General features: G+C 62.2%; 91 protein-coding genes, 1 tRNA gene and 2 pseudogenes. 62 read left to right on the top strand and 32 right to left on the bottom strand.

Annotation, left to right across the window (positions count from 1 at the left end; translation table 11 throughout):
• Positions 1-18 precede the first annotated feature (18 nt).
• The 4 genes from P5705_RS06590 to P5705_RS06575 all read right to left on the bottom strand — a co-directional run bounded on the left by P5705_RS06590 (position 19) and on the right by P5705_RS06575 (position 3669).
• Complete coding sequence (locus P5705_RS06590) at positions 19-759, bottom strand: YciK family oxidoreductase (RefSeq protein WP_011532766.1); 741 nt, start codon at positions 757-759, stop codon at positions 19-21.
• A gap of 148 nt (positions 760-907) precedes the next feature.
• The gene (mupP, locus tag P5705_RS06585; RefSeq protein ID WP_277460080.1) at positions 908-1579 is read right to left on the bottom strand and encodes an N-acetylmuramic acid 6-phosphate phosphatase MupP; all 672 of its coding nucleotides are present in this window, start codon (positions 1577-1579) and stop codon (positions 908-910) included.
• 2 nt (positions 1580-1581) lie between these two features.
• Positions 1582-2280: a bifunctional 2-polyprenyl-6-hydroxyphenol methylase/3-demethylubiquinol 3-O-methyltransferase UbiG gene (gene ubiG / locus P5705_RS06580; RefSeq protein WP_277460079.1), complete on the bottom strand. Its 699-nt coding sequence runs from the start codon at positions 2278-2280 to the stop codon at positions 1582-1584.
• A gap of 63 nt (positions 2281-2343) precedes the next feature.
• On the bottom strand, positions 2344-3669 hold the full coding sequence (locus P5705_RS06575; protein WP_277460078.1) for a TRZ/ATZ family hydrolase: 1326 nt from the start codon (positions 3667-3669) through the stop codon (positions 2344-2346).
• Between the two features lie 111 nt (positions 3670-3780).
• On the opposite strand from P5705_RS06575, the gene mtnA reads away from it, so the two are divergent.
• From mtnA to P5705_RS06425, 30 genes are all read left to right on the top strand, one after another.
• Positions 3781-4857 carry an S-methyl-5-thioribose-1-phosphate isomerase gene (mtnA, locus tag P5705_RS06570; RefSeq protein WP_277460077.1) on the top strand — a complete coding sequence of 359 codons (1077 nt, stop codon included), beginning with the start codon at positions 3781-3783 and terminating at the stop codon, positions 4855-4857.
• 247 nt (positions 4858-5104) lie between these two features.
• Positions 5105-7867, top strand: coding sequence for a DNA gyrase subunit A (gene gyrA / locus P5705_RS06565; RefSeq protein ID WP_277460076.1), 2763 nt, complete (start codon positions 5105-5107; stop codon positions 7865-7867).
• Positions 7868-8111: 244 nt separating this feature from the next.
• The gene (serC, locus tag P5705_RS06560; protein ID WP_277460075.1) at positions 8112-9197 is read left to right on the top strand and encodes a 3-phosphoserine/phosphohydroxythreonine transaminase; all 1086 of its coding nucleotides are present in this window, start codon (positions 8112-8114) and stop codon (positions 9195-9197) included.
• Positions 9197-10291, top strand: a complete 1095-nt coding sequence (pheA, locus tag P5705_RS06555; protein ID WP_277460074.1) for a prephenate dehydratase — start codon at positions 9197-9199, stop codon at positions 10289-10291. Before serC ends, pheA begins: the two co-directional genes overlap by 1 nt.
• Positions 10292-10447: 156 nt before the next feature.
• On the top strand, positions 10448-12655 hold the full coding sequence (locus P5705_RS06550; protein WP_277460082.1) for a bifunctional prephenate dehydrogenase/3-phosphoshikimate 1-carboxyvinyltransferase: 2208 nt from the start codon (positions 10448-10450) through the stop codon (positions 12653-12655).
• Entirely contained in the window at positions 12652-13338 is a 687-nt protein-coding gene (gene cmk, locus P5705_RS06545; RefSeq protein ID WP_213660048.1) for a (d)CMP kinase, read from the top strand. The genes P5705_RS06550 and cmk overlap by 4 nt, the downstream gene beginning before the upstream one ends.
• 124 nt (positions 13339-13462) lie before the next feature.
• On the top strand, positions 13463-15139 hold the full coding sequence (gene rpsA, locus P5705_RS06540; RefSeq protein ID WP_277460073.1) for a 30S ribosomal protein S1: 1677 nt from the start codon (positions 13463-13465) through the stop codon (positions 15137-15139).
• Between the two features lie 312 nt (positions 15140-15451).
• A complete protein-coding gene (ihfB, locus tag P5705_RS06535) occupies positions 15452-15748 on the top strand; it encodes an integration host factor subunit beta (RefSeq protein WP_277460072.1) in 297 nt (98 codons plus the stop codon).
• Between the two features lie 19 nt (positions 15749-15767).
• A complete protein-coding gene (locus P5705_RS06530; RefSeq protein ID WP_277460071.1) occupies positions 15768-16031 on the top strand; it encodes a lipopolysaccharide assembly protein LapA domain-containing protein in 264 nt (87 codons plus the stop codon).
• A gap of 606 nt (positions 16032-16637) precedes the next feature.
• Positions 16638-17690: an LPS O-antigen chain length determinant protein WzzB gene (locus P5705_RS06525; protein WP_277460070.1), complete on the top strand. Its 1053-nt coding sequence runs from the start codon at positions 16638-16640 to the stop codon at positions 17688-17690.
• 540 nt (positions 17691-18230) lie between these two features.
• Positions 18231-19388, top strand: coding sequence for a glycosyltransferase (locus tag P5705_RS06520; RefSeq protein WP_277460069.1), 1158 nt, complete (start codon positions 18231-18233; stop codon positions 19386-19388).
• A 27-nt stretch (positions 19389-19415) separates the two neighbouring features.
• Complete coding sequence (gene asnB / locus P5705_RS06515) at positions 19416-21368, top strand: asparagine synthase (glutamine-hydrolyzing) (RefSeq protein ID WP_277460068.1); 1953 nt, start codon at positions 19416-19418, stop codon at positions 21366-21368.
• 376 nt (positions 21369-21744) lie between these two features.
• Complete coding sequence (locus P5705_RS06510; RefSeq protein ID WP_277460067.1) at positions 21745-23097, top strand: Wzz/FepE/Etk N-terminal domain-containing protein; 1353 nt, start codon at positions 21745-21747, stop codon at positions 23095-23097.
• Positions 23098-23393: 296 nt separating this feature from the next.
• The gene (gene tviB, locus P5705_RS06505; protein ID WP_277460066.1) at positions 23394-24671 is read left to right on the top strand and encodes a Vi polysaccharide biosynthesis UDP-N-acetylglucosamine C-6 dehydrogenase TviB; all 1278 of its coding nucleotides are present in this window, start codon (positions 23394-23396) and stop codon (positions 24669-24671) included.
• Between the two features lie 52 nt (positions 24672-24723).
• Entirely contained in the window at positions 24724-25749 is a 1026-nt protein-coding gene (locus P5705_RS06500; protein ID WP_277460065.1) for an NAD-dependent epimerase/dehydratase family protein, read from the top strand.
• Positions 25750-25848: 99 nt separating this feature from the next.
• Complete coding sequence (rfbB, locus tag P5705_RS06495) at positions 25849-26943, top strand: dTDP-glucose 4,6-dehydratase (protein ID WP_277460064.1); 1095 nt, start codon at positions 25849-25851, stop codon at positions 26941-26943.
• Entirely contained in the window at positions 26940-27812 is an 873-nt protein-coding gene (gene rfbA / locus P5705_RS06490) for a glucose-1-phosphate thymidylyltransferase RfbA (protein WP_277460063.1), read from the top strand. Before rfbB ends, rfbA begins: the two co-directional genes overlap by 4 nt.
• Complete coding sequence (locus P5705_RS06485) at positions 27809-28918, top strand: DegT/DnrJ/EryC1/StrS family aminotransferase (protein ID WP_277460062.1); 1110 nt, start codon at positions 27809-27811, stop codon at positions 28916-28918. Before rfbA ends, P5705_RS06485 begins: the two co-directional genes overlap by 4 nt.
• Before the next feature lie 17 nt (positions 28919-28935).
• A complete protein-coding gene (locus P5705_RS06480) occupies positions 28936-29619 on the top strand; it encodes a WbqC family protein (protein WP_277460061.1) in 684 nt (227 codons plus the stop codon).
• Entirely contained in the window at positions 29616-30593 is a 978-nt protein-coding gene (locus P5705_RS06475) for a hypothetical protein (RefSeq protein ID WP_277460060.1), read from the top strand. The genes P5705_RS06480 and P5705_RS06475 overlap by 4 nt, the downstream gene beginning before the upstream one ends.
• Complete coding sequence (locus tag P5705_RS06470) at positions 30586-31125, top strand: GNAT family N-acetyltransferase (RefSeq protein WP_277460059.1); 540 nt, start codon at positions 30586-30588, stop codon at positions 31123-31125. Before P5705_RS06475 ends, P5705_RS06470 begins: the two co-directional genes overlap by 8 nt.
• 1 nt (position 31126) lies before the next feature.
• Positions 31127-32626 (top strand): oligosaccharide flippase family protein, encoded by a 1500-nt coding sequence (locus P5705_RS06465; RefSeq protein ID WP_277460058.1) that lies wholly within the window; start codon positions 31127-31129, stop codon positions 32624-32626.
• Position 32627: 1 nt separating this feature from the next.
• Positions 32628-33536 carry a glycosyltransferase family 2 protein gene (locus P5705_RS06460; RefSeq protein ID WP_277460057.1) on the top strand — a complete coding sequence of 303 codons (909 nt, stop codon included), beginning with the start codon at positions 32628-32630 and terminating at the stop codon, positions 33534-33536.
• Positions 33533-34063 carry a serine O-acetyltransferase gene (locus P5705_RS06455; RefSeq protein ID WP_277460056.1) on the top strand — a complete coding sequence of 177 codons (531 nt, stop codon included), beginning with the start codon at positions 33533-33535 and terminating at the stop codon, positions 34061-34063. The genes P5705_RS06460 and P5705_RS06455 overlap by 4 nt, the downstream gene beginning before the upstream one ends.
• 31 nt (positions 34064-34094) lie before the next feature.
• Positions 34095-35279, top strand: a complete 1185-nt coding sequence (gene wzy, locus P5705_RS06450; RefSeq protein ID WP_277460055.1) for an oligosaccharide repeat unit polymerase — start codon at positions 34095-34097, stop codon at positions 35277-35279.
• An 81-nt stretch (positions 35280-35360) separates the two neighbouring features.
• Positions 35361-36491: a glycosyltransferase family 4 protein gene (locus P5705_RS06445; protein WP_277460054.1), complete on the top strand. Its 1131-nt coding sequence runs from the start codon at positions 35361-35363 to the stop codon at positions 36489-36491.
• On the top strand, positions 36488-37462 hold the full coding sequence (locus P5705_RS06440) for a UDP-glucose 4-epimerase family protein (RefSeq protein WP_277460053.1): 975 nt from the start codon (positions 36488-36490) through the stop codon (positions 37460-37462). Before P5705_RS06445 ends, P5705_RS06440 begins: the two co-directional genes overlap by 4 nt.
• A complete protein-coding gene (locus P5705_RS06435) occupies positions 37459-38475 on the top strand; it encodes an MraY family glycosyltransferase (RefSeq protein WP_277460052.1) in 1017 nt (338 codons plus the stop codon). The genes P5705_RS06440 and P5705_RS06435 overlap by 4 nt, the downstream gene beginning before the upstream one ends.
• 80 nt (positions 38476-38555) lie before the next feature.
• The gene (locus P5705_RS06430; protein WP_277460051.1) at positions 38556-40550 is read left to right on the top strand and encodes a polysaccharide biosynthesis protein; all 1995 of its coding nucleotides are present in this window, start codon (positions 38556-38558) and stop codon (positions 40548-40550) included.
• Between the two features lie 186 nt (positions 40551-40736).
• Positions 40737-41069 carry a ComEA family DNA-binding protein gene (locus tag P5705_RS06425; protein ID WP_277460050.1) on the top strand — a complete coding sequence of 111 codons (333 nt, stop codon included), beginning with the start codon at positions 40737-40739 and terminating at the stop codon, positions 41067-41069.
• A 49-nt stretch (positions 41070-41118) separates the two neighbouring features.
• Here the strand turns inward: P5705_RS06425 and P5705_RS06420 are convergent, their stop codons facing one another.
• Positions 41119-41286: a DUF2897 family protein gene (locus P5705_RS06420; protein WP_277460049.1), complete on the bottom strand. Its 168-nt coding sequence runs from the start codon at positions 41284-41286 to the stop codon at positions 41119-41121.
• A 181-nt stretch (positions 41287-41467) separates the two neighbouring features.
• On the opposite strand from P5705_RS06420, the gene pyrF reads away from it, so the two are divergent.
• A complete protein-coding gene (pyrF, locus tag P5705_RS06415) occupies positions 41468-42169 on the top strand; it encodes an orotidine-5'-phosphate decarboxylase (RefSeq protein ID WP_213660076.1) in 702 nt (233 codons plus the stop codon).
• A gap of 185 nt (positions 42170-42354) precedes the next feature.
• Here the strand turns inward: pyrF and P5705_RS06410 are convergent, their stop codons facing one another.
• Entirely contained in the window at positions 42355-43356 is a 1002-nt protein-coding gene (locus tag P5705_RS06410; RefSeq protein WP_277460048.1) for an NADP-dependent oxidoreductase, read from the bottom strand.
• Positions 43357-43533: 177 nt separating this feature from the next.
• On the opposite strand from P5705_RS06410, the gene P5705_RS06405 reads away from it, so the two are divergent.
• Complete coding sequence (locus tag P5705_RS06405) at positions 43534-44295, top strand: SDR family oxidoreductase (protein ID WP_277460047.1); 762 nt, start codon at positions 43534-43536, stop codon at positions 44293-44295.
• A gap of 2 nt (positions 44296-44297) precedes the next feature.
• Here the strand turns inward: P5705_RS06405 and P5705_RS06400 are convergent, their stop codons facing one another.
• A complete protein-coding gene (locus P5705_RS06400; protein WP_277460046.1) occupies positions 44298-45455 on the bottom strand; it encodes an MFS transporter in 1158 nt (385 codons plus the stop codon).
• Positions 45456-45574: 119 nt separating this feature from the next.
• Here P5705_RS06400 and P5705_RS06395 point away from each other — a divergent pair, with 119 nt between their 5' ends.
• The 3 genes and pseudogenes from P5705_RS06395 (at position 45575) to P5705_RS26345 (ending at position 49026) form a co-directional block, all read left to right on the top strand.
• A complete protein-coding gene (locus P5705_RS06395) occupies positions 45575-46972 on the top strand; it encodes a PLP-dependent aminotransferase family protein (protein WP_277460045.1) in 1398 nt (465 codons plus the stop codon).
• A gap of 116 nt (positions 46973-47088) precedes the next feature.
• Positions 47089-48168: pseudogene (locus P5705_RS26350) on the top strand (HAMP domain-containing protein); the annotation flags it as partial.
• Positions 48154-49026 (top strand): methyl-accepting chemotaxis protein, encoded by an 873-nt coding sequence (locus P5705_RS26345; protein ID WP_431196928.1) that lies wholly within the window; start codon positions 48154-48156, stop codon positions 49024-49026. The pseudogene P5705_RS26350 and the gene P5705_RS26345, both read left to right, overlap by 15 nt.
• 68 nt (positions 49027-49094) lie before the next feature.
• Here P5705_RS26345 and P5705_RS06385 read toward each other — a convergent pair whose 3' ends face one another.
• Positions 49095-50285, bottom strand: coding sequence for a benzoate/H(+) symporter BenE family transporter (locus P5705_RS06385; RefSeq protein ID WP_277460043.1), 1191 nt, complete (start codon positions 50283-50285; stop codon positions 49095-49097).
• Positions 50286-50430: 145 nt separating this feature from the next.
• On the opposite strand from P5705_RS06385, the gene P5705_RS06380 reads away from it, so the two are divergent.
• Positions 50431-51033 carry a glutathione S-transferase family protein gene (locus P5705_RS06380; RefSeq protein ID WP_277460042.1) on the top strand — a complete coding sequence of 201 codons (603 nt, stop codon included), beginning with the start codon at positions 50431-50433 and terminating at the stop codon, positions 51031-51033.
• Positions 51034-51120: 87 nt separating this feature from the next.
• Here the strand turns inward: P5705_RS06380 and P5705_RS06375 are convergent, their stop codons facing one another.
• From P5705_RS06375 to P5705_RS06355, 5 genes are all read right to left on the bottom strand, one after another.
• The gene (locus P5705_RS06375; RefSeq protein ID WP_277460041.1) at positions 51121-51492 is read right to left on the bottom strand and encodes a glutaredoxin family protein; all 372 of its coding nucleotides are present in this window, start codon (positions 51490-51492) and stop codon (positions 51121-51123) included.
• A 59-nt stretch (positions 51493-51551) separates the two neighbouring features.
• On the bottom strand, positions 51552-52097 hold the full coding sequence (gene folE / locus P5705_RS06370; RefSeq protein ID WP_277460040.1) for a GTP cyclohydrolase I FolE: 546 nt from the start codon (positions 52095-52097) through the stop codon (positions 51552-51554).
• A 69-nt stretch (positions 52098-52166) separates the two neighbouring features.
• Positions 52167-52727, bottom strand: coding sequence for a Smr/MutS family protein (locus P5705_RS06365; protein WP_011532803.1), 561 nt, complete (start codon positions 52725-52727; stop codon positions 52167-52169).
• 240 nt (positions 52728-52967) lie between these two features.
• Positions 52968-53288, bottom strand: a complete 321-nt coding sequence (locus P5705_RS06360; protein WP_277460039.1) for a hypothetical protein — start codon at positions 53286-53288, stop codon at positions 52968-52970.
• An 87-nt stretch (positions 53289-53375) separates the two neighbouring features.
• Positions 53376-53969, bottom strand: a complete 594-nt coding sequence (locus P5705_RS06355) for a cysteine hydrolase family protein (RefSeq protein WP_248919178.1) — start codon at positions 53967-53969, stop codon at positions 53376-53378.
• Positions 53970-54148: 179 nt separating this feature from the next.
• Here P5705_RS06355 and prmB point away from each other — a divergent pair, with 179 nt between their 5' ends.
• The gene (prmB, locus tag P5705_RS06350; RefSeq protein WP_277460038.1) at positions 54149-55057 is read left to right on the top strand and encodes a 50S ribosomal protein L3 N(5)-glutamine methyltransferase; all 909 of its coding nucleotides are present in this window, start codon (positions 54149-54151) and stop codon (positions 55055-55057) included.
• A 96-nt stretch (positions 55058-55153) separates the two neighbouring features.
• On the opposite strand, the gene P5705_RS06345 is transcribed toward prmB, so the two are convergent.
• Both P5705_RS06345 and P5705_RS06340 read right to left on the bottom strand, forming a co-directional pair.
• The gene (locus tag P5705_RS06345; RefSeq protein ID WP_277460037.1) at positions 55154-55936 is read right to left on the bottom strand and encodes a hypothetical protein; all 783 of its coding nucleotides are present in this window, start codon (positions 55934-55936) and stop codon (positions 55154-55156) included.
• 124 nt (positions 55937-56060) lie between these two features.
• The gene (locus P5705_RS06340; RefSeq protein WP_277460036.1) at positions 56061-57020 is read right to left on the bottom strand and encodes an alpha/beta hydrolase; all 960 of its coding nucleotides are present in this window, start codon (positions 57018-57020) and stop codon (positions 56061-56063) included.
• A gap of 176 nt (positions 57021-57196) precedes the next feature.
• Between P5705_RS06340 and aroC the strand changes: the two genes are divergently transcribed.
• The 3 genes from aroC (at position 57197) to P5705_RS06325 (ending at position 60096) form a co-directional block, all read left to right on the top strand.
• Positions 57197-58288: a chorismate synthase gene (gene aroC, locus P5705_RS06335; protein WP_277460035.1), complete on the top strand. Its 1092-nt coding sequence runs from the start codon at positions 57197-57199 to the stop codon at positions 58286-58288.
• A gap of 117 nt (positions 58289-58405) precedes the next feature.
• Entirely contained in the window at positions 58406-59560 is a 1155-nt protein-coding gene (locus P5705_RS06330) for an MFS transporter (protein WP_277460034.1), read from the top strand.
• Positions 59560-60096, top strand: a complete 537-nt coding sequence (locus P5705_RS06325; protein ID WP_277460033.1) for an oxidase — start codon at positions 59560-59562, stop codon at positions 60094-60096. Before P5705_RS06330 ends, P5705_RS06325 begins: the two co-directional genes overlap by 1 nt.
• A gap of 4 nt (positions 60097-60100) precedes the next feature.
• On the opposite strand, the gene P5705_RS06320 is transcribed toward P5705_RS06325, so the two are convergent.
• The gene (locus tag P5705_RS06320) at positions 60101-60373 is read right to left on the bottom strand and encodes a DUF3509 domain-containing protein (protein WP_213660093.1); all 273 of its coding nucleotides are present in this window, start codon (positions 60371-60373) and stop codon (positions 60101-60103) included.
• 268 nt (positions 60374-60641) lie between these two features.
• Here P5705_RS06320 and P5705_RS06315 point away from each other — a divergent pair, with 268 nt between their 5' ends.
• Both P5705_RS06315 and P5705_RS06310 read left to right on the top strand, forming a co-directional pair.
• Positions 60642-61151: an ankyrin repeat domain-containing protein gene (locus P5705_RS06315; protein ID WP_277460032.1), complete on the top strand. Its 510-nt coding sequence runs from the start codon at positions 60642-60644 to the stop codon at positions 61149-61151.
• A gap of 60 nt (positions 61152-61211) precedes the next feature.
• Positions 61212-61742, top strand: a complete 531-nt coding sequence (locus tag P5705_RS06310) for a hypothetical protein (RefSeq protein ID WP_277460031.1) — start codon at positions 61212-61214, stop codon at positions 61740-61742.
• Between the two features lie 154 nt (positions 61743-61896).
• On the opposite strand, the gene P5705_RS06305 is transcribed toward P5705_RS06310, so the two are convergent.
• The gene (locus tag P5705_RS06305; protein WP_277460030.1) at positions 61897-62823 is read right to left on the bottom strand and encodes a ZIP family metal transporter; all 927 of its coding nucleotides are present in this window, start codon (positions 62821-62823) and stop codon (positions 61897-61899) included.
• A gap of 126 nt (positions 62824-62949) precedes the next feature.
• Between P5705_RS06305 and P5705_RS06300 the strand changes: the two genes are divergently transcribed.
• The 4 genes from P5705_RS06300 to P5705_RS06285 all read left to right on the top strand — a co-directional run bounded on the left by P5705_RS06300 (position 62950) and on the right by P5705_RS06285 (position 66282).
• Positions 62950-63141 (top strand): PLDc N-terminal domain-containing protein, encoded by a 192-nt coding sequence (locus P5705_RS06300; protein ID WP_011532816.1) that lies wholly within the window; start codon positions 62950-62952, stop codon positions 63139-63141.
• Between the two features lie 168 nt (positions 63142-63309).
• Positions 63310-65388 carry an LTA synthase family protein gene (locus P5705_RS06295; RefSeq protein ID WP_277460029.1) on the top strand — a complete coding sequence of 693 codons (2079 nt, stop codon included), beginning with the start codon at positions 63310-63312 and terminating at the stop codon, positions 65386-65388.
• Positions 65389-65528: 140 nt separating this feature from the next.
• Positions 65529-65765: a hypothetical protein gene (locus P5705_RS06290; protein WP_277460028.1), complete on the top strand. Its 237-nt coding sequence runs from the start codon at positions 65529-65531 to the stop codon at positions 65763-65765.
• Positions 65766-65949: 184 nt separating this feature from the next.
• Positions 65950-66282 carry a ribonuclease E inhibitor RraB gene (locus tag P5705_RS06285; RefSeq protein WP_277460027.1) on the top strand — a complete coding sequence of 111 codons (333 nt, stop codon included), beginning with the start codon at positions 65950-65952 and terminating at the stop codon, positions 66280-66282.
• 55 nt (positions 66283-66337) lie between these two features.
• Here P5705_RS06285 and P5705_RS06280 read toward each other — a convergent pair whose 3' ends face one another.
• A complete protein-coding gene (locus P5705_RS06280) occupies positions 66338-67144 on the bottom strand; it encodes a c-type cytochrome (protein ID WP_277460026.1) in 807 nt (268 codons plus the stop codon).
• Between the two features lie 528 nt (positions 67145-67672).
• On the opposite strand from P5705_RS06280, the gene P5705_RS06275 reads away from it, so the two are divergent.
• On the top strand, positions 67673-68407 hold the full coding sequence (locus P5705_RS06275; protein ID WP_277460025.1) for an amidotransferase: 735 nt from the start codon (positions 67673-67675) through the stop codon (positions 68405-68407).
• 120 nt (positions 68408-68527) lie between these two features.
• Here the strand turns inward: P5705_RS06275 and P5705_RS06270 are convergent, their stop codons facing one another.
• The 3 genes from P5705_RS06270 to P5705_RS06260 form a co-directional block, all read right to left on the bottom strand.
• The gene (locus P5705_RS06270) at positions 68528-69499 is read right to left on the bottom strand and encodes a magnesium and cobalt transport protein CorA (protein ID WP_277460024.1); all 972 of its coding nucleotides are present in this window, start codon (positions 69497-69499) and stop codon (positions 68528-68530) included.
• An 87-nt stretch (positions 69500-69586) separates the two neighbouring features.
• On the bottom strand, positions 69587-70303 hold the full coding sequence (locus P5705_RS06265) for a lysophospholipid acyltransferase family protein (RefSeq protein ID WP_277460023.1): 717 nt from the start codon (positions 70301-70303) through the stop codon (positions 69587-69589).
• A 188-nt stretch (positions 70304-70491) separates the two neighbouring features.
• The gene (locus P5705_RS06260; protein WP_277460022.1) at positions 70492-71181 is read right to left on the bottom strand and encodes a crotonase/enoyl-CoA hydratase family protein; all 690 of its coding nucleotides are present in this window, start codon (positions 71179-71181) and stop codon (positions 70492-70494) included.
• 289 nt (positions 71182-71470) lie between these two features.
• On the opposite strand from P5705_RS06260, the gene P5705_RS06255 reads away from it, so the two are divergent.
• Positions 71471-71560: transfer RNA gene (locus P5705_RS06255), tRNA-Ser, on the top strand.
• Between the two features lie 173 nt (positions 71561-71733).
• On the opposite strand, the gene P5705_RS06250 is transcribed toward P5705_RS06255, so the two are convergent.
• Positions 71734-73863, bottom strand: a complete 2130-nt coding sequence (locus tag P5705_RS06250; RefSeq protein ID WP_277460021.1) for a TonB-dependent siderophore receptor — start codon at positions 73861-73863, stop codon at positions 71734-71736.
• A gap of 241 nt (positions 73864-74104) precedes the next feature.
• The gene (locus P5705_RS06245; protein ID WP_011532826.1) at positions 74105-74482 is read right to left on the bottom strand and encodes a hypothetical protein; all 378 of its coding nucleotides are present in this window, start codon (positions 74480-74482) and stop codon (positions 74105-74107) included.
• A gap of 443 nt (positions 74483-74925) precedes the next feature.
• Between P5705_RS06245 and P5705_RS06240 the strand changes: the two genes are divergently transcribed.
• Genes P5705_RS06240 through P5705_RS06220 form a run of 5 tightly spaced genes read left to right on the top strand, consistent with a single transcriptional unit; the run spans position 74926 to position 81229 of the window.
• Positions 74926-76383 carry a serralysin family metalloprotease gene (locus tag P5705_RS06240; RefSeq protein WP_277460020.1) on the top strand — a complete coding sequence of 486 codons (1458 nt, stop codon included), beginning with the start codon at positions 74926-74928 and terminating at the stop codon, positions 76381-76383.
• Between the two features lie 53 nt (positions 76384-76436).
• Positions 76437-76814, top strand: coding sequence for an AprI/Inh family metalloprotease inhibitor (locus P5705_RS06235; RefSeq protein ID WP_277460019.1), 378 nt, complete (start codon positions 76437-76439; stop codon positions 76812-76814).
• A gap of 44 nt (positions 76815-76858) precedes the next feature.
• A complete protein-coding gene (locus tag P5705_RS06230; protein ID WP_277460018.1) occupies positions 76859-78580 on the top strand; it encodes a type I secretion system permease/ATPase in 1722 nt (573 codons plus the stop codon).
• Positions 78577-79869, top strand: a complete 1293-nt coding sequence (locus P5705_RS06225) for an HlyD family type I secretion periplasmic adaptor subunit (protein WP_277460017.1) — start codon at positions 78577-78579, stop codon at positions 79867-79869. The genes P5705_RS06230 and P5705_RS06225 overlap by 4 nt, the downstream gene beginning before the upstream one ends.
• Before the next feature lie 10 nt (positions 79870-79879).
• Positions 79880-81229 (top strand): TolC family outer membrane protein, encoded by a 1350-nt coding sequence (locus tag P5705_RS06220; protein WP_431196927.1) that lies wholly within the window; start codon positions 79880-79882, stop codon positions 81227-81229.
• A 108-nt stretch (positions 81230-81337) separates the two neighbouring features.
• Here P5705_RS06220 and P5705_RS06215 read toward each other — a convergent pair whose 3' ends face one another.
• The gene (locus tag P5705_RS06215) at positions 81338-82531 is read right to left on the bottom strand and encodes an MFS transporter (RefSeq protein ID WP_277460016.1); all 1194 of its coding nucleotides are present in this window, start codon (positions 82529-82531) and stop codon (positions 81338-81340) included.
• A 108-nt stretch (positions 82532-82639) separates the two neighbouring features.
• Between P5705_RS06215 and P5705_RS06210 the strand changes: the two genes are divergently transcribed.
• Positions 82640-83521 (top strand): LysR family transcriptional regulator, encoded by an 882-nt coding sequence (locus P5705_RS06210; protein WP_277460015.1) that lies wholly within the window; start codon positions 82640-82642, stop codon positions 83519-83521.
• Positions 83522-83578: 57 nt separating this feature from the next.
• Here P5705_RS06210 and P5705_RS06205 read toward each other — a convergent pair whose 3' ends face one another.
• A complete protein-coding gene (locus P5705_RS06205; RefSeq protein ID WP_277460014.1) occupies positions 83579-84328 on the bottom strand; it encodes a 3-oxoacyl-ACP reductase family protein in 750 nt (249 codons plus the stop codon).
• Between the two features lie 124 nt (positions 84329-84452).
• Here P5705_RS06205 and P5705_RS06200 point away from each other — a divergent pair, with 124 nt between their 5' ends.
• The gene (locus tag P5705_RS06200; protein WP_277460013.1) at positions 84453-85385 is read left to right on the top strand and encodes a LysR family transcriptional regulator; all 933 of its coding nucleotides are present in this window, start codon (positions 84453-84455) and stop codon (positions 85383-85385) included.
• A 102-nt stretch (positions 85386-85487) separates the two neighbouring features.
• Here P5705_RS06200 and P5705_RS06195 read toward each other — a convergent pair whose 3' ends face one another.
• Both P5705_RS06195 and P5705_RS06190 read right to left on the bottom strand, forming a co-directional pair.
• Positions 85488-85970 (bottom strand): GreA/GreB family elongation factor, encoded by a 483-nt coding sequence (locus tag P5705_RS06195; protein WP_277460012.1) that lies wholly within the window; start codon positions 85968-85970, stop codon positions 85488-85490.
• A gap of 2 nt (positions 85971-85972) precedes the next feature.
• Positions 85973-86371 (bottom strand): hypothetical protein, encoded by a 399-nt coding sequence (locus P5705_RS06190; RefSeq protein WP_277460011.1) that lies wholly within the window; start codon positions 86369-86371, stop codon positions 85973-85975.
• Positions 86372-86495: 124 nt separating this feature from the next.
• Here P5705_RS06190 and earP point away from each other — a divergent pair, with 124 nt between their 5' ends.
• Together earP and efp are read left to right on the top strand one after the other, a co-directional pair.
• On the top strand, positions 86496-87629 hold the full coding sequence (gene earP / locus P5705_RS06185) for an elongation factor P maturation arginine rhamnosyltransferase EarP (RefSeq protein ID WP_277460010.1): 1134 nt from the start codon (positions 86496-86498) through the stop codon (positions 87627-87629).
• A gap of 48 nt (positions 87630-87677) precedes the next feature.
• The gene (gene efp / locus P5705_RS06180; protein WP_060483780.1) at positions 87678-88247 is read left to right on the top strand and encodes an elongation factor P; all 570 of its coding nucleotides are present in this window, start codon (positions 87678-87680) and stop codon (positions 88245-88247) included.
• 202 nt (positions 88248-88449) lie between these two features.
• On the opposite strand, the gene P5705_RS06175 is transcribed toward efp, so the two are convergent.
• The 3 genes from P5705_RS06175 to P5705_RS06165 all read right to left on the bottom strand — a co-directional run bounded on the left by P5705_RS06175 (position 88450) and on the right by P5705_RS06165 (position 90477).
• On the bottom strand, positions 88450-88878 hold the full coding sequence (locus tag P5705_RS06175) for an organic hydroperoxide resistance protein (RefSeq protein ID WP_011532840.1): 429 nt from the start codon (positions 88876-88878) through the stop codon (positions 88450-88452).
• A 131-nt stretch (positions 88879-89009) separates the two neighbouring features.
• Positions 89010-89465, bottom strand: a complete 456-nt coding sequence (locus P5705_RS06170) for a MarR family winged helix-turn-helix transcriptional regulator (protein WP_277460009.1) — start codon at positions 89463-89465, stop codon at positions 89010-89012.
• Between the two features lie 55 nt (positions 89466-89520).
• Complete coding sequence (locus P5705_RS06165) at positions 89521-90477, bottom strand: LysR family transcriptional regulator (protein WP_277460008.1); 957 nt, start codon at positions 90475-90477, stop codon at positions 89521-89523.
• 111 nt (positions 90478-90588) lie between these two features.
• Here P5705_RS06165 and P5705_RS06160 point away from each other — a divergent pair, with 111 nt between their 5' ends.
• Positions 90589-91338, top strand: coding sequence for a sulfite exporter TauE/SafE family protein (locus tag P5705_RS06160; protein WP_277460007.1), 750 nt, complete (start codon positions 90589-90591; stop codon positions 91336-91338).
• A 99-nt stretch (positions 91339-91437) separates the two neighbouring features.
• Here P5705_RS06160 and P5705_RS06155 read toward each other — a convergent pair whose 3' ends face one another.
• Positions 91438-92289 carry a LysR substrate-binding domain-containing protein gene (locus P5705_RS06155; protein WP_213660121.1) on the bottom strand — a complete coding sequence of 284 codons (852 nt, stop codon included), beginning with the start codon at positions 92287-92289 and terminating at the stop codon, positions 91438-91440.
• A 96-nt stretch (positions 92290-92385) separates the two neighbouring features.
• On the opposite strand from P5705_RS06155, the gene P5705_RS06150 reads away from it, so the two are divergent.
• Together P5705_RS06150 and P5705_RS06145 are read left to right on the top strand one after the other, a co-directional pair.
• On the top strand, positions 92386-92604 hold the full coding sequence (locus P5705_RS06150; RefSeq protein ID WP_044488695.1) for a DUF1127 domain-containing protein: 219 nt from the start codon (positions 92386-92388) through the stop codon (positions 92602-92604).
• A gap of 112 nt (positions 92605-92716) precedes the next feature.
• Entirely contained in the window at positions 92717-93937 is a 1221-nt protein-coding gene (locus tag P5705_RS06145) for a winged helix-turn-helix domain-containing protein (protein ID WP_277460006.1), read from the top strand.
• Here the strand turns inward: P5705_RS06145 and P5705_RS06140 are convergent.
• Complete coding sequence (locus tag P5705_RS06140; protein ID WP_240065824.1) at positions 93918-95264, bottom strand: class II 3-deoxy-7-phosphoheptulonate synthase; 1347 nt, start codon at positions 95262-95264, stop codon at positions 93918-93920. The genes P5705_RS06145 and P5705_RS06140 overlap by 20 nt on opposite strands.
• Positions 95265-95383: 119 nt before the next feature.
• On the opposite strand from P5705_RS06140, the gene P5705_RS06135 reads away from it, so the two are divergent.
• Together P5705_RS06135 and P5705_RS06130 are read left to right on the top strand one after the other, a co-directional pair.
• The gene (locus P5705_RS06135) at positions 95384-96139 is read left to right on the top strand and encodes a spermidine synthase (RefSeq protein WP_277460005.1); all 756 of its coding nucleotides are present in this window, start codon (positions 95384-95386) and stop codon (positions 96137-96139) included.
• A gap of 341 nt (positions 96140-96480) precedes the next feature.
• Positions 96481-98203 (top strand): annotated as a pseudogene (locus tag P5705_RS06130) (DEAD/DEAH box helicase).
• Positions 98204-98316: the final 113 nt, after the last annotated feature.

Here is a 98316-nt window from a genome sequence, read left to right as displayed (position 1 = left end):
TTGCCGGCGAACAGGGCCTTATTGCGCGTTCAATGCCTGCCCGTTCACGTCCTTGCTGTCCGGCCCCATCAGGTACAGGTACACCGGCATGATCTCTTCGGGCAGCGGGTTGTTCTGCGGGTTCTCGCTTGGATAGGCCTGGGCCCGCATCGCTGTGCGCGTGGCGCCTGGGTTGATGCTGTTGGCGCGTACTGGCGCGACACCTTCGAGCTCGTCGGCTAGCGTCTGCATCAGCCCTTCGGTGGCGAACTTCGAAACGCCATAGGCGCCCCAGTAGGCCCGCCCTTTGCGCCCGACGCTGCTGGAGGTGAACACCACCGAGGCGTCCTCCGACAGCTTGAGCAGCGGCAGCAGGGTGCTGGTGAGCATGAAGGTGGCGTTGACGTTGATGTGCATCACCCGCATGAAGTTGTCGCCCGACAGCTGCTCCAGCGGCGTGCGCGGGCCGATGATCGACGCGTTGTTGAGCAGGCCGTCAAGGCGCCCGAACTGCTCCTCGATCATCACCGCCAGTTCGTCGTACTGGTGGGGCAGGGCGGTTTCCAGGTTGAACGGGATCACCACCGGCTGCGGGTGGCCAGCGGCTTCGATCTGGTCGTACACCTCGTTGAGGTTGGCTTCGGTCTTGCCCAGCAGCAGCACGGTAGCGCCCAGTGCTGCATAGGCTTTGGCTGCGGCTGCGCCGATGCCGCGGCCGGCGCCGGTGACGAGGATGATCCGGCCCTTGAGCAGGTCGGGGCGGGCGGTGTAGTCGAACATGTGATTTGTCCTTGAAATCAGTGGGCGACGCCCCCCTGTGGGAGCGGGCTTGTCCCGCGATTGCGTCCGCCCCGGCAGCGATGTTGTCGCGGTCAGCCTCATCGCGGGGCAAGCCCGCTCCTACAGGATCTACGTCAGGCCAAGGGTATCAGCAGCCGCACAGCGCGCTGTCGATCACCTTGCGCAGTTCCAGCGGGTGGTCCACCACCACGTCGGCGCCCCAGTTGTTGGGGTTGTCCTCTGGATGAATATAGCCATAGCGCACGGCCGCGGTGCGGGTGCCGGCGTCGCGGCCGGACTCGATGTCGCGCAGGTCGTCACCGACGAACAGCACGCTGGCCGGGTCGAGGTCGAGGGTCTTGCAGGCCAGGATCAACGGCTCGGGGTCGGGCTTGCTGTTCTTCACGTGGTCCGGGCAGATCAGCAGTGCCGAGCGCTCGGCCAGGCCCAGGCGCTGCATGATCGGCTCGGCGAAGCGCACCGGCTTGTTGGTGACCACGCCCCACAGCAGGTTGCCCTTCTCGATGTCGGCCAGTAGTTCCGGCATGCCGTCGAACAGCTTGCTGTGCACCGCGCAATCACGCTGGTAGCGCTCGAGGAACTCCAGGCGCAACGTTTCGAAGCCTTCGGCGTCCGGGTCCATGGCGAAGGTCGCGGCCACCATGGCCCGGGCGCCGCCGGAAATCACCTCGCGGATGCGCGCATCGTCGATGGTCGGCAGGCCGCGGTCGGTGAGCATTGCCTGGCAGATGGCGATGAAGTCCGGCGCCGTGTCCAGCAGGGTGCCGTCCATGTCGAAGAGTACTGCTCGCAGGCGCATGCTCATTCCTCGCGCAGGGTCTGGATCATGTAGTTGACGTCGACGTCGTTGCTCAGCTTGTAGTGCTTGGTCAGCGGGTTGTAGGTGAGGCCGATGATGTCCTTCACTTCAAGCCCGGCGACGCGGCTCCAGGCGCCCAGCTCGGAAGGACGGATGAATTTCTTGAAGTCATGGGTGCCGCGCGGCAGCATCTTGAGGATGTACTCGGCGCCGATGATGGCCAGCAGGTAGGCCTTCGGGTTGCGGTTGATGGTCGAGAAGAACACCTGGCCGCCCGGCTTGACCATGCGGTAGCAGGCGCGAATCACCGAGGATGGGTCGGGCACGTGTTCGAGCATCTCCAGGCAGGTGACCACGTCGAACTGTTCGGGCATCTCCTCGGCCAGGGCCTCGGCGGTGATCTGCCGGTACTCGACGTTCACGCCGGATTCCAGCTGGTGCAGTTGGGCCACCGCCAGCGGCGCCTCGCCCATGTCGATGCCGGTGACGGTGGCGCCGCGCTGGGCCATCGCCTCGCTGAGGATGCCGCCGCCGCAACCGACGTCCAGGACCTTCTTGCCGGCCAGGCTCACGCGCTCGTCGATCCAGTTGACCCGCAGCGGGTTGATGTCGTGCAGTGGCTTGAACTCGCTTTCGCGGTCCCACCAGCGATGGGCCAGGGCCTCGAACTTGGCGATTTCGGCGTGGTCGACGTTGCTCATGTGAACAGTCCTCTGAATCTTCGATGAAAGTGCTACGGGGCGGCAGCCGTGGCTGCCGGCCGGTTATTCGTTGCGCCCGCCGATGCGGGCTCCCCAGGCGCGGGCGGTGCTGGCCAGCGCGGCTTCGTCCATCTGTGTCAGGCGACGATCCTGAACCAGGGCGTGGCCGGCGACCCAGACGTCTTTCACGCAATCGCGGCCGGTGGCGTAGATCAGTTGCGAGACTGGATCGTGCACCGGTTGCTGCTGCAGGCCGGAGAGGTCGAAGGCGACCAGGTCGGCGGCCTTGCCCGCTTCCAGCGAGCCGGTAATGGCTTCCAGCCCCAGGGCCCGGGCGCCATTGAGCGTGGCCATGCGCAGGGCGCGATGGGCGTCCAGGGCCGTGGCCGAGCCCGCAACCGCCTTGGCCAGCAGGGCGGCGGTGCGGGTCTCGCCTAGCAGGTCAAGGTCGTTGTTGCTGGCCGCGCCATCGGTGCCGACCGCCACATTCACGCCAGCCTGCCACAGGCGCTCCACCGGGCAGAAACCGCTGGCCAGCTTGAGGTTGGATTCGGGGCAGTGGACCACGCTGGTATTGCTTTCTACCAGCAGCGCCAGATCTTCGTCGCTGACCTGGGTCATGTGCACCGCCTGCAGGTTGGGGCCGAGCAGGCCCAGGCGGGCGAGGCGGGCCAGCGGGCGCTCGCCGTTATCCTTGAGTGCCTGCTCGACTTCGCCGGCGGTCTCGTGGATATGCATGTGCACTGGTGCGTCGAGCTGGTCGGCGATGATGCGGATCTTCTCCAGGTTCGCGTCGCTGACGGTGTAGGGGGCGTGCGGGCCAAGGGCGACGGTGATGCGCGGGTGGTGGCGCAGGTCGCCGAACAGCTCGATGGCCAGGTGCAGGCCCTCTTCCGGTGAGCGTGCTCCGGGGATGGGGAAGTCCAGCAGGGGCACGGCGATCTGCGCGCGGATGCCGCTGCGGTGCACGCGGTCGCAGGCTTCGCGGGGGAAGAAGTACATGTCGGCGAAACAGGTGATGCCGCCCTTGAGCTGTTCGGCAATGGCAAGGTCCGTGCCGTCGCGCACGAAGGCTTCATCGACCCAGCGCCCTTCAGCCGGCCAGATGTGCTCCTCGAGCCAGGTCATCAGCGGCAGGTCGTCCGCCAGTCCGCGGAACAGCGACATGGCGGCGTGGCCGTGGGCGTTGACCAGGCCGGGGGTGAGCAGGCAATCAGGGAGCTCGCGCACCTGGTCCGCCAATGGTGCGCGTTCGCGCGGGCCGAGCCAGGCGATCTGGCCGTCGCGGATGCCTAGCGCATGATTTTCCAGCACCACGCCAGCCGGCTCCACGGGCACCAGCCAGCGTGGTGCCAGCAACAGGTCTACAGGGGGCGTGGAGGAGGGCATGCGCGGTATGTACCAGGGTTGGTTTGCTTAAACGCGCAGTATACCCGAGCGGCCATGGCTGAGGGTCGCTATAATCGCCGCCTTTTGATGCCAGGGCGACGGGGAGAGGCGATGCGCGAGCAACTGATGGCGGCGGAGACGGTGACGGGCATCGAATGGCACGATGGCGCGCTGCACCTGCTCGACCAGCGCCTGTTGCCGCTGGAGCAGTGCTGGCTGACCTGCACTGATGTGGCTCAGGTGGCCGAGGCGATCAGCGACATGGTGGTGCGCGGCGCCCCGGCAATCGGCATCAGTGCCGCCTACGGGCTGGTGCTGGCGCTGCGTCAGCGCCTGGCCGAAGGCGAGGGGTGGGAGGAGTCCCTGGAAGAAGACTTCCTGATGCTGGGCGAGGCGCGCCCTACGCCGGCCAACCTGTTCTGGGCGCTCAACCGTATGCGTGAGCGCTTGCAGCGCCTGCGTCCGGGCGAGGATGTGCTGGCGGTCATGGAAGCCGAGGCGATCGCCATCCATGAAAGTGACCGTGAAGCCAACCTGACCATGGCCCAGTTCGGTGTCGAGCAGATCCGCAAGCACCAAGGCAGCGAGCAGGCCCTGCTCACCCACGGCAACGCCGGGGCCCTGGCCACCGGTGGCTTCGGCACTGCTTTGGGGGTGATTCGCGCCGCCACGCTGGAGGGCATGGTCGAGCAGGTTTATGCCTGCGAGTCCCGTCCATGGCTGCAAGGGTCGCGCCTGACCGCGTGGGAGCTGGCCGCCGACGGCGTGCCGGTGACCGTGGTTGCCGACGCGGCGGCAGGGCATCTGATGAAGACCAAGGGCATCAGCTGGGTGGTGGTCGGCGCCGACTGCATTGCTGCCAATGGTGACGTGGCGGCGAAGATCGGCACTTACCAGTTGGCGGTGGCGGCCATGCACCACGGGCTGCGCTTCATGGTGGTGGCGCCCAGCAGCAGCATCGACCTGAACCTGGCCGCGGGCGAGGATATCCCGCTGGAGACGCGCGGCGTGGAAGAGTTGCTGGAGGTGGCGGGCATCCAGGTGACCGCCGACGTCGAAGCGTACAACCCGGTGGTCGATGTCACGCCGGCCGACCTGATCGACGTGATCGTCACCGAAAAGGGGGTGGTCGAGCGCCCGGATGTGGCGAAAATCGCCCAGTTGATGTGTCGCAAACGCCTCCATTGAGGTGTTTTTCAATTCATTCGGATGGTGCTGCACGGCAACCTGCCATATCTCCCATGCGTCCAGCGTTTGTGATACCATCCGGCAGTTTCCAAGGCCGCTCTTTGCAGCGGCCTTCATTGCGCAGATCCATGGCACAACTCATTGATTTGTCGTATGTCGTCGCTTCTCTTCACGCAGCGGCGGCGAGCTTCGTTCGTCCTACGAGGGACCAGGCGAAGTTTCACCAGAAAAAGGAATCAGGCTTCTCATGGGCGAACTGGCCAAAGAAATCCTCCCGGTCAATATCGAAGACGAACTGAGACAGTCTTACCTCGACTACGCGATGAGCGTGATTGTCGGGCGAGCGCTGCCCGATGCGCGTGACGGCTTGAAGCCCGTGCATCGTCGCGTTCTCTATGCGATGAGCGAGCTGGGCAACGACTGGAACAAGCCGTACAAGAAATCCGCCCGTGTGGTCGGTGACGTGATCGGTAAGTACCACCCGCACGGCGACACCGCCGTGTACGACACCATCGTGCGCATGGCGCAGCCGTTCTCGCTGCGCTACCTGCTGGTCGATGGCCAGGGCAACTTCGGTTCGGTGGACGGCGACAACGCTGCGGCCATGCGATACACCGAAGTGCGCATGGCCAAGCTGGCCCACGAGCTGCTGGCCGACCTGCATAAAGAGACCGTCGACTGGGTGCCCAACTACGACGGCACCGAGCAGATCCCGGCGGTCATGCCGACCAAGATCCCCAACCTGCTGGTCAACGGCTCCAGCGGTATCGCCGTGGGCATGGCCACCAACATCCCGCCGCACAACCTGGGTGAAGTGATCGATGGTTGCCTGGCGCTGATCGATAACTCCGACATCACGGTCGATGAGCTGATGCAGTTCATCCCGGGGCCGGACTTCCCGACAGCAGGCCTGATCAATGGTCGCCAGGGCATCATCGAGGCCTATCGCACCGGCCGTGGCCGCATTTATATGCGCGCCCGCTCGGAAATCGAAGACATCGACAAGGTCGGTGGCCGCCAGCAGATCGTCGTCACCGAACTCCCTTACCAGCTGAACAAGGCGCGTCTGATCGAGAAGATCGCCGAGCTGGTCAAAGAGAAGAAGATCGAAGGCATCACCGAGCTGCGCGACGAGTCCGACAAGGACGGCATGCGCATCGTCATCGAGCTGCGTCGCGGCGAGGTGCCGGAGGTGGTGCTCAACAACCTCTACCAGCAGACGCAACTGCAGAGCGTGTTCGGCATCAACATCGTCGCCCTGATCGACGGTCGTCCGCGCCTGCTGAACCTGAAAGACCTGCTCGAGGCATTCGTCCGTCACCGCCGTGAGGTCGTGACACGTCGTACCGTGTTCGAGCTGCGCAAGGCCCGTGAACGTGGCCACATTCTTGAAGGTCAGGCGGTCGCGCTGTCCAACATCGATCCGGTCATCGCCCTGATCAAGGCTTCGCCTACGCCTTCCGAAGCCAAGGAAGCCCTGATCAGCACGGCCTGGGAGTCCAGCGCCGTGCAGGTGATGGTCGAGCGCGCTGGCGCCGACTCCTGCCGCCCGGAAGACCTGCCGGAGCAGTATGGTCTGCGTGAAGGCAAGTACTACCTGTCGCCGGAACAGGCCCAGGCCATCCTCGACCTGCGTCTGCACCGCCTGACCGGCCTGGAGCACGAGAAGCTGCTGGCCGAGTACCAGGAAATCCTGGAGCAGATCGGTGAGCTGATCCGCATCCTCAGCAGCGCCGAGCGCCTGATGGAAGTGATCCGCGAAGAGCTCGAAGCGATCCGGGCCGAGTACGGCGATGCCCGTCGCACCGAAATCCTCGATGCCCGTCACGACCTCAACTACGGCGACATGATCCCCGAAGAAGAGCGCGTGGTAACCATCTCCCACGGCGGCTACGCCAAGACGCAACCGTTGTCCGCCTACCAGGCCCAGCGCCGTGGCGGCAAGGGCAAGTCGGCGACCGGCGTGAAGGATGAGGACTATATCGAGCATCTGCTGGTCGCCAACAGCCATGCGACGCTCCTGCTGTTCTCCAGCAAGGGCAAGGTGTACTGGCTCAAAACGTATGATATTCCCGAGGCCTCCCGCGCCGCCCGTGGTCGTCCGCTGGTCAACCTGCTGCCGCTGGAAGAAGGTGAGCGCATCACCGCCATGCTGCAGATCGACCTGGAAGCCCTGCAGCAGCACGCCGATCCGGAAGAAGAGCTGGAAGACGGTGACGACGGTGTGATCGAGGGTGAGCTGGTCGAGGTCGAGGAAGTCGACGAGGAAGACGGCGACACGCCTGAGTGGGCCGCCGAACCGACTGGCGCCTACATCTTCATGGCCACTGCTTCCGGTACCGTCAAGAAGACCCCGCTGGTGCAGTTCGCCCGTCCGCGCTCCAACGGCCTGATCGCCCTGAAGCTCAAGGAAGGTGACACCCTGATCGCCGCCGCTATCACCGACGGTGCCAAGGAAGTCATGATGTTCTCCGACGCCGGCAAGGTGATCCGCTTCGCCGAGAGCGTGGTGCGCGAAATGGGCCGTACTGCCCGTGGTGTGCGTGGCATGAAACTGGGCAAGGGGCAGCGCATCATCTCCATGCTGATTCCGGAGTCCGGCGCGCAGATCCTCACCGCCTCCGAGCGCGGCTTCGGCAAGCGTACGCCGCTGTCGAAGTTCCCTCGCCGTGGGCGTGGTGGCCAGGGTGTGATCGCCATGGGCACCAAGGGGCGCAACGGTCTGTTGACCGGCGCTATCCAGGTGCAGGAAGGCGAAGAGATCATGCTGATCTCCGACCAGGGCACGCTGGTGCGCACGCGGGTTGGCGAAGTGTCCAGCCTGGGCCGTAACACTCAAGGTGTGACGCTGATCAAGCTGGCCACCGACGAGACGTTGGTTGGTGTGGAGCGTGTCCAGGAGCCATCCGAGGAAGAGCTCGACGAGCTGGTCGAGACGGACGAGGAGGGCGCCCCGCTCGATGCGGTGAGCGAGGACGACGCGGGTGCCGAAGAGGCGCCTCAGGAGTAAGTGAAGCAACAACCCGAGCGGGGCGACCAAGGTCGCCCCGTTTGACTGATTGGAACAGGCAATGCCGGCCCTTTGTAGGAGCGGCCTTGTGCCGCGAAAGGGCCGCATGGCGGCCCCGGAATTTCAGTGGCACAGTATGATCTGGGGGCTGCTTCGCAGCCCTTTTGCGGCGCAAGGCCGCTCCTACAAGGCTTGGCGAGCCCGCAAGTTACGATTTGTTCTATTTGGCAGAGCGAGAGTGGATGTGAGCAAACGAGCCTTTAACTTCTGCGCAGGCCCGGCCGCGCTTCCCGATGCTGTCCTGCAGCGTGCCCAGGCCGAAATGCTGGACTGGCGCGGCAAGGGTCTGTCGGTGATGGAAATGAGCCATCGCAGCGACGACTACGTGGCCATCGCCGAAAAGGCCGAACAGGACCTGCGCGACCTGCTGTCCGTCCCCTCCAACTACAAGGTGTTGTTCCTGCAGGGTGGCGCGAGCCAGCAGTTCGCCGAGATTCCGCTGAACCTGCTGCCGGAGAACGGTATCGCCGACTACGTCGAGACCGGTATCTGGTCGAAAAAGGCCATCGAAGAAGCGCGCCGCTTCGGTAATGTCAACGTTGCCGCCAGCGCCAAGGCTTACGATTACCTGGCAATTCCGGGCCAGAACGAATGGCAGCTGAGCAAGAACGCCGCCTACCTGCACTATGCGTCCAACGAGACCATCGGCGGCCTGCAGTTCGACTGGGTGCCCGAGGCCGGTGACGTACCGCTGGTGGTCGATATGTCCTCGGACATCCTCTCGCGCCCGATCGACGTCTCTCAGTACGGCCTGATCTACGCCGGCGCACAGAAGAACATCGGCCCCAGCGGCCTGGTGGTGGTGATCGTGCGCGAAGACTTGCTGGGGCGCGCCCGCAGCAGCTGCCCGACCATGCTCGACTACAAGGTCTCGGCCGACAACGGCTCGATGTACAACACCCCGGCCACCTACTCCTGGTACCTCTCGGGCCTGGTGTTCGAGTGGCTCAAGGAGCAGGGTGGCGTCGAGGCGATGGAGCAGCGCAACCGCGCGAAGAAAGACCGCCTGTACGGCTTCATCGACGCCAGCGAGTTCTACACCAACCCGATCAGCCACAACGCCCGTTCGTGGATGAACGTGCCGTTCCGCCTGGCCGACGAGCGCCTGGACAAAGCCTTCCTGGCCGGCGCCGACGCCCGTGGGCTGCTGAACCTCAAGGGCCATCGTTCGGTCGGCGGCATGCGTGCCTCGATCTACAACGCCTTGGGCCTGGAGGCTGTCGAGGCCCTGGTTGCTTACATGGCCGAGTTCGAGAAGGAGCACGCTTGATGTCCGATCAGGAGCTCAAGGCGCTGCGCGTTCGCATCGACAGCCTCGACGAGAAGATCCTCGAGCTGATCAGCGAGCGTGCCCGTTGCGCCCAGGAAGTGGCCAAGGTCAAGACCGCCACTCTCGGCGAAGGCGAGAAGCCGGTGTTCTACCGCCCCGAGCGCGAGGCGGCGGTGCTCAAGCGCGTCATGGAGCGCAACAAGGGACCGCTGGATAACGAAGAGATGGCGCGGCTGTTCCGCGAAATCATGTCGTCGTGCCTGGCCCTGGAAGAGCCGCTCAAGATCGCCTACCTCGGCCCTGAGGGTACCTTCACGCAAGCGGCGGCCATGAAGCACTTCGGCCATGCCGTGGTCAGTCGCCCGATGGCGGCCATCGACGAGGTGTTCCGCGAGGTGGCGGCGGGTGCTGTCAACTTCGGCGTGGTGCCGGTGGAGAACTCCACCGAGGGTGCGGTCAGCCATACGCTGGACAGCTTCCTCGAGCACGACATGGTGATCTGTGGCGAGGTCGAGCTGCGTATTCACCACCACTTGCTGGTGGGTGAGAACACCAAGACCGACAGCATTACCCGCATCTACTCCCACGCCCAGTCGCTGGCCCAGTGCCGCAAATGGCTGGACGCCCACTATCCGAACGTCGAGCGTGTAGCGGTGTCCAGCAACGCCGAGGCGGCCAAGCGGGTCAAGGGCGAGTGGAACTCGGCGGCGATCGCCGGCGACATGGCGGCCAACCTGTATGGGCTGACCCGTCTGGCCGAGAAAATCGAGGACCGCCCGGACAACTCCACGCGCTTCCTCATGATCGGCAGCCAGGAAGTGCCGCCGACCGGCGACGACAAGACCTCGATCATCGTGTCCATGAGCAACAAGCCGGGTGCGCTGCATGAGCTGCTGGTGCCGTTCCATGAGAACGGCATCGACCTCACTCGCATCGAGACCCGTCCGTCGCGCAGCGGCAAGTGGACCTACGTGTTCTTCATCGACTTCGTCGGCCACCACCGCGACCCGTTGATCAAGGCGGTTCTGGAGCAGATCAGCCAGGAAGCCGTGGCGCTGAAGGTGCTGGGTTCCTATCCGAAGGCGGTGCTTTGATCCAAGGGAGGGTGGGGCCGCTGCGCGGCCCATCGCGGCTGAATGCCGCTCCTACAGGCGTGCGTTGTATCTGTAGGAACGGCCTCCCGGAACTGCCTAGATTTCTGAACAGGGTTCACGCTCGTGGTTAATGCTGTAACAAACAATTCCGCGCCCATCATCGACCGCCTGGTGGTCGTCGGGCTAGGCCTGATCGGCGGCTCGTTCGCCAAGGGCCTGCGTGAAAGCGGCCTGTGCCGCGAAGTGGTCGGTGTCGATCTCGATGCCGAGTCGCGCAAGCAGGCTGTGGTGCTGGGCGTGGTCGATCGCTGCGAGGAAGACCTCGCCGCCGCCTGTGTCGGCGCTGATGTCATCCAGTTGGCAGTGCCGATCCTGGCCATGGAAAAGCTCCTGGCTCGCCTGGCCCAGCTCGACCTGGGTGATGCGGTGATCACCGACGTGGGCAGTGCCAAGGGCAACGTGGTGCGTGCTGCTCGCGAGTCCTTCGCCGAGCGCCTGCCGCGCTTCGTGCCGGGGCATCCGATCGCCGGTTCCGAGCAAAGTGGCGTGGAGGCTTCCAATGCGGCATTGTTCCGCCGCCACAAGGTGATCCTCACGCCGTTGCCGGAAACCGACCCGCAGGCGCTGGCCCTGGTCGATCATTTGTGGCGCGCGCTGGACGCCGACGTCGAGCATATGGCGGTCGAGCGCCACGACGAAGTCCTGGCCGCGACCAGCCACCTGCCGCACCTGCTGGCATTCGGTCTTGTCGACTCGTTGGCCAAGCGCAATGAAAACCTGGAGATCTTCCGGTACGCTGCGGGGGGCTTCCGCGATTTCACGAGAATCGCCGGCAGCGACCCGATCATGTGGCACGACATCTTCCTCGCCAACCGCGAGGCGGTCCTGCGCACCCTCGATACATTTCGCAGCGACCTCGACGCCTTGCGCGACGCGGTCGATGCAGGGGACGGGCACCAACTGCTGGGTGTGTTCACCCGCGCCCGGGTTGCCCGCGAGCATTTCAGTAAAATCCTGGCCCGCCGGGCCTATGTGGACGCTATGAACGCCAACGACCTGATTTTCCTGGCCCAACCTGGTGGCCGCGTGTCCGGACGGATTCGCGTACCGGGCGACAAATCGATCTCGCATCGCTCGATCATGCTCGGCTCGCTGGCCGAAGGCACCACCGAGGTGGAAGGTTTCCTTGAAGGCGAGGATGCCCTGGCAACCTTGCAGGCTTTCCGCGACATGGGCGTGGTCATCGAGGGGCCGCACCATGGGCGCGTGACCATTCATGGTGTTGGCCTGCATGGCCTCAAGCCGCCACCCGGGCCGTTGTACGTCGGTAACTCCGGCACCTCGATGCGCCTGCTGTCCGGCCTGCTGGCGGCGCAGCCGTTCGACACCACCATGACCGGCGATGCCTCGCTGTCCAAGCGCCCGATGAATCGCGTGGCCAATCCGCTGCGTGAAATGGGCGCGGTGGTCGAGACCGGTCCTGAAGGCCGTCCGCCACTGACCATTCGTGGTGGCCACAAGCTCAAGGCGCTGAACTACACGCTTCCAATGGCCAGCGCCCAGGTCAAGTCCTGCCTGCTGCTGGCCGGCTTGTATGCCGAAGGCACCACCACCGTCACCGAGCCGGCGCCTACTCGCGACCACACCGAGCGCATGCTGCGCGGCTTCGGTTACTCGGTCCAGAGCAATGGTCCGGTTGCCTCCCTGCAGGCGGGTGGCAAGCTCAGCGCAACCCGCATCGAAGTACCAGCGGATATCTCTTCCGCCGCGTTCTTCCTGGTGGCTGCTTCCATCGCCCAAGGTTCCGAGTTGGTGCTCGAGCATGTCGGGATCAATCCGACCCGTACCGGTGTCATAGACATTCTGCGCCTGATGGGGGGCGACATCACCCTGGAAAACCAGCGTGAAGTTGGTGGCGAACCGGTGGCCGATCTGCGCGTGCGCGGAGCGAAGCTCAAGGGGATCGAGATCCCTGAGCACCTGGTGCCGCTGGCAATCGACGAGTTCCCTGTGCTGTTCGTGGCCGCCGCCTGTGCCGAAGGGCGTACCGTATTGCGTGGTGCCGAAGAGCTGCGGGTCAAGGAATCTGATCGCATCCAGGTGATGGCTGATGGCCTGATCGCCCTGGGTGTGAAATGTGAGCCGACCCCGGACGGTATCATCATCGATGGTGGTCAGATCGGTGGCGGTGAGGTGCACGGCCACGGCGATCACCGCATTGCCATGGCCTTTAGCGTCGCATCGCTGCGTGCCAGCGCGCCGATCATCATCCACGATTGCGCCAACGTCGCCACCTCCTTCCCTAACTTCCTGGCGCTGTGTGCCGAAGTCGGGATCCGTGTCGCCGAAGAGGGCAAGTCGTGAGTTCGCAGGCACCGGTCATCACCATCGATGGGCCGAGCGGCTCGGGCAAGGGCACGGTGGCCGGCCTGCTGGCCCGTGAGCTGGGCTGGCGGCTGCTCGACTCCGGCGCCCTGTATCGATTGCTGGCGTTCAACGCCAGCAATCATGGTGTCGACCTGACCAACGAAGAGCTGCTCAAGGCCCTGGCTGCTCATCTCGATGTGCAATTCATTGCCGCCGAGCCGGGCAAGCTGCAGCAGATCATTCTCGAAGGCGAGGATGTCAGCAATGTCATCCGCACCGAGACGGTTGGCGCGGGCGCCTCGATGGTTGCCTCGTTGCCGGCGGTGCGGGAGGCGCTGCTGCAGCGCCAGCGTGCCTTCCGTGAGGCGCCTGGCCTGATCGCCGATGGTCGCGACATGGGCACCGTGGTGTTCCCGGACGCACCGTTGAAAGTCTTCCTCACCGCCAGCGCGGAGGAGCGTGCTCGACGCCGCTACTTGCAGTTGAAGGGGAAGGGGGAAGATGTTAGTCTGTCGAGTCTGCTAGATGAGATCCGTGCGCGCGATGAGCGCGACACCCAGCGCGCAGTGGCCCCGCTCAAGCCAGCGGCCGATGCGATCCAGCTGGATTCCACGGAGTTGTCCATCGAGCAGGTGCTGCAACGCATCAGAAGTGAGCTGTCGCTACGCGACCTCGTCTGATGGAGAGGAGAGCAGGCAGGGGCACCAGTCAACGTCCTGCCAGCTTTTCTTTACTTAAACGAAACCCACATTGTCTGGAATGTGGCTATGGGCGCCTTTTTCGCCCGAATCTACAGGAATTAAAATGAGCGAAAGCTTTGCAGAACTCTTTGAAGAAAGCCTGAAAACCCTCAATCTTCAGCCGGGTGCGATCATCACCGGTATCGTTGTCGACATCGACGGCGACTGGGTTACCGTACACGCTGGCCTGAAGTCCGAGGGCGTCATCCCGCTCGAGCAGTTCTACAACGAAGCTGGCGAACTGACCATCAAGGTCGGTGACGAAGTTCACGTTGCGCTGGACGCGGTCGAAGATGGCTTTGGCGAAACCAAGCTGTCCCGTGAAAAAGCCAAGCGCGCCGAGTGCTGGATTGTTCTGGAAGCTGCTTTCGCTGCCGAAGAAGTGGTCAAGGGCGTTATCAACGGTAAGGTTAAGGGCGGCTTCACTGTCGACGTTAACGGCATCCGTGCGTTCCTGCCGGGCTCCCTGGTTGATGTCCGCCCAGTGCGCGACACCACCCACCTGGAAGGCAAAGAGCTGGAATTCAAGGTCATCAAGCTGGACCAGAAGCGCAACAACGTTGTCGTTTCCCGTCGCAGCGTCCTGGAAGCCGAAAACAGCGCCGAGCGCGAAGCTCTGCTGGAATCGCTGCAGGAAGGCCAGCAGGTCAAGGGTATCGTCAAGAATCTCACCGACTACGGTGCGTTCGTCGACCTGGGTGGCGTCGATGGTCTGCTGCACATCACCGACATGGCCTGGAAGCGTATCAAGCACCCGTCCGAGATCGTCAACGTTGGTGACGAGATCGACGTCAAGGTCCTGAAGTACGACCGCGAGCGCAACCGCGTTTCGCTGGGTCTGAAGCAACTGGGCGAAGACCCATGGGTTGCTATCAAAGCCCGTTACCCAGAAAGCACTCGCGTCATGGCTCGCGTCACCAACCTGACCGACTACGGCTGCTTCGCTGAGCTGGAAGAAGGCGTTGAAGGCCTGGTGCACGTTTCCGAAATGGACTGGACCAACAAGAACATCCACCCGTCGAAAGTCGTTCAGGTTGGCGACGAAGTGGAAGTCATGGTTCTGGATATCGACGAAGAGCGTCGTCGTATCTCCCTGGGCATCAAGCAGTGCAAGTCGAACCCATGGGAAGACTTCTCCGGCCAGTTCAACAAGGGTGACAAGATCACCGGTACCATCAAGTCGATCACCGACTTCGGTATCTTCATTGGTCTGGACGGTGGCATCGACGGTCTGGTTCACCTGTCGGACATCTCCTGGAACGAAGCCGGCGAAGAAGCCGTGCGTCGCTTCAAGAAGGGCGACGAGCTGGAAACCGTCATCCTGTCGGTTGATCCAGAGCGTGAGCGCATCTCCCTGGGCATCAAGCAGCTGGAAGACGATCCGTTCTCCAACTTCGTTGCTCTGAACGACAAGGGCGCGATCGTCAAAGGTATCGTCAAGGAAGTTGACGCCAAAGGCGCCATCGTTACCCTGGGCGACGACATCGAAGCTACTCTGAAAGCTTCCGAAATCAGCCGTGACCGCGTTGAAGACGCTCGTAACGTGCTGAAGGAAGGCGAAGAGATCGAAGCCAAGATCATCAGCGTCGACCGCAAGTCCCGCGTCATCAGCCTGTCCATCAAATCGAAGGACGACGCTGAAGAGCGCGAAGCCATCCAGAGCCTGAAAAATGCTCCGGAAGCGGCTGCCGATACCACCATGGCTGCGCTGCTGCGCGAAGCAATGGCCAAGCAGAACTGAGTTCTGTTGATCGGTAAAAAGGGCGACCCTCGGGTCGCCCTTTTTTTTGCTCTCGGGTGTAGTGCTCTCTTCTTTGAATGGCTTGCCTGGTAATGGGGCGCCAGGTGGCACTGTAGAGCGACTGCCTTGGCCTGTTGGTTGTGATGCGAATCCGCTGGAGGTCTCTTGTAGCTGACGGAGGGATCCCCTTGAGGTTGTAGTCCTCTTCTTGAATTTTTTTGTTAAGTCAAGAACCGCCCTGTTCAAATCTTCCGGGGCGTGCTACAAACTGATTAAGCAATGATCTAGCTGCTTGATAACGAAGGGAAAAATATGACGAAGTCGGAGCTGATCGAACGAATTGTCACCCATCAGGGGCTGCTCTCGTCAAAAGACGTGGAGTTGGCTATCAAGACTATGCTTGAGCAGATGTCACAGTGCCTGGCGACAGGTGATCGCATTGAGATCCGCGGCTTTGGCAGCTTCTCCTTGCATTACCGGGCGCCGCGAGTTGGGCGCAATCCAAAGACCGGTCAGTCTGTCAGCCTTGAAGGCAAGTACGTGCCGCACTTCAAGCCGGGTAAAGAGTTGCGTGACCGGGTTAATGAAGAAGAGCATGAGCCGCTCTGAGCGATGAAGGATCAATCTGATGCGTAACCTCAAGCGCGCCTTGGTGGCATTGTTCGTGTTGCTGCTGGCGGCAGCGGTGCTGTTTTTTGTCTTGGAAAATCAGCAGACGGTTTCGCTGGTCATGTTTGGATGGTCGACTCCGGCAATTCCGGTTGCGCTGTTGGTGCTGGCGGCGTTGCTCATCGGCTTGACGGTAGGCCCCTTGCTGGGTGCTTATGGCCTGATGCGCGGCAGGCGCAAGACCCGTACCAATGCTCGGCGTGTCGAACTTCCCGAGAGTTGATAAGTTCTCTTGCATTGGCTCCGGAGCTTATCCCAATCGCAGTCCGTGTTGCAGTGCGGTGATCACGCGCTTCTAGTGTTCGCGGCTGAAAGGCCTGGTGCAAGAAATATCTTGTGGTTTCCCGTCCTGGCGATGTCTTTTCGGTTGCGGGCACCTGTCATCATTGCTGTCTTCTCCTTTCTGGTTGGCGCGCCTCATCGGGCGCGTGGGTCTCGTTGCTCTCTTTGGCGCTGGTGAGGCAGGGGGTTGCGTTTTTTGCCTGCGCGGAAATCGCGCCAGGGTCAGGGTGTTGAGTGGTTTTCCCCGGGCGCGGTCGGCGTGGGACTGCACAATATGTGCTGGCGAGTAGATTTGGCAGGTATGCGGCAATAAAGGTATGAGTTGAATGTCACATCTGCGCAATATGCTTCTGGTGGGCTTTGAGCCGTTGATCGTTGGGGTGGAACTAAGCGGTCATGATGTTCTCTAATGCCGCTTGACGCCTGGGTGTGACGCTCAGGCCTGAGATCGTAGCAAGCCAGCTATGCTCAAGGTTGGTGTGGAAGTGGTTTGGATGGAGCCAGTTGAGTGTGAGCAAGCAGACTGACCCAAGGAAAAATAGAATAAATGCGCAATGAACCTGAGCGCCTGAGCGGTGATGAGATCGACCTTTACGAGATTTTTGAAAGGTTGTGGAGGCAGAAGTTACTAATTGTTGCGACGACAGTGGTTTTCGCGGGGGCAGCGTTGGCCTACGCGTTGTTAGCGACACCGATTTATGAGGCCAAGATAATCGTACAGCCGCCAACCCAGAATGACATTGCCCAGCTCAATTATGGGCGAGGCGGAAGTTCTGGCTTGAGCATGCTCTCGGTCAAGGATGTGTACGATGTTTATCTGCGCAACCTGCAGTCAGAGTCATTGCGTCGTGAGTTCTTCCAGACGGTGTTCCTGCCTGGCCTGCCAGAGGTTGAGCGCCGTGGTTCGCAGGATGATCTGTATGGCCGTTTCCAGTATTCGCTGGCTCTGGGTCTGGTTTCCAAGGACAGCCCGGGGCGCTACTACGTTAAGGCAGACTTGCCGGACCCTCGGCGTGCTGCGGATTGGGTCGTGAAGTATGTCGAATTGGCTGGGCGGCGCGGTAAGGACGAGATCGTGCAGGACATAAGGTCTGACGCCATGGTGAAGGCGAACAATCTCGAGCAGGAAATTACAGCGGCTCGCGAAAGTGCGCGCAAGCAACGTGAAGACCAGATCATCCAGTTGTCGGAGGCGTTGCGGGTTGCGCAGTCGATTGGTCTGGAGAGGCCGCCAATCATCTCGAATGGCTTGTCCGGGGAGGTGTCGGCGGGCATGGATGGTTCGCTGGTGTATATGCGCGGGACCAAGGCGCTTGAGGCTGAAATAGAAAACTTGCGCAAGCGTACTTCGGATGACCCCTTCGTACGTGATTTGCGTCAGCGTCAAGAGGCTGTGGCGTTTTATCGAAATTTGCAGATTAATGTTGGAAGTGTGCAGGTCTATCGGCAGGATGGGGCTATCGAGTCCCCGGACAGGCCCGTAAAGCCCAGGAAGTTGATTATTCTTCTCATGGGGGTGGTTGTTGGTGCTGCGCTTGGGGTGTTGCTTGCACTCCTTCGTGGTTTTGCACCGAGGGGCGGCAGCGCGCGGCGGTACTGAGTTTTCGAGTCGGGCCCTGTGCGGTGGATCGCTGTGCAGGGCTTTCGGGTGTCTCCGTTCCCTTGGTGCGGGTCACCTTACAGTATCGTGTTTTCCTGGCTCGTCCTGGCGCGTAGCGGTGGAAGATGCCGGAACATTTTTTGGCGTGCCAAGCGTTCCTCATGTCGAGTAACAATGCCGTAGCCGGTGTCGGCGTTGATGTTCTATGCGGTTTTTCAGAGGTGTGCGTGGCGCACGTGGATGTTTCGAGTACGTCCCGTCCTGATTTTTGTTTTTTAAAAGCGGGTGCGGTATGGCATCATGCTCGCCGATTTCCTTCTCCTGCTGTCGGGGCTGGTGGTCGAGAGTGACTGGTTGTGTGGCTGTTAGTTGTTGTGCAGGCTGTTTGCGGATTACCGAGGTTTTGCCTTCGGAAGCGTTGTGGGTTTTTAATTTTTTTAAGTTGTTTTTTGCAAGTATCTTTTTTTGAAGCGCGGAAGGGTGGTTTATTCATTGCCTGTGGTCTGCTTCGATAATAGTGGATGCGGTACGGGGTCAAATATGAAGCTGCTGTACGTTATCGTCTCCATGGAACTTGGCGGTGCCGAACAGCATCTGTTGCGAGTTTCGACCGCCTTGCGCAAGAGGGGCTACCAGCCTGAGGTGTTTGCGATCAGGCCGGATGGCCCATTGACTCAATCTTTTGTTGAGGGTGGTGTGCCCGTCCATGGTGTGCGCTTGCCACATTGGGTCTCTCGCTTGATTCGAAACAAGCGAATGCTCTCTGTGCTGGGCTTGCTCTGCTCTGTGCCGGCGCTGTGCTGCCTGTATTGGCGGATGCGTCCCCAGGTCACTCATTTCTTTTTGCCAGCGGCTTATCTGGTGGGGGGAATAACATCACTGTTTGCTCCGGCGATGAAAAGGGGCATGAGTCGACGTAGCTTGAATTTGTATCAATCCAAACATGGCTGGTCGCGTCGTCTCGAGCAATGGTTGCACTCAAAGATGAACTTCGTGAGTGGGAACTCTCAAGCGGTGGTGCAAGACCTTCTTGATGAGGGTGTGCGTCAAGATAAAATTCGGTTGATTTATAACGGTGTTAACTTCGATCGTTTCGATAGCGCCCGTTCTCGTCCTCAGGTGCGGGCGCTGCTGGGTATTCCGGACGAGACTCTCGTCTTCGCGATTGTTGCGAATCTGATCCCTTACAAAGGACATGCGGATTTGATAGAGGCGTTTGGCCGTGTTCGTGCTCAGCTGCCTGCGCCTTGGGTGTGTCTGTTCATTGGTCGTGATGACGGTATTGGTCGATCACTTCAAGAGCAGGCTGATGCGTTGGGTGTCGGCGGTAATATTCGCTTTCTCGGATCGCGATCGGATGTGCCGGATCTGCTCTGTGCCGCAGATATTGGTGTTCTGTGCTCCCATGAAGAAGGGTTCTCGAATGCGATCCTGGAGGCCATGGCTGCGCAATTGCCAATGGTTGTAACCAGGGTGGGGGGGAATGCCGAGGTTGTACTGGATGGCGAGACCGGCAGAGTGGTTGCTCCTCACGCGCCGGATGAACTTGCGCAGGCATTACTGGCGGTGGCGCTGGACTCTAGTCGGCGGGCAATGGGGGTGGCAGGCCGCCATCGTGTGGAAACCCTGTTTTCGATGAGCGCCTGTCTGCAGGCCTATGACGATCTGTACCGCGGCAGTGACCATCACGCCGCTTAATCTCCAATTACTAACGCGATCAATCTCATGTGTGGAATAGCTGGGCAACTGAAACTGACAGGGCAGTCGACTGAGGCGTCCCTGTTCAATGAATGCATGCGGATGGCCGACGCCATTGTTCATCGCGGGCCCGATGATCATGGGGTCTGGGTGGAGCAAGGCGCAGGGGTTGCGCTGGCACATAGGCGGCTGGCGATTGTCGACCTGTCACCTGCCGGGCATCAGCCGATGCCTTCGGCGTCCGCTCGCTACATCATGGTTTTCAACGGCGAAATCTACAACCATCTGGACCTGCGTCGGCAGTTGGAAAGTGCTGGCATGGCACCGGCATGGCGAGGTCACTCCGATACTGAAACATTGCTTGCGGCATTTGAGGCCTGGGGTATCGAGCAGGCGCTGCAGCAGAGTATCGGCATGTTCGCCATCGCTGTCTGGGACGTGATGCGCAAGACATTGGTGCTGGCCAGGGACCGGCTGGGTGAGAAGCCCTTGTACTACGGTTGGCAGGGGCAAGGAGCTGACGCTGTCTTCATGTTTGGCTCGGAGCTCAAGGCGCTGCGGGCGCACCCAGCCTTCAATGCATCAATTGATCGCCAAGCCCTGGCGTTGTACATGCGACACAACTATGTGCCTGCGCCCCACTCGATCTATGAAGGCATCAAGAAGCTTCAGCCGGGTTGCATCCTGACCCTTTCGGCCGGGCAGCGCGAGCCGGAGATCAAGGCGTACTGGTCGGCGTTGGCCAAAGTCCTCGAGGGGACTGAAAGCCGACGTCGAGTCCATGATCCGCGCGAAGCGGTGGATCAACTAGAGTCGTTGCTCAAGTCTGCAGTCGCACAGCAAATGATGGCTGATGTGCCATTGGGGGCGTTCTTGTCTGGTGGGGTCGACTCCTCGACAATTGTTGCGCTGATGCAGGCGCAGTCGAGCAGGCCGGTGAAGACCTTCACCATTGGCTTCCATGAAAAGGGTTACAACGAGGCAGAGCACGCGAAAGCAGTGGCTCGGCATCTGGGTACTGATCATACCGAGCTGTACATCACACCCGAGCAAGCAATGGCAGTGATTCCGTCGTTGCCTGGAATCTACGACGAGCCGTTTTCCGATTCTTCGCAAATCCCAACGTTCCTGGTCTCGCAATTGGCCCGTCAGCACGTGACGGTCTCCTTGTCAGGTGACGCGGGTGACGAGCTGTTCAGTGGTTACACGCGATACAACATGACAGCCAGTGCCTGGGGCAAGCTCTCGCGAATTCCCTTGCCGTTGCGTAAGGCCATGGCGGCCTCGATTCGTTCGCTTTCGCCTGGTGCCTGGGACTCCCTGCTTGGGTGGCTGCCGGGTTCCGGGGCCCGCCTTGGCGACAAGTTGCACAAAGGGGCAGGGGTGCTGCCCTCTGCTTCCGTGGGCAGCCTTTACCATGGTCTGGTGTCCCACTGGATGGATCCTGCGAAGGTGGTGATCGGTGGTGTGGAGCCACAGACGCTGCTGACGGGGCTCATGCCTGATCTACAGGGCCTCGACCCGGTAGAGCGAATGATGGTTCTGGATCTTCTCACCTATTTGCCAGATGACATCCTGACGAAAGTCGATCGTGCGTCCATGGCGGTAACGCTCGAGTCCCGGGTGCCGATGCTCGATCATCGGGTCGTGGAATTTGCCTGGCAATTGCCGCAATCGCTCAAGCAGCGTGATGGGGTAGGCAAGTGGGCCTTGAGGCAGGTGCTTTACCGGCATGTGCCGCAGTCATTGATTGATCGTCCGAAGATGGGCTTTGGTATACCTATCGACGCCTGGTTGCGCGGGCCGTTGCGTGATTGGGCTGAAGCTTTGCTGGATGAAGGCCGGTTGCGGCAGGAAGGTTACCTGCATCCTGAGTTGATTCGTCAGAAGTGGCGCGAACATCAGAGTGGGGTGCGCAATTGGGCTTACCACCTGTGGGATGTGCTCATGTTCCAGGCCTGGCTGGAGGAGAGCAGGTGAGTGGTGGGGCCTGAGGCTTCGCTGGCATTACGTCAGGGGTAGTGAATTGCAAATGCACGAGCGCCGCCAGGGCGCTCGTTTTGCTTTTGGGCAGTGAGGGCTCTCTGTTGGCCGGCTGTGCTCGACCTGGCTTAAATTGCCGTGGCGCGCTATTGGATTTGGCTGCTTGGGCGCTGCCGGGCAGCCCGGTGAGAAGATGTGTGCGCCGCTTCTGGCGTGCTGCTCAAAATGGTGGTTCACCGCCTGATTTACTGTCAGAATGCCACATTCGTCCGTGGGGACAGGGAAGTTCTGCCTAGCCATCATCAGGTTCAGTTGCTGGTTTCGTAAGCGGTCTCTGTCTCTGGGCTCGTCCACTTGATTGGCAGGCTAGAGCGTGAGTGGTATTACAAGCATCCCCCCTACTGCGACCCACCCTGAGATTGATCTTTTCTCGCTTCTACAGGCCCTCTGGCGCAAAAAGTTGCAGATTGCTGCAGTCTCCGTCGTGTGTGGAGTGGCTGCGGCAGCCTATTCATTGAGCGTGACGCCCCAGTATGAAGTGAGGACGGTGTTGCTGCCTGCCGCGCTGAAGGACCTGGATGCACTTAACCGATCGCAGGTCTACTCACTGCCGCCCTCCGAGGCGCTTCGGCGTGTGGGTGCTTCGTTGGGCTCCTACAAGACGCGTCTGGAGTATTTTCGTGGCAATGAGCAACTTCAAAAGGCCTTTGTGACGAATGGGCGCTCTGAGGAGCAAGGCTTCGAAGAGTTCAATCGTCGTGCATTGAAGTTGCAGCAGGCTGACCCGAAAAAGGTTGAGGCGCAGGCCGCGTTTATTGACCTTGAAATGAGTTACCCAAAGGGTATCGAAGGGCAGGATGTGTTGAACGGTCTTGTTCAGTTCACGCTGGAGAGGGAGCGTCTACAGATTTCCCAGGAGTTCAGGGTTATCGTCGACAATCGCCTCAGTGAGGTAGACGCAAAAATTGCGGTTGCCCGTGTCGACTATGATGCGGAAAAGGAAAACCGTCTTGCCGAGCTTCGGGAGGCCGATTCGTTGCGACGTGCCCAGCTCAACGATGAGCTGCGTGCCTTGCGCGTGCAACTGAAGGTCATGCGCGAGGACCGTATCGCTCAGCTGAGCGAGGCCATTGAAATCGCACGCACGCTCGGGTTGTCCAGGCCGGCGTCACCTTCTTCCCTGGCGCAGCAGGGAGATGAGAAGGGCGGGAATGTGATTCGTACTGAAATCAACAATCAGCAAATGCCTCTTTACTTCATGGGCACCGAGGCATTGGAGGCGGAGCGTCAAACGCTGCGCAAGCGTTCTTCCGATGATTTCACTGAGCCACGGATCGCGCAGATTCGCAAGGATCTGCTGTTGCTCGAGCAGAATCGTACTGTCCAGCAGTTGCAGCAGCGTCAAAATGATGAGTTGTTCGTCAAGGGTGTCGAAAAGCTACGTGCCGAGCGGATACGTTTGTCAAATATCAGTACCGATTTGAGTGAGTTGCGGCTGGTCAATATCGATCGCCCAGCCGTAGCACCTTCCTCACCTATCTACCCGCGAAAGTCGCTGTTCGTTGTGTTGGGTCTGGTCGTGGGGGGCTTTGTGGCGAGTCTTCTGGTCTTGATGCGGCATGCATTCAAGTCGCTGCGCCGGGAGCAATTGCGCGCCATTAATTTGCCGCTATCCAGGGTGGTTGAAACCGAGGTACCTGTGGCATTGCCTTCACGGTCTCAATGAGTGCGTGGCATAGCATGTCGCAAGGAAGTTTGCGCGAATGATAATTCTTCGCGTTAACTTCCTTGAGCGGTGTCTGCCGACTCTTCCCGCTAGGGAAGCTCGTGTGGCTGAGGTAGAATGCGCCCAGGCGTGGCCGAGATATCGTTGAATCAAGGCGAAGTGCTATTACTTCAGGGACGTTCATACGGCAACGGCTCAAGGCTGACACCTGTGAAGACTTCAAGGGATGTCCTCGTCGGATTATTTATCAACAATGAGGTCACGGTTGGACCTCGTTACTAAATATTGGATAACACATGCTTTCATTGAATGATACCAAGCTTGCTGTGATTGGCCTTGGCTATGTGGGTCTGCCGCTTGCCGTTGAGTTTGGTAAGCAGCGCGAGGTTATTGGGTTTGATATCAATCAGGCACGTATTGATGCTTTGAATGAAGGGCACGATGCCACGTTGGAAGTCAGTGATGAGGAATTATCGCTAGCTCGCGGCTTGCGCTACAGCGCTAATGTGGAAGATCTGCGCACTTGCAATGTATTCATTGTCACTGTTCCCACGCCGATTGATGAGTACAAGCAGCCCGACCTCACGCCGCTGGTGAAAGCCTCTGAAACCATTGGCAAGGTGCTGAAGCGCGGCGATATCGTCATCTATGAGTCCACTGTTTATCCTGGGGCGACCGAGGAGGACTGCGTGCCGGTACTCGAGAAGTTCTCCGGCCTGGTTTTCAACAAGGATTTCTTCGCAGGTTACAGCCCTGAGCGAATCAACCCGGGCGATAAAGAGCACCGTGTCACCACCATCAAGAAAGTCACCTCCGGCTCCACGCCTGAAGTCGCTGACCTGGTGGATGCGCTTTACCGTGAAATCATCATCGCCGGGACGCACAAGGCCAGCAGCATCAAGGTGGCTGAGGCGGCCAAGGTGATCGAGAACACCCAACGCGACCTGAACATTGCTTTGATCAATGAATTGGCGCTGATCTTCAACAAGATGGGGATCGATACGGAGGCCGTGTTGCAAGCAGCCGGCACCAAATGGAACTTCCTGCCGTTCCGGCCAGGCCTGGTGGGCGGTCACTGCATTGGTGTCGACCCGTATTACCTGACCCACAAGGCGCAGAGCATCGGTTATCACCCGGAAATTATCCTCGCCGGCCGTCGGCTCAACGACAGCATGGGCGCCTATGTCGTTTCCCAGCTGGTCAAGGCGATGGTCAAGCGCCGTATCCATGTTGACGGTGCCCGTGTACTGATCATGGGCCTGACCTTCAAGGAAAACTGCCCCGACCTGCGCAACACCAAAGTGGTGGATATCGTCAAGGAACTGCAGGAATACAACATCCAGGTGGACGTTCACGACCCATGGGTGAGCGTCGAGGAAGCACAACATGAGTACGGCATCACGCCGGTCCAGCAGCCTGTTCAGGGTGCTTATGACGGTGTGATCCTGGCAGTCGCTCACCAGCAGTTCAAGGATCTCGGCATCGAGAGCATTCGCAGCCTGGGCAAGGCTGAACATGTGCTGTATGACCTAAAGTACCTGCTGCCGGCAGAGCAATCGGACCTGCGCCTGTAACTCATGTGGAGGTGCGTTGCACCTCCTGTGTTTTCTTTTTGGGTGAAATTTCATGACTGCTTACCAAGACCTTGTCGAAGCACTCCCTCGTGCTCCGCGGACCTGGCTGATCACGGGAGTGGCCGGTTTCATTGGCTCCAACCTGCTGGAGACCTTGCTTAAACTCGGCCAGCGAGTCATCGGGCTGGACAACTTCGCCACTGGGCATCAGCGCAACCTGGACGAGGTTCAGGGCCTGGTCTCGCCAGCGCAGTGGTCGGCCTTCGAGTTCATAGAGGGCGATATTCGCAATCTCGCGGATTGCCACAAAGCCTGTGCAGGTGTCGACTATGTGTTGCACCAGGCTGCCTTGGGTTCGGTGCCGCGTTCGATCAATGATCCGATCACCACCAATGGCACCAACATCGATGGCTTCCTGAACATGCTGGTGGCCGCGCGCGATGCGGGTGTCAAGAGTTTCACCTATGCCGCCAGCAGCTCGACTTATGGTGACCACCCTGGTTTGCCAAAAGTCGAGGAAACCATCGGCAAGCCGCTTTCGCCCTACGCAGTGACAAAGTACGTGAACGAGCTGTATGCGGAGGTGTTTGCGCGTACGTATGGCTTCACTACCATCGGCTTGCGTTACTTCAATGTGTTCGGCAAGCGCCAGGACCCTAATGGTGCCTATGCCGCGGTGATCCCCAAGTGGACCTCAGCGATGATCAGCGGCGAAACCGTGTTCATCAACGGTGATGGCCAGACCAGTCGCGACTTCTGCTACATCGAGAACACGGTGCAGGCGAACCTGCTGGCTGCGACTACACAGGACGCTGAAGCACGTAATCAAGTCTACAACGTCGCGGTCAGCGGCCGTACCGACTTGAACCAACTGTTCGCGGCCTTGCGCCAGACCCTGGGCGACAACGGTGTCAGCTATCTTCAGGATCCGGTATATCGGGACTTCCGAGCGGGTGATGTGCGCCATTCCCAGGCCGACATCGGCAAGGCTCGCAGGCTGCTTGGGTATGAGCCTCAGTTCGATATTGCCAGTGGCATCGCTCAGGCCATGCCATGGTATGTTGGCTTTCTGAAGTAACGACCATCACCTGGAGGGGGCTGCCGGCGGGCGAGGCTCCCTTGTTTCATTTTGGCCCTTTGTGGGGCTGATAGTTCGAATATGGATTAGTCCAAGCGCATGAAAATTCTCGTCACTGGCGGAGCAGGTTTCATTGGATCGGCAGTGATCCGCCATATCCTGGCGAACACCGCCGATAGCGTGATCAATGTCGACAAGCTGACTTATGCGGGTAACCTCGAGTCCCTGGTTGAGGTAGAGGGTAGCGAGCGGTATTGCTTCGAGCAGGTCGACATCTGCGACCGCGCGGCTGTAGACCGGGTACTGCGGACTCATCGGCCGGATGCCATCATGCACCTGGCCGCCGAGTCGCATGTGGACCGCTCCATCGATGGCCCGGCAGCGTTCATAGAAACCAATATCGTGGGTACCTACACGCTTCTGGAGGCCACCCGTCAGTATTGGCTGGCATTGGACGAGGCGGGCAAAGCAGCCTTCCGGTTTCATCACATCTCCACCGATGAGGTATATGGTGACCTCGAGGGTCCCGCGGACCTCTTCACCGAAGAGACGCCCTATGCGCCGAGCTCGCCGTACTCCGCCAGCAAGGCTAGCTCGGATCACCTGGTCAGGGCCTGGAGCCGTACCTATGGCTTGCCGGTACTGATCACCAATTGCTCGAACAACTATGGGCCGTACCATTTCCCGGAAAAGCTCATCCCGCTGATGATCCTCAACGCACTCGAGGGCAAGCCGTTGCCGGTGTATGGCAAAGGTGACCAAGTGCGGGATTGGCTGTATGTCGAAGATCACGCTCGTGCCCTGTACACCGTGCTGAGCCGTGGCGAAGTGGGTCAGACCTATAACATTGGCGGTCATAACGAGCGACGCAATATTGAAGTGGTTCACGCCCTGTGTGCATTGCTCGACGACTTGCGCCCGGTGGCGCAGAACCCGTCGGTTGCACACTTGTCGAGCTATCGCGAACTGATCACCCATGTACAAGATCGGCCAGGCCATGATCTGCGTTACGCTATCGACGCGAGCAAGATCCAGCAGGCCTTGGGTTGGGTCCCAGAGGAAACGTTCGAGAGCGGGATCCGCAAGACTGTACAGTGGTACTTGGACAATCTGCAGTGGTGCCGACGGGTCCAGGATGGCAGCTATCAGCGAGAGCGCCTTGGCGCCTTCGCCAACGGAGAGGCGCTCGTATGAAAGGTATCGTTCTTGCCGGAGGTTCCGGCACGCGCCTGTACCCCATCACCAAGGGTGTTTCCAAGCAACTGCTGCCCATCTACGACAAGCCGATGATCTACTATCCGCTGTCGGTTCTGATGCTGGCTGGCATCCGCGATATCCTTCTGATCAGTACGCCCGAGGATATCGGCGGTTATCAGCGTCTGTTGGGGGATGGAAGTGATTTTGGCATCAACCTGAGCTATGCCTTGCAGCCCAGCCCGGATGGGCTCGCTCAAGCCTTCGTCATTGGCGAGGAGTTCATTGGCCAGGATTCGGTCTGCCTCGTCCTGGGTGACAACATCTTCTATGGGCAGGGCTTTACCCCGATGCTGCGTCAAGCGGCCCAACGTCCGTCAGGCGCAACGGTATTTGGTTACCAAGTGAAGGACCCGGAACGCTTCGGTGTCGTTGAGTTCGATGAACAGAAGCGCGTGGTATCAATTGAAGAGAAGCCCGCCAAGCCCAGGTCTCGCTTCGCGGTCACGGGGCTGTACTTCTACGATAACGATGTCATCGAGATTGCCAAGGCTGTCCAGCCGTCACCCCGAGGCGAGCTGGAGATTACCTGTGTCAACAATGCCTATCTTGAGCGGGGCTCGTTGAATGTAGAGCTCATGGGGCGTGGTTTTGCCTGGCTTGACACCGGTACGCATGAAAGCCTGCTGGAAGCCGGGCACTTCGTGGAAACCATCGAGAAACGCCAAGGTTACAAAGTGGCCTGCCTCGAGGAAATTGCCTTCAACAACGGATGGCTGGAGGAGGATGACCTTCGCCGTATTGGCAATTCGCTGAAAAAGAACAGCTATGGCCAATATTTGTTGTCGCTAGTCGAGGAACTGTCATGAGCGAAAAACCCGTATTTGTTACCCAGCCATTCCTGCCGCCACTGGAAGAGTTCATCCCTTACCTGCAGCAGATCTGGGACAACAAGATCCTGACCAACGGCGGGCCGATGCACCAGCAACTGGAGCAGGCCCTCTGCGACTATCTTGGGGTCGAGCACGTTGCATTGTTCAACAATGGCACGATTGCCTTGCTTACTGCCTTGCAAGCGCTTCGGGTCACGGGCGAGGTCATCACGACACCCTACTCGTTCGTAGCCACTGCCCATTCGCTATTGTGGAATGGCATCAAGCCGGTCTTTGTAGATATCGACCCTGTCACATTGAACCTCGACCCGGAGAAAATCGAGGCGGCCATCACCCCGCAGACCACGGCCATCATGCCGGTTCACTGCTATGGCAACCCATGTGATGTCGAGGCGATCCAACGGATTGCCGAAAATTACAACTTGCGCGTGATTTACGATGCCGCACATGCCTTTGGCGTCAAAGATGCGGGCGGTAGTGTGCTGCGCCATGGCGATCTGAGCGTGTTGAGCTTCCACGCGACGAAGGTCTTCAATACCTTCGAAGGCGGGGCGATCATCTGCCCGGATGCCAGGACCAAGAAGCACATCGACCGACTGAAAAACTTTGGTTTCGTTGATGAGTTGACCGTTGTCGCCCCTGGTATCAACGGTAAGATGAGCGAAGTGAATGCCGCATTCGGCCTGCTTCAGTTGCAGCACATGGATCATGCCATGGAGCGTCGCCAGGCAATTGCCCAAGCTTATTGCGCTGGCTTGAAGGACGTGAAGGGCATCCAGGTGGTGGGTGATGCGGGGCAGGCCGTCTCCAATAACTCCTACTTCCCGATCCTGATAGAACACGATTATCCATTGGGGCGTGATGAGCTTTATGAAAAGCTGAAGCTCAGTAATATTTTTGCCCGTCGCTATTTCTACCCGTTGATCAGTGACTTCCCCATGTACCGTGGAATGAAGTCTGCCCAGCAGGAGAATCTGCCGGTGGCAAGGAAGGTGTCGGACAAGGTGCTTTGCCTGCCCATTTATACTGCGATGGAAGACCGCGCCGTCCAGGAAATCATTTCCATACTCAAGGCCGTGTGATCGTGAAGTTGGCAATCATGCAACCCTACCTGTTCCCCTATGCTGGGTATTTCAACCTCGTGGCGCAGGTGGACAAGTTTGTATTCTATGATGATGTTAACTTCATCAAGGGTGGCTGGATCAATCGGAACCGTTTATTGCTGTCTGGCGATGTGCGGTATTTCACGGTGCCCCTGTCGGGCGCCAGCCCAAACTTGAAGATCAACCAGGTGAAAGTTCAACCGAAAGCCGCCTGGGAGCGCAAGCTTCTTGAGAGCATTCGGCAGTCCTACGCCAAGGCACCCCATTTCGCCGCGTGTTTCGATCTCATCAAGGATGTTCTTGATGGCGACGCCGAAAGCATTGCCGCATTGGCCCGACGCAGTATTATAAAGAGCGCTGAACGCCTCGGATACGACGTGGCGTTTGTCGAAACGTCGGCGATTTATGGCAACGCGGAGCTTTCGGCCGCGGATCGCGTCATCGACATCTGCGTAAAAGAGCAGGCGTCGCAGTACGTAAACTTGCCAGGAGGCAAGGACCTTTATAGTCACGATGCATTTGCGAGGCGCGGTGTTGCACTCCACTTCAGTCGCCCGGCGCTTGCTGCCTATGCACAATTTCGGGCGCCCTTCGAAGCGGGCCTTTCGATTGTGGACATGATGATGTTCAATGATTTCGAAACCTGTGCCGCTCTGATAGCCCAAGAGCGTGATGCATGAGCGCGGCCATTGGTGGATACTTCGGCCTGGCAATGCCAGCGGCGAGCACGCAGCGTTATGCCGATGCGCAGTATTTTCAATCGGCGCGGGCTTGCTTTTACGCCCTGCTTCAGAAGGGAAGGCCTAAGCGGGTCTGGTTACCCTTCTACAACTGTGACGCCATGCTGGGGCCCTTGGAAGCGTTAGGTATCGAGTACGCTTTCTATTCCATCAATGATGATTTCTCCGTTGCGGAGAGTGTTCAACTTGCCACCGGCGAGTGGTTGGTGTACGTCAACTATTTTGGTCTTTGTGACCTTCAGCAAGCTGACGTCCTGCGGCGTTTCAACCCGCAACAGGTCATTTTTGACCATGCGCAAGCTTACTTCTCCCCGGCCAAGGAGTGCTTGGCAACCCTCTACTCACCTCGAAAATTCTTTGGCGTGCCGGATGGCGGTTTGCTGATATCAAGGCTGAAGGTCGAGCAGACGCGTGCGGATGAAGAGGCCTCCCATAGGCGCATGGCCCATCTGCTCAGGCGTTTTGCTGATTCGGCTGAGGCGGGATATGCCGATTATCAGGTGGCGGAGGAGAGCTTGGAGGTGTTTGACGCCAGTGAAATGTCCCTGTTGTCACGTCGTCTTCTTGCTTGTGCGGATAGCGATGAGGTCATGGCGTCACGAAATCAGAACTTCAGGATGCTGCATGAAGCGTTGGCGGAACACAATGCACTTGCATTTGACCTTTCTGCGCTGCGAGGGCCGTTGTGCTACCCATTCCTGAACAAGGAAAATGAAACCGTTCGCCTGCGCTTGCTAAGTAAAAAGGTGTACAGCGCCCGATACTGGAATGAGTGCCAAGCCCGCTGTGCAGAAGGGTCGAGGGAGTCGGCCCTCAGTCGGCTCTTGCTGCCACTTCCTTGTGATCAGCGCTATGGAGCAGAGCAGATGCAATACATGATCGCCAATGTAAAGAAGGGGTTGAGCGGTGACTGAATTCTACCTACGAGAGCTTGGGCGACAGGACGTCTCGACGATCAATGAATGGCGCAATGACCGCAGGGTCATTGACTGCCTCGGTAGCCCTTTCCGTTTTGTTGGGGAAGAAGTAGATGGTAACTGGCTGAACGGATACCTGGCGAATCGAAATAATGCCGTCAGACTGGCGATCTGTGAAAAAAGCAGCGGTCGACTGGTTGGCGCCGTGTACTTGTTATCAATCGACTGGTTGTCGAGAAGTTGTGAATTTGCGATCTGGATCGGAGAAAACAGCTATCAGGGGCGTGGTGTTGGGTCTTTTTCCACTCAAGAAGCCTTGCGTCATGCTTTTCATGACCTGAATTTGAACCGGGTCTACCTGACCGTGCTGGAAGATAACGATCGCGCAGTCGGCCTTTATCGCAAGGTCGGTTTCTCGGTTGAGGGTACCCTGCGTCAAGCGGTATTCAAGAATGGTGCGTACCGCAATATGGTGCAAATGTCGATATTGGCAGAGGAATACCGCAGCGTAAACGGGCTGGAAACGTAACGTGTCATTGAAAAATAACATCATTGCCAATTACGTCAGCCAGATTTATGTAGCACTGATCGGCATAGTCATTCTGCCTCTTTATATGAAATCGATGGGGGCGGAAGCTTACGGCTTGATCGGTTTCTTTACCATGCTGCAATCCTGGTTCATGTTGTTGGACCTTGGGTTGACGCCCACCGTCGGACGGGAGACGGCCAGGTTCAAGGCAGGCAGTATGTCGGCCATTGCTTACAGGCGCCTGGTTCGGGCATTGAATAGTATCTTCCTGATTATTGCAGTCGTCGGTGGTGTAGGGCTACTGGTTTGCTCGGACACTATTTCAACTCATTGGCTTAAAGCTGAAACGTTAACGCATGATGTGGTGGTTGGCGCGGTCCAGATCATGGCGGTTTGTATTGCACTGCGCTGGATGGGCGGGTTGTACCGGGGGGTCATTACCGGCAGTGAAAGATTGGTGTGGCTGAGTGGGTTCAACGCGGTAATCGCCTCATTGCGTTTCATTGCGGTTTTTTTCTCGATGCACCTCTACGGGTATACGGTGATCGTATTCTTCGTTCATCAGCTTGTCGTTGCGATCATCGAGTTTGGCGGCTTGCTGTTGATGGCGAGGTCATTGTTGCCCGCGCTCGAAAAAGGTGAGCAACCGATCGGATGGTCGTTTGGCTCAGTCAGGCCGCTTCTCAAGTTTGCGTTGAGCATTGCTTTCACTTCATCGGTTTGGGTACTGGTCACTCAGTCCGACAAAATGATCCTGTCTGGCGTCTTACCGCTGGCTGAATATGGGTATTTCACGCTGGCCGTATTGGTGGCGAGTGGGATCATGGTGCTCAGCGGCCCTGTGAGCAATGCGATTCTTCCGCGTATGGCCAGGCTGCATGCGGAAAAGAAAAGTGATGAAATGATTCGCCTATACCGAATCACCACCCGTTTCATTGCGACCTTCATTGGTTCAGTCACCATCGTGCTGGCATTCTGCGCGAAGCCTCTTCTTATCATCTGGACCGGGGACGAGGCGCTTGCCGCCACCACTGCGCCCGTGCTGAGCTTGTACGCTTGGGGTAATGGGTTCTTGGCGTTGGCGGCGTTTCCTTACTATCTACAGTATGCGAGAGGTGACTTGAAGTATCACCTGGTGGGCAGCCTGGCCACTGTTTGTGTTCTGGTGCCGGCAATGGTCATTGCCGCCTCGAAGTTTGGTGCCTTGGGTGCCGGATGGGCGTGGCTGCTAACCAATGGTTCATTCCTGCTGATATGGGTGACCTATGTGCATTACAAGCTTGAACCAGGGTTGCAGTGGCGGTGGTTGCTGCTCGACTGTTTCAAGGTGGTTTTACCGGCGGTGTTGGTCGTTTGGGGGGGAGTACAGGTCATCGATTTCTCCTCTGACAGGTTGGTGGCACTGGCTCAGGTGATTGCGGTTGGCTTATTGGCGTTGGCTGTTTCTTGCAGTTTATCAGCGCGTTCTATTTTAGTTGCCTTCAAAGGGGCGCGAGGTTGAGATGGGCGATCAGGTGAAAGTGTCTATTTGTATTGTGACGTACAATCAGGAGCAATACATAGCGGAGTGCCTGCAAAGTGTCGTCGATCAAGTGGCTGACTTTTCATTTGAGGTGGTTGTCAGTGATGACGCTTCTTCAGATCGGACGCCAGAGATAATCAGGGACTTTTCGCTTAAGTATCCAGGGTTGTTCAAGGTGTTTTTGCACGAGAAAAACCTGGGGGCGGGTGATAATTTTGTGTTCGCACACCAGCAAGCTCGGGGTGAGTATATTGCTCATCTTGATGGTGATGATTACTGCTTGCCTGGAAAGTTGCAGGCGCAAGCGGATTACCTTGATCAACATCCTCGTTGCAATATTGTGTGGCACAAGATGCTGGTGGAATTGCCTGATGGTAGCCTCCTTGGGCACTCACAAGTGCCTGATTCCATGAAGACGGCGGCTGGATATGTCTACGATATGGAGTTTGATCGAGGGGCAATCATTCAGTTTATTGCAGTGGGTGCCAATAGCTCGAAGATGTATCGGAAAAGCGTGCGAGAGTACGAGGTTGCTGATTTCGATACGCTTGATTACTTTGCCAATGTCGAGCAGGTGGGTGACGGCGTTGGCTGTTTTGCCTGTGACAGCCCGTTGGGGGTTTATCGTGCTGGTGTTGGAGTATCCTCTGGGAGCAGCAAGACGCGCTTGCTGCTATGCAAGACCTTCCTGTACTTCGCAAGCAAATATCCTCAGTACAGGTCGCAGGTCAACACCGCGGCATTGACCTACCTGTTGGTAGACTTGAAAAACCGCAGAGGTACGTGGTGGGATTTCTTCAAGGTTTACCTGAGAACGTTTCATCCGCTTTCCGTGGTCAGGTTTTATCGTGGCATGAATGTCATCAGGCAGTTGAGGCTAGGCAAATGATTTTACTTGCGAACATTCGTCAGGATCTTCGGCGTTTCACGAACGGTGGTGGAGTGTTGCGTTCGCTCAAGATAGTGCTCGTCAGCCATGCGTTTCACCTGGTGTTTTGCTATCGACTGGGTGTCTGGCTTTCGGCAATGCCGCTGGTAGGGGGTGTGTTGCGAATTCTGTTCGAATATCTTATTCGGGTGGTCTATGCGAGTGATATCTCGCTGCGCGCGCAAATCGGCCCGGGGCTGGTGATCATGCATGGGCATGACATTGTCATTGGCAGTTCTGTGGTCATTGGCAAGAACTGTAAAATACTCAACGGCGTGACGTTTGGAAACAAGGACACCGAAGCCTTGGATAATCAGCAACCCTGCTTGGGTGATGATGTGGTCGTGGGCACCGGCGCGAAGATTCTAGGGGGGGTGAAAATTGGCAACCGCGTAAAAATTGGCGCCAACAGTGTAGTGACCAAAGATATACCTGATGGTGCGACGGCTGCCGGTGTGCCCGCGCGCGTTCTTTCAGTAAATAATTAAATCAAGAAGTGATTCGCACGAGGCCTGTCAAGTGCTAGTTTCACCATTTACCCTCCTGTTGGTTCTCTATTTCTTTACCAATTTCATCTCGTTGGTATTCGGGATCTATGATGGCGGGATGCTGCTGGAGGGGACATTTTTTGAGTTGGGTGCAGAGTCCTTGGTCTGGGCGTTTTTACTCCAGCAGCTATTTGTACTCTTGCTGTGGAGTCTGTATCGGCTGCATATCCGGCGCTGTTCACGTGCGCCGCTGGTGTTGGGTGGCAATTACGGCCTATTTCTTCTCGCCGTCCAACTTTTTTTCATGGCATACAATCAGATTTCCGGAATCAACGTGGCGGGGGTCGAGTCCCATGGTAGCGGCGCGCTCAATTACCTGTTTGTCCTTGTTCCCCCGGATGTGTTGTTTGTTCTGATTGGCGTCGGATTGCGTTCGAGTCGTTGGTTCTGGTTGAACTGCCTGGTTTTCCTCGCGTCCATGTTCTTGCGTGGCTGGATGGGGGGGATCTTCGTCGTTGTGGTGCTGATCCTGTGCCGAAGCTACCCCATTCATATTTCCATGAGGAGTTTCTTCCGCGGTATGGTCGGCCTTGGGTTCGTGGCACTGCTCCTGCCAGTCGTCATTGAAGCGAAATGGGCAATGCGAACGGGCGTGAGTGTGTCGGCCTTCATGGAGGGGCTCGCGGCGTTGAGCCTGGAGGGCTATGGGGAGGCGGTACGTTATGTCATGAACCGTTTGCAACACGTAGGGCATGTGGCCTTGATCATGGAGCATGCAAGCATGCTCCATGATTTCTATGTGAGCGGCGCCTTCATTCCTTACTGGGCGGACGGCCTCCCTCAAATGACTGTCTACAAGGTGCTGGGCTACGATTATCTGCGTGTCAATACGTTCCTCGTCAACGAGATATTTGGCTATCCGGACGCATACTGGAACACCAACCCCGGCCTGGCTGGTTGGGCTGCTCTGCTGCAGGAACGAGCGGTCATGCTGTTTATCTACGTTGTGGTGCTGTTGACTTTCGTTTATGCGGTACTCGGCAGGTATGGCGGTTCTCGCTATGTGTTGCTGATTGGCTGTTTTTCTCTTGTCTACCTTTACCATGGTTGGGTGGGCGCGTTTTTCAACTTGTGCCTTTACGGCGTTTTTTTGATGGTTTTCGCGCGTCTGCGTTTGTTACCGCGATACCGCGTTCGGGCAGGGTCTGCTCAATGACGGTGTGTATCGGCCAATCGGTTGCCTGCTACGCAGGACGTTTTGCAAAGTGCTGTTGAATTCGAGAGTGACAGGGTTAGCATGAAACCGGTATTACTGATCGTTGTTAACGATCCGGCTTTTTTTATTTCTCATCGATTGCCGATTGCCGAGTCTGCGCGCGAGGCGGGGTATGAAGTTCACGTGGCTACGCAGGCGGGGGCGCGGGTCTCTGACATCTCACGTCTCGGTTTTGCTCACCATGAATTGCCCTTGTCGCGCAGTGGAAAGAATCCACTTCTTGAGTTGAAGTCGCTGTTGGCACTTTGGGCGTTGTGCTGGCGTGTACGTCCCAATGTGCTGCATCTGGTAACCATCAAGCCCGTCTTGTACGGCGGAATCGTTGCCCGGCTTTCTCCGGTCCGGGGTGTACTGGCTGCCATTTCAGGGCTCGGATTCGTTTTCATGGCCCAAGGCGGAAAAGCATCGGTACTGCGCAAGATCATTTCGCTGATGTACAGAGTGGCATTGGGGAAGCGGAATCTCAGGGCGGTTTTCCAGAATCCGGACGATCAGAAGGCTCTGGCTTCCATTGGCGCGATCACGGCGGCGAAAAGTGTGCTGATTCGAGGATCTGGCGTGGACTTGCGACAGTACTCACCTTGCCCGGAGCCTGCCGGTCAGCCCGTGGTGACGTTCGCCGCGCGACTATTGCGTGACAAGGGGGTGCTCGAGTATGTGGAGGCTGCCCGAATCCTCCGGCAGCGCGGAGTCAGTGCAAGCTTTCAGCTGGTTGGTGACCCGGACCCTGGCAATCCCACCAGTATCAGTGCGGATGAGTTGTTGCATTGGGGGCAGCAAGGCCTTGTCACCTGTCTGGGCTATCGGGCGGATATGGAGACGGTGTTCCAGCGTTCGCATATCGTTGTCCTGCCTTCTTATCGTGAAGGTTTGCCGAAAGTCTTGGTGGAGGCTGCTGCCTGCGGCCGCGCGGTAGTTACCACTGATGTTCCAGGCTGCCGTGATGCTATCGAGCCAGGCATTTCCGGACTTTTGGTACCCGTGCGCGACGCGCACGCGCTGGCCGACGCGATCGAACGCCTGATCGTGGATAGACAATTGCGCCAGGACCTGGGCAAGGCGGGCAGGGCGCTTGCCGAGCGTGCCTTTGCGATCGAAAGCATCGTCGCACAACACCTGGACATCTATCGCACCCTGGAGAACAACGCTTGAAACAGCGCAAAGTGCTGGTTACCGGAGCGAGTGGCTTCGTCGGATCCCGTGTGGTCGATCGATTGCTGCTTGACCACACCATCGAGGTCCTTGCCGGAACCCGCCGTCCCAAGGCCGATTTGCCTGCCGGTGCGACCCCTGTGGTGATGGGCGCCTTGGGAGAGGGGCGCGAAGAAATGTCGCTGGCAGGTGTGCAAGCGGTCATCCATTGCGCTGCCCGCGTACATGTCATGAACGAGCAATCGTCAGATCCGCTCGCCGAGTTTCGCAAGGTGAATGTCGACGGTACCCTGGCATTGGCGCGTCGTGCCGCGGCCGACGGGGTCGAACGCTTCATCTTCATCAGTTCGGTAAAGGTCAATGGCGAGGGCACCGACGGTCGCCGACCTTACCAGGCCGATGAACTGCCACATCCTGTCGACCCTTATGGTATCTCCAAGCTTGAAGCCGAGAGGGCGCTTCAGGCGCTGGCGCAGGAAACGGGAATGGGCGTGGTGATCATTCGCCCGGTCCTGGTCTACGGCCCGGGGGTCAAGGCCAACTTCCAGGCAATGATGAAGTGGCTGGTCAAGAAGATCCCGCTACCTTTGGGGCTGGTCCACAACAAGCGCAGCATGGTCGCGCTGGACAATCTGGTCGACCTGATCAGCGTCTGCGTTGACCACCCGAGCGCGCTCAACCAGGTGTTTCTCGCCAGCGATGGCGAGGATCTCTCCACGCCCGAACTGTTACGCAGGACCGCCAAGGCGCTTGGGGTCAAGGCGACGCTTCTGCCCATCCCGGCATGGGTGCTGAAAGCGGCCGCTCGCGCCATCGGTCGAACCGGCATGGCGGAGCGCCTGTGCGGTTCCCTGCAAGTCGATATCGGCAAGACACAACAACTGCTCGACTGGACGCCACCCCTGAGTGTCGATCAAGCTCTGTCCCTTGCTGCCCGTCACTATCTGGACCTGGAACGTTCGAAAGCATGACTCTCTGGTTGATTCTACCCTTGCTTCTTTTGCTGGCCTGGCTGCTGACGGGTTGGCTGCGTCGTTATGCCCTGGCCCGCAGCATCATCGACGTACCTAATGCGCGTAGCTCCCATACCGTGCCGACACCCCGTGGCGGTGGTGTTGCCATTGTCCTGACGTTCCTGGCTTCGGTGCCGGTCCTGGCCAGTCAAGCGTTGCTCGACTGGAGCCTGGCTTGGGCGCTGTTGGGGGCAGGATCGGGTATCGCCATCCTGGGCTTTCTGGACGACCATGGGCACATCGCGGCCCGGTGGCGGCTGTTGGGGCACTTCACGGGTGCGGCCTGGGTGCTGTTCTGGCTTGGTGGGTTGCCACCGCTTCAGGTCTTTGGGCATGAGCTGGCGTTGGGCTGGGTCGGCCATGTGCTAGCGCTGTTCTACCTGGTATGGCTACTTAATCTGTACAACTTCATGGACGGCATTGACGGTTTGGCCAGTATCGAGGCGATCTGTGCCTGCCTGGGGGGGGCTCTACTGTACTGGCTCAGCGGCCATGACAGCGAGGCCTGGGGAGCGATTGCACTGGCATGCGCCGTAGCAGGCTTCCTGATCTGGAACTTCCCTCCCGCGCGCATCTTCATGGGGGATGCCGGAAGCGGTTTTCTGGGTATTGCCCTGGGTATTCTGTCGCTGCAGGCGGCGTGGGTCGACTCGAGCCTGTTCGCGGCCTGGCTGATCTTGCTGGGGGTCTTTGTCGTCGATGCAACGGTCACGCTGGTACGCCGCTTGCTGCGTGGCGAGAAAGTCTATGAAGCACACCGCAGCCACGGCTACCAGTTCGCCTCGCGGCAGTTTGGCCGGCACATGCCGGTAACCCTGGCGGTATTGGCAATCAATGTCGTCTGGCTATTGCCGCTGGCCTGTGCGGTTGCCCTTGGCAAGCTCGACAGTGTCGTCGCGCTGCTGATCGCTTACGCACCGTTGGTGCTGCTCGCCATCAAGTTCAACGCCGGGCAGGCAGAGCACCGCTGATCACCTGTTAAGCTGGGCAACAGGCAATCGAAAATAATAGGGCTGCGCTCAGGTGATGAGGAAGGAAATACAGAGGGGATATGGATAGATTGAGAAAACGTATGCTCGCGCTGCCACGTCGTTACAAGCGCGCGCTACAAGTCGTTACCGACCTGGTATTGGTCTGGCTTGCGCTGTGGCTGGCATTTGTCGTGCGCATTGGCTTCGACGAAATGAACAATCCGATCAAGGGGCACCTTTGGTTGTTCGCCTCGGCTGCGCTGGTCGCCATTCCGATTTTCATTCGTTTTGGTATGTATCGGGCGGTCATGCGCTATTTCGGTAACGATGCCCTGATCATGATTTTCAAGGCCGTCAGTCTCTCAGCCCTGATCCTGGCGCTGGTCGTGTACTGGTACAGTAACCACACCACCGTGGTACCGCGCTCGATCATCTTCAATTACTGGTGGCTGAGCCTGGTGATGATCGGTGGCCTGCGCCTGGTGATGCGCCAGTATTTCCTGGGCGACTGGTATGCTGCCAAGCAACACATGCCCTTTACCAGCAGTGAAAACGGTCTGCCCAAGGTCGCGATCTACGGGGCCGGGGCTGCCGGCAACCAGCTGCTGGCGGCATTGCGCATGGGGCGGGTGATGCGTCCAGTCGCCTTCATCGATGATGATGAATCGATCGCCGATCGGGCGATCTCCGGTCTGCAAGTGTTCCGCAGCAAGGACATCCAGCGGATGCTCGACATTACCGGGGCGGAGGAAGTGCTGCTTGCCATTCCATCGGCCACGCGTGCACGCCGTCGCGAAGTCCTGGGTGCGCTTGAGAAGTTTCCGCTGCATGTGCGCAGCGTGCCGAGTGTCATGGACCTCGCCAGTGGACGCGTCAAGGTCGACGATATCCAGGAAGTGGATATTGCCGACCTTCTGGGGCGCGACGCGGTCCCGGCGCAGCAGGATCTCCTGGCCCACTGCATCACCGGCAAGGTCGTCATGGTCACCGGGGCAGGGGGGTCGATCGGCTCGGAGCTATGCCGGCAGATTCTGATGCTCCAGCCGCGTACGCTGCTACTGTTCGAACACAGCGAGTTCAACCTGTATAGCATTCACAGCGAACTGGAGCAGCGTATACAGCGCGAGTCGCTTTCGGTGCGCCTTGTGCCATTCCTGGGTTCGATCCGTAATCCGAGGCACCTGTTCGACACCATGAGCATCTGGCACGTGGACACGGTGTATCACGCGGCGGCGTACAAGCATGTGCCGATGGTCGAGCACAATATCGCCGAAGGCGTGCTCAACAATGTGATTGGAACATTGAACACGGCACAAGCTGCGTTGCAGGCGAATGTCGCCAACTTCGTGCTGATTTCCACCGACAAGGCGGTGCGCCCAACCAATGTCATGGGCAGCACCAAACGCCTCGCGGAAATGATCCTGCAAGCGTTGAGCAAGGAAATCGCTCCCGTCCTGTTCGGTGATGCCGGCAATATTGCCCGGGTGAACAAGACCCGCTTCACCATGGTGCGATTCGGTAACGTGCTGGGTTCGTCGGGCTCGGTGATCCCGCTTTTCCACAAGCAGATCAAGGCTGGGGGACCGCTGACGGTCACGCACCCCAAGATCACTCGCTACTTCATGACCATTCCCGAGGCGGCCCAGTTGGTCATACAGGCTGGGTCCATGGGCCAGGGGGGGGATGTATTCGTCCTGGACATGGGGGAACCTGTAAAGATCGCCGCGCTGGCGGAAAAGATGGTGCATCTTTCCGGTTTGAGTGTCAGGTCGGAAAAAAACCCCCATGGAGATATTGCCATCGAGTTCTCGGGGTTGCGTCCAGGCGAGAAACTGTACGAAGAGCTCCTGATCGGCGATAACGTATCGCCCACCCCGCATCGGATGATCATGACGGCGAACGAGGATTACCTGAGCTGGGATGTATTGAAAGAGCAGCTCTCGGCTCTGGTGGTCGCCGTGGATACGGAGGACTTCCAGTCTGTCCGACAGCTGCTGCGGGGTATGGTCAGTGGTTACTCACCAGAAGGCGAGATTGTTGACTGGGTCTATCAGCAACGCCGTCAGGATGTCTGAACGGCGGCGTTTCCGGTAGGGCTGCAAGAAGTGGCTTACAGCTGGCAGTCATTGTGCTGTCAGCTGTTCAATTTGGTAACTATTCGCTTTGCGCAAGCGCTTTCACGACACTGTTCGAGCCGTTACTTTTGCCTAGGCAGCCATGGAGATGCTGCCTCGCAATCCTCGACTCACAGGAGTGTCCAAATGCGCAATACCACTTTCTCTCTTCTGTTACTTCCGCTTCTTGCAGGCCTATCCTTGCCCCTCAGTGCGGCGCCCTCGTCTTCCGGTATCCCCGAGGTTATGCCCATTACCACCTCATCGTTGACTGCTCCGGCCTTGAAGATAAACATCAACAGTGCCGATGCGCCGTCTCTTCAGCAGGCCCTTGAGGGTATCGGCAAGGCGAAGGCCGAGGCGATCGTGGCCTACAGGGAGGCCAATGGACCATTTACTTCGGTCGACGAACTGCTCGAAATCAAGGGAATTGGCAATTCGCTGTTGGAGCGCAACCGTGACAAGTTGATACTGGAATAAGCCAAGGGGTGGTCGGGCATTTTCGAATGCTCGGCCTCCGTTATGTTGTTCAGCGGTCCTTTGCTTCCTTGGCATCCATTTCCGCGTTGCGTTGATGGATTTTCTGCAGTTGTTCTTCGGTCAACGGCAGCTTCTTCGCGGTGTCGCGCAGCATCAACAGCCCACCTACGATGGAGCCGAGCGCTATGGCGAGTATAAGCCAGGCATACCAAGGCATTGTCATGCTCCTTTGTTGGTTCGAGTGCTACCTAATACAGGTTGGAGCGAACAGGTTTCTCATTGGTTCAATTATAGGCGGGGCGTTCAACGGAGCCAATTAGACCGACTCGCGGCCCCCAAAGCGCTCACCACTTCGTTTACAATGCGCGCCGTTCAAGACTTGCCAAGAGACCCTGCCCATGTCCGCCTGCCAGACGCCCCTTATCGTCGCCCTGGATTTCCCCACCCGTGACGCCGCCCTGAAGTTGGCTGACCAGCTCGATCCGGCGCTGTGCCGGGTAAAGGTCGGCAAGGAGCTGTTCACCAGCAGTGCTTCGGGGATTGTCGAGACCCTTTGCGCCAAGGGCTTCGAAGTGTTTCTCGATCTCAAGTTCCACGACATCCCCAACACCACCGCCATGGCGGTCAAGGCGGCGGCCGAGATGGGCGTGTGGATGGTCAACGTGCACTGTTCCGGTGGCCTGCGCATGATGTCAGCTTGCCGAGAGGAGTTGGCCAAGCGTAGTGGTCCGCAGCCACTGTTGATCGGTGTGACCGTGCTGACCAGCATGGAGCGCGAGGACCTGGCTGGCATTGGCCTGGACGTCGATCCGCAGGAGCAGGTGCTGCGTCTGGCGGCGTTGGCGCAAAAAGCCGGTATGGATGGCCTGGTGTGTTCGGCACTGGAGGCGCCCGCATTGAAAGCGGCTCATCCGTCACTGCAACTGGTCACTCCGGGGATTCGCCCGGCGGGCAGTGCCCAGGACGATCAGCGTCGGATCTTGACTCCGCGCCAGGCGCTGGATGCGGGGTCTGACTACCTGGTGATCGGGCGTCCGATCAGCCAGGCGGCGGATCCGGCCAAGGCTTTGGCTGCCGTGGTGGCCGAGATCCGCGGCTGATCTGTAAGGGCCAGGGCCGCGTTGCGGCCCATCGCGGGGCAAAACAGAACCCATTGATTTGTTATGAGCCCTGTAGGAGCGGCTTTAGCCGCGATCACCCGCGAAGCGGGTGTCAGACACCCTGTTGCCTGCATCGCGGCTAAAGCCGCTCCTACAGACTGCGCGACAGCGCAGCCCCGAAGCCCTCAGACCTTCAGCACCAACTTGCCGAAATTCTCCCCGCTGAACAGCTTGAGCAAGGTTTCCGGGAAGGTCTCCAGCCCCTGCACCACGTCCTCCTTGCTCTTGACCTTGCCGCTGGCCAGCCATTCGGCCATCTCCTGCGCCGCCTTGCCATACTCCTTGACGTAGTCCATGACCACGAAACCTTCCATGCGCGCACGGTTCACCAGAAGCGACAGGTAGTTTGCCGGCCCCTTCACCGCCTCCTTGTTGTTGTACTGGCTGATTGCGCCGCAGATCACTACCCGGGCCTTGAAATTGAGGCGCGAGAGCACGGCATCCAGAATGTCACCGCCGACGTTGTCGAAGTACACATCCACGCCATTGGGGCATTCGCGCTTGAGGCCGGCCAATACGTCTTCGGCCTTGTAGTCGATGACACCGTCGAAGCCCAGTTCATCCTTGAGGTATTGGCACTTCTGCGCACCGCCGGCAATCCCGATCACCCGGCAACCCTTCAGCTTGGCGATTTGCCCGGCAATACTGCCGACCGCGCCGGCGGCGCCCGAGATCACCACCGTCTCGCCAGCCTTGGGCTGGCCGACATCGAGCAGGGCGAAGTAAGCGGTCATGCCGGTCATGCCCAAGGCTGAAAGATAGCGGGGTAGCGGGGCGAGCTTGGGGTCTATCTTGTACAGGCCCTGTGGCGCACCGGTGTAGTAGTCCTGCACGCCAAGTGCTCCGTTCACATGATCGCCGGCCTTGAAGTCCGGATGCCTGGAGGCGATCACCTCGCCGACCCCCAAGGCACGCATCACCTGACCAAGGGCCACAGGCGCAATGTAGGACTTGCCCTCGTTCATCCAGCCACGCATCGCGGGGTCCAGTGACAAGTAAAGGTTCTTGACCAGCACCTCGTTTTCGTCGGGTTGCTTGGTGGCCACCTCCTCGTAGGTGAAGTCTTCGCGACGCACGGCGCCGACCGGGCGTTTGGCAAGGAGGAAACGGCGGTTGCTGGTGGACATGGCGAAATCTCCTGAAGTGGGGTAGTCGAGGTAGGATGATCGACTCCGATCCTGTCCTGCGTCACGCAAGATCACCGCGAACGATAGTAGTCCAACCGTAGCCCTGATGATGCTGCCCAGCCGCTCGGCAGGCTGACTAGACTCAGGCTCGAATCCAGTTCCCAGAAGGAGCCAATGATGGGCATGACGTTCTCCGGCCAGGTCGCACTGGTCACTGGCGGTGCGGCAGGCATTGGTCGGGCGACCGCCGAGGCTTTTGCGGCAGAAGGCCTGAAGGTGGTGGTAGCCGATCTCGATGCGGTGGGTGGCGAGGCCACGGTCGCACAGATTCGCCAGGCGGGCGGTGAGGCGCTGTTCGTGGTCTGCGACGTGACCCGTGACAGCGACGTGCGGCAACTGCATGAAAGAATCGTCGCGGCCTATGGCCGGCTTGACTACGCCTTCAACAACGCCGGCATCGAGATCGAGAAAGGCCGGCTGGCCGAGGGCAGCGAGGCAGAGTTCGACGCGATCATGGGGGTCAACGTCAAGGGCGTCTGGCTGTGCATGAAGTACCAGTTGCCCCTGTTGCTGGCCCAGGGCGGTGGGGCGATCGTCAACACCGCGTCGGTGGCGGGCTTGTCGGCGGCGCCGAAGATGAGCATCTATGCGGCCTCCAAGCATGCGGTGATCGGCCTGACCAAATCGGCGGCCATCGAGTACGCCAAGAAGGGCATCAGGGTCAACGCGGTATGTCCGGCGGTCATCGACACCGACATGTTCCGCCGTGCCTATGAAGCGGACCCGCGCAAGGCCGAGTTCGCTGCGGCGATGCACCCGGTCGGGCGCATCGGCAAGGTCGAGGAGATCGCCAGTGCAGTGCTGTACCTGTGCAGCGATGGCGCGGCGTTCACGACCGGGCATAGCTTGACGGTCGATGGTGGGGCATTGGCCATCTGAGTTCAGGCCTGCTGCTGCCGTGGCATGCGCAAGCTTTTTTGGAGTTGCAGGGCAACCAGCAGGCAGCCGCTTACCAGGCCAATGCCAAATAGTAGCAACGCGCTGTTGGCCCCCAGGTGGTCGCTTAGCAGGCCCGTGAGGATCACCGGCAGGCTGAAGCCCAGGTAGGCCAGCAGGAAGAACCCGGCGCTGGCGCGGGTCTTCTCCTGGCCTGCCAGTTGATTCACCGCAGCCAGTCCACCCAGGTAGATGAAACCGTAGCAAGCACTGCTGGCGGTGATCGCACCTATCAACACGCCGGCCAGGTTGCCGCTTGCTGCGGCCCAGGCTAGCAACCCATAGCTGCACGGCAGGATCAACAACCCCAACAACGTCGCTCGAGTGCTGGAAAGGCGGCGGGCGATGGGCTGGAACAACAGGCCGCAGCTGATCACGCAGAACGTCGAGAAGCCAGACCAGGCGCTCAAGCCATGCGCACGCAGGATACCCGGCAGCAGCGCGATGACCAGGCCGACACAGGCCCAGGCCAGCAGAATCGCAAAGCCATAGGCCAGGCTCCCTGGGGGATAGAAAGGCAGACGCAACATGGCACCGCGCCGCACCGGGCGAGGGTCAGGCAGGCGCCAGACCAGTAGCAGGGCAATTGCAGCCAGTGCCAGTTGCAGGTGGAAGCTGCCAGGCGTGAGTGTGGGACCGCGCAACAGGAACAGGCTGGTCAGTGCCGCGCCCAGGCCGAAGCCCAGGGATGTGCTGGCAGTGACCCAGTTGGCCGCGCGGCTGCCGAGCTCGGGCGCCATCAGTTCGCCCATGTAGGCGGTGGCCGTGGCCGAGGCCAGGCCGGTGCCCAGCCCCAGGAACAGGCGCGCCACGGCCAAGGCTTCCAGGCCGGGTGCCAGCAGCATGATCAGGGTGGCAAGCATCGACAGCCCCAGGGCCGCGAGAATCAGCGGGCGTCGGCCGACCCGGTCGGCGAGGCCGCCGAGGGCCAGTAAAACCGGCAGCACGCCGAGCACATAGCCGGAAAAGGCCACGGCGGTGGCGGCCGCGCCTCGTCCGGACAAGTCGGCGTAGGCGATATACAGGGGGGCCTGAAGGTTCACCGCGAGGGTGATCAGGCACAGGGCAAAGGCCAGCAAGGCCGGGGCATGACGAGAGGGCATCGCAAGCATCCGTTGGGGGAGTGTCCGATGCAGCTTCGAGGTCATGGCCTGTCCTCGACAAGGTACACGACAGGGGCATTTGTGATTAACTGTTTGCCTGAAAATAGCGAACACTTGCCATGCGCCTCGAACTCGACCGTCTTCACCCTACGCCGTTGGTCCAGCAACTGACCGAGCAATTGCGGGCATGGATCGAGCAGCAGCGTCTGCGTCCCGGCGCGCGTCTACCCTCGATCCGTGCCTTGGCGCGGGATCACGCGGTGAGCGCGTCCTGTGTGATCGAGGCTTACGATCGGCTGGTCGCCAGCGGCTGGCTGGAAGCGCGCCACGGAACCGGCTTTTTCGTGGCCGAGCGCAAGCCGGGATTGCAGGCTGATGTGGGTGTGGCCTGGGGCGAGGGCATCGACGGTAGTTGGCGGCAGTTTCGTGAAGGGCACGACGAGTTGCTCAAGCTGGGGTGTGGCTGGCTGCCGGTGGCCTGGCGCGCCGAGGCTGAACTGGCCCAGGCGGTGCGCCAGGTAAGCCGTGGCGCGCCAGAGGCCTTGTTCGACTACTGTCCGCCGTTGGGGCTGGCCAGCCTGCGCCTGCAGTTGCACAAAGGCTTGGCGAAGCTCGACATTGTGGCTTCACCTGAGCGTATCCTGACCACCCAGGGGGCCAGCCATGCCCTCGACCTGCTGGTGCGCACCCTGTTGGCACCCGGTGATACCGTGCTGGTGGAGCGTCCCGGCTATTACAACCTGTACAACCTGTTGCGTCGGCATCAGGTCAACATGCTCGAAGTTCCGCGCACGGCCACCGGGCCTGACCTGGCGGCGCTCGAGCGCCTGCTGGCCGAGCACCGGCCACAGTGCCTGTTCACCAACAGTCTGTACCAGAACCCCACCGGTTCCAGCCTGACGCCCAAGGTGGCCTATCGCCTGCTGGAACTGGCACGCGAGCATGATGTACGGATCATCGAGGATGATCTGTACGCCGACTTTCAGGATGGCGCGGCGACGCGCCTGGCGACCCTCGACAGTGATCAGCGGGTTATCTACGTGGGCAGTTTTTCCAAGACCCTCAGCTGTTCGTTGCGCGTCGGTTATGTGGTGGCCGACGAGGCGCTGGTGGCTCGCCTGGCCGAGCTGAAGATGGTCAGTGGCATCGGTACCTCGCGCTTCGCCGAGCAGGTGGTCGGGCAGATGCTTGCCAATGGCAGCTACCGCAAGAGTGTGCAACGCCTGCGCGTGCGCCTTGGGCAGCACATGGCGAAAGCACTTGGGCAGTTGGAGGCCTGTGGTTGGGAGGTGTTCTGCGAACCTTGCGGCGGCATGTTCGTCTGGGCGCGTTCGCCGGGGCGCGACTTCGCCGAACTGGAGCAACTGGCGCTGGAGCAGGGCGTGCTGTTGACCCCAGGCAGTGCCTTCGATCCGCAAGGGCGTGCAAGCGACTGGCTACGGATCAATGTCGCCTATGGGCAGGACGTCCGCGCCCAGACCTTCTTCCAGCACGCCGGGCGACCTTCAGCAATCTGAAAGCGACACGTTCATAGCTATTTGACACCATTGCGTCGTTCGGCTCTTGTGAGGGCGTCGATGCCATTGTCACTCTTGCAGTTCGGAACAATCCGGCAACGCGAGGAGTAACGGTGATGGTGGCGACCAGGCACGGTGTACTGGCCAACCTGGGCATGGCCCGCAAGCTTGGCCTGGGTTTCGCGTTGGTCTTGTTGTTGACGCTGGTGGTGGCGGTGATCGGCGTGTACGCGCTGACCAGTATCGGCCAGCGCTTCGACGGGCTTCGGCTGATGGCACAGTTCAACGCCGAGCTGTCGAGGCTGCGCCAGCATGAGCAAGCGTTCGCCTTGCGTTCGGACATCAAGGAGGCCGAGGCCTTGCGCGGCGGGTTGAAAAGCCTGCTGGAGCGAGCCCAGGGCGTGCCAGCACTGGCGTCTGCGCAAGCAGACCTGTCCGCCTACGGCCAAGTGTTCGATCAGTTCGTCCAGGTGGTGCAGGCCAAGGAACTGGCACTGGACATGGCCAGTTGGTCGGTGTCCAGCGTCGCCAACAACCTCGATGTTCTTCAGGCGGGCCTGGCCGATGACGGCAGCTACACCCTCAAGCAGTCCCAGGGGCAGCAGGGGTCTGAATTTCTCGAGCAGGCGGGCCAGGTGGGGCAGGTCTCACGGTTGATGCTGCAGGCCATGGACGAAGCCCGGGTACGCCTGGACCAGAGCCGCAAGGGCGTTGAGGCTGGCCAGGGGCGAATTGCCCAGACGGTCGAGGCGGCAAGCCTGGTCGAGCAGCTCAAGGGGGCAGTCAGCGACGCGGGTTACCAGGGTGTGCTCGGCGAAGTGGCCGGGCATATCGCGAGTTTTTCCGAGAAGCTCAACGAGTACACCGACCTGTTGAGCCAGGAGCGGGGTATCAAGGCCCAGTTGCAAGCCAGGGCCGAGCAGGCCACGGCGCAGGTCGACCAGGCGTACGCGGCCCAGGAGCAGGCGATGCAGGGCGAGCTGGCGCGCAACGTCGTGGCCATCGCGGCCGCCACCGCCCTGGCATTGCTGGTAGGGGTGCTGGCCGCCTGGTTGATCACCCGTGCCGTGGTCGCACCGCTCAAGCGGGTGATTGCCAGGGCCCGGAGTATTGCCTCAGGTGAGCTGGGCATCGAAGCGGAGCCGCCGCGCCAGGATGAAGTGGGGCAACTGTTGCAGGCCATGCAGCAGATGGCTGAAGGCTTGTCTGGCGTGGTGAGTGGCTTGCAGCAGGGGATCGAACAACTGGCCGGCAGCGCGCAGGCATTGTCGGCGGTCACCGAGCAGACCAACCGCGAGGTCGGCAGCCAGAAGGACGAAACCGAGCAGGTGGCCACCGCCATGCAGCAGATGACCGCCACGGTGCACGATGTGGCGCGCAATGCCGAGCAAGCGGCGCAAGCCGCGCAGGCCGCCGACGACAAGGTTGGCTCGGGGCAGCAGGTGGTGCGCCAGAGCATGCAGCGTATCGAGCAGTTGGCAACGGCGGCTGAAACGGCCAGCAACGGCATCGACAGCCTCAGTGCCGAGATCCACACCATCGGTGGTGTGCTGGAGGTGATCAAGAGCGTCGCCGAGCAGACCAACCTGCTGGCGCTCAATGCCGCCATCGAGGCAGCCAGGGCGGGAGAGCAGGGGCGTGGCTTTGCCGTGGTGGCCGATGAGGTGCGGGCATTGGCCCGGCGCACCCAGCAATCCACCGAAGAAATCGAGCGCCTGGTCGCCAGCCTGCGCGGCAATGCCCAGCAGTCGGTGGCGCAGATTCGCGGCAGCACCGAGCTGGTGCGCCTGGCGGTGGCCGATGCGTTACAGACCGAAAGTGCCCTGGGCAGCATTGCCGCGGCGGTGTCGCTGATCCAGCAGATGAACCAGCAGATCGCCGCGGCGGCCGAGCAGCAGAGCTCGGTGGCCGAGGAGATCAGCCGCAGTGTCACGCAGATTCGTGGCAGTGCCGATCAGGCGGCGTTGGCCATGGAGGACAACGCCCGGTCAAGTGTCGAACTGGCCCGGCTGGGGGATGACCTGAAGGGGATGGTGGGGCACTTTCGCGTGTGACGCCCGCAAAGCCCGGTTCGCCGGCTACAGATGTCCGGTAGGCACCGGCTTGCCGGCGAACGGCTGTTTCAACCCTTGCGCGGGCTCAGGATCAGCAGGGTCAACACCCCCGCGACGATCCCCCAGAACGCCGACCCGATCGAGAACAGGGTGAAGCCCGATGCCGTCACCATGAACGTGATCAGCGCCGCCTCGCGTTCACGGGCCTCGCCCATGGCCACGCTCAGGCCGTTCATGATCGAGCCGAACAGCGCCAGGGCGGCGATCGAAAGTACCAGCTCCTTGGGCAGCGCGCCGAACAGCGCCGCCAGGGTGGCGCCAAAAGTGCCGGCCACGCCATAGAAGATTCCGCACCAGACCGCCGCGGTGTAGCGCTTGGCCGGGTCTTCATGGGCATGCGGGCCGGTGCAGATCGCCGCGCTGATCGCTGCCAGGTTGATGCCGTGGGAGCCGAACGGTGCCAGCAGCAACGAGGCGAAGCCAGTGGCCGAGATCAGGGGCGATGCGGGCACCTGGTACCCGTCGGCGCGCAGCACGGCGACCCCTGGCATGTTCTGCGAGGTCATGGCCACGACGAACAGCGGGATGCCGATGCTGATGGTCGCCGCCAGCGAGAAGCTCGGGGTAGTCCACACCGGCGTGGCGACTTCCAGTTGGAAACCGCTGAAGTCCAGCAACCCCAGGGCACCGGACAGCGCCGTGCCGACCAGCAGCGCGGCGAGCACGCAATAGCGCGGCGACAGGCGTTTGACCAGCAGGTAACTGAAGAACATTCCCAGCACCAGCAGGGTGCGGTGCTGCGCGGCGACGAAGATCTCGCTGCCGATCTTGAACAGGATGCCGGCCAGCAATGCCGAGGCCAGCGAGGCGGGGATGCGCCTGACCAGGCGCTCGAAGCTGCCGGTCAGTCCGCAGATCAGCACCAATACGGCGCAGGTGATGTAGGCGCCGATGGCTTCGCTGTAGCTGACACCGCCCAGGCTGGTGATCAGCAGCGCCGCCCCGGGCGTCGACCAGGCCACTGTGATGGGTGTTCGATAACGCAGCGACAGGCCGATGCTGCACGCCGCCATGCCGATTGACAGCGCCCAGATCCACGACGAGATCTGCGCGCTGGTGAGCCCCGCCGCCTGGCCGGCCTGGAACATCAGCACCAGCGAGCTGGTATAGCCGGTGAGCATGGCGATGAAGCCGGCGACCACCGCCGAAGGTGAGCTGTCAGCCAGCGGCCGCAGGCGCGCGGAGGTGGCATCGGTCATGGGGTAATTCCTTGTACAGAGGTATGCATTATTTTCAGGCTATCGCGTCGTGGGGTGTTTCTTGCCATACAGCAGCCATTGCATTTAACCGTACAGTCGCCAACTATTGGCCTCGGATAGGCAACTGCGTAAAAGGGGAGGGGCGATGTACAAGGTCTATGGGGATTACCAGTCGGGCAACTGCTACAAGATCAAGCTGATGCTCAGCCTGCTTGACCGCCCGTATGAGTGGCATTCGGTGGATATTCTCAAGGGCGAGACCGAGACCCCCGAGTTCCTGGCCATGAACCCCAACGGCAAGGTGCCGGTGCTGCAACTGGAAGATGGCACTTGCCTGTGGGAGTCCAACGCGATTCTCAACTTCCTGGCCGACGGCAGCGAGTTCCTGCCCAGCGAACCGCGCCTGCGTACCCAGGTGCTGCAGTGGCAGTTCTTCGAGCAGTACAGCCATGAACCCTACATTGCCGTGGCGCGTTTCATCCAGTTCTACCTGGGGCTGCCGGACGAGCGCATCGAGGAATATCGCAAGCTGCACAAGGGCGGGTACAAGGCCCTCAGGGTGATGGAGCGGCAGTTGCAGATGACGCCCTACCTGGTCGGGGACCAGTATTCGATTGCCGATGTGGCTTTATATGCCTACACCCATGTGGCCCACCAGGGCGGGTTCGACCTGGCCGACTTCCCGGCAGTGAGGGCCTGGCTGGAGCGGGTGGCGAGTCATCCGCGGCATGTGCCTTTGGTGAATTGAGCTCGGGCCCTGTTCGCCGGCAAAGCCGGCTCCTACACGATATCTGTAGGCGCCGGCTTGCCGGCGAACAGGGGCGATGCTGCGCTGTCAGATCGCGGCGAAGCGTTTGTCCAAGTAGGCGATGATGTCCTTGGATTCGTACATCCAGGTGACCTTGTCGCCTTCCTCGATGCGCAGGCACGGCACCTTCACCCGGCCACCGCCTTCGAGCAGCGCCTGGCGGTGCTGCGGATCGTTCTTCGCGTCGCGCAGTGCCACCGGGACGTTGAGCCGATGCAGGGTGCGGCGGGTCTTGACGCAGAACGGGCAGGCGTGGAACTGGTACAGCGCGAGGCCCTTGGCCTCTTGCTCGACACTGGCCTGAGCCGCGGCATCGCGCTTTTTCTTGGCTGGGCGGCTGATCCGGTCAGCGAATACGATGAGCTGGCCGAGGCCGACCCGCAAGGCTTTGACGATCATGGGCAACTCCTGAAAAGAAAAAGCCGACCCCAAAGGGTCGGCTCCGGATCACAGGCCGATCACTTGATCAGGCTGAGGAACTCGCTACGGGTGGCGGCGTTCTCGCGGAACTCGCCGAGCATTACCGAGGTGAGCATGGTCGAGTTCTGTTTCTCGACGCCGCGCATCATCATGCACATATGCTTGGCTTCGATGACCACGGCCACGCCTGCGGCGCCGGTCACCTGCTGGACGGCTTCGGCGATCTGGCGGCTGAGGTTTTCCTGGATCTGCAGGCGACGGGCGAACATGTCGACGATCCGCGCGACCTTCGACAGGCCGAGCACCTTGCCTTTGGGGAGGTAGGCGACATGAGCCTTGCCGATGAACGGCAGCATGTGGTGTTCGCACATCGAGTACAGCTCGATGTCGCGGACCAGTACCATTTCGCTGTTGTCGGAGCTGAACAGCGCACCGTTGGTCACTTCTTCCAGGGTCTGCTCATAACCGCGGCAAAGGTACTTCATGGCCTTCGCAGCCCGTTTCGGCGTGTCGAGCAGGCCTTCGCGGGAGACGTCCTCGCCCAGCTGGCTGAGGATCTCGGTGTAGTTCTGTTCCAGGGACATGGATCTACCTGTGGAAAATTTCGCAAAGACGAAGGGTACGGCGCCGAGCACGGCGCTGCAAGCGCGATGTCACTCGTCGCGGCCTTCGAGCATGGTTCGCTTGAGCATGACGTACAGCGCGCCGGTGCCGCCGTGGCGGGCCTGGCAGGAGGCGAAGCCGAGCACTTGCGGGTGTTGGCGCAGCCAGGTGTTGACGTGGCTCTTGATCATCGGGCGCTTGCCATCGATGCGCGCGGCCTTGCCGTGGGTCACGCGCACGCAGCGCACTTCGAGCTTGGTGGCTTCGGCGATGAAATCCCACAGGGTTTCGCGCGCTTTCTCGACGCTCATGCCGTGCAGGTCGAGGCTGCCCTCGAAGGCGATCTGGCCGAGTTTGAGCTTGCGGATCTGGCTCTCCTGCACACCGTCTCGGCGCCACATCAGTTCGTCTTCGGCACCAACGTCGATGACGAACTGGTCGGACAGGCCGTCGACGACCAATGGCTGGTCGCTACGGATGGTCGCCGCCTGGCGCAGGCCGGCCAGTTGCTTGCGGTCGGCCTTGGGTTTGCCGACCTCGGCGCGATCGTGCTGGATCGGCTTGACCCCGCGTACTTCGCTGCGGAAGAGGGAAAAATCGTCGTCTTGCATGGTGCCTCCACGTGGGCGGCGTAGTTTACGCGACTGTGTGCCGGAGTGAAGCCTTGGGTTGCTCATGCGGGCTGTTCGCCGGCAAATTGGCGAAACACAATCTATCGAGTTGGCACGCCTCTGTAGGAGCGGCTTCAGCCGCGATCACCCGCGAAGCGGGTGCCGGACACGGCGCTGGCTGCATCGCGGCTGAAGCCGCTCCTACAGAGGACCTCGATCCCTTCGCGGCAGCTCGACAGATCAGTCGTGTTTCTTCATCAGGTGTGGCGCAAGATTCAGCCCGTGCCCGCGGCGCAGGCGAATGCGGCTGCGGCGCCAGCCGCGTACACCGAAATACAGCAGCAGGATGCCGACCACCGTGAGCGTCGCCGCCAGCGGTTGGTTGGCGTTGAGTTCGGCGAGGGCGGGGTAGTTGCCCAGCAGGCCGGCGACGCCGGCCATGGCGAGAAGGATGCCCAGCGTCGCGAGCAGTACCGAGAAGGCGGCGCCCAGGCGCGCGCCCCAGTTGCTCGGTTCGCGCTGGCGCAGGCGTTTGGCATCGAAACGGCCTTTGAGCTTCATTCGAAGTCCTCTGGATCTTGTAACGCTGATCCGGATTTCGACCTGCGGGTTGCCCCTGGGTTCCGCCCGTCCGCCGGACGGTCTCGGTCAGACCAGGCTGGCGGTGGGGGCGACGCAGGCGAAGTTGTCGGCCATCACGGCCATTTCGCACTGGTGGATCTGCGCGGCGGGGATCACCGTATCCTTGAGGGCAAGGTCACGGGTCGCCGAGGCATCTTCCACCAGGGTGCAGCGATAACCATAGTCCTTGGCGCGGCGCACGGTGGTGCTGACGCTCGAGTGGCTCATGAAGCCGCAGACGATCAGATCCAGCGGGCCGAACGCCTGCAGCGTTTCGTGCAGCTTGGTGTTCTTGAATGCGTTGGGCATGCGTTTTTCAATGACGACTTCGCCATCCAGCGGCTCCAGGCCGGGGATGAATTCACCCCCCGGGCCCTGCGGGTCGAAGCGACCGCCGACAGTACCGAGGTGGCGGACGTGGATGATCGGACGGTTGGCCTTGCGGGCGGCGTCGAGCAACCTGGCGATGTTCGCCACGGCCTCGTCCATGCCCGACAGCGCCAGCGGACCGCTCAGGTACTCCTTTTGCGCATCGATGACGATCAGGCTGGCTTGGCCAAGCTTGGCCGGCGGGTAGTCGCGGCCAGTGAGGCGGAACATCGTGGTTGGAACGGAGGACATCAAGGGCTCCTTGGATAGGGCTTTTGTATACCTATTCTCCCTCGCCTTGGCGTCAATGTGAATGGTTGACATTGCAGGCGGCATGGTTACTGGCCTGGGGCTATCCATTCGGCCATCGGAGAAAACAAATGTGTGGTGTGGGCTGTTAGACTTTTGTCCTGTCTGAAAAGGAGTACCCCGTGATCACATCCCGCCTGCGCACCCTGCGCGACCATATCCGCTGGGCGGTCAGCCGCTTCCATGAGCACGAGCTGTTCTTCGGCCACGGCGCCGACAATGCCTGGGACGAGGCCCGCCTGCTGGTGCTCGGTTCGGTGCACCTGCCGTGGGAGGTGGCCGACAGCTACCTGGACTGCCAGCTGGAGGACGATGAACGGGTACGCCTGCAGCACCTGCTCAAGCGCCGCATCGAAGAGCGCGTGCCCACCGCCTACCTGCTGGGCGAGGCATGGTTCTGCGGCATGTCGTTCATCGTCGACGAGCGCGTGCTGGTGCCTCGTTCCCCCATTGGCGAGTTGATCGAAAAGCGTTTCGAACCTTGGCTGGCGGCGGAACCGGCACGCATTCTCGACCTGTGCACCGGTTCCGGTTGCATTGGCATCGTCGCTGCGGATGTGTTCCAGGAGGCCGAGGTGGTGCTGGCCGACCTGTCCTTCGACGCGTTGGAAGTGGCCAACCAGAACATCGAGCGCCATGGCCTGGAACAACGTGTCTATACCGTGCAGGGCGATGGCTTCGGCGGCTTGCCGGGGCAGCGCTTCGACCTGATCCTGTCCAACCCGCCCTATGTCGACGCCGAGGATTTCGACGACATGCCGGCTGAGTACCACCACGAGCCCGAGCTGGGCCTGGCCTGCGGCAATGATGGCCTGGACCTGGTGCGGCGGATGCTGGCCGAGGCGGCCGAGCACCTGACCGAGAAGGGCTTGCTGATCGTCGAGGTGGGCAACAGCCAGGTGCATGTCGAGGCGCTGTACCCGGAAGTGGACTTCGCCTGGCTGGAGTTCGAGCGTGGCGGCCACGGGGTGTTCATGCTGACCGCCGAGCAGTGCCGGCAGCACCAGGCGTTGTTTGCTTCGCGGGTATGATCGGTCTGAGTTGAACGGGGCTGCCTTGCAGCCCTTTCGCCGGCAAACCGGTTCCTACGCGATGTTTTCTGTAGGAGCCGGCTTGCCGGCGAGCAATCAGCGGGTGGCGATCCAGATCAACAGCCCCGCCTGGAACACCGCAAAGGCCACCAGGCAGGTGATGGTGAAGCGTAACCCGCTGTCTTCACGGCGGTACTTGGCGACCCGCTCGTCACGCTCGCGCAACTGGGCTTCCTTCTCCATCAGGTTCTGCTCGGCCTGCTGCAGCATGCCGGCCGCCTCGATGATGTCGACGCGCTGGACTTTCTCGGTGTTCCAGCCGCCCTTGAGCTGGCCCACCGCGGTTTCCACCACGCGCCCCTTGAGCAACTGGCCATCGGCGTACTCCACCGCCAGGCCGACGCTGGCCAGCACGTGGTCGCGGCGCAGGCGAGTGTCCTCGTTGAGCGCATCCTTGTTCGGCAGGTTCATGCCTTCGACCCGGTAGTGCGAGCAACGTTGCTGCAACCACTGCACCGCCTGGGCCAGCAGGAAGCGGCCGAGACCGCGGTTCAGCGGTTCGAGTTGCAGGCCACTGTCGCTGCCGATGCGCACCAGCCGCTGCTCGTGGTCGACGCGGATGTCCAGCTGGTTCTGTTCCTTGCGCACTTTCTGTCCGGGCAGGCGGATTTCCATGCGCAGCAGGCTGTGGGCCTTGTCATGGCGCTCGGCGTAGCCGAACTGGACGAAGCGCAGTGGCCGCGCGCCGCTGTTGCGGTCGGTCGGCAGCGGCGCCAGGCGCAGCAGCTGGAAGTGTTCGGCGGCAAGGTCCGCCCACGGCTGGGGGGCGCTGTCCGGGGCTTGTTCTTCTGTCGCCTCGGCGGCGGGGGCATCGGTCATCAGGGCAATCCTCAAGTGCACGGCGGCCAGGTGTTCAGCGGGCCTCGGCGCCGTGATCACGACCTTCATAGCTGCATTATCGGCAGCTCGGGCCAAGACCTGAGCATTGTCGGTGATCGAGCCCTCAGGTGGGTGGTAACTGGTGGATGAAAGCGACGATCCGCTCACCCAGTTCGCGCGCCAGGGGCAGCTCCGGGTTCAGGTAGCTTTCACGCTGTTGGCGGATGTCCCGGGGGCTGATGCGCAGCACGTGGTTCATGCCGTCGATCAGCGCCAGTTCTGCGTCGGGCTTGGCGGCCTTGAGACGTTCGGCGTCGGCCACCTCGACTTGCACGTCGTTGCGCCCCTGGACGATCAGCGCGGGCACCTTGAGGTGGGCAAAGGCTGCGGCCGGGTCCTGGCGCAGCAGCGAGATCAGGTACGGCTGCACGCTGGGGCGGAATACCTGGCGCAGGGGCGCCGGCACGTCCAGGCTGGTCTGCCCCGCCTGCAACCTGTCGATCAGCGCCACGGCGGCGTTCAGTTGCGCAGGGGGCAGGCGTTGGGCCAGTTGCTCGCGCAGCACCTGCGCCACCGGGCGGCCACTGCCGGCCAGGGTGATCACCGCGCTGGCGCCGGCCTGTTCGGCGGCCAGGCTGGCGATCAGCGCGCCTTCGCTGTGGCCGACCAGAATCAGCGGGCCGAAGCGTGGGTCATGGCGCAATGCCTGGCCCCAGGCGACGACGTCGGCCACGTAGCGTTCCACGCTGAGGTCGCGTTCGTCGGGCGTGGCCGGTTGGCTGGCGGCCACGCCGCGCTTGTCGTAGCGCACGCTGGCGATGTGCTCGCCGGCCAGCAGCAGGGCCAGGCGCTTGAGGTTGTCGATGCGCCCGGAAGCCGGGTTGTTGCCATCGCGGTCAGTCGGGCCGGAGCCGGCGATGATCAGCACCACCGGAGGCGGAGTGTCCTGCTGCGGCAGCAGCAGGCTGCCGTGCAGCACGCCCTGGCCGGTGTCCAGGTCGATGGGACGTTGCAGCACGGTGGGGGCGGCCTGGGCTAGACCAGTGCAAAGCAGCAGGAGGAGGGCGGCGAGGCGCGACTTCATCAACGGGTACTATCTGGGGAGGTCTGGTTTCGACCTTGGGGTTTGTGGAAGGTTCGCTGGCCCATTCGCCGGCAAAGCCGGCTCCTGCATTGAGGTCAGCACGGGCCACCATTACCCCGGTGTTTTCCGTATACTGGCCGCTTTCGTTCACTTCAGGCTGATCTCGCGGAGCGTCCATGTCCGGCAATACCTACGGCAAGCTGTTCACTGTCACCACCGCTGGCGAAAGCCATGGGCCGGCGTTGGTCGCCATTGTCGATGGGTGCCCGCCGGGCCTCGAGATTTCGCTCGCCGACCTGCAGCACGACCTCGACCGGCGCAAGCCCGGCACCAGCCGGCATACCACTCAACGCCAGGAACCGGACGAGGTGGAGATCCTCTCCGGGGTGTTCGAGGGCCGCACCACCGGTTGCTCGATCGGCCTGCTGATCCGCAACACCGACCAGAAATCCAAGGACTACTCGGCGATCAAGGACCTGTTCCGCCCGGCCCACGCCGACTACACCTACCACCACAAGTACGGTATCCGCGACTACCGCGGCGGTGGCCGCAGCTCGGCGCGCGAAACCGCCATGCGCGTGGCGGCCGGCGCTATCGCCAAGAAGTTTCTCGCCACCCAGGGCATCCGGGTACGCGGCTACATGAGCCAACTCGGCCCCATCGAGATCCCGTTCAAGACCTGGGATTCGGTGGAGCAGAACGCCTTCTTCAGTCCGGACCCGGACAAGGTGCCGGAACTGGAGGCGTACATGGACCAGCTGCGCCGTGACCAGGATTCGGTGGGCGCGAAGATCACCGTGGTCGCCGAAGGCGTGATGCCGGGCCTGGGCGAGCCGATCTTCGACCGCCTCGACGCCGAGCTCGCCCACGCATTGATGAGCATCAACGCGGTCAAGGGCGTGGAGATCGGCGCCGGTTTCGCCAGTGTCGCCCAGCGTGGTACCGAGCACCGTGACGAGCTGACCCCCGAAGGCTTCCTCAGCAACAATGCCGGCGGCATTCTCGGCGGCATCTCCTCGGGCCAGCCGATCGTCGCCCACCTGGCGCTCAAGCCTACTTCGAGCATCACCACGCCCGGTCGCTCGATCGATGTCGATGGCAATCCGGTCGAGGTGATCACCAAAGGCCGTCACGACCCGTGCGTCGGCATCCGCGCCACGCCGATCGCCGAGGCGATGATGGCCATCGTGCTGATGGACCACCTGCTGCGTCATCGCGCGCAGAATGCCGAGGTGAAAGTGGACACGCCGGTGTTGGGGCAGCTCTGACATGAGGGTAAGCCCTTTCGCCGGCAAGCCGGCTCCTACAGGCACAACCAAGCCTTGGTAGGAGCCGGCTTGCCGACGAAGGGACCGCAAGGCCAAACCGACCTATCGATCAAGCCCATGCCCCTCATCCCCTACTGGCGCCTGTCCAGCTTCTACCTCTTCTATTTCGCCCTGCTCGGTGCCACCGCGCCGTTCCTGGCCCTGTACTTCGATCACCTGGGCTTCTCCCCGGCACGCATCGGCGAGCTGGTGGCCATCCCCATGCTGATGCGCTGCCTGGCTCCCAATCTCTGGGGCTGGCTGGGTGATCGCACGGGCCAGCGCCTGCTGATCGTGCGTCTGGGGGCGTTGGCGACGCTGGCGACCTTCTCGCTGATCTTCTTCGCCAAGAGCTACGCCTGGCTGGCGCTGGTCATGGCGCTGCACGCGTTCTTCTGGCACGCCGTGCTGCCACAGTTCGAGGTCATTACCTTGGCCCACCTGCACGGCCAGACTTCACGTTACAGCCAGGTCAGGCTGTGGGGCTCGATCGGCTTCATCCTCAGTGTGGTCGGGCTGGGTCGGCTGTTCGAATGGCTGAGCCTGGACATCTACCCGGTGGCGCTGGTGACCATCATGGCGGGCATCGTCGTCGCGAGCCTGTGGGTGCCCAATGCCCAGCCGGTGGAGCAGGCCGACCAGGGTAGGGCGGGGGGCTTCCTCCGGCAACTGGTGGCCCCCGGCGTGGTGGCTTTCTACATTTGCGTGGCGCTGATGCAGCTCAGCCACGGCCCTTACTACACCTTCCTCACCCTGCACCTTGAGCACCTGGGCTACAGCCGTGGCGCCATTGGCCTGCTGTGGGCGCTGGGGGTGGTGGCCGAAGTGCTGGTATTCATGGTGATGAGCCGGATCTTTGCGCGGGTTTCGGTGCGCCGGGTGCTGCTGGCGAGCTTTCTGCTGGCCGCCGTACGCTGGCTGTTGCTGGGCAACCTGGCCGAGATCCCGGCGCTGCTGGTACTCGCCCAGGTTCTGCACGCCGCCACGTTCGGTTGTTTCCACGCCGCCAGCATCGCGTTCGTCCAGTCCAGTTTCGGTGCGCGCCAGCAGGGCCAGGGCCAGGCATTGTACGCGGCGCTGTCCGGCACCGGCGGTGCCTTGGGCGCCCTGTACTCGGGTTACAGCTGGAAACTGCTCGGCCCGCACTTCACCTTTGGTATGGCCAGCGTCGCGGCACTGGCCGCAGCCGTTATCATTGCCCTCCCTCTGAAAGAAAGCAGGAACGACCCCTGATGAGCATCCTCAGTGTTTTCGACCCGTCCAGCCCGGAACTGCCGAACAAGGTGCTGACCCACCACGACGACATCGCCGCGACCCTGGCCGAACAGGGCGTGCGTTTCGGCCGCTGGCAATCGGGGGTGCGACTGCGCCCCGGCAGCAGCGAAGGTGAGGTCCTGGATGCCTGCCGCGAGCCCCTCGATCAATTGATGACGGCCCACGGCAGTGCCGCATTCGCCGTGCTCAGCCGCGAAGGTGTCGATCCGGCCCTGGACGACCTGCGCGATGAGCATGTGCATGATGCCGAGGAAGTGTTCGCGGTGATCAGCGGGCGTGCCCAGGTTACGTTGCGCCTGGGCGACGTCGTTCATGCTGTGTTGTGCGAGAAGGACGATGTACTGGTGATTCCAGCAAGGGTACGGCGCTGGTTGGACCTGGGCGATGCCCCGTTCTGCCTGGCGTTGCGCCTGTTCGACAGCGCGCAGGGCAAGCAGCCGCGGTTCACCGGTGATGCCGGTGCCCGGCAGTTCCCGGGGCTCGACGAGCTCTGAGCGATCAGCGATAGGTCGGCAGGGCGAAGCGCTGCTGGCTTTGCAGCCTCGAGATTACCGGCAGGTCGCAGGCCTGTTCGGCCAGGTCGCGGCGGATGGCGCTGATGGCCCAGGACAGCTGTTCGGCGCTGTGCAATTGTGCATACGACAGCACGCGACGGGTCACCACGCCATCGGCGGCGCGCAAGGTCAGCAAGATGCCGCCGTCCGGCCGAGACTGGGTGGCGACCTGGTAGGCAGAGAACACCGACGTGAATTTTTCCTGGATGAGGTCCATGGCAACTCCTGACTGTTGTACTGGCAGACGTGAGTTGGGATTTGCAGTGAGCGTGCCAGTCTTTCAGTTTTTATAAAATCCTTATAAAACAATAAGTTATGTTTATTTTTGACATCGAGCTATTTGCATTTTGCAAGGTCGTGCATTTTGCACAGTGCAATTTGCACGGTAATAGCTTTGTTCTCTCTGCCCCATAGAATCTGACGTTTTGACCCCTGGAGGGTGCCTGGCCAACACTTGGCCTCACGAAATTGCCAGGAGGTTCCCGATGTCCGACCAACAGTCCGCCGAAGCGACCGCCGCCTTCGCCGAAGAAGTCTTCGAATGCGCCCGCCGCGGTGATGCGCCCATGCTTGAACGCCTGCTCGCCAGTGGCCTTCCGGCCGACTTGCGCAATCACAAGGGGGACACCTTGCTGATGCTGGCCAGCTATCACGGTCATGAAGAGGCGGTTCGCGTGCTGCTGGCCCATGGCGCCGACCCGCTGATCGCCAACGACAACGGACAGTTGCCCATTGCCGGTGCAGCGTTCAAGGGCGACCTGGCGATGATCCGCCTGCTGCTGGCGCAGGGGGTGCCGGTGGATGCCGCCGCCGCTGATGGCCGTACCGCGCTGATGCTGGCGGCCATGTTCAATCGCCTGGAGATCCTCGATCACCTGCTGGCCCAGGGTGCCGATGCGGCGCACCGCGATGCCGCGGGCACCACGGCGCTGGTCGCGGCGCGGACCATGGGCGCGATGGAGACCGCAGCACGTCTCGAGGCGCTGCTCGGCTAACCCCCGGGGGGCGTTTGCGGCTATCCTTGGCGCCTTTTACGCCAATCCGCAGGGCCCCCAATGAAAGACCAGTTGCTCGAATTCATCAGCCTCATCGGCGCGGGTTGCATGCCCGATGACGTCATCGAGCGCATCGCCGCCGAGGCCGCCCAGGCCTATGCCGACCCCGCCGCCTTCCTCGCCGCCAACCCGGACATCAACTACGACGACACCTTCCCGATCCCGCTGGGTGAATGGGTGGTGCTCGGCAGCCTGCCCGACACCGTGGTGTTCCAGGCCGACACTTACCAGGACCTGTTCCAGCAGATCAGCGACTCGTTCGACAAGAGCGTGCCGTTCACCCTCAAGCCCAAGCAGTTGGCGCGCACCGAGCCGCTGACCGCGCTCAACCGCATCCAGGTGCAGATGGGCGCGCTGAACAAAGAGGCCGGCGGCTATGTGCTGCTGAACTTCAGCCAGTTGCTCGATGACGAGTTGCAGATGGTGATGGTGGGGCAGAACGACCTGGCGCGGGTGCAGGAGCTGGGTGCGGCGCTGGGGATCAAGGTGGAGCCGGCGCTGGAGGCGCTGAAGGTGGCGGTACACGTCTGAGCCGGGGTTACTACTCCCCTGTAGGAGCGGCCTTGTGCCGCGAAAGGGCCGCAAAGCGGCCCCAATATCCCCTTGCCCAACTCTGGAATCCCGGGGCTGCTGCGCAGCCCTTTCGCGGCACAAGGCCGCTCCTACAGGGATTGCGCTTGGCCTTTCAACCCAATGCTGTATCGAGGAACATCATCACCGCGAACCCGCCCATCAAACCCAGGGTCGCCGCCGTCTGGTGGCCGTTGCGGTGGGTTTCCGGGATCACTTCGTGGGACACCACGAAGATCATCGCCCCCGCCGCCAGCCCCATGCTGATCGGGTAGGCCAGGGCGAAGCCGGTGGAAATCCCCATGCCGATGACCGCCCCCAGGGGCTCCATCAGCCCGGAACCGATCGCCACCAGCGCCGCCTTGAGGTTCGATAGCCCCGTGGCGCGCAAGGCGAGGGCCACGGCCAGCCCTTCGGGGATGTCCTGGATGGCGATGGCGCTGGTCAACGGCAGGCCGATGTTCAGGTCGCCGTTGGCGAAGCTCACGCCGATGGCCATGCCCTCGGGCAAGTTATGCAGGGTGATAGCCAGCACGAACAGCCAGACCCGGCTGATCCGTTCGGCTTCCGGCCCGCAGGGCCCGGTGCTTTCGTGCTCGTGTGGGGTGAAGCGGTCGAGCCCGAGCATCAACAGCACGCCCAGCCCCATCCCCAGCACTACGGTAAAGGCCGCGGCCGGACCGTTACCGGTGATGTCCCGGGCGGCATCCAGGCCAGGCAGGATCAGCGAGAACGAGCTGGCCGCGAGCATCATCCCGGCGGCGAAACCCAGCATCACATCCTGGCTGCGTGCGCTGACATCGCGCAGGACCACCGCCAGTACCGCGCCGAGGGCCGTGGCGCCGAAGCCGGACAGGCCACCGAGCAACGCCAGGTGCAGGTTGTCGGCGTGGTCGCCGTTGATGGCATTCCAGACGCTCGCCATCAGCAAGGCGAGCATGGCGAGCAGGCTCAGCAGCAGGCCGGCGCTGAGCCAGGGGGTGTCGAGCGCCTGTTGCCGCCAGGCGCTGATCATCGAGAGTTGGGTATTGGCTGGGGGCATGCGGACCTCGGGACGGTGGATAACGGCAGTCTATCCAGTGACCGGCGTGGTCGGCCAAGGATTCCCTTCTATCGGCGCCATAGCCAGCTATGCTCTGCAACACAGTCATCTCGCGGGGGCGGCGGCATGGGTTCGACCTTCAATGGCCTGGTTGGCCTGATCATCCTGGCCCTGGACATCTGGGCGATTCTCAATGTCATCAAGAGCAGCGCCGAAGTAGGGATCAAGGTGCTGTGGATCCTGTTGATCGTGTTGCTGCCAGTGGTAGGGCTGATCATCTGGGCGATCGCCGGGCCGCGGGGCAACATTCGGATATAGATGCGCTGGCGGCCATGGCCAGCGCTTCGACAAAATTTTCACACTCGATTTTTGAGAATTCGCGCCGCACAATGCGGCCTTGGTCCGTGGCCACGGTAATGGTCGGACCGCCTGGCTGTCGGCGATTGTCGCCTTCCCGCAAACCGCAATCCTAGGACCTCTCCATTCATGGCTAACACGGACGCCTTGAAGCAACAGGGCGTGCGAGGCTCGTTCTCGCCAACCCTGAAATCCCACCTGGCCTACACGCTGCTCAGCGGCCTGGTGATCATGCTGATGCTCAGCCTGGTGCGCCTGGCGCTGCTGGTCTACAACAGCGACATGATCGGCGACACCCCTTACTCGACCGTCGCCGAAGGCTTCTTCAACGGCCTGCGGTTCGACCTGCGGGTGGTGGTGTACATCAGCATCCCGCTGCTGCTGGCCTTGCTCAGCCCCTGGCTGATGGCCCGGCGTGGGCTGTTCCGCTTCTGGCTGACCATCGCCTCGAGCGTGGTGATGTTCCTCGGCCTGATGGAGATGGACTTCTACCGCGAGTTCCACCAGCGCCTCAACGGCCTGGTGTTCCAGTACATCCAGGAAGACCCCAAGACCGTCATGAGCATGCTCTGGTACGGCTTCCCGGTGGTCCGCTACCTGCTGGCGTGGCTGTTCGGCACTTGGCTGCTGAGCTTGCTGTTCAAGGGCATCGACCGCCTGACCCGTGGCGCCGGTGACTCCGTCCAGGCCTCTGGCCGTCGCTCGGTCGCACCGTGGTATGGCCGCCTGGCCGTATTCATGGTGATCCTCCTGGTGGCCGTGATCGCCGCCCGCGGCACCCTGCGCCAGGGCCCGCCGATGCGTTGGGGCGATGCCTTCACCACGGACTCGAACTTCGTCAACCAGCTGGGCCTGAACGGCACGCTGACGTTGATCGACGCCGCCAAGAGCCGCTATGGCGAGGACCGCGCCAATATCTGGAAGCCGGTGCTCAAGCAGGATGAGGCCACCCAGAGCGTGCGCGAGCAGTTGCTGACCGCCCACGACACCCTGGTCGACGCGGACGAAGCCGCGATCCGCCGCGATTTCGTGCCGCCGCAGGGCCGCACCCTGCCGATCAAGAACGTCGTGGTGATCCTCATGGAGAGCTTCGCCGGCCACTCGGTGGGGGCACTGGGCAGCCCGAACAACATCACCCCGTACTTCGACAAGCTGGCCAAGGAGGGTCTGCTGTTCGACCGTTTCTTCTCCAACGGCACCCACACCCACCAGGGCATGTTCGCCACCATGGCCTGCTTCCCCAACCTGCCGGGCTTCGAGTACCTGATGCAGACCCCGGAGGGTGGCCACAAGCTGTCCGGCCTGCCGGCCCTGCTCAGTGCCCGCGACTATGACGATGTCTACGTCTACAACGGCGACTTCGCCTGGGACAACCAGTCCGGGTTCTTCGGCAACCAGGGCATGACCACCTTCATTGGCCGCAATGACTTCGTCAACCCGGTGTTCTCCGACCCGACCTGGGGCGTGTCCGACCAGGACATGTTCGACCGCGGCAACGAAGAGCTGGCCAAGCATGACGGCAAGAAGCCGATCTACGCCCTGCTGCAGACGCTGTCCAACCACACGCCGTACGCGCTGCCGAGCAACCTGCCGGTCGAGAAGGTCACCGGCCAGGGGCGTCTGGACGAGCATCTGACCGCCATGCGCTACTCCGACTGGGCGCTGGGCCAGTTCTTCGAGAAGGCGCGCAAGGAGCCTTACTTCAAGGAAACCCTGTTCGTCATCGTTGGCGACCATGGCTTCGGCAACCACCAGCAGGTCACCGAGCTGGACCTGGGCCGCTTCAACGTGCCGTTGCTGCTGATCGCCCCGGGCATCCAGGAGAAGTTCGGCGCGGTGAACCACACTGTCGGTACCCAGGTCGACATCGTGCCGACCATCATGGGCCGCCTGGGTGGCCAGACCCGTCACCAATGCTGGGGTCGCGACCTGCTCAACCTGCCTGAGGGCGACGAGGGCGTGGGCATGATCAAGCCATCGGGCAGCGAGCAGATCGTCGGCCTGGTGCAGGGTGACCGTATCCTGATCGAGTCCAAGGACATGTCCCCGCGCATGTACCGTTACCAGCTGGGCCGCGAGTTCAAGGCCGAGCTGATCGAAAGCCCGGACCAGCCGCAGATGCTCAAGCGTCTCGAGGCGTACATCCAGACGGCGACCAAGAGCCTGCTGGACAACACCGCCGGTGTGGTGCACGGCACGCCGAAGTAAGTGATACGCACCAGGAAAGCCCGCCGTCATTGGCGGGCTTTTTTTTGCGTTGCCGGCCTGAACCCCTGAACGACGAGCTTGCATGGCGGTCAGCTATTACGGGTATCACTCACCGTTGCGCGTTTAGCGAGGGCCGATCGATGAAAGAGTGGGAAGTCATCTTTGCCGACCAGAAAGGCGAGCCGACGTCGCTGCTGATCAATGCCGAGCAGTGCCCCAGCGAGGAAGACGCCGCGCGCGCGATACGTTCGCATCTGTTCCCGGTCATGGACGAACTGGACCTCAACGACTTCCAGGGCCGTACCCATTCACCCACGGCGCGTTGGCTCAAGGAGCAGAACGGCGTCGTCATCACCGATATCCGCGAAGTCCCCTGAAAGCAGGCTTCTGGCGTGGTGCCTGCACAGGCACTACGCTGGAGTGAGGCACCGGCCTAATCTGCGGGCCTGTGTCGGTTCGATTCGCGTCTTGCATCAGCTCTAATTGCCAGGCATGGCACCGTTGCCAGGCAGGTGCGTCGTGCACTGAAAGTCTATCCACTGCTTTGCAGGAGGACGTTTCATGAGCAGCCAGAACGAAGATATCAGCAGCAGTGTCCTGCGCCAGATGAAAGCTGGCGGTTTCGATTTCACCCGCATCCACCCCATCGAGTTCTATGCCGTCTTCCCTGACGAGGCAGGCGCACGGCGCGCCGCCGGGGCGTTTCGCGGCGAGTCCCTCAATGCGCAGGTCAGCGAGCGTGACGACGGTGCCTGGCACCTGGAACTGAGCAAGGTCATGTACGCCACCCATGGCGGCATCGGGGCGTTCGAGCAGTCCTTCGAGCGTGCCATCTCGCCGTACGGTGGCGAGGTCGAAGGCTGGGGCGTCAAGCAGGAGCGGCCGATCGCCTAGCCTGCTTGCATACGTACCTGTAGGAGCCGGCCTTGCCGGCGAACAGGGCCGCGCACTAGTCGGCAGTCTTTCGCCCAGCCATATGCTCCAGATAAGCCAGTACCGCATCAAGCTCCTGCTCGCTGAGCACCTGGGGCGAGAAGCCTGGCATCTTCGCCTGTGGCCAGCGCCGAAGGCTCTGGGGATCTCGTATGTACTGGCGCAGGAATGCCGGCTGGAAATACTCGGTGGGATTGTGCGGCAGATTCAGGTCTGGCCCCAGTTGCGCGTCGCCCGCGCCATTGAGGCGATGACAGGCCAGGCAGTTCTGCTGGAACAAGGCAAAGCCGCGGCGAACGGGGGCGTCCAGAGCCAGGGCCGGATCGGGCAGCAAGGCGGGAAAACGTGCCTCGACCGCTGCCAGGCGGCGAATCGTGGTGATCTGGAACGGCCACTGCTCCGGGCGTATGCCACTGGCCTGAGGTTGGGTCCAGACCAGATAGAAAGGCCCCGCGCTCGGTTTTCCAGCGCCGATCGAGGGCCAGGGGTGAGCCGGATCCTCAATGGCCAGCCAGGCCTGCGCCGGGCCTGGCTGCAGCAACGTGGCGGCCGGCATCTCGGCGGCGAAACCGTCCAGCGCGACGGCCTGCAGGTGATCGCCCGGTTTCACCCCCTCAAGCAGCGCGGCCAGCGGCACGGCGCGGTAATGCTGGGTGCGCTTGTAGGTGACGTCCTGCTCGATGGTGATATCCCTGGCCTGGGGGTGGTCGAGCAATTGTTCGCTTTGCCAGTGGCGGCTGGTTGTTCCCAGTTCCAGGGTCAGCTGCGTCGCCCACGAAGGCAGGGCAAGCAGCAGGCAGATCAGGGTGAGGCACGCGCGCATGGGCAATCTCCAACCATCAAGGTCGGCAGGTTACCTGCGCATTGCCATTAATGGCCACCGCACTGTTCAACCGAACAGCCGGGTGAGGTTCGGCAGAATCAGCAGCAGCGTGGTGGCGAAGAGAATGAGCCCTGCTTGGCGTACTTTCGATTGTCTGAACATGGCGGACCGCCTTCTTGTTGTTATTCCTGAATAACCCTTGGCTTCCCTGTCGCGCGTCGGGTCGATCGCAGTGGCGCGATGAAGCGCCATGCCTGCTTGCCTCTTGTGTCTGGGTATACAACCAACAGTAGGGCCCGCGTCATCCCTGTTTCAGAACCCTTTGTTCTAACTGGGTTGTAGATGATTTCAGCTGGTTTTAAGGCCACTGGCCATATCGCTGCCACGCTGGGGCTAGACGAGTGCGCGGGCAGGGTTACCAAGGGTTACAGGGCCTACCGTTCGTCTGGACATCCTACTTGCTTGTACGAGCCTTTCGCGTCAGTCTTTACAGCACTTCCCACACACATGTCGTTCAGGACTATCCCTATGTCGTTACGCATCTGCATCCTTGAAACCGATGTCCTGCGACCTGAGCTGGTTGCGCAGTACCAGGGCTACGGAAGGATGTTCGAGCAGCTGTTCTCGCGTCAGCCGGTCGCCGCCGAGTTCGACGTGTACAACGTGATGAATGGCGACTACCCCGCGGACGGCGAAGTCTTCGACGCTTACCTGGTGACCGGCAGCAAGGCCGATTCGTTCGGCAGCGACCCCTGGATCCAGACGCTGAAGGCCTACCTGCTCAAGCTGTATGAGCGTGGCGAAAAACTGCTGGGCGTGTGTTTTGGCCACCAGTTGCTGGCGCTGACCCTCGGTGGCAAGGCCGAGCGTGCCGACAAGGGCTGGGGAGTGGGAATCCACCGCTACAGCCTGGCGGCCCATGCGCCGTGGATGGACCCGGAAGTGACCGAGCTGACGCTGTTGATCAGCCACCAGGACCAGGTTACCTCAGTGCCTGAGGGCGCCACGGTGATCGCCTCCAGCGACTTCTGCCCGAACGCCGCCTATCACATCCGTGACCAGGTGTTGTGTTTCCAGGGGCATCCGGAGTTCGTCCACGACTATTCGCGCGCATTGCTCGATGCGCGTCAGGACTTCCTGGGCGAGGAGGTCTACCAGAAGGCCGTGGCCAGCCTGGAGAGCGAGCACCAGGGTGACCTGGTGGGTGAGTGGATGATGCGGTTCATTCAGCAGTCGGCCAAGGCGGGCAATAGCTCGGTGTGATTGTCGGGCCAGCGGTGTGTCCTGGCCCGGCTATGCCGGGCATCGCCAGCAAGGCTGGCTCCTACAGGTTGCGCAAGATCGCCGCAGTACCTGTAGGAGCCAGCTTTGCTGGCGAATGGTCTAAAGCCAACCAGATCGCTTGAAGCTGTAGTACAACCCCGAACACCCCAACCCAATTACCCCAAGCACGGCGAAGTAGCCGTAATGCCAGCCCAGCTCCGGCATGTTCTGGAAGTTCATCCCGTAGATCCCGGCAATTGCCGTGGGGAACGCCAGGATCGCCGCCCAGGCGGCGAACTTGCGTTGGGTGATGCTCTGGCGTGACGACTCCAGCAGCATGCCGATCTCGATGGTCTGGCTGGCGATATCGCGAATGCCGGCCAGGTCTTCCATCTGCCGCGTGACGTGGATCTGCACGTCGCGAAAATACGGGCGCATGTTCTTGTCGATGAACGGGAAGCTCAGGCGCTGCAGTTCCTCGCTGACCTCCACCATCGGCGCCACGTAGCGGCGCAGGCGCAGGATATCCCGGCGCAGGCTGTGCAAACGCTGGACGTCCTCTTCCTTCAGCGAGTTGCCGAGCACGCTCTGCTCCAGCTCCTCGATCTCGCCATGGATCGCCTCGCTGACCGGTTGGTAGTTTTCGGTGACGAAATCGAGCAGGGCGTAGAGCACGAAGTCTTCGCCGTGTTCCAGCAGCAGCGGGCGCGCTTCGCAACGTTGGCGCACCAAGGCGTAGGACTTCGAGTGGCCGTTGCGGCAGGTGATGATGTAACCGTTGCCGGCGAAGATATGGGTTTCGATGAACTCGAGCTTCCCTTCGTGGCGCACCGGCGAGTAGGTGACGATGAACAGCGCGTCACCGAAGGTCTCGAGCTTGGGCCGGCTGTGTTTTTCCAGGGCATCCTCGATGGCCAGTTCGTGCAGGCCGAACTGGCGTTGCAGGTTGGCCAGCTCCTCGGCGTTGGGCTCTTCCAGGCCGATCCAGACGAAGTGCCCGGGCTTGCGGGCCCACTCGGCGCCTTCGTCGAGGCTGATGTTGGTGACCTTCCTGCCGGCGCTGTACACCGCCGACGCGACGACTCGACCCATGGTTGTCCGCTTATTCGGTTGAACACCGTGACAGCTTGGGCTGTAAGGCGGCCCGGGGCAACCTGTGGGGCGTGAACAATTGCACAGCTACACGGGGAGTTCGTGTTCCATGTGGTCGATGCAGTGCTGCATCTGGGTGCGGCATTGCTCGATCAGCGCGGGGATGTCCTGCGCGGTGAGGCCGGCGGTGGCGATGGGGGCCAGCGAGCGGATGATCACCGTGCGTTGGCGCCAGCTGTTCAGGCCCAGGCGCTTTGTGTAGCGGCTGACGCACACCGGCACGATCGGCACGCCGGCTTCGATGGCCATGTGGAAGGCGCCTTTCTTGAATGCCAGCAATTGCTCGCCGGGGTTGCGCGTGCCTTCCGGGAAGATCCAGATCGAGGTGTCGTCGCGCAAGGTGCGCGTGGTCGCCTGCAGGGCTTTGCGCGCCTGGTAGGCGTTCTTGCGGTCGATCAGCACATTGCCACCGAGCCAGAACAACTGGCCGAACAGCGGGATCCAGCCCAGGCTCTTCTTGCCGATGGCGACGGTACGCCGAGGCACCACCTGGCCAATGATGAACAGGTCGTAGTTGGATTGGTGGTTGGCGATGATCACGCAACCGGGGGGCTGGTCCCACAGCGGGCCGACTTCGGCCTTTACCCGGATACGCATGAACCAGGCGGCCGGCACGCTATAAAGGCGGGCGAACACGCGGCTGTTATCCGGGTTGAAGGGGCGGAGCAGGCCGATCAGCAGGCCCAGCACGCCAACCAGCAGGAAATGCAGCGCCAGCAGGAGCATGCGCAAGATATAAAGCATGGAACGGCTCACACCAGACAGTCGCGGCGCAGTGTACGGATGTGCACTGTCCGGGGCAAATACTCGGTGAGCGTCAGGCGGATCTTTGTAGGAGAGGCTTCAGCCGCGATGCAGGCGCCGCGTTCCCGGCACCCGCTGCGCGGGTGATCGCGGCTGAAGCCGCTCCTACAGAGGCATAGGCTCGGCGATCAGCCCATGTGGTTCTGGTCCTGCAGGATCGCCTCGTCCAGCGCCTCCAGCAGGGCCTTGCGCACCTTCAGCTTGGTGTTCTTGTGCGCCAGCATGTTCAGCTTCTTCAGCTCACGGGCAGCCGCCAGGGCGGTCTCGTGCAGTTGTTCGGCCGGCACCACCTTGTCGAGGAAGCCGGCTTCGCGCGCGCCCTGCGGGTCGAAGATCTCGGCATTGTTCACCGCCCGCTGGAAGGCGGCGCGGCTGAGGCGGTCGCGGGCCAGTTCGATGCCGGCGTGGTGCATGGTCATACCGATCTGCACTTCGTTCAGGCAGATCTTGTAGGGGCCTTCGACGCCGATGCGGTAGTCGCCCGACAGCAGCAGGAAGGCGCCTTTGGCCACGGCATTGCCGGGGCTTGCGACAATTACCGGGAAGGGGTGTGACAGCAGGCGGCGGGCCAGGGTGGAACCGGCAGTCACCAGGCCGACGGCCTCCTTGGGGCCGGCGGTCATTACCTTGAGGTCGTAGCCGCCGGAGAGAATGCCCGGCTGGCCGGTGATGATCACAATGGCGCGTTCTTCCACGGCGCGGTCGAGGGCGGCATTGAAGGCGGCGATGAGATCCGGCGAGATGGCGTTGACCTTGCCGTTGTTCAGGGTCAGGGTGGCGATGCCGTCTTCGGCGTGGTAGGTAATCAGCTCGCTCATGGCAGAGTCCTTTGGGTGGCGTGGCGACGACGTTACCCAGCGGCGCAGGCCAGGTAAAGCGCCAAGGCTGACTGGCCAGTCAGTGCCAGGCCGGCAACCCTTGGCCAGTCGGGGCAGGGCCTTGGCGGTAGGGAAAAGCGCTGGGCACAATGGCAGCATTGCCTTGATAAGCCAGCGTTTTCGGGGAATTGGCTTAAGCGCATGAAAATTCTGAAAAAAATGCTTGCCAAAGAAAAGCTCTTCTACTAAATTAGCGCGCCTCGACAGGCTGAATAGCTTGAAGAGAAACGGTGAAGTGTCCGAGTGGTCGAAGGAGCACGCCTGGAAAGTGTGTATACGAGAAATCGTATCAAGGGTTCAAATCCCTTCTTCACCGCCACATTCTACGAGAAGCCCCCGAATCGAAAGGTTCGGGGGCTTTTTGTTTTCTGCCCCTTTCGCCGGCAAGCCGGCCCCTACAGGTTTGGCGCCGCTCTTGAGGCCGGCGCCGTACTTGTAGGAGCCGGCTTTGCCGGCGAAAGGGCCAGTGCAGTCAGCACATCACAATGACTGTCAGAAACTGACGGAAGCCGACAGCCGAGCCGTACGCGGCGTGCCCTGGAACAGGTAGTTGTCGCCCAGGTAATCCCCCACGTCGCGCCAGTAACGCTTGTCGAAGACGTTGTCCACGGTCAGCCGCAACACGGTGTCGTAACCACCGATACGGGTACGGTAGCGGCTGCCGATGTCGAACACGGTGTAGCCGCCAACCTCGGCATTGCCCGCCTGGCTGGCGTACTTGCTGGCGCTGTAGCGCGCGCCACCGAGCAGGGCCAGGCCGGGCACGGGCAGGGCGTAGTCGGCGTGCAGGGCGGCGCGCAGGCGCGGGACATTGATCGCCTGATGGCCTTCGTAGGCGTCGGTACCGCTGTTCTGCACGCGCGCGCGGATCGCCGCGGCACTGGCCTGGATCTGCAAGTTCGAGGTCACCTGGCCACTGGCGCCCAGTTCCAGGCCGGTGTTCTTCTGCTGGCCTTGTTGCACGTAGGTGAAGCTGCCGCCCTCGGGCCGGGCATACTGGTAGGCCTGACGGATCTGGAACAGGGCGGCGCTGAAGCTCATGCCCTGCCAGTCACGCTTGATACCAACCTCCATCTGACGCGACAGGGTGGGCGCGAGGATCTCGGCGGCATTGCTGGCGAACCACGGCGCTGTTCCTCCAGCGGACAGACCCTTGGAATAGCTGGCGTACAGCGTGGTGTCCGGTTGTGGTTTGTAGATCAGCGCCGCATTGGGCAGCAGTTGATACTGCTGGGTATGCCGACCGGCAACGCCGTTCTCGTCCCAGGTCTTCTCATCCAGGCGGACTTCCCGGGCGCCGATCACGGTTTGCCAGTTTTCGTTGAGGGTGATCCGGTCGCTGAGGAATAGGCCGTATTGGCGGCTGTCCAGGCGGCGCTCGCTGGAACCGATGGATTTGTCGGAGGGTTGCAGGGCGGGGGCACCGGTGTAGATGTTGCCGGTACCCAGCCATTCGTTGTAGTAAGGCCTTTGATCGAGCGTACGGCGCTGGGCGCTGGCACCCACAGTCAATTCGTGGCCCACGCCCAGCGCATCGAAACGCCCATCGAGCATGGCCTGTGCTTCGTCGATGCGGCGGGTGTCGTCGGGGCTTCGGAAGTCGTAGATGTCATAGTCGCCCGTGCTGCCAAAGAACGCTCCTTCGCTAGAGCCCCAGGCAAACGCACTGTAGTCGTCGATCACCACCTTGCTGCGCGAAGCGCTGAGGGTGCCGTTCCAGGTGTCGTTGAACTGGTACTTGAAGCGACCGCCCAGGTTCAGCGAATCGTTCTGCACCGGCTTTGCCCATGACTGCCAGGCCAGGTGGTCCTTGGGGTCGACCCCATGGGGCACCTGGGTGCCGCCGAGCAACTGGTAGCCCGGCACCGAATACTGCTCGCGGTGCTGGTACTCGGCGTCCAGTTCGAGCACGGCATCCGGGCTGATCTGCCAGTCGAAGGCCAGCGAGGCGAAGTCGCGCTTGCCGTCGGCGTGGTCGACATACGAGCGGATATCTTCATGGGCCAGGTTGGCGCGCAGGCCGAACTGACGCTCGGCGCCGAACCAGCCGCCCAGGTCGGTGGCCAGGTAGCGCTCGCCCTGCTCATTTGTCGAGACGCTGACGCTGCGCACGTCCTCCGGGCGCTTGGTCACGTAGTTGACCAGGCCGCCGGGCTCCGACACGCCACTCTGCAGCCCGGAGAGCCCCTTGAGCAGCTCGACCTGCTGCTTGTTCTCCAGGGCCACGTTCTGTTCGCCGGCTATGGTCTGGCCGTTGATCCGGTAGCTGCTGGCGGCATTGAGCTCGAAGCCACGGACGTTGAAGTTCTCGTAGTAGCCGACTGGCGCGTAGCTTTCGCCCACCGAGGCGTCGCTCTGCAGCACTTCGCTCAGTTTGCGCACCTGGCGGTCGTCGAGCAGTTGGCGGTTGAACACGCTGACTGCGGCGGGGGTGTCCAGCAGCGGGGCGTTGTGCAGGCCGCCCACCTGGGCCTCGCGTGCCTGGTAGCCCTCGTTGCCGTAGACCTCCGAGACACGCACGGGGGCCAGGGTCACGCTGTCGGCGGCAAGGCCCTGGCCGCTGTGCAGGGCAAGGCCGAGGCTGAGCAGGCCGAGGGGCAGGCGGGGGCGAAGCGGGGTCATGCAAGGCTCCTTGGAAGGCGGACGCGCCGTTATCGGTCGGCGGCTGTCGGGCAGGCAAAAGGGCGCCATGGTAGCAGGCTGCCAAGCATGGGATTCGATGTTTCAGGGGAATCGAATTCTGTAGGAGCGGCTTTAGCCGCGATGCAGGCAACGCGGTGCCCGGCACCCGCTTTGCGGGTGATCGCGGCTAAAGCCGCTCCTACAGAACGAAGCGGTCAGAACGAACGGAGCGGGGGCCGATTCAGGCCGCGGCCGGACGCTGATGCTTGCGCCAGTTGTCGTCGATCTTCGACCAGGTCTTGCCATCGGTGATGGCCATCAGCTTGCGCCCGTCCTTGAACGTAGCGACGAAGGTGACTTCGTCTTCCTTGCCGCCGAGCAGCAGCCCGGCGAGCAGGCCGACCGGGCCGGCCACCAGCGCTCCGGCCACCCCCCAACCCAGGGCGCTGCCCAGGCTGCGGGTCGATTCGAGGTTGGCCAACCTCAGGTCCTTGATGCGGGTGAGTGAAATGCGCTCGCCCGGCGAGGGGCTGCGAGGGGTCTTGAGTGTGAGCGCTCCATTGCGATACTCGCCTTCACCTTGCAAGAAATCGCCGGATTGCACCGTGAGTCTTGTCATTGTGTCGTCCTGTCAGGGAGGGGCTGTGACCAACGCCTACTGAGCGCCAGGGGCGTTGACAAGTCAACGGCCAGGCGACGGAGGGTCGTGCGGCGGGTTGTCACGTAGTTAAGCGCCTAGAACGAAGCAGCGATCGAGATGTTCAAGCGAAAGTCGCGTTTTCGAAAGTAAACTTCGATTCGGTGACCAATTAGTCATCGATTCATTAATAGAACTAATGATTGTATCAGCGGGGGCCGGTAGAGCGCAGCTTGAGGAAAAAAATACGAATCAGTGACCGTGTTCGAAAACGAAAAAATGAAGCCAAAAAAGGCTGGACAGGTAGTTTCAACATGTGTCAGTTTTTTTGCGCCGCATAAAGGCGAGTGACAGGACGCTCTCGCCAAGTTGGGAAACTCCTGTCTGACATCAACTGCTTTTTTGTAAACAAGGAAGTAATCTGCATGTCGAAAGTCAAAGAAAGCGCTATTGTTTCGGCCGTTTCCGCACTGCAACCGAAGGGTCCGAGCTCTTCCTTCGGCCAGATTGATACTTTTGCCCACCAGTACGATCGCGGCGGCGCGAAAATCAATGGCAAGAAGTCCTTCACGGCCGACCAGGCCGCCGATCACATCCTGCGTGATGGCGCCTCCTGGAAGGACCTGAACAAGGATGGCACGATCAGCTTCTCGTACACCTTCCTGACCAAGGCGCCTGCCGACTTCTACACGCGCAAGCTGGGCACTTTCAGCCAGTTCAGCGACCTGCAGAAAGAGCAGGCCAAGCTCTCCATGCAGTCCTGGGCGGACGTGGCCAAGGTCACCTTCACCGAGGCCGCATCGGGCGGTGACGGCCACATGACCTACGGCAACTTCAGCGCCAGCAACGGTGGCGCGGCGTTCGCCTACCTGCCGTTCGACACCCCGGGCTCGCACAAGGGTGAATCCTGGTACCTGATCAACAACAGCTACCAGGTCAACACCACCCCGGGTACCGGCAACTACGGGCGTCAAACCCTGACCCACGAAATCGGCCACGTGCTCGGCCTGTCCCACCCCGGCGACTACAACGCCGGCCAGGGCAACCCGACCTACGCCAATGCCGATTACGCCCAGGACACCCGTGGCTACAGCGTCATGAGCTACTGGAGCGAAAGCAACAACGGGCAGAACTTCGTCAAGGGCGGCGGTCAGTACTACGCCTCGGCCCCGCTGATGGACGACATCCTGGCGATCCAGAAGCTCTACGGCGCCAACTACGCCACCCGTGCCGGCGACACCACCTACGGCTTCAACTCCACCGCTGAACGCGACTTCTACTCGGCCACCTCGGCCTCGTCGAAGCTGGTCTTCTCGGTGTGGGACGGTGGCGGCAACGACACCTTCGATTTCTCCGGGTTCACCCAGAACCAGAAGATCAACCTCAACGAAGCGTCGTTCTCCGATGTTGGCGGCATGATCGGTAACGTGTCCATCGCCAAGGGCGTGACCATCGAAAATGCCTTCGGCGGTTCGGGCAACGACCTGCTGATCGGCAACGCGCTGGCCAACGTGCTCAAGGGTGGTGCCGGCAACGACATCATCTACGGTGGTGGCGGTGCCGACCAGCTGTGGGGCGGCACTGGCGCGGACACCTTCGTGTTTGGCGCTATCAGCGATTCCACCAAGGCCGCGCCGGACCGGATCATGGACTTCACCTCGGGTCAGGACAAGATCGACCTGTCGGCGATTTCCGCGTTCGCCGTGAACAAGCTGCCGCTGCAGTTCGTCAACGCCTTCACCGGCCATGCCGGCGAAGCCGTGCTGAGCTACGACCAGGGCACCAACCTGGGCAGCCTGTCCATCGACTTCACCGGGAACAGCTCGGCTGACTTCCTGGTGACTACCGTTGGCCAGGCCGCTGTCACCGACATCGTGGTCTGATGCAGGTGGGGGCGGCGCGCGAGCGTCGCCCCTTCTGCCGACGAGGTCGACGGATGCGAACTATCGAACGAATCATCGCGCTGGCCGCGATTCCATTGATGTTGATGACCGAGGTAGGTATGGCGAGCAGCCTGCTACTCCCCAACGCCGCGCAACTGGCCGGGCGTTGGCAGCTTTACCCCGAACAACAAAAGGCACAGGCCTGCGACCTGCGCCTGGCCGCCAGCGAAGGCAAGCTGGACGGCGACCTGGCGTGCGCCGAGCGCCTGCTGGGCCTGCGCCCCGGTAGCTGGCTGGTGACCCCCGATACGCTGGCCCTGGTGGGTGGTGATGGCAGCACCGTGGTGCACTTCAGCCGCGAAGGCGCAAATCGCTACGGCTGGACCACGCCAAAAGGGACTCAACTGGTGCTCGAGCGCCTGGACAAATAAACCCAGCCCGGCACTTTCACGGGGTCGGGTTAAAAGGGCGAAATATGAAACTACCGAGCAGGAAGCCCGGGGCGCCTTTGTGGGCAGCGCTCGGCGAACATAAGTCGACGTTGATCAGCGTTGGCTGTTTCACAGCCTTGATCAATATCCTGATGCTGGTGCCGTCCATTTATATGCTTCAAGTGTACGACCGTGTACTGAGTTCACAGAACACTACAACTTTATGGGTACTCACCCTGATGGTCGTCGGCTTCTTCGTATATATCGGCGGGCTTGAAGCCGTGCGCAGTTTCATTGTTATCCGGGTAGGCAACCAGCTGGAAAAAAGTTTCAACCTGAATGTCTATCGTGCCGCCTTCGAACGCAACTTGCGCCATCGCGATGGCGCGGCCGGGCAGGCCTTGGGCGACCTCACGCAACTGCGCCAGTTCGTCACCGGCCCTGCGTTGTTCGCCTTCTTCGACGCCCCGTGGTTCCCCATCTACCTGGCGGTGATCTTCGCCTTCAACGTCTGGCTGGGGGTGATGGCCACCGTCGGCGCGCTGCTGCTGATCGCCCTGGCCGTGCTCAACGAACGCCTCACCCACAAGACCCTGGTCGAAGCCAGCGGCATCCAGCAGCAATCGACGCTGCTGGCCGGTAGCCAGTTGCAGAGTGCCGAGAGCATCCAGGCCATGGGCATGCTCGCGGCCCTGCGTCGGCGTTGGTTCGACCTGCACGGGCGCTTCCTCGACCTGCAGAACAAGGCCAGCGACACCTCGGCGGTGATCACCGCCACCAGCAAGGGCCTGCGCCTGTGCCTGCAATCGCTGGTGCTGGGCCTGGGTGCCCTGCTGGTGATCGAGGGGCAGATGACCCCGGGCATGATGATCGCCGGTTCCATCCTGATGGGCCGGGTGCTCGCCCCGATCGACCAATTGATCGCCGTGTGGAAGCAGTGGAGCGGTGCCCAGCTGGCCTACCAGCGCCTGGACAGCCTGCTGCGCGACCACCCCGAAGCACCTGTGCCGATGCCGCTGCCGACACCGACCGGGCAGTTGACCGTGGAACAGATGAGCGCCGCGCCGCCTGGGCGCACCCAGGCCACGTTGCAGCAAGTGCATTTCCAGCTTGAACCCGGCGAGTTACTGGGCGTGCTCGGTGCCTCGGGCTCCGGCAAGTCGACCCTGGCCAAGGTCCTGGTGGGTGTCTGGCCCACCTTGGGTGGGCATGTGCGCCTGGATGGCGCCGAGCTCGACCAATGGGACCGCGAGGCCCTTGGCCCGCATATCGGTTACCTGCCGCAGAACATCGAACTGCTGCGCGGCAGCATCGCCGAAAACATCGCCCGCTTTGGCGAGCTGGACGGCCACAAGGTGGTCGAGGCGGCGCGCCTGGCGGGGGTGCATGAATTGATCCTGCGCCTGCCCAAGGGCTACGACACACGCCTGGGCGAAGATGGCGGCGACCTCTCCGGTGGTCAGAAGCAGCGCATTGCCCTGGCCCGGGCGTTGTATGGCAACCCGTGCCTGATCGTGCTCGACGAGCCCAACTCCAACCTCGACAGCCCCGGCGAGGCGGCCCTGGCCAACGCCATCCTCCAGCTCAAGGCCCTGGGCCGCACCGTGGTGCTGGTGACCCACCGCAGCTCGGCGCTGGGCCAGGCCGACAAGCTGCTGGTAATGAACGAAGGGCGCATGCAGGGCTTCGGCCCGGCGCGCGACATTCTCCACGCGCTCGGCCAGGGGCCGGCGCAACGACCGCTGCAGGCCGGAGGTGGCGCATGAGCCGGCATGAACGTGACGCGCGCTTTCATGTGCGCCTGGGCTGGGTGCTGACGCTGGTCGGTTTCGGTGGTTTCATGGCCTGGGCCAGCCTGGCCCCGCTCGACCAGGGGGTGCCGGTGCAAGGCACCGTGGTGGTCTCGGGCAAGCGCAAGGCGGTGCAGTCCATGGCCGGTGGCGTGGTCAGCCGGATCCTGGTCAGCGAGGGCCAGCAGGTGCGCCAGGGCGAGCCGCTGTTCCGCCTCGACCGCACCCAGGTGCAGGCCGATGTCGACGCGTTGCAGGCCCAGTACCGCATGACCCGTGCCAGCCTGGCGCGCTGGCAGAGCGAACGCGACAACCTCGGGCAGGTGCAGTTTCCCGCCGACCTGGTCGAGGATGCCGACGCCAAGCTCGGCTTGATCCTGGAAGGCCAGCGCCAGCTGTTCGACAGCCGCCGCCAGGCCCAGGCCCGCGAGCAGGGCGCATTGGCTGCCAGTATCGACGGCTCCCAGGCCCAACTGGCCGGCATGCGCCGTGCCCGCAGCGACCTGCAGGCCCAGGTCGACTCGCTGCGCGAGCAACTGGACAACCTGCGCCCGCTGGCCGGCGACGGCTACATTCCGCGCAACCGTGTGCTGGAGTACCAGCGCCAGCTGTCCCAGGTGCAGCGCGACCTGGCGCAGAACGCCGGCGAGAGCGCGCGGCTGGAGCAGGTGATCGTCGAGTCGCGGCTGAACCTTGCGCAGCGTCGCGAGGAATACCAGAAAGAGGTGCGCACGCAACTGGCCGAAGCCCAGGTCAAGGCTGCCACCCTGGAGCAACAGCTCAACTCGGCGCGCTTCGAGTTGCAGCACAGCGAAATCCAGGCGCCGGCCGACGGCATCGCGGTCAACCTTGGCGTGCACACCGAAGGCGCTGTCGTGCGCCCCGGCGACACGTTGCTCGAGATCGTGCCCCAAGGTACCGCGCTGGAAGTGGAAGGGCGCCTGCCGGTCAACCTGGTGGACAAGGTCGCGCCGCAACTGCCGGTGGACATCCTGTTCACCGCCTTCAACCAGAACCGCACGCCGCGGGTCACGGGGGAGGTGGCGCTGGTGTCGGCCGACCAGTTGATCGACGAGCGCAGCGGCCAGCCGTACTACGTGTTGCGCAGCACCGTCAGCGAAGAAGCGCTGGCGCGCCTGCAAGGGCTGGCGATCCGCCCGGGCATGCCGGCCGAGCTGTTCGTGCGCACCGGCGAGCGTTCGCTGCTCAACTACCTGTTCAAACCCCTGCTCGACCGTGCAGGCACTGCTTTGACCGAACAATAAGGACCGCCCAGTGAAGAAGTTCCCACTGATCGGGTTGCTGGCAGCCTGTGCCTGGCTGCCGGTGGCCGCCCAGGCGGCCATGGGGCCGTTCCAGATCTACGAGCAGGCGCTGCGCCGCGACCCCACCTACCTGGCCGCGTTCAAGGCCCAGCAGGCCGGCCAGGAGTACCGCGCCATCGGCCGCGCCGGCTTGCTGCCAACCCTGAACTACAACTACAACAAGGGCCGCAACGACTCCAAGGTGAAGTACCTGGGGGATTCGCGGCGCCAGGAAGAAGACCGCAACTACAACAGTATGGGCTCCAGTTTCATCCTCCAGCAGCCGCTGTTCGACTACGAAGCCTATTCGGCCTACCGCAAGGGCGTGGCCCAGGCGCTGTTCGCCGACGAAACCTTCCGCGACCAGAGCCAGCAGTTGTTGGTGCGGGTGATGACCAGCTATACCCAGGCGCTGTTCGCCGAGGACCAGATCGGTATCAGCGTGGCCAGCAAGCAAGCCTACCGCCAGCAGTTCCAGCAGAACCAGCGGCTGTTCGATGCCGGCGAGGGCACCCGCACCGACATCCTCGAAGCCCAGGCCCGTTACGAGCTGGCAGACGCCGAGGAAATCCAGGCGCGCAACAACCAGGATGCCGCCCTGCGCGAGCTGGGTGCGTTGATCGGCGAACCGGCCGTGCGCGTCGAGGACCTGGCACCGCTGCGTGTCGGCTTCGCCCTGCCGCTGGTCGACCCGACAGGTTACGGCGCCTGGCAGGAGCGTGCCCTGGCCAACAACCCGCAACTGGCTTCGTCGCGCCAGGCCCTGGATGTGGCGCGCTACGAAGTGCAGCGCAACCGTGCCGGGCACCTGCCCAGGGTCACGGCCTTCGCCACTTCGCGGCGCCAGGAGTCGGACAGCGGCAACACCTACAACCAGCGCTACGACACCAATACCGTGGGGATCGAGGTCAGCGTGCCGATCTTCGCCGGCGGCGGGGTGTCGGCCTCGACGCGTCAGGCCAGCCGTCACCTGGAGCAGGCCGAGTACGAGCTGGACGGGCAGACCCGCAGCACCCTGATCGAGTTGCGCAAGCAGTACAACGCCTGCGAGTCGGGCGCCAGCCGCCTGCGCGCCTATGAACGGGCGCTGGTGGCGGCCGAGGCGCTGGTGGTGTCGACCCGTAAGAGCGTGCAGGGCGGCGAGCGGGTCAACCTGGACGTGCTCAATGCCGAGCAGCAACTGGCCACCACCCGGCGCGACCTGGCCCAGGCGCGGTATGACTACCTGCTGGCATGGATCAAGCTGCACTACGAGGCGGGTGTGTTGAGCGAGACGCAACTGGCGCGGGTGGACGAGGCGTTCCTGGGCGGTAAATCCTGAAGGGGAACCTGTAGGAGCGGCTTCAGCCGCGATGCACGCAACGCGGTATCTGCCACCCGCTTTGCGGGTGATCGCGGCTGAAGCCGCTCCTACAGAGGCTGTGTCAGCTCAAAGGGCTGCGCTGGGCGCCACCTTCACCCGCTTGCGCTCCGCCAGCCCCCACACCAGTAGCGCCAGGGCTCCGATCACCAGCCCGGCGACGACGATCCCCATCCAGCCATGCACCTCGAACAGCTGCGTCCCCAGCAACGAACCCAGTGCGCCACCGATGAAGTAGCAGGTGATGTACCCGGCGTTGAGCCGCGTCCGCGCTTCGGGGCGCAGCGCGATCACCGCATTCTGGTTGCTCACGTGGATCAACTGCACCGCCAGGTCCAGCACCAGCACGCCCACCAGCAGCGCCACCAGTGAGCTTTGCGCAAAGCCCAGCGGCACCCACGACAGCAACAGCGCCACCAGCCCCACCGTGGTCCCTAGCGCGCCCTTGCCACGGTCGGCCAGGCGCCCGGCCCAGTTGGCCGCCAGCGCGCCCACCGCGCCGGCCAGGCCGAACAGGCCGATCACCGCGTCGGCGTAGTGGTAGGGCTCTCTGCTCAGCAGGAACGCCAGCGGCGTCCAGAACAGGGCGAACAGACTGAACGCCAACAGCCCCAGCAGCGAGCGCAGGCGCAGCACCGGCTCTTCGACGAACAGCCGGAACACCGAGCCGATCAGCGCCGGGTACTTCAGGCCGGCATGGCTGCGGTGCTGCGGCAGGCTGCGATACAGCGCCAGGGCGGTGATCGCCATCAGCACTGCCGCCAGCACGTAGATGCTGCGCCAGCCGCCCAGCTCGGCCATGAAACCGGCGGCGGTGCGGGCCAGCAGGATGCCCAGCAGCAGGCCGCTCATCAGCGTGCCCACCGCGCGGCCGCGTTGTTCCGGGGCGCTCAGGGCGGCAGCCAGGGGCACCAGCACCTGCGCCACCACGGAGAACAGCCCGGTCAATGCCGTGCCGAGGAGCAACCATGGCAGGCTCGGCGCGTAGGCGCTGATCACCAGGCCCACGGTGGCGATCAGCACCATGGTCACGATCAGCCGGCGTTGTTCGAACAGGTCGCCCAGCGGCGCCAGCAACAGCAGGCCGGCGCCGTAGCTCAGCTGTGCGGCGATGACGATGGTGCCGGCGCTGGCGGTGCTCAGGCCGAACTGCTCGGCGATGCTGTGCAGCAGCGGTTGGGCGTAGTAGTTGCTGGCCACGGCCAGGCCGGTGGCGGTGGCCATCAGCAGGATCAGGGCACGACTCAATGTCGGGGTGTTCATGGGCGCTCTCGTTGCAGGCAAGGTGGAATGTGGCCAAGTATCAGGAAGTGTCACGCATGACACCAATGTATAGTTTTCACGTTATCCATCTCGAAAGCAGATAGAGCGATGAATCTCAAGCAGCTCGAGTACGCCCTGGCCGTGGCCGACACCGGCAGTTTCACCCGCGCCGCCGAGCGCTGCCATGTGGTGCAGTCGGCGCTCAGCCATCAGGTGGCCCGGCTGGAGGCGCAGCTGAATGTCAGTTTGTTCGAGCGCAGTTCGCGTCGGGTTCGGCTGACACCCGCTGGCGAAGCCTTCGTGCTCAGTGCCCGGCCGGCGGTAGAGGCCGCCCGACGCATCGCCGACGACGTGGCCGCGGCGTGTGGGCAGGTGCGGGGGCGTCTGTCGATCGGTGAGATCAGTTCGCTGACCGCTCTGGATCTGGTCGACCTGCTGGCGGTGTTCCATCGTCGCTATCCGGATGTGGACGTGCGCTGGCTCACGGCCAAGAGCGAACTGCTGATGGCCGACGTCTGCGAGCGGCGGCTTGATGTGGGTTTTGTTGGCCTGTGGCAAGGCGAGGTATTGCACGGCGTGCAGCATCGCCTGCTGGCGCGGGAGGAGCTGGTGGCGGTGTTGCCGACGGCGCACCGGCTGGCCGGCGCCGCGCAATTGACCCTGGCCGACCTGATCGACGAAGTGCTGGTGGACTTTCCCGAGGGTACAGGCGCACGGCGGCAGGCTGACGAAGCGTTTCAGGCGGCGGGGGTGAGGCATCGGGTGCAGTTCGAGATTGGCCATGTTCGCCTGGTGGAAAAGTTCGTCCAGCGCGGCATGGCCGTAGGGCTGGTACCGGAGCGGATCGCCCGGGGGTTCGAAGGGGTGGCCATGGTGCGCTTGCTGGATGCGCCGGTGCGGCACTTGTATGCGGTGTGGTCGCCCAGCCCGACAGCGGCGGCGCGGGCGTTCCTTGAGGTGATGGAACAGAGCCTCGTGGCAAGTCATTGAGTGGGTTCGCCGGCAAGCCGGCTCCTACAGGGCGGACTTGCCGGCGAACAGGCATTGTCAGGCGGCGAAACCACCATCGGCCGTCAGACTGGCGCCAGTGATGTACCCCGCCTCAGGCCCGGCCAGGTACGCAACGAAACTGGCAATCTCCTCGACCTTGCCATAACGCCCGATGGCCATCAGCGGGATCAGGCTGTCGGCGAACTCGCCCTTGGCCGGGTTCATGTCGGTATCGACCGGCCCGGGCTGGACGTTGTTCACGGTGATGCCCTGCGGCCCCAGGTCGCGCGCCAGGCCCCGGGTCAGGCCCACCAGTGCCGACTTGCTCATGGCATACGGCGCGCCACCAGCGAAGGGCATGCGCTCGGCGTTGGTGCTGCCGATGTTGATGATCCGCCCGCCCTGGCCCATGTGCTTCACCGCCGCCTGGGTGGCGACGAACACGCTGCGCACGTTGACCGCCAGCAGGCGATCGAAGTCGTCCAGGTCGAATTCAGCCACCGGCGCCACGGCCAGCACGCCGGCATTGTTGACCAGGATATCGAGGCCGCCGAAGGCCTTGGCGGTATCGGCCACCGCCTGCTGCACCGCACCGGTATTGGCGCTGTCGGCACGCAGGGCCAGGGCCTGGCCGCCCGCATTGATGATCTCGCCGGCCAGGGCTTCGGCGGTCTGGGCGGAGCTTACATAGGTGAAGGCGACCTTGGCGCCGTCCTGGGCCAGGCGACGGACGATGGCCGCGCCGATACCACGGGAACCGCCCTGGACGAGGGCCACTTTGCCGCTGAGGGGAAGTTGCTGGGACATGCTGATCTCCTGCATACATGCAAGGCCGGATGCCTTGGATGGGTGCAGTATCCGCCCAGGATTACCTGCTGATAAGATCGCAATCACTATCAGCAGAGTAAACCTTTGGTTGTGAATGAGTGCCATGGAATCCTTCAGCAGCCTTGAATGCTTCATCCGCAGCGCCGAAGTCGGCAGTTTCGCCGAGGCCGCCCGGCGCCTGTCGCTGACCCCGGCCGCGGTGGGCAAGAACGTCGCGCAACTGGAGGCGCGCCTGGGGGTGCGGCTGTTCCAGCGCAGCACCCGCAAGCTCACCCTGACCGAAGCCGGGCAGCGCTTCCTGGGGGAGGTGAGCGACAGTTTCCGCACCATCCAGTACGCCGTCGCCAACCTGGCCAGCGCTGAGGGTCAGCCGGCCGGGTTGCTGCGGGTGAGCATGGGCACGGTGTTCGGGCGGCTGTATGTGTTGCCGCTGCTGGGCGAGTTCTTGTGTCGTTACCCGGCGATCACCCCGGACTGGCACTTCGACAACCGCCAGGTCGACCTGATCGGCCAGGGTTTCGATGCCGCCATCGGTGGTGGATTCGAGCTGCCTTTGGGGGTGGTGGCGCGCAAGCTGACCCCGGCGCACCGGGTGCTGGTGGCGGCGCCGGGCTATTTGCAGCGGCACGCCCGGATCGACCATCCCCAGGCATTGCAGGCTCATCAAGGCATTCTCATCCGCTCGCCGCAGACCGGGCGAGTGCGTTCCTGGCCGCTGACCAGCCGCTGGCAGGAGCAGTGCCCGCTGCAATTGCCGCAGAGCATGACCATGAGCGACTCCGACGCTGCCTGTGCGGTGGCCGAACAGGGGTTGGGGATTGCCTTGGTGAGCCTGCCGTTCGCTGTCCCTTACCTCAGCGCCGGGCGGCTGAGCCGGGTGTTGCCCGACTGGTACGTGGACGATGGCAGCATCAGCCTGTACTACGCTGAGCACAAGCTGCTGCCGGGCAAGACCCGGGCGTTCATCGATTTCGTGGCGGAGCAGTTTGCCGAGCAGGGGCTGGCGGAGCGGTTCAACGCGTTACAGCCCCTGTGACCCTTGTAGGAGCCAGCCTTGCTGGCGATGCAAGGCGCAGCCTTGCCAATGCGCATCGGCCGGTTCGCCAGCAAGGCTGGCTCCTACAACGGGGCGCGGTGTTCAGGCGACCTCGATGATGACCTGGATCTGGGTGATACCGTTCACCACCAGGCTTACCTCGTCATCCAGCCGCTTGCCAACCAACTGCTGTCCCAGCGGTGCCCGTGGGGTGATCACGGTCACCAGCGCGTCGCCCTCGCCAATCTTCAGGCCGGCGCCTTCCGGCCCGAGGAACAGCTGGCGCTGCTGGCCGTCCTGGTCTTCCAGCGTCACCAGGCAGCCGATCTGGATCCCCCGCGCCGGCTCGTAATCACGCAGTGCCATTTGCTGGTAGGTCAACAGCGCCTGGCGGATTTCGGCGGTGCGCCGGGCCTGCCCGGTGGCCAGGTACGACGCTTCCAACCCCAGGGTGTCGTACTTGTTCTCGGCGATGTTCTCTTCTGCGGTGGCCGCCTCGTAGGCGGTCTGGGCGGCGCGGCGCAGCACCTCCATGTCGTGCTCGAGGGTGGCGATGATGCGCTGCAGCAGGTTGGCCTTGTCCATGGTCAGTAGCAGAACTCCAGCACGTTGGCCTGGCTCTTGTCGGTCGGCGCGGTGCGGTTCTGTTGCAGCCAGAACTGGCACTTGGGGTTGTTCAGGTTGCGCGGGCTGCCCTGGGCAGCGTCGGCTGCCTGCTGCAGTTCCTGCTTGTGCAGGATGTCCTTGTAATGCTCGAACATTTCAGTCTGGGCATCCACCGGCTGGGTTGGTGTCGAGGCCGGCGCGGGCTGGATGAAAGCTGGGGCGACGGCCTGGGCTACTGGTTGTGCCTGTTCAGGCCACAAGCGCAAGGCCAGCCACAGGCTCAGGGCGATGGCCACGGCCCCCAGCCACAGGCCGAAGGCGACGCACAGGATCAGTTGCACGGGTTTCAGGGTGATCTTCAGTTCGCGGGGGCGGGGCATGGCGGCCTCCTGGCAGGCGGATCGGTGGCGGCATTGTCGCATGGGTGCGAGGATATTTTGCTTTTGTCCGCGCGTAATTATCCGCAGAATCCGCGGTCTTTTTCGCAGGTAACGGAACGTGGCGATGAAAACCACCTGGGACATCTTCTGCACCGTCGTCGACAACTTCGGTGATATCGGCGTGACCTGGCGCCTGGCCCGGCAGTTGGTGGCCGAGCATGACCTTGCCGTGCGCCTGTGGGTGGACGACCTGGCGGCCTTCGCGCGGCTGTGCCCCGAGGCCGATACGGTGGCTGCCCGGCAATGGCAGCAAGGTGTCGAAGTCTGCCATTGGCCAACCGAATGGCAGGCCGCCACACCGGCCCAGGTGGTGGTGGGCGCGTTTGCCTGCCAGTTGCCCGAAGCGTACGTCGAGGCCATGGCCAGGCAACCCAAGCCGCCGCTGTGGTTGAACCTGGACTACCTCAGCGCCGAAGACTGGGTGCAGGGCTGCCACGGGTTGCCGTCGCCCCAGGCCAATGGGCTGCGCAAGATCTTCTTCTTCCCCGGCTTCACCGAGCGTACCGGCGGTTTGCTGCGCGAGGCTTCGTTGCTGCCGCGTTGCGAGCTATTCCGGCAGGGGCCTGGAGAGCGGGAGAACTTCCTGGCCGGGCTGGGTATCCAGGCCCAGGCAGATGCCCGGTTGATTTCGCTGTTCGCCTATGAGAATCCGCAACTGGGCAATTGGCTCGACGTGCTGGCGGCCGATGTGCACCCCACCCATCTGCTGGTTCCCCAAGGGCGCATCCTGGGTGACCTCGGCCAATGGCTGGGCGAGCCGGGCCTGCCCGTGGGCGCGGTACATCGGCGTGGTGCGTTGACCGTGCAGGTGCTGCCGTTCGTCAGCCAGGACGACTACGACCGACTGCTGTGGAGCTGCGACTTCAACGCGGTGCGCGGCGAGGACTCGTTCGTGCGTGCGCAATGGGCCGGCGCGCCGATGCTGTGGCACATCTATATCCAGGACGAGAACGCCCACTGGGAAAAACTCGAGGCGTTCATGGCCCTGTATTGCGCTGGATTATCGGAGGCCGCCGGCCTGGCCCTGGCCGACCTGTGGCGGGCCTGGAACATGGATCGGCCGATGGGGCAGGCCTGGCAAGCCTTGCAGCCGCACTGGCAAGAACTGCGCCAGCATGCCCGGCAGTGGTGCGCGGCGCAGGCCGCTCAGCCGGACCTTGCCACGAAGCTGGTGCAGTTTTACCGAAATTCGCTATGATACGCGGCCTCGATTTTTATAAATCCATCCAGATTCGGATACTTCGTAATGAAAACTGGTAAAGAACTGAAACCCGGTACCGTTCTGCGCATCGATAACGATCCGTGGCTGGTTCAGAAAGCTGAATTCACCAAGTCGGGCCGTAACAGCGCGATCATGAAGACCAAGCTGAAGAACCTGCTGACCGGCTACAAGACCGAAACCGTATACGGTGCGGACGACAAGCTGGACGACGTGATCCTGGATCGCAAAGAAGCGACCCTGTCGTTCATCAGCGGTGACTCGTACACCTTCATGGACACCACCGACTACACCATGTACGAACTGAACGCCGAAGACATCGACGCCGTTCTGCCGTACATCGAAGAAGGCATGGAAGACATCTGCGAAGCCGTCTTCTTCGAAGGCCGCCTGGTATCGGTAGAACTGCCGACCACCATCAGCCGTCAGGTTGTCTACACCGAGAACGCCGCCCGTGGCGACACCTCCGGCAAGGTCATGAAGCCTGCCAAGCTGAAGAACGGTACCGAGATTTCGGTTGCCGACTTCATCCAGATCGACGAGTGGATCGACATCGACACTCGCGACAACAGCTTCAAGGGCCGTTCCAAGAAGTAATTGCTTCTTGCGATGAGCACGAAAAACCCGGCCTTGGCCGGGTTTTTTTGTGCCTGATTTCAGGATACGTACACTCCTTGTAGGAGCGGCCTTGTGCCGCGAAAGGGGCGCGAGGCGCCCCCTGGCGTTGGTTTGCAAATGCCTAGGGCCGCTTTGCGGCCCTTTCGCGGCACAAGGCCGCTCCTACAGGGCTTGCTTCCTGTTACACGGTCACATGCAAGCGCACATCCACATTGCCGCGGGTGGCGTTGGAATAAGGGCAGACCTTGTGCGCCTTCTCCACCAGCCCCTCAGCATCGGCCTGGGCCAGCCCCGGCAGGTTGATGTGCAGGTCGATGTCCAGCCCGAAGCCACCCGGGATCTGCCCGATACCCACCTTGGCGGTGATCGACGCATCGGCCGGCAGTGCCTTCTTCTCCTGCCCGGCCACGAACTTCAGCGCGCCGATGAAGCAGGCAGAGTAACCGGCGGCGAACATCTGCTCGGGGTTGGTGCCTTCACCGCCCGCGCCGCCCAGCTCCTTCGGGGTGCTCAGCTTGACCTCCAGCTTGCCGTCGCTGGAGCGGGATTTGCCGTCGCGACCGCCAGTGGAGGTGGCTTCTGCGATGTACAGCGGAGTGACCTTTTGCATCTTGAGCCTCGCTTGTGTGCTGTGCGCCTGGGGCGCTGAGTGGGTACGGAAATTAAATTAGCGCGCAATTGTTTAGTGCGCAAGATAATTCTTCGGCCATTCGTCGAGACAGCTAGTTCACAGCATAGCCGTCAGAGGTTTTCTTGCAGGTGCGCGCGCAGGGCCAGCAGGTCGGCCTGGAGTTTTCGCAGTTGCTCGGCGCTTTGGCCGCTGGCCTGCAGGATGCAGTGGGGGACGCGTCGGGCTTCGGCCTGCAAGGCCCGGCCTTTGTCTGTCAGTTGCACCAGCACCACGCGTTCATCCTCGCGACTGCGGCTGCGTTTGAGCAGGCCTTCGCCCTCCAGGCGCTTGAGCAGTGGCGTCAGCGAACCCGGGTCGGTGAGCAGGCGTTGGCTGATTTCCCCCACGGTCAGCCCGTCCTGTTCCCACAGCACGAGCATGGCCAGGTACTGCGGGTAAGTGAGGCCCAGGGCCTGCAGCAGGGGCTTGTAGACCTTGGTCATCAGCAGCGACGTGGAGTGCAGGGCAAAGCAGACCTGGTTGTCCAGCAGCAGCTCGGCGCAGGGGGTTTGGGTGTCGGCGTTCATGCAGGTCCTTGAGTCGTCTGAGTTGTAAAATCTAGCACGCGAATGTCTTGCGCGCTCATTGCCAGCGCAGCTCGCTGCGCAGGGCCAGGTCCCAGGGGGGCACCGGGCTGAATCGGCTCTTGAGGAATTCGAGCAGCAAGCGGCTGCGAGAGTTCGTTTCATGTTCCAGGCGCAGGGCGTAGATGCCACTGGTTTCCGGCTCGGGCAAACCGTTGTCGCAGAACAGCGGGATCAACTCGCCACGCAGCAGGTAGTCACTGATCAGCCAGGTGGGCAGGTGGGCGATGCCTAGCCCGGCCAGGGCGCCGAACAGCAAGGTCTCGGCATTGTTGGCGGCCATGCGCATGCGTGCCGGGCGATACAGGCGCACCTGGCCGTCGACGGTGAAGCGCCAGGCGAAGGGCGGGGCCAGGCCGTCCCAGTCGAGGCCATCATGCCCAGGCAGTTCGCTGGGGCAGGCCGGCATCCCCCGGCTGGCCAGATAGGTGGGGCTGGCGCAGGCGATGCGTACCATGTAGGCCAGCGGTGTGGCGACCAGACGGGTGTCGGCCAGGGGGCCGGCGCGCAGCACCAGGTCGACCTCGCCCAAGTGACTGCCATGCAGGTCGACGAAGCTGTCGATCAGGCGCAGTTGCACGTCGAGCCCGGGGTAGGCCACCAGGAAGTCGGCGATGGCCGGGGCCAGGTGGCGGCGGCCAAAGGCGGCGGGGGCGTCGATACGGATAAGCCCCTCGGGGGCGTTGCTCAGCGACACTGCCTCGGCGCGGGCCAGGCGCAGTTCCTCGATGATGCGCCGGGCCCGTTCGGCGAAGGCATTGCCCGCCGGGGTCGCGCGTACGGCATGGGTGCTGCGCGAGAACAGCCGGCTGCCCACGGCGCTTTCCAGGTTGTCGATGCGCCGGGCCACGGCGGAGGGGGTCAGCGGATGACGCCGGGCCGCAGCGGAGAAGCTGCCGGTCTCCAGTACATCGAGAAACAGGCTCAGTTGTTCGGTGAGGATATCGGGACTCATGGATTTGCCTATGCGAAATGCGCAAAGCCATTGTGCGCTGCTGTGCGTTTCCCAGCCAGCCGTCGCTGGTTAGCATGCCTGCATCTTTTAACGCGGGTGATCGAGGCACTGATGATCGAGTGGTTGATGTATATCGTGTTGGGCGCCGCGCTGGGCACCTTGGGGGGCCTGTTTGGTATCGGTGGCGGGCTGATCGCCATCCCGGCGCTGGGCGTGCTGTTCGGCCTTGACCAGCAACTGGCCCAGGGCACCGCGCTGGTGATGGTGGTACCCAACGTGCTGTTGGCCTTGTGGCGCTACCACCAGCGCAACCGCATCGAATTACGGCACGCGGTGCCGCTGTCGCTGTGCAGTTTCCTGTTCGCCTGGCTGGGCTCGATCTGGGCGGTGGGTATCGATGCCCAGTCGATGCGCCTGTACTTCGTCGGTTTCCTGGTGGCCTTGGCGCTGTGGAACGTGGCGCGGATGTTCCTGCCGGTCAGGCCGCCGAGCAACGCGCTGCGCTACCCGTGGCCTTGGCTCGGTGTGCTGGGCAGCTTCGCCGGGACCATGGGCGGGCTGTTCGGCGTGGGCGGGGCGGTGGTGGCCACGCCGATCCTGACCAGCGTGTTTGGTACCACCCAGGTGGTGGCTCAGGGGCTGTCGCTGGCGCTGGCGGCGCCGAGCACGATGGTCACGCTGCTGACCTATGGCTTGCATCAAAGCGTTGACTGGAGCGTCGGGGTTCCGCTGGCGGTGGGTGGTTTGCTCAGTATCAGCTGGGGGGTGAAGTTGGCCCATGCGCTGCCGGAGAAGGTGTTGCGCACGCTGTTCTGTGTGTTCCTGGTGGTGTGTGCGGTGATGCTTGGATTCGAGCTCTAGATCGTAGCGGGCCATCACCTGTAGGAGCGGCTTCAGCCGCGATCACCCGCGAAGCGGGGGCCACCCACCGCGGCGCCTGCATCGCGGCTAAAGCCGCGCCTACTTGAACCCTTCGACGATGTATTCGGCCATGCAGTCGGTAATCGGCGACTGGCTCTGCGTATTGCGCAGCAGCATCACATTGGCCATGTGCAGCTGCGGCAAGCCTTCCTCTTCCCCGAGCATGCGCAGGTCGTCGCCCACCAGGCTGCGCAACTGCGCGGTCACCGCCAGCCCGGCGCTGACGATGGCGAAGATCGCCGCCAGGCTCGGGCTGGTATAGGCGATGCGGTACTCGATGCCGCGCTGCTCCAGCGCGTTGCAGGTCCAGGCACGGCAGAAACAATCGGTGTTGAACAGCGCCAGGGGCATCGGCCGTTGCTCCTCGGGGCAGAAACCGTGCGCCGCAGCCCACACCAGGCGTTCCTGGCGCAGCATCTGGCCCACTTCGTTGCCTGGTTCGCGGGTGACGATGGTCAGGTCCAGGTCCTGGCGCAGCATCAGTTGCTTGGAGGAGTCGCAGTGCACTTCGACGTGGATCAGCGGGTAGTCCTGGGCAAAGCTGGAAAGGATGGTCGGCAGGTAGCGCATGGCGTAGTCGTCCGGCGTACCGATGCGCACCACCCCGACCATGTGCGGCATGCGCAGGGTGTTGAACACCTCGCCGTGCAGCTTGAGGATGCGCCGGGCATAGCCCAGCAGGACCTGCCCCTCGGCGGTCAGGCGCACCTGGCGGCCATCGCGCTCGAACAGCTGGCGCTGCAGGATGTCCTCTTCCAGGCGCTTCATCTGCATGCTGACGGCGGATTGCGTGCGGTTGACCACCTCACCGGCGCGGGTGAAGCCGCCTTGCTCGGCGATGGCGACGAAGGTGCGCAGCACGTCGGCGTCGAGACTCTGATACTGGGACATTGCATCAATCTCCGAGATGCATGGCATCAGAAACATTCGTTGGATTGATCTTAGGCCTGGGACGAGACTGGAGCCATCCACAAGGAGGGCGTCAAGATGAAAGGTCATTTCAACGTTGCTCACCAGCCCGTGTCCACCTTGAACCACTGGCTGCACGGGGCCGGCGGGTTGCTGGTGCGCTGGTACGAACTGCATCGCCAGCGTGATGAGCTGGCGCGCCTGAGCGATGCCACGCTGCACGACCTGGGGTTGTCGCGGGCCGACATCCAGCAGGAAGCCGAGCGGCATTTCTGGGAGGATCCGCTGCGCAAGTAAGGCCGCTTTCGCCGGCAAGGCCGGCTCCTACAGCGATTTGCGTATACCTTGTAGGAGCCGGCTTTGCCGGCGAACGCTTTTGCGGCCATCGTCAATTTCGGAGCCACTGCGGATGCCCCTCAACCTGTCCCTTGCCCAGGCCCGGCGCCTGGTTTTGTCCGCCCAAGGCTTCGGCAAATCGCCCGACACCCCGGCCACCCTGGCCCATCTCAAGCGCATGCTCCAGCGCCTGGGTGTGGTGCAGATCGATTCGGTCAATGCCTTGGTGCGTTCCCATTACCTGCCGCTGTTCTCCCGCCTGGGCGATTATTCGCCCGCCTTGCTCGACCAGCTCGCCTGGGGCAAGCGGCGCCAGCGCCGGCTGTTCGAATACTGGGGGCACGAAGCCTCGCTGTTGCCGCTGGAGTTGTACCCGGCCATGCGCTGGCGCATGGCACACGCCCGCGAAGGCAAGGGCATCTATCGGCAACTGGCAGCCTTCGGTCGCGAGCGTCGCGATGTGATCGAGCGGGTAATGGCCGCCGTACGCGACCAGGGCGCGCTGGGTGCGGGCAGCCTGTCGACCCGCGAGGAGCGGGCCGGCCCCTGGTGGGACTGGAGCGAAGAGAAGCACGCACTGGAGTGGCTGTTCGCCGCAGGCGAAGTCACCGTGGCCGGGCGCCGCGGCTTCGAACGCCTCTACGACCTGCCAGAGCGCGTCTTACCCTCGGCCGTTCTCGACCAGCCGCCCCCGGATGAGCGCGAGGCGCACCGGAGCCTGCTGTTGCACGCTGCCACCGCCCTGGGCGTGGCCACCGAACAGGACCTGCGCGACTACTTCCGCCTGTCGCCGCAACAGAGCAAGGCCGCCGTCGCCGACTTGCTGGAAGAGGGGCATCTGCAGGCTTGCACGGTACAAGGCTGGAAGCAGCCCGGCTATGTGGCGGGGGCGCCGCGGATACCCCGGCGCATCGCCGCCAGCGCCTTGCTCTCGCCTTTCGATTCGCTGGTCTGGGAACGCAGCCGCACCGAGCGGCTGTTCGACTTCCGCTACCGCCTGGAAATCTACACCCCGGCGCACAAGCGGGTGTATGGCTATTACGTGCTGCCATTTCTGTACAAAGAACGCATCGCCGCACGTCTGGACCTGCGTGCCGAGCGCGCCCAGGGGCGTTTGGCGGTGCATGCGGTGCACGAGGAGCAATCGGGGCTGGATGAGGCGGGCTACCAGGCACTGGCCACCGAATTGTGGCGCCTGGCGGGTTGGCTGGGCCTGGAGCGGGTACAGCTGAACTGCCCCCGCGCAGAGGGCAGCCGGCTGCGTCAGGCGTTGCTCAGCGGCGCACCTGCTTGAGGGTTTCGGCGATCAGGAAGGCCAGCTCCAGCGACTGGTCGGCGTTCATGCGCGGGTCGCAGTGGGTGTGATAGCGGTCGGACAGGGCGTCCTCGGTGATCGGGCGGGCACCGCCGATGCACTCGGTGACGTTCTGCCCGGTCATCTCGATATGGATGCCACCGGCATGGCTGCCCTCGGCCTGGTGCACCTGGAAGAACTGCTTCACCTCGTCGAGAATCTGCGCGAAGTCGCGGGTCTTGTAGCCGCTGCTGGCCTTGATGGTGTTGCCGTGCATCGGGTCGGAGCTCCACAGCACCTGGCGCCCCTCGCGCTGGACAGTGCGGATCAGCCCCGGCAGGTGGTCGCCGACCTTGCCGGCGCCCATGCGCACGATCAGGTTGAGGCGGCCCGGGTCGTTGTCCGGGTTGAGCACGTCGATCAGGCGGATCAAGTCTTCGGTGTTCATGCTCGGGCCGACCTTGACCCCGATCGGGTTGTGCACGCCGCGCAGGAACTCGACATGGGCGCCGTCGAGCTGGCGGGTGCGGTCGCCGATCCACAGCATGTGCGCCGAGCAGTCGTAGTAGTCGCCGGTCAGGCTGTCGCGGCGCACGAAGGCTTCTTCATAGTTGAGCAGCAGCGCTTCGTGGGCGGTGAAGAAACTGGTCTCGCGCAGTTGCGGCGCGGTGTCCAGGCCGCAGGCGCGCATGAACGCCAGGGTTTCGTCGATACGGTTGGCCAGCTGGTGGTACTTGTCGGCCAGCGCCGAGTTGGCGATGAAGTCCAGGTTCCACTTGTGCACCTGGTGCAGGTCGGCGAAGCCGCCCTGGGCGAAGGCGCGCAGCAGGTTGAGACTGGCGGTGGCCTGGTGGTAGGCCTGCAGCAGGCGTTCGGGGTCGGGGATGCGGCTGGCGCTGTCGAAACCGATGCCGTTGACGATGTCGCCACGGTAGGCGGGCAGGGTGATGTCGCCGATGGTTTCATCGCCCGAGGAGCGTGGCTTGGCGAACTGGCCGGCCATGCGCCCGACCTTGACCACCGGGCAGCCGGCGGCGAAGGTCATGACAATCGCCATCTGCAGCAGCACCTTGAAGGTGTCGCGGATCTTCGCCGCCGAGAATTCGGCGAAGCTTTCGGCGCAGTCGCCGCCCTGGAGGAGGAAGGCCCGGCCCTGGGTGACCTCGGCGAACTGCCGGCGCAGCTCACGGGCCTCGCCGGCGAACACCAGCGGCGGATAACTGGCCAGCGTCTGCTCCACCTTCAGCAGGTGGGCGGCGTCGGGGTAGATCGGTTGCTGCTGGATCGGCAAGGCGCGCCAGCTGTCGGGGGTCCAGGGTTGGGTCATCGAGTGCTCTATCCATAAGTGTCGGTTCAGTCGTACCTGCCATGGTACCGCTGGCGGTGCGCTTGTTGCACCACCGGCATTGGCGGACAATACGCGTTTTGCGCGGGCAGGTGGTAGGGATGGCGATGGAGCGGGAAGAGCGGCTGCTGGCCCGGGTCGAAGATGCCTTTGGCGTGATCAGCGTGTACGAGGTGGAGGATTACCGCTTCCTCGAGTTCGGTGACGCCATCGAGCAGAGCTGCACCTTCGTCGCCGACCCCAGCTGGCTGGAGTACGACTACACCCGCGCGATGCTGGTCGGCGCGCTGTGCCATGAGCAGCCGGAAAGCGCGCTGTTCCTGGGGCTGGGCGCCGGCACTCTCACCCAAGCCTGCCTGAAGTTCCTGCCGCTGGAGGACGTCGAGGCCATCGAGCTGCGCCCGGACGTGCCGCGCCTGGCCATGGAGTACATGGGGCTGGACGACGATCCGCGCCTTTATGTGCGGGTGGGCGATGCCATCGAGCTGCTGCCCACGGCGGAAAAGGCCGACCTGTTGTTCGTCGACCTGTATACCGACACCGGGCCTGGAGTCGGGCACCTGGCCTGGGGCTTCCTGGAGAACTGCCAGAAACAGCTCAACCCCGGTGGCTGGCTGGTGATCAACCAGTGGGCCGGGGATGACGGCAGGCCGCTGGGCGCGGCCTTGCTGCGTGGGCTGTATCACCGGCATTACTGGGAGTTGCCGGTGAAGGAGGGCAACGTCATCCTGCTGGTGCCGGCCGATCTCGATCAAACGCTGGATAGCGACGGGCTGCGGGCCCGGGCCGAAGCGTTGGCGCCGCGCTTGGGGTATTCGCTGGAGTACCTGATCAAAGAGGTTCGCCCGGCGACCTGAGTCACCGGGTTCGCCGGCAAAGCGTGCGTTCTACCTGTAGGAGCCGGCTTGCCGGCGAACCGCTGTGGAATCGATTCAGCGCCTCGGCAGGGGTGGCCACCTAATGGCCCATTTGCTCGAAATATTTCTCACGGTTTTCGCCAGATTCGGGTATAGTACGCGCCGGTCTTTTAGCGGACCTCAAAATCAGGTGGTGCAAATCCTCCGAATCCAGCTTCGGCTGCGCGTCCGCTAGGCGGACCTTCCCAAGACGTTCCTATTTCAATCGTTTTCGCAAATCCCCGCCGCCAAAGCTGCCTGGGTGACCTTCTGGTCTTTCAAGGCATGTGCAGTTTTGGAGCATGGGTCTTTGCGGATGCACCTAGAGGCAGACCCATGACCCAGGAAACCGGCGGATTCGCCGCTCTCGATCTCAATCCGAATATCGTTGCTGCTGTTCTGGCCACCGGCTACGAAGAGCCGTCCGCTATTCAGCATCAGTCGATCCCGATCATCCTCGCCGGTCATGACATGATCGGCCAGGCGCAGACTGGCACCGGCAAGACCGCTGCCTTCGCCCTGCCGATCCTCAACAAGATCGACGTGAGCAAGCGCGAACCGCAAGCCCTGATCCTGGCGCCAACCCGTGAGTTGGCGCTGCAAGTAGCCACCGCTTTCGAAACCTACGCCAAGCAGATGCCGGGCGTTAACGTGGTGGCCGTGTACGGTGGTGCCCCGATGGGCCCACAGCTGCGTGCCATTCGCAATGGCGCTCAGATCGTCGTCGCCACCCCGGGCCGCCTGTGCGACCACCTGCGTCGCGACGAGAAAGTCCTGTCCACCGTGCAGTACCTGGTACTGGACGAAGCCGACGAAATGCTCAAGCTGGGCTTCATGGACGACCTCGAAGTGATCTTCGACGCCATCCCTGCCTCGCGCCAGACCGTGCTGTTCTCCGCCACCCTGCCGTCGTCGATCCGTTCGATCGCCGAGCGTCACCTGCGCGAGCCCAAGCACGTCAAGATCCAGAGCAAGACGCAAACCGTCACCGCGATCGACCAGGCCCACCTGATGGTCCACGCCGACCAGAAGATCCCGGCCGTGCTGCGCCTGCTGGAAGTGGAAGAGTTCGACGCGCTGATCGCCTTCGTGCGCACCAAGCAAGCCACCCTGGACCTGGCCGCCGCGCTGGAAGCCAAGGGCTACAAGGCTGCCGCGCTGAACGGCGACATTGCCCAGAACCAGCGTGAGCGCGTGATCGACTCGCTCAAGGATGGCCGCCTGGACATCGTCGTCGCCACCGACGTCGCCGCCCGTGGCCTGGACGTACCGCGCATCACCCACGTGTTCAACGTCGACATGCCGTACGACCCGGAGTCCTACGTGCACCGTATCGGCCGTACCGGCCGTGCCGGTCGCGAAGGCCGTGCGCTGCTGCTGGTCACCCCGCGTGAGCGCCGCATGCTGCAGGTCATCGAGCGTGTCACCGGGCAGAAGGTTGCCGAAGCGCGCCTGCCGAACGCCCAGGCCGTGCTGGATGCCCGCATCAAGAAGCTGACCAACAGCCTGGCGCCGCTGGTAGCCGAAGCGGAAGCCACCCATGGCGAGCTGTTCGACCGCCTGACCGCCGCCCTGGGCTGCAGCCCGCGTGCGCTGTCCGCCGCCCTGCTGCGCAAGGCCACCAATGGCCAGGCGCTGGACCTCGCGACCGTTGAGCGTGAACAGCCGCTGGTACCCACCTACGCTCCGCGCGAGCGCAGCGGTGAGCGCGCCGAGCGTGGTGAGCGCAGCGACCGTGGCGATCGTGGTGACCGCGAGCGTCGCGCGCCGATGCCGCTGGCCGAAGGCCGCGTGCGTTGCCGTACCGCCCTGGGTGCCCGTGACGGCATCGCCGCGAAGAACCTGCTGGGCGCGATCCTCAACGAGGGTGGCCTGGCCCGCGACGCCATCGGCCGTATCCAGGTGCGTGACAGCTTCAGCCTGATCGAGCTGCCGGAAGATGGCCTGGAGCGTCTGCTGACCAAGCTCAAGGATACCCGCGTGGCCGGCAAGCAGCTGAAGCTGCGTCGCTACCGCGAGGATTGATCCTGGCGCTGCAATGAAAAAATCCCCGGCCTTGGTCGGGGATTTTTTTTGGGTGGCGGGTGATTGTTCTGGGGTTTGAGGGGGGGCGCAGATCGAGCGCCGCTGTGCGGCGC

It is taken from the genome of Pseudomonas entomophila (genome assembly GCF_029478665.1).
GTDB classification, from domain to species: domain Bacteria; phylum Pseudomonadota; class Gammaproteobacteria; order Pseudomonadales; family Pseudomonadaceae; genus Aquipseudomonas; species Aquipseudomonas entomophila_F.
Note: the sequence above shows the minus strand (reverse complement) of the source record. Positions and strands in the feature narration are given on the sequence as shown.

Bases quoted from the DNA above. Each gene is read 5' to 3' on its own strand.
- pyrF (WP_213660076.1), top strand. From the start codon at position 41,468: ATGTCCGCCTGCCAGACGCCCCTTATCGTCGCCCTGGATTTCCCCACC.
- P5705_RS06575 (WP_277460078.1), bottom strand. From the start codon at position 3,669: ATGCCCTCCTCCACGCCCCCTGTAGACCTGTTGCTGGCACCACGCTGG.
- P5705_RS06260 (WP_277460022.1), bottom strand. From the start codon at position 71,181: ATGAGCGAGCTGATTACCTACCACGCCGAAGACGGCATCGCCACCCTG.
- P5705_RS06355 (WP_248919178.1), bottom strand. From the start codon at position 53,969: ATGTCCTCCGTTCCAACCACGATGTTCCGCCTCACTGGCCGCGACTAC.
- earP (WP_277460010.1), top strand. From the start codon at position 86,496: ATGAAAACCACCTGGGACATCTTCTGCACCGTCGTCGACAACTTCGGT.
- mupP (WP_277460080.1), bottom strand. From the start codon at position 1,579: ATGCGCCTGCGAGCAGTACTCTTCGACATGGACGGCACCCTGCTGGAC.
- P5705_RS06410 (WP_277460048.1), bottom strand. From the start codon at position 43,356: ATGTCCACCAGCAACCGCCGTTTCCTCCTTGCCAAACGCCCGGTCGGC.
- P5705_RS06270 (WP_277460024.1), bottom strand. From the start codon at position 69,499: ATGGGTCGAGTCGTCGCGTCGGCGGTGTACAGCGCCGGCAGGAAGGTC.
- P5705_RS06435 (WP_277460052.1), top strand. From the start codon at position 37,459: ATGACTCTCTGGTTGATTCTACCCTTGCTTCTTTTGCTGGCCTGGCTG.
- mtnA (WP_277460077.1), top strand. From the start codon at position 3,781: ATGCGCGAGCAACTGATGGCGGCGGAGACGGTGACGGGCATCGAATGG.
- P5705_RS06230 (WP_277460018.1), top strand. From the start codon at position 76,859: ATGAAACTACCGAGCAGGAAGCCCGGGGCGCCTTTGTGGGCAGCGCTC.
- P5705_RS06275 (WP_277460025.1), top strand. From the start codon at position 67,673: ATGTCGTTACGCATCTGCATCCTTGAAACCGATGTCCTGCGACCTGAG.
- P5705_RS06475 (WP_277460060.1), top strand. From the start codon at position 29,616: ATGAGCGCGGCCATTGGTGGATACTTCGGCCTGGCAATGCCAGCGGCG.
- P5705_RS06525 (WP_277460070.1), top strand. From the start codon at position 16,638: ATGCGCAATGAACCTGAGCGCCTGAGCGGTGATGAGATCGACCTTTAC.
- P5705_RS06590 (WP_011532766.1), bottom strand. From the start codon at position 759: ATGTTCGACTACACCGCCCGCCCCGACCTGCTCAAGGGCCGGATCATC.
- P5705_RS26345 (WP_431196928.1), top strand. From the start codon at position 48,154: ATGCAGCAGATGGCTGAAGGCTTGTCTGGCGTGGTGAGTGGCTTGCAG.
- ubiG (WP_277460079.1), bottom strand. From the start codon at position 2,280: ATGAGCAACGTCGACCACGCCGAAATCGCCAAGTTCGAGGCCCTGGCC.
- P5705_RS06160 (WP_277460007.1), top strand. From the start codon at position 90,589: ATGATCGAGTGGTTGATGTATATCGTGTTGGGCGCCGCGCTGGGCACC.
- P5705_RS06155 (WP_213660121.1), bottom strand. From the start codon at position 92,289: ATGTCCCAGTATCAGAGTCTCGACGCCGACGTGCTGCGCACCTTCGTC.
- pheA (WP_277460074.1), top strand. From the start codon at position 9,197: ATGTCCGATCAGGAGCTCAAGGCGCTGCGCGTTCGCATCGACAGCCTC.
- P5705_RS06460 (WP_277460057.1), top strand. From the start codon at position 32,628: ATGGGCGATCAGGTGAAAGTGTCTATTTGTATTGTGACGTACAATCAG.
- rfbA (WP_277460063.1), top strand. From the start codon at position 26,940: ATGAAAGGTATCGTTCTTGCCGGAGGTTCCGGCACGCGCCTGTACCCC.
- P5705_RS06375 (WP_277460041.1), bottom strand. From the start codon at position 51,492: ATGATCGTCAAAGCCTTGCGGGTCGGCCTCGGCCAGCTCATCGTATTC.
- gyrA (WP_277460076.1), top strand. From the start codon at position 5,105: ATGGGCGAACTGGCCAAAGAAATCCTCCCGGTCAATATCGAAGACGAA.
- P5705_RS06225 (WP_277460017.1), top strand. From the start codon at position 78,577: ATGAGCCGGCATGAACGTGACGCGCGCTTTCATGTGCGCCTGGGCTGG.
- P5705_RS06325 (WP_277460033.1), top strand. From the start codon at position 59,560: ATGAGCATCCTCAGTGTTTTCGACCCGTCCAGCCCGGAACTGCCGAAC.
- P5705_RS06480 (WP_277460061.1), top strand. From the start codon at position 28,936: ATGCAACCCTACCTGTTCCCCTATGCTGGGTATTTCAACCTCGTGGCG.
- P5705_RS06295 (WP_277460029.1), top strand. From the start codon at position 63,310: ATGGCTAACACGGACGCCTTGAAGCAACAGGGCGTGCGAGGCTCGTTC.
- P5705_RS06345 (WP_277460037.1), bottom strand. From the start codon at position 55,936: ATGACCGATGCCCCCGCCGCCGAGGCGACAGAAGAACAAGCCCCGGAC.
- P5705_RS06265 (WP_277460023.1), bottom strand. From the start codon at position 70,303: ATGCTTTATATCTTGCGCATGCTCCTGCTGGCGCTGCATTTCCTGCTG.
- P5705_RS06330 (WP_277460034.1), top strand. From the start codon at position 58,406: ATGCCCCTCATCCCCTACTGGCGCCTGTCCAGCTTCTACCTCTTCTAT.
- P5705_RS06385 (WP_277460043.1), bottom strand. From the start codon at position 50,285: ATGACCGATGCCACCTCCGCGCGCCTGCGGCCGCTGGCTGACAGCTCA.
- P5705_RS06195 (WP_277460012.1), bottom strand. From the start codon at position 85,970: ATGGACAAGGCCAACCTGCTGCAGCGCATCATCGCCACCCTCGAGCAC.
- P5705_RS06520 (WP_277460069.1), top strand. From the start codon at position 18,231: ATGAAGCTGCTGTACGTTATCGTCTCCATGGAACTTGGCGGTGCCGAA.
- P5705_RS06380 (WP_277460042.1), top strand. From the start codon at position 50,431: ATGTACAAGGTCTATGGGGATTACCAGTCGGGCAACTGCTACAAGATC.
- P5705_RS06530 (WP_277460071.1), top strand. From the start codon at position 15,768: ATGCGTAACCTCAAGCGCGCCTTGGTGGCATTGTTCGTGTTGCTGCTG.
- P5705_RS06315 (WP_277460032.1), top strand. From the start codon at position 60,642: ATGTCCGACCAACAGTCCGCCGAAGCGACCGCCGCCTTCGCCGAAGAA.
- tviB (WP_277460066.1), top strand. From the start codon at position 23,394: ATGCTTTCATTGAATGATACCAAGCTTGCTGTGATTGGCCTTGGCTAT.
- P5705_RS06235 (WP_277460019.1), top strand. From the start codon at position 76,437: ATGCGAACTATCGAACGAATCATCGCGCTGGCCGCGATTCCATTGATG.
- P5705_RS06365 (WP_011532803.1), bottom strand. From the start codon at position 52,727: ATGCAAGACGACGATTTTTCCCTCTTCCGCAGCGAAGTACGCGGGGTC.
- P5705_RS06405 (WP_277460047.1), top strand. From the start codon at position 43,534: ATGGGCATGACGTTCTCCGGCCAGGTCGCACTGGTCACTGGCGGTGCG.
- P5705_RS06285 (WP_277460027.1), top strand. From the start codon at position 65,950: ATGAGCAGCCAGAACGAAGATATCAGCAGCAGTGTCCTGCGCCAGATG.
- rfbB (WP_277460064.1), top strand. From the start codon at position 25,849: ATGAAAATTCTCGTCACTGGCGGAGCAGGTTTCATTGGATCGGCAGTG.
- P5705_RS06210 (WP_277460015.1), top strand. From the start codon at position 82,640: ATGAATCTCAAGCAGCTCGAGTACGCCCTGGCCGTGGCCGACACCGGC.
- ihfB (WP_277460072.1), top strand. From the start codon at position 15,452: ATGACGAAGTCGGAGCTGATCGAACGAATTGTCACCCATCAGGGGCTG.
- P5705_RS06145 (WP_277460006.1), top strand. From the start codon at position 92,717: ATGCCCCTCAACCTGTCCCTTGCCCAGGCCCGGCGCCTGGTTTTGTCC.
- P5705_RS06215 (WP_277460016.1), bottom strand. From the start codon at position 82,531: ATGAACACCCCGACATTGAGTCGTGCCCTGATCCTGCTGATGGCCACC.
- rpsA (WP_277460073.1), top strand. From the start codon at position 13,463: ATGAGCGAAAGCTTTGCAGAACTCTTTGAAGAAAGCCTGAAAACCCTC.
- P5705_RS06165 (WP_277460008.1), bottom strand. From the start codon at position 90,477: ATGAGTCCCGATATCCTCACCGAACAACTGAGCCTGTTTCTCGATGTA.
- P5705_RS06395 (WP_277460045.1), top strand. From the start codon at position 45,575: ATGCGCCTCGAACTCGACCGTCTTCACCCTACGCCGTTGGTCCAGCAA.
- P5705_RS06400 (WP_277460046.1), bottom strand. From the start codon at position 45,455: ATGCCCTCTCGTCATGCCCCGGCCTTGCTGGCCTTTGCCCTGTGCCTG.
- P5705_RS06360 (WP_277460039.1), bottom strand. From the start codon at position 53,288: ATGAAGCTCAAAGGCCGTTTCGATGCCAAACGCCTGCGCCAGCGCGAA.
- P5705_RS06170 (WP_277460009.1), bottom strand. From the start codon at position 89,465: ATGAACGCCGACACCCAAACCCCCTGCGCCGAGCTGCTGCTGGACAAC.
- P5705_RS06425 (WP_277460050.1), top strand. From the start codon at position 40,737: ATGCGCAATACCACTTTCTCTCTTCTGTTACTTCCGCTTCTTGCAGGC.
- P5705_RS06245 (WP_011532826.1), bottom strand. From the start codon at position 74,482: ATGACAAGACTCACGGTGCAATCCGGCGATTTCTTGCAAGGTGAAGGC.
- aroC (WP_277460035.1), top strand. From the start codon at position 57,197: ATGTCCGGCAATACCTACGGCAAGCTGTTCACTGTCACCACCGCTGGC.
- P5705_RS06340 (WP_277460036.1), bottom strand. From the start codon at position 57,020: ATGAAGTCGCGCCTCGCCGCCCTCCTCCTGCTGCTTTGCACTGGTCTA.
- P5705_RS06445 (WP_277460054.1), top strand. From the start codon at position 35,361: ATGAAACCGGTATTACTGATCGTTGTTAACGATCCGGCTTTTTTTATT.
- P5705_RS06500 (WP_277460065.1), top strand. From the start codon at position 24,724: ATGACTGCTTACCAAGACCTTGTCGAAGCACTCCCTCGTGCTCCGCGG.
- P5705_RS06420 (WP_277460049.1), bottom strand. From the start codon at position 41,286: ATGCCTTGGTATGCCTGGCTTATACTCGCCATAGCGCTCGGCTCCATC.
- P5705_RS06240 (WP_277460020.1), top strand. From the start codon at position 74,926: ATGTCGAAAGTCAAAGAAAGCGCTATTGTTTCGGCCGTTTCCGCACTG.
- P5705_RS06430 (WP_277460051.1), top strand. From the start codon at position 38,556: ATGGATAGATTGAGAAAACGTATGCTCGCGCTGCCACGTCGTTACAAG.
- P5705_RS06485 (WP_277460062.1), top strand. From the start codon at position 27,809: ATGAGCGAAAAACCCGTATTTGTTACCCAGCCATTCCTGCCGCCACTG.
- P5705_RS06175 (WP_011532840.1), bottom strand. From the start codon at position 88,878: ATGCAAAAGGTCACTCCGCTGTACATCGCAGAAGCCACCTCCACTGGC.
- P5705_RS06320 (WP_213660093.1), bottom strand. From the start codon at position 60,373: ATGGACCTCATCCAGGAAAAATTCACGTCGGTGTTCTCTGCCTACCAG.
- P5705_RS06250 (WP_277460021.1), bottom strand. From the start codon at position 73,863: ATGACCCCGCTTCGCCCCCGCCTGCCCCTCGGCCTGCTCAGCCTCGGC.
- P5705_RS06135 (WP_277460005.1), top strand. From the start codon at position 95,384: ATGGCGATGGAGCGGGAAGAGCGGCTGCTGGCCCGGGTCGAAGATGCC.
- P5705_RS06455 (WP_277460056.1), top strand. From the start codon at position 33,533: ATGATTTTACTTGCGAACATTCGTCAGGATCTTCGGCGTTTCACGAAC.
- P5705_RS06200 (WP_277460013.1), top strand. From the start codon at position 84,453: ATGGAATCCTTCAGCAGCCTTGAATGCTTCATCCGCAGCGCCGAAGTC.
- P5705_RS06300 (WP_011532816.1), top strand. From the start codon at position 62,950: ATGGGTTCGACCTTCAATGGCCTGGTTGGCCTGATCATCCTGGCCCTG.
- asnB (WP_277460068.1), top strand. From the start codon at position 19,416: ATGTGTGGAATAGCTGGGCAACTGAAACTGACAGGGCAGTCGACTGAG.
- P5705_RS06290 (WP_277460028.1), top strand. From the start codon at position 65,529: ATGAAAGAGTGGGAAGTCATCTTTGCCGACCAGAAAGGCGAGCCGACG.
- P5705_RS06205 (WP_277460014.1), bottom strand. From the start codon at position 84,328: ATGTCCCAGCAACTTCCCCTCAGCGGCAAAGTGGCCCTCGTCCAGGGC.
- P5705_RS06305 (WP_277460030.1), bottom strand. From the start codon at position 62,823: ATGCCCCCAGCCAATACCCAACTCTCGATGATCAGCGCCTGGCGGCAA.
- P5705_RS06310 (WP_277460031.1), top strand. From the start codon at position 61,212: ATGAAAGACCAGTTGCTCGAATTCATCAGCCTCATCGGCGCGGGTTGC.
- P5705_RS06150 (WP_044488695.1), top strand. From the start codon at position 92,386: ATGAAAGGTCATTTCAACGTTGCTCACCAGCCCGTGTCCACCTTGAAC.
- P5705_RS06280 (WP_277460026.1), bottom strand. From the start codon at position 67,144: ATGCGCGCGTGCCTCACCCTGATCTGCCTGCTGCTTGCCCTGCCTTCG.
- efp (WP_060483780.1), top strand. From the start codon at position 87,678: ATGAAAACTGGTAAAGAACTGAAACCCGGTACCGTTCTGCGCATCGAT.
- P5705_RS06190 (WP_277460011.1), bottom strand. From the start codon at position 86,371: ATGCCCCGCCCCCGCGAACTGAAGATCACCCTGAAACCCGTGCAACTG.
- P5705_RS06140 (WP_240065824.1), bottom strand. From the start codon at position 95,264: ATGACCCAACCCTGGACCCCCGACAGCTGGCGCGCCTTGCCGATCCAG.
- folE (WP_277460040.1), bottom strand. From the start codon at position 52,097: ATGTCCCTGGAACAGAACTACACCGAGATCCTCAGCCAGCTGGGCGAG.